This window comes from Mycolicibacterium psychrotolerans, from assembly GCF_010729305.1.
Classification (GTDB): domain Bacteria; phylum Actinomycetota; class Actinomycetes; order Mycobacteriales; family Mycobacteriaceae; genus Mycobacterium; species Mycobacterium psychrotolerans.
The window spans coordinates 4192311-4306667 of record NZ_AP022574.1; the positions used below are offsets into that span (position 1 = coordinate 4192311).

The 114357-nt window shown below is 68.8% G+C and carries 111 protein-coding genes, 4 tRNA genes and 1 pseudogene (2 of these 116 running past the window's edge); 65 read left to right on the forward strand and 51 right to left on the reverse strand.

All coding sequences use genetic code 11. From position 1 onward, the window contains the following. Positions 1 to 797: the 5' portion of a carboxylesterase/lipase family protein gene (locus tag G6N45_RS20330; RefSeq protein ID WP_179965208.1), read on the reverse strand. 781 nt of this gene lie to the left of the window's left edge; 797 of the gene's 1578 nt are visible here — the first part of the coding sequence; its start codon is at positions 795 to 797; the stop codon falls past the left edge of the window. On the opposite strand from G6N45_RS20330, the gene ypfJ reads away from it, so the two are divergent. Beyond that, positions 778 to 1671, forward strand: a complete 894-nt coding sequence (gene ypfJ, locus G6N45_RS20335; RefSeq protein ID WP_163724050.1) for a KPN_02809 family neutral zinc metallopeptidase — start codon at positions 778 to 780, stop codon at positions 1669 to 1671. The genes G6N45_RS20330 and ypfJ overlap by 20 nt on opposite strands. Continuing rightward, complete coding sequence (locus tag G6N45_RS20340) at positions 1664 to 3295, forward strand: DUF885 domain-containing protein (RefSeq protein ID WP_163724053.1); 1632 nt, start codon at positions 1664 to 1666, stop codon at positions 3293 to 3295. The genes ypfJ and G6N45_RS20340 overlap by 8 nt, the downstream gene beginning before the upstream one ends. Here the strand turns inward: G6N45_RS20340 and G6N45_RS20345 are convergent. Then, positions 3292 to 4176, reverse strand: a complete 885-nt coding sequence (locus tag G6N45_RS20345) for an acyl-CoA thioesterase (RefSeq protein WP_163724055.1) — start codon at positions 4174 to 4176, stop codon at positions 3292 to 3294. The two genes, G6N45_RS20340 and G6N45_RS20345, sit on opposite strands and share 4 nt — an antisense overlap. A gap of 47 nt (positions 4177 to 4223) precedes the next feature. On the opposite strand from G6N45_RS20345, the gene G6N45_RS20350 reads away from it, so the two are divergent. The 4 genes from G6N45_RS20350 (at position 4224) to G6N45_RS20365 (ending at position 8595) form a co-directional block, all read left to right on the forward strand. Next, positions 4224 to 4862 (forward strand): TetR/AcrR family transcriptional regulator, encoded by a 639-nt coding sequence (locus G6N45_RS20350; RefSeq protein ID WP_163724057.1) that lies wholly within the window; start codon positions 4224 to 4226, stop codon positions 4860 to 4862. 91 nt (positions 4863 to 4953) lie between these two features. Next, positions 4954 to 6183: an amidohydrolase family protein gene (locus tag G6N45_RS20355; protein ID WP_057147664.1), complete on the forward strand. Its 1230-nt coding sequence runs from the start codon at positions 4954 to 4956 to the stop codon at positions 6181 to 6183. Between the two features lie 25 nt (positions 6184 to 6208). Further along, complete coding sequence (locus G6N45_RS20360) at positions 6209 to 7345, forward strand: acyl-CoA dehydrogenase family protein (protein WP_163724059.1); 1137 nt, start codon at positions 6209 to 6211, stop codon at positions 7343 to 7345. Then, complete coding sequence (locus G6N45_RS20365) at positions 7342 to 8595, forward strand: acyl-CoA dehydrogenase family protein (RefSeq protein ID WP_163724060.1); 1254 nt, start codon at positions 7342 to 7344, stop codon at positions 8593 to 8595. Before G6N45_RS20360 ends, G6N45_RS20365 begins: the two co-directional genes overlap by 4 nt. Before the next feature lie 7 nt (positions 8596 to 8602). Here the strand turns inward: G6N45_RS20365 and G6N45_RS20370 are convergent, their stop codons facing one another. Then, positions 8603 to 9619, reverse strand: a complete 1017-nt coding sequence (locus G6N45_RS20370; RefSeq protein ID WP_163728783.1) for an Rv2578c family radical SAM protein — start codon at positions 9617 to 9619, stop codon at positions 8603 to 8605. A 54-nt stretch (positions 9620 to 9673) separates the two neighbouring features. On the opposite strand from G6N45_RS20370, the gene helR reads away from it, so the two are divergent. Beyond that, positions 9674 to 11857, forward strand: a complete 2184-nt coding sequence (gene helR / locus G6N45_RS20375; protein ID WP_163724062.1) for an RNA polymerase recycling motor ATPase HelR — start codon at positions 9674 to 9676, stop codon at positions 11855 to 11857. A 5-nt stretch (positions 11858 to 11862) separates the two neighbouring features. Here the strand turns inward: helR and G6N45_RS20380 are convergent, their stop codons facing one another. Then, positions 11863 to 12246: an Rv2576c family protein gene (locus tag G6N45_RS20380; protein ID WP_246228739.1), complete on the reverse strand. Its 384-nt coding sequence runs from the start codon at positions 12244 to 12246 to the stop codon at positions 11863 to 11865. 301 nt (positions 12247 to 12547) lie between these two features. On the opposite strand from G6N45_RS20380, the gene urtA reads away from it, so the two are divergent. Genes urtA through urtE form a run of 5 tightly spaced genes read left to right on the forward strand, consistent with a single transcriptional unit; the run spans position 12548 to position 17306 of the window. Beyond that, complete coding sequence (urtA, locus tag G6N45_RS20385) at positions 12548 to 13813, forward strand: urea ABC transporter substrate-binding protein (protein ID WP_057147180.1); 1266 nt, start codon at positions 12548 to 12550, stop codon at positions 13811 to 13813. A gap of 7 nt (positions 13814 to 13820) precedes the next feature. Beyond that, the gene (gene urtB / locus G6N45_RS20390; RefSeq protein ID WP_163724066.1) at positions 13821 to 14705 is read left to right on the forward strand and encodes an urea ABC transporter permease subunit UrtB; all 885 of its coding nucleotides are present in this window, start codon (positions 13821 to 13823) and stop codon (positions 14703 to 14705) included. Further along, the gene (gene urtC / locus G6N45_RS20395; RefSeq protein ID WP_163724068.1) at positions 14702 to 15802 is read left to right on the forward strand and encodes an urea ABC transporter permease subunit UrtC; all 1101 of its coding nucleotides are present in this window, start codon (positions 14702 to 14704) and stop codon (positions 15800 to 15802) included. Before urtB ends, urtC begins: the two co-directional genes overlap by 4 nt. Next, positions 15799 to 16614: an urea ABC transporter ATP-binding protein UrtD gene (gene urtD, locus G6N45_RS20400; RefSeq protein WP_163724070.1), complete on the forward strand. Its 816-nt coding sequence runs from the start codon at positions 15799 to 15801 to the stop codon at positions 16612 to 16614. The genes urtC and urtD overlap by 4 nt, the downstream gene beginning before the upstream one ends. After that, entirely contained in the window at positions 16611 to 17306 is a 696-nt protein-coding gene (gene urtE, locus G6N45_RS20405) for an urea ABC transporter ATP-binding subunit UrtE (RefSeq protein WP_057147183.1), read from the forward strand. Before urtD ends, urtE begins: the two co-directional genes overlap by 4 nt. A 134-nt stretch (positions 17307 to 17440) precedes the next feature. Here urtE and hisS read toward each other — a convergent pair whose 3' ends face one another. After that, positions 17441 to 18700: a histidine--tRNA ligase gene (gene hisS, locus G6N45_RS20410; protein ID WP_163724072.1), complete on the reverse strand. Its 1260-nt coding sequence runs from the start codon at positions 18698 to 18700 to the stop codon at positions 17441 to 17443. Beyond that, the gene (locus G6N45_RS20415; protein ID WP_163724074.1) at positions 18697 to 19395 is read right to left on the reverse strand and encodes an MBL fold metallo-hydrolase; all 699 of its coding nucleotides are present in this window, start codon (positions 19393 to 19395) and stop codon (positions 18697 to 18699) included. Before G6N45_RS20415 ends, hisS begins: the two co-directional genes overlap by 4 nt. A 118-nt stretch (positions 19396 to 19513) precedes the next feature. On the opposite strand from G6N45_RS20415, the gene G6N45_RS20420 reads away from it, so the two are divergent. Continuing rightward, on the forward strand, positions 19514 to 20410 hold the full coding sequence (locus G6N45_RS20420; protein WP_163724076.1) for a peptidylprolyl isomerase: 897 nt from the start codon (positions 19514 to 19516) through the stop codon (positions 20408 to 20410). Positions 20411 to 20426: 16 nt separating this feature from the next. On the opposite strand, the gene G6N45_RS20425 is transcribed toward G6N45_RS20420, so the two are convergent. Beyond that, on the reverse strand, positions 20427 to 20765 hold the full coding sequence (locus G6N45_RS20425; RefSeq protein ID WP_163724079.1) for a hypothetical protein: 339 nt from the start codon (positions 20763 to 20765) through the stop codon (positions 20427 to 20429). A gap of 52 nt (positions 20766 to 20817) precedes the next feature. On the opposite strand from G6N45_RS20425, the gene G6N45_RS20430 reads away from it, so the two are divergent. Then, positions 20818 to 21342 (forward strand): helix-turn-helix domain-containing protein, encoded by a 525-nt coding sequence (locus tag G6N45_RS20430; protein ID WP_163724081.1) that lies wholly within the window; start codon positions 20818 to 20820, stop codon positions 21340 to 21342. Positions 21343 to 21411: 69 nt separating this feature from the next. On the opposite strand, the gene G6N45_RS20435 is transcribed toward G6N45_RS20430, so the two are convergent. Beyond that, complete coding sequence (locus G6N45_RS20435) at positions 21412 to 23328, reverse strand: primary-amine oxidase (protein WP_264059811.1); 1917 nt, start codon at positions 23326 to 23328, stop codon at positions 21412 to 21414. 77 nt (positions 23329 to 23405) lie between these two features. Between G6N45_RS20435 and G6N45_RS20440 the strand changes: the two genes are divergently transcribed. Further along, entirely contained in the window at positions 23406 to 24893 is a 1488-nt protein-coding gene (locus G6N45_RS20440) for a biotin carboxylase (RefSeq protein WP_197746848.1), read from the forward strand. A gap of 9 nt (positions 24894 to 24902) precedes the next feature. On the opposite strand, the gene G6N45_RS20445 is transcribed toward G6N45_RS20440, so the two are convergent. After that, complete coding sequence (locus tag G6N45_RS20445) at positions 24903 to 26189, reverse strand: serine hydrolase domain-containing protein (protein WP_246228740.1); 1287 nt, start codon at positions 26187 to 26189, stop codon at positions 24903 to 24905. Between the two features lie 119 nt (positions 26190 to 26308). On the opposite strand from G6N45_RS20445, the gene G6N45_RS20450 reads away from it, so the two are divergent. Both G6N45_RS20450 and G6N45_RS20455 read left to right on the forward strand, forming a co-directional pair. Continuing rightward, a complete protein-coding gene (locus G6N45_RS20450) occupies positions 26309 to 27457 on the forward strand; it encodes a C45 family autoproteolytic acyltransferase/hydrolase (RefSeq protein WP_163724086.1) in 1149 nt (382 codons plus the stop codon). A 45-nt stretch (positions 27458 to 27502) separates the two neighbouring features. Then, positions 27503 to 27730 carry a hypothetical protein gene (locus tag G6N45_RS20455; protein WP_163724088.1) on the forward strand — a complete coding sequence of 76 codons (228 nt, stop codon included), beginning with the start codon at positions 27503 to 27505 and terminating at the stop codon, positions 27728 to 27730. Positions 27731 to 27759: 29 nt separating this feature from the next. On the opposite strand, the gene G6N45_RS20460 is transcribed toward G6N45_RS20455, so the two are convergent. The 6 genes from G6N45_RS20460 to yajC all read right to left on the reverse strand — a co-directional run bounded on the left by G6N45_RS20460 (position 27760) and on the right by yajC (position 35922). Next, entirely contained in the window at positions 27760 to 30132 is a 2373-nt protein-coding gene (locus G6N45_RS20460) for a RelA/SpoT family protein (RefSeq protein ID WP_163728789.1), read from the reverse strand. Between the two features lie 41 nt (positions 30133 to 30173). Next, a complete protein-coding gene (locus G6N45_RS20465) occupies positions 30174 to 30722 on the reverse strand; it encodes an adenine phosphoribosyltransferase (protein ID WP_163724090.1) in 549 nt (182 codons plus the stop codon). Next, positions 30704 to 32365: an ABC transporter substrate-binding protein gene (locus tag G6N45_RS20470; RefSeq protein ID WP_163724092.1), complete on the reverse strand. Its 1662-nt coding sequence runs from the start codon at positions 32363 to 32365 to the stop codon at positions 30704 to 30706. Before G6N45_RS20470 ends, G6N45_RS20465 begins: the two co-directional genes overlap by 19 nt. Positions 32366 to 32380: 15 nt before the next feature. Then, positions 32381 to 33655: a protein translocase subunit SecF gene (secF, locus tag G6N45_RS20475; RefSeq protein ID WP_163724095.1), complete on the reverse strand. Its 1275-nt coding sequence runs from the start codon at positions 33653 to 33655 to the stop codon at positions 32381 to 32383. A gap of 3 nt (positions 33656 to 33658) precedes the next feature. Further along, complete coding sequence (secD, locus tag G6N45_RS20480) at positions 33659 to 35479, reverse strand: protein translocase subunit SecD (RefSeq protein ID WP_057147196.1); 1821 nt, start codon at positions 35477 to 35479, stop codon at positions 33659 to 33661. A gap of 86 nt (positions 35480 to 35565) precedes the next feature. Beyond that, positions 35566 to 35922, reverse strand: a complete 357-nt coding sequence (gene yajC, locus G6N45_RS20485; protein ID WP_163724097.1) for a preprotein translocase subunit YajC — start codon at positions 35920 to 35922, stop codon at positions 35566 to 35568. Positions 35923 to 36202: 280 nt separating this feature from the next. On the opposite strand from yajC, the gene gabT reads away from it, so the two are divergent. From gabT to car, 3 genes and pseudogenes are all read left to right on the forward strand, one after another. Beyond that, the gene (gabT, locus tag G6N45_RS20490) at positions 36203 to 37546 is read left to right on the forward strand and encodes a 4-aminobutyrate--2-oxoglutarate transaminase (RefSeq protein ID WP_163724099.1); all 1344 of its coding nucleotides are present in this window, start codon (positions 36203 to 36205) and stop codon (positions 37544 to 37546) included. Then, positions 37543 to 38976, forward strand: a complete 1434-nt coding sequence (locus G6N45_RS20495; RefSeq protein WP_163724101.1) for a gamma-aminobutyraldehyde dehydrogenase — start codon at positions 37543 to 37545, stop codon at positions 38974 to 38976. Before gabT ends, G6N45_RS20495 begins: the two co-directional genes overlap by 4 nt. A 227-nt stretch (positions 38977 to 39203) precedes the next feature. Next, positions 39204 to 42696 (forward strand): annotated as a pseudogene (gene car / locus G6N45_RS20500) (carboxylic acid reductase). A 3-nt stretch (positions 42697 to 42699) separates the two neighbouring features. Here car and G6N45_RS20505 read toward each other — a convergent pair. The 9 genes from G6N45_RS20505 to G6N45_RS20545 form a co-directional block, all read right to left on the reverse strand. After that, the gene (locus G6N45_RS20505; RefSeq protein WP_163724103.1) at positions 42700 to 43395 is read right to left on the reverse strand and encodes a hypothetical protein; all 696 of its coding nucleotides are present in this window, start codon (positions 43393 to 43395) and stop codon (positions 42700 to 42702) included. 64 nt (positions 43396 to 43459) lie between these two features. Beyond that, entirely contained in the window at positions 43460 to 44380 is a 921-nt protein-coding gene (locus G6N45_RS20510; protein WP_246228741.1) for an alpha/beta fold hydrolase, read from the reverse strand. Between the two features lie 10 nt (positions 44381 to 44390). Further along, positions 44391 to 44777: a DUF1304 domain-containing protein gene (locus G6N45_RS20515; protein ID WP_163724105.1), complete on the reverse strand. Its 387-nt coding sequence runs from the start codon at positions 44775 to 44777 to the stop codon at positions 44391 to 44393. Continuing rightward, positions 44777 to 45847 (reverse strand): Holliday junction branch migration DNA helicase RuvB, encoded by a 1071-nt coding sequence (gene ruvB / locus G6N45_RS20520; RefSeq protein WP_057147202.1) that lies wholly within the window; start codon positions 45845 to 45847, stop codon positions 44777 to 44779. The genes G6N45_RS20515 and ruvB overlap by 1 nt, the downstream gene beginning before the upstream one ends. Then, positions 45847 to 46434 (reverse strand): Holliday junction branch migration protein RuvA, encoded by a 588-nt coding sequence (gene ruvA / locus G6N45_RS20525; RefSeq protein WP_163724106.1) that lies wholly within the window; start codon positions 46432 to 46434, stop codon positions 45847 to 45849. The genes ruvB and ruvA overlap by 1 nt, the downstream gene beginning before the upstream one ends. Next, the gene (ruvC, locus tag G6N45_RS20530; protein ID WP_163724108.1) at positions 46431 to 47003 is read right to left on the reverse strand and encodes a crossover junction endodeoxyribonuclease RuvC; all 573 of its coding nucleotides are present in this window, start codon (positions 47001 to 47003) and stop codon (positions 46431 to 46433) included. Before ruvC ends, ruvA begins: the two co-directional genes overlap by 4 nt. A 98-nt stretch (positions 47004 to 47101) precedes the next feature. Then, positions 47102 to 47338 carry a thioredoxin family protein gene (locus tag G6N45_RS20535; RefSeq protein WP_163724110.1) on the reverse strand — a complete coding sequence of 79 codons (237 nt, stop codon included), beginning with the start codon at positions 47336 to 47338 and terminating at the stop codon, positions 47102 to 47104. Positions 47339 to 47369: 31 nt separating this feature from the next. Further along, positions 47370 to 48461 (reverse strand): permease, encoded by a 1092-nt coding sequence (locus G6N45_RS20540; protein ID WP_163724112.1) that lies wholly within the window; start codon positions 48459 to 48461, stop codon positions 47370 to 47372. Between the two features lie 69 nt (positions 48462 to 48530). Continuing rightward, positions 48531 to 49124 (reverse strand): TetR/AcrR family transcriptional regulator, encoded by a 594-nt coding sequence (locus G6N45_RS20545; RefSeq protein WP_163724114.1) that lies wholly within the window; start codon positions 49122 to 49124, stop codon positions 48531 to 48533. A 63-nt stretch (positions 49125 to 49187) separates the two neighbouring features. Between G6N45_RS20545 and G6N45_RS20550 the strand changes: the two genes are divergently transcribed. The 3 genes from G6N45_RS20550 to G6N45_RS20560 all read left to right on the forward strand — a co-directional run bounded on the left by G6N45_RS20550 (position 49188) and on the right by G6N45_RS20560 (position 51053). Further along, a complete protein-coding gene (locus G6N45_RS20550; protein WP_163724116.1) occupies positions 49188 to 50033 on the forward strand; it encodes an alpha/beta fold hydrolase in 846 nt (281 codons plus the stop codon). Positions 50034 to 50102: 69 nt separating this feature from the next. Continuing rightward, on the forward strand, positions 50103 to 50708 hold the full coding sequence (locus tag G6N45_RS20555) for a TetR/AcrR family transcriptional regulator (RefSeq protein ID WP_163724118.1): 606 nt from the start codon (positions 50103 to 50105) through the stop codon (positions 50706 to 50708). A 93-nt stretch (positions 50709 to 50801) separates the two neighbouring features. Next, positions 50802 to 51053, forward strand: a complete 252-nt coding sequence (locus G6N45_RS20560; RefSeq protein WP_163724120.1) for a hypothetical protein — start codon at positions 50802 to 50804, stop codon at positions 51051 to 51053. Positions 51054 to 51068: 15 nt separating this feature from the next. Here the strand turns inward: G6N45_RS20560 and G6N45_RS20565 are convergent, their stop codons facing one another. Next, positions 51069 to 51824: a YebC/PmpR family DNA-binding transcriptional regulator gene (locus tag G6N45_RS20565; protein WP_163724122.1), complete on the reverse strand. Its 756-nt coding sequence runs from the start codon at positions 51822 to 51824 to the stop codon at positions 51069 to 51071. Between the two features lie 208 nt (positions 51825 to 52032). Here G6N45_RS20565 and G6N45_RS20570 point away from each other — a divergent pair, with 208 nt between their 5' ends. Together G6N45_RS20570 and G6N45_RS20575 are read left to right on the forward strand one after the other, a co-directional pair. Further along, positions 52033 to 53244, forward strand: a complete 1212-nt coding sequence (locus tag G6N45_RS20570) for an acyl-CoA dehydrogenase family protein (RefSeq protein WP_163724125.1) — start codon at positions 52033 to 52035, stop codon at positions 53242 to 53244. A 97-nt stretch (positions 53245 to 53341) separates the two neighbouring features. Continuing rightward, positions 53342 to 54991 carry a purine-cytosine permease family protein gene (locus G6N45_RS20575; protein WP_163724127.1) on the forward strand — a complete coding sequence of 550 codons (1650 nt, stop codon included), beginning with the start codon at positions 53342 to 53344 and terminating at the stop codon, positions 54989 to 54991. A gap of 52 nt (positions 54992 to 55043) precedes the next feature. On the opposite strand, the gene pdxT is transcribed toward G6N45_RS20575, so the two are convergent. From pdxT to G6N45_RS20635, 12 genes are all read right to left on the reverse strand, one after another. Continuing rightward, positions 55044 to 55628: a pyridoxal 5'-phosphate synthase glutaminase subunit PdxT gene (pdxT, locus tag G6N45_RS20580; protein ID WP_163724128.1), complete on the reverse strand. Its 585-nt coding sequence runs from the start codon at positions 55626 to 55628 to the stop codon at positions 55044 to 55046. After that, complete coding sequence (tesB, locus tag G6N45_RS20585; RefSeq protein ID WP_163724130.1) at positions 55625 to 56473, reverse strand: acyl-CoA thioesterase II; 849 nt, start codon at positions 56471 to 56473, stop codon at positions 55625 to 55627. The genes pdxT and tesB overlap by 4 nt, the downstream gene beginning before the upstream one ends. Before the next feature lie 10 nt (positions 56474 to 56483). Beyond that, a complete protein-coding gene (gene pdxS, locus G6N45_RS20590) occupies positions 56484 to 57332 on the reverse strand; it encodes a pyridoxal 5'-phosphate synthase lyase subunit PdxS (protein WP_235570281.1) in 849 nt (282 codons plus the stop codon). Between the two features lie 122 nt (positions 57333 to 57454). After that, entirely contained in the window at positions 57455 to 58492 is a 1038-nt protein-coding gene (locus G6N45_RS20595; protein ID WP_163724132.1) for an NUDIX hydrolase, read from the reverse strand. After that, positions 58489 to 59619, reverse strand: coding sequence for a glycosyltransferase family 4 protein (locus G6N45_RS20600; RefSeq protein ID WP_163724134.1), 1131 nt, complete (start codon positions 59617 to 59619; stop codon positions 58489 to 58491). Before G6N45_RS20600 ends, G6N45_RS20595 begins: the two co-directional genes overlap by 4 nt. 10 nt (positions 59620 to 59629) lie before the next feature. Further along, positions 59630 to 60583 (reverse strand): phosphatidylinositol mannoside acyltransferase, encoded by a 954-nt coding sequence (locus G6N45_RS20605; RefSeq protein ID WP_163724136.1) that lies wholly within the window; start codon positions 60581 to 60583, stop codon positions 59630 to 59632. Continuing rightward, a complete protein-coding gene (gene pgsA / locus G6N45_RS20610) occupies positions 60580 to 61251 on the reverse strand; it encodes a phosphatidylinositol phosphate synthase (protein WP_163724138.1) in 672 nt (223 codons plus the stop codon). The genes G6N45_RS20605 and pgsA overlap by 4 nt, the downstream gene beginning before the upstream one ends. Further along, the gene (locus G6N45_RS20615; protein WP_163724140.1) at positions 61248 to 61799 is read right to left on the reverse strand and encodes an ATP adenylyltransferase; all 552 of its coding nucleotides are present in this window, start codon (positions 61797 to 61799) and stop codon (positions 61248 to 61250) included. Before G6N45_RS20615 ends, pgsA begins: the two co-directional genes overlap by 4 nt. A gap of 1 nt (position 61800) precedes the next feature. Then, positions 61801 to 63864, reverse strand: a complete 2064-nt coding sequence (gene thrS / locus G6N45_RS20620) for a threonine--tRNA ligase (protein WP_163724142.1) — start codon at positions 63862 to 63864, stop codon at positions 61801 to 61803. Between the two features lie 76 nt (positions 63865 to 63940). Beyond that, positions 63941 to 64369: a TIGR02611 family protein gene (locus tag G6N45_RS20625; RefSeq protein ID WP_163724144.1), complete on the reverse strand. Its 429-nt coding sequence runs from the start codon at positions 64367 to 64369 to the stop codon at positions 63941 to 63943. Further along, positions 64366 to 64995 carry a PaaI family thioesterase gene (locus tag G6N45_RS20630; RefSeq protein ID WP_163724146.1) on the reverse strand — a complete coding sequence of 210 codons (630 nt, stop codon included), beginning with the start codon at positions 64993 to 64995 and terminating at the stop codon, positions 64366 to 64368. Before G6N45_RS20630 ends, G6N45_RS20625 begins: the two co-directional genes overlap by 4 nt. A 21-nt stretch (positions 64996 to 65016) precedes the next feature. Further along, positions 65017 to 65868, reverse strand: a complete 852-nt coding sequence (locus G6N45_RS20635) for an aldo/keto reductase (protein ID WP_163724148.1) — start codon at positions 65866 to 65868, stop codon at positions 65017 to 65019. 37 nt (positions 65869 to 65905) lie between these two features. Between G6N45_RS20635 and G6N45_RS20640 the strand changes: the two genes are divergently transcribed. Together G6N45_RS20640 and G6N45_RS20645 are read left to right on the forward strand one after the other, a co-directional pair. Next, a complete protein-coding gene (locus G6N45_RS20640; RefSeq protein ID WP_163724150.1) occupies positions 65906 to 66403 on the forward strand; it encodes a DUF1990 domain-containing protein in 498 nt (165 codons plus the stop codon). Positions 66404 to 66525: 122 nt separating this feature from the next. Further along, complete coding sequence (locus G6N45_RS20645) at positions 66526 to 67245, forward strand: GAF and ANTAR domain-containing protein (RefSeq protein WP_163728796.1); 720 nt, start codon at positions 66526 to 66528, stop codon at positions 67243 to 67245. 44 nt (positions 67246 to 67289) lie between these two features. Here the strand turns inward: G6N45_RS20645 and G6N45_RS28105 are convergent, their stop codons facing one another. Then, positions 67290 to 67871, reverse strand: a complete 582-nt coding sequence (locus G6N45_RS28105; RefSeq protein WP_163724152.1) for a hypothetical protein — start codon at positions 67869 to 67871, stop codon at positions 67290 to 67292. Between the two features lie 488 nt (positions 67872 to 68359). Further along, complete coding sequence (locus tag G6N45_RS28110; protein ID WP_163724155.1) at positions 68360 to 68548, reverse strand: hypothetical protein; 189 nt, start codon at positions 68546 to 68548, stop codon at positions 68360 to 68362. Between the two features lie 1196 nt (positions 68549 to 69744). On the opposite strand from G6N45_RS28110, the gene G6N45_RS28115 reads away from it, so the two are divergent. From G6N45_RS28115 to dosR, 5 genes are all read left to right on the forward strand, one after another. Beyond that, positions 69745 to 70275, forward strand: a complete 531-nt coding sequence (locus tag G6N45_RS28115) for a hypothetical protein (RefSeq protein ID WP_163724157.1) — start codon at positions 69745 to 69747, stop codon at positions 70273 to 70275. A gap of 6 nt (positions 70276 to 70281) precedes the next feature. Continuing rightward, positions 70282 to 70923 (forward strand): PE-PGRS family protein, encoded by a 642-nt coding sequence (locus G6N45_RS28120; RefSeq protein ID WP_163724159.1) that lies wholly within the window; start codon positions 70282 to 70284, stop codon positions 70921 to 70923. A gap of 795 nt (positions 70924 to 71718) precedes the next feature. Next, positions 71719 to 72705 carry an Acg family FMN-binding oxidoreductase gene (locus tag G6N45_RS20670; protein ID WP_163724160.1) on the forward strand — a complete coding sequence of 329 codons (987 nt, stop codon included), beginning with the start codon at positions 71719 to 71721 and terminating at the stop codon, positions 72703 to 72705. Positions 72706 to 72707: 2 nt separating this feature from the next. After that, a complete protein-coding gene (locus G6N45_RS20675; RefSeq protein ID WP_163724162.1) occupies positions 72708 to 73532 on the forward strand; it encodes a universal stress protein in 825 nt (274 codons plus the stop codon). A 30-nt stretch (positions 73533 to 73562) separates the two neighbouring features. After that, the gene (gene dosR / locus G6N45_RS20680) at positions 73563 to 74213 is read left to right on the forward strand and encodes a hypoxia response regulator transcription factor DosR/DevR (protein WP_057147227.1); all 651 of its coding nucleotides are present in this window, start codon (positions 73563 to 73565) and stop codon (positions 74211 to 74213) included. Between the two features lie 14 nt (positions 74214 to 74227). Here the strand turns inward: dosR and G6N45_RS20685 are convergent, their stop codons facing one another. Further along, entirely contained in the window at positions 74228 to 75220 is a 993-nt protein-coding gene (locus G6N45_RS20685) for an Acg family FMN-binding oxidoreductase (RefSeq protein WP_163728798.1), read from the reverse strand. Positions 75221 to 75325: 105 nt separating this feature from the next. Next, positions 75326 to 76963, reverse strand: coding sequence for a glycoside hydrolase family 13 protein (locus G6N45_RS20690; RefSeq protein WP_163724165.1), 1638 nt, complete (start codon positions 76961 to 76963; stop codon positions 75326 to 75328). A 176-nt stretch (positions 76964 to 77139) separates the two neighbouring features. Here G6N45_RS20690 and G6N45_RS20695 point away from each other — a divergent pair, with 176 nt between their 5' ends. The 5 genes from G6N45_RS20695 to G6N45_RS20715 are packed head-to-tail and all read left to right on the forward strand — an operon-like array spanning position 77140 to position 82728. Continuing rightward, on the forward strand, positions 77140 to 78492 hold the full coding sequence (locus G6N45_RS20695) for an extracellular solute-binding protein (protein WP_246228742.1): 1353 nt from the start codon (positions 77140 to 77142) through the stop codon (positions 78490 to 78492). After that, positions 78489 to 79421: a carbohydrate ABC transporter permease gene (locus G6N45_RS20700; protein WP_163724169.1), complete on the forward strand. Its 933-nt coding sequence runs from the start codon at positions 78489 to 78491 to the stop codon at positions 79419 to 79421. The genes G6N45_RS20695 and G6N45_RS20700 overlap by 4 nt, the downstream gene beginning before the upstream one ends. Beyond that, complete coding sequence (locus tag G6N45_RS20705) at positions 79418 to 80245, forward strand: carbohydrate ABC transporter permease (RefSeq protein WP_163724172.1); 828 nt, start codon at positions 79418 to 79420, stop codon at positions 80243 to 80245. The genes G6N45_RS20700 and G6N45_RS20705 overlap by 4 nt, the downstream gene beginning before the upstream one ends. Before the next feature lie 3 nt (positions 80246 to 80248). Beyond that, entirely contained in the window at positions 80249 to 81448 is a 1200-nt protein-coding gene (locus G6N45_RS20710; RefSeq protein ID WP_163724174.1) for an ABC transporter ATP-binding protein, read from the forward strand. A 20-nt stretch (positions 81449 to 81468) separates the two neighbouring features. Then, positions 81469 to 82728 (forward strand): DUF4032 domain-containing protein, encoded by a 1260-nt coding sequence (locus G6N45_RS20715; RefSeq protein WP_163724176.1) that lies wholly within the window; start codon positions 81469 to 81471, stop codon positions 82726 to 82728. Between the two features lie 26 nt (positions 82729 to 82754). On the opposite strand, the gene G6N45_RS20720 is transcribed toward G6N45_RS20715, so the two are convergent. Further along, positions 82755 to 83714, reverse strand: coding sequence for an anti-sigma factor RsbA family regulatory protein (locus G6N45_RS20720; RefSeq protein ID WP_163724179.1), 960 nt, complete (start codon positions 83712 to 83714; stop codon positions 82755 to 82757). A 184-nt stretch (positions 83715 to 83898) separates the two neighbouring features. Between G6N45_RS20720 and G6N45_RS20725 the strand changes: the two genes are divergently transcribed. The 7 genes from G6N45_RS20725 (at position 83899) to G6N45_RS20750 (ending at position 91079) form a co-directional block, all read left to right on the forward strand. After that, positions 83899 to 84303, forward strand: a complete 405-nt coding sequence (locus tag G6N45_RS20725; RefSeq protein ID WP_163724181.1) for a TOBE domain-containing protein — start codon at positions 83899 to 83901, stop codon at positions 84301 to 84303. Between the two features lie 8 nt (positions 84304 to 84311). Then, complete coding sequence (gene modA, locus G6N45_RS20730; protein WP_163724183.1) at positions 84312 to 85058, forward strand: molybdate ABC transporter substrate-binding protein; 747 nt, start codon at positions 84312 to 84314, stop codon at positions 85056 to 85058. Further along, entirely contained in the window at positions 85055 to 85870 is an 816-nt protein-coding gene (locus G6N45_RS20735) for an ABC transporter permease (RefSeq protein ID WP_163724186.1), read from the forward strand. Before modA ends, G6N45_RS20735 begins: the two co-directional genes overlap by 4 nt. After that, complete coding sequence (locus tag G6N45_RS20740; RefSeq protein ID WP_163724188.1) at positions 85867 to 86949, forward strand: sulfate/molybdate ABC transporter ATP-binding protein; 1083 nt, start codon at positions 85867 to 85869, stop codon at positions 86947 to 86949. The genes G6N45_RS20735 and G6N45_RS20740 overlap by 4 nt, the downstream gene beginning before the upstream one ends. Positions 86950 to 86982: 33 nt before the next feature. Beyond that, the gene (locus G6N45_RS20745) at positions 86983 to 89376 is read left to right on the forward strand and encodes a putative bifunctional diguanylate cyclase/phosphodiesterase (protein WP_246228743.1); all 2394 of its coding nucleotides are present in this window, start codon (positions 86983 to 86985) and stop codon (positions 89374 to 89376) included. Between the two features lie 68 nt (positions 89377 to 89444). Next, positions 89445 to 89603, forward strand: a complete 159-nt coding sequence (locus G6N45_RS27750) for a hypothetical protein (RefSeq protein ID WP_170312461.1) — start codon at positions 89445 to 89447, stop codon at positions 89601 to 89603. A 753-nt stretch (positions 89604 to 90356) separates the two neighbouring features. Then, positions 90357 to 91079: a SigB/SigF/SigG family RNA polymerase sigma factor gene (locus tag G6N45_RS20750; RefSeq protein ID WP_246228744.1), complete on the forward strand. Its 723-nt coding sequence runs from the start codon at positions 90357 to 90359 to the stop codon at positions 91077 to 91079. 97 nt (positions 91080 to 91176) lie between these two features. Here the strand turns inward: G6N45_RS20750 and G6N45_RS20755 are convergent, their stop codons facing one another. The 4 genes from G6N45_RS20755 to G6N45_RS20770 form a co-directional block, all read right to left on the reverse strand. After that, positions 91177 to 91569 (reverse strand): STAS domain-containing protein, encoded by a 393-nt coding sequence (locus tag G6N45_RS20755; RefSeq protein WP_163724192.1) that lies wholly within the window; start codon positions 91567 to 91569, stop codon positions 91177 to 91179. A 104-nt stretch (positions 91570 to 91673) separates the two neighbouring features. Beyond that, on the reverse strand, positions 91674 to 92561 hold the full coding sequence (locus G6N45_RS20760) for a ferredoxin family protein (RefSeq protein WP_163724195.1): 888 nt from the start codon (positions 92559 to 92561) through the stop codon (positions 91674 to 91676). An 11-nt stretch (positions 92562 to 92572) separates the two neighbouring features. Continuing rightward, entirely contained in the window at positions 92573 to 93781 is a 1209-nt protein-coding gene (locus tag G6N45_RS20765) for a cupin domain-containing protein (RefSeq protein WP_163724197.1), read from the reverse strand. A 9-nt stretch (positions 93782 to 93790) separates the two neighbouring features. Further along, a complete protein-coding gene (locus G6N45_RS20770; RefSeq protein ID WP_048423115.1) occupies positions 93791 to 94036 on the reverse strand; it encodes a hypothetical protein in 246 nt (81 codons plus the stop codon). 242 nt (positions 94037 to 94278) lie between these two features. Here G6N45_RS20770 and G6N45_RS20775 point away from each other — a divergent pair, with 242 nt between their 5' ends. From G6N45_RS20775 to G6N45_RS20795, 5 genes are all read left to right on the forward strand, one after another. Beyond that, on the forward strand, positions 94279 to 95550 hold the full coding sequence (locus G6N45_RS20775) for a L,D-transpeptidase (RefSeq protein WP_246228745.1): 1272 nt from the start codon (positions 94279 to 94281) through the stop codon (positions 95548 to 95550). A gap of 212 nt (positions 95551 to 95762) precedes the next feature. Continuing rightward, positions 95763 to 97400 (forward strand): nitroreductase family deazaflavin-dependent oxidoreductase, encoded by a 1638-nt coding sequence (locus G6N45_RS20780; RefSeq protein WP_163724199.1) that lies wholly within the window; start codon positions 95763 to 95765, stop codon positions 97398 to 97400. 165 nt (positions 97401 to 97565) lie between these two features. Next, positions 97566 to 99233: a chloride channel protein gene (locus tag G6N45_RS20785; protein ID WP_246228746.1), complete on the forward strand. Its 1668-nt coding sequence runs from the start codon at positions 97566 to 97568 to the stop codon at positions 99231 to 99233. Positions 99234 to 99591: 358 nt separating this feature from the next. Continuing rightward, a complete protein-coding gene (locus tag G6N45_RS20790; protein ID WP_163728808.1) occupies positions 99592 to 100104 on the forward strand; it encodes a MarR family winged helix-turn-helix transcriptional regulator in 513 nt (170 codons plus the stop codon). Positions 100105 to 100202: 98 nt separating this feature from the next. Next, the gene (locus G6N45_RS20795; protein WP_163724202.1) at positions 100203 to 101693 is read left to right on the forward strand and encodes a phytoene desaturase family protein; all 1491 of its coding nucleotides are present in this window, start codon (positions 100203 to 100205) and stop codon (positions 101691 to 101693) included. A gap of 395 nt (positions 101694 to 102088) precedes the next feature. On the opposite strand, the gene G6N45_RS20800 is transcribed toward G6N45_RS20795, so the two are convergent. Continuing rightward, positions 102089 to 102820 carry a sigma-70 family RNA polymerase sigma factor gene (locus tag G6N45_RS20800; protein WP_246228747.1) on the reverse strand — a complete coding sequence of 244 codons (732 nt, stop codon included), beginning with the start codon at positions 102818 to 102820 and terminating at the stop codon, positions 102089 to 102091. Positions 102821 to 103216: 396 nt separating this feature from the next. Between G6N45_RS20800 and G6N45_RS20805 the strand changes: the two genes are divergently transcribed. Next, positions 103217 to 103642 (forward strand): copper chaperone PCu(A)C domain-containing protein, encoded by a 426-nt coding sequence (locus tag G6N45_RS20805; RefSeq protein ID WP_246228748.1) that lies wholly within the window; start codon positions 103217 to 103219, stop codon positions 103640 to 103642. 1 nt (position 103643) lies between these two features. Here G6N45_RS20805 and G6N45_RS20810 read toward each other — a convergent pair whose 3' ends face one another. Beyond that, the gene (locus G6N45_RS20810) at positions 103644 to 104093 is read right to left on the reverse strand and encodes a lipoprotein LpqH (protein WP_163724206.1); all 450 of its coding nucleotides are present in this window, start codon (positions 104091 to 104093) and stop codon (positions 103644 to 103646) included. A 56-nt stretch (positions 104094 to 104149) separates the two neighbouring features. On the opposite strand from G6N45_RS20810, the gene G6N45_RS20815 reads away from it, so the two are divergent. Beyond that, positions 104150 to 104512, forward strand: coding sequence for a hypothetical protein (locus G6N45_RS20815; RefSeq protein ID WP_246228749.1), 363 nt, complete (start codon positions 104150 to 104152; stop codon positions 104510 to 104512). A gap of 50 nt (positions 104513 to 104562) precedes the next feature. On the opposite strand, the gene G6N45_RS20820 is transcribed toward G6N45_RS20815, so the two are convergent. After that, positions 104563 to 104637, reverse strand: a tRNA-Val gene (locus G6N45_RS20820). A gap of 348 nt (positions 104638 to 104985) precedes the next feature. Between G6N45_RS20820 and G6N45_RS20825 the strand changes: the two genes are divergently transcribed. The 8 genes from G6N45_RS20825 (at position 104986) to G6N45_RS20860 (ending at position 108216) form a co-directional block, all read left to right on the forward strand. Continuing rightward, positions 104986 to 105058 (forward strand) — tRNA-Gly (locus tag G6N45_RS20825). Between the two features lie 27 nt (positions 105059 to 105085). After that, positions 105086 to 105159 (forward strand) — tRNA-Cys (locus G6N45_RS20830). An 11-nt stretch (positions 105160 to 105170) separates the two neighbouring features. Continuing rightward, positions 105171 to 105245: transfer RNA gene (locus tag G6N45_RS20835), tRNA-Val, on the forward strand. A gap of 286 nt (positions 105246 to 105531) precedes the next feature. Beyond that, positions 105532 to 105726, forward strand: coding sequence for a hypothetical protein (locus tag G6N45_RS20840; protein WP_163724209.1), 195 nt, complete (start codon positions 105532 to 105534; stop codon positions 105724 to 105726). A gap of 925 nt (positions 105727 to 106651) precedes the next feature. Next, positions 106652 to 106903 carry a hypothetical protein gene (locus tag G6N45_RS20845; RefSeq protein ID WP_163724210.1) on the forward strand — a complete coding sequence of 84 codons (252 nt, stop codon included), beginning with the start codon at positions 106652 to 106654 and terminating at the stop codon, positions 106901 to 106903. Between the two features lie 40 nt (positions 106904 to 106943). After that, positions 106944 to 107243 (forward strand): hypothetical protein, encoded by a 300-nt coding sequence (locus G6N45_RS20850; protein ID WP_163724212.1) that lies wholly within the window; start codon positions 106944 to 106946, stop codon positions 107241 to 107243. A gap of 101 nt (positions 107244 to 107344) precedes the next feature. Continuing rightward, positions 107345 to 107527 (forward strand): three-helix bundle dimerization domain-containing protein, encoded by a 183-nt coding sequence (locus tag G6N45_RS20855; protein ID WP_246228750.1) that lies wholly within the window; start codon positions 107345 to 107347, stop codon positions 107525 to 107527. Between the two features lie 266 nt (positions 107528 to 107793). Then, positions 107794 to 108216 carry a hypothetical protein gene (locus G6N45_RS20860; protein ID WP_057147249.1) on the forward strand — a complete coding sequence of 141 codons (423 nt, stop codon included), beginning with the start codon at positions 107794 to 107796 and terminating at the stop codon, positions 108214 to 108216. Positions 108217 to 108220: 4 nt separating this feature from the next. On the opposite strand, the gene G6N45_RS20865 is transcribed toward G6N45_RS20860, so the two are convergent. Beyond that, on the reverse strand, positions 108221 to 108577 hold the full coding sequence (locus G6N45_RS20865) for a helix-turn-helix domain-containing protein (RefSeq protein WP_057147250.1): 357 nt from the start codon (positions 108575 to 108577) through the stop codon (positions 108221 to 108223). Positions 108578 to 108782: 205 nt separating this feature from the next. On the opposite strand from G6N45_RS20865, the gene G6N45_RS20870 reads away from it, so the two are divergent. The 4 genes from G6N45_RS20870 to G6N45_RS20885 all read left to right on the forward strand — a co-directional run bounded on the left by G6N45_RS20870 (position 108783) and on the right by G6N45_RS20885 (position 111075). Beyond that, positions 108783 to 109505: a Clp protease N-terminal domain-containing protein gene (locus tag G6N45_RS20870; RefSeq protein ID WP_163724214.1), complete on the forward strand. Its 723-nt coding sequence runs from the start codon at positions 108783 to 108785 to the stop codon at positions 109503 to 109505. A gap of 36 nt (positions 109506 to 109541) precedes the next feature. Then, the gene (locus G6N45_RS20875) at positions 109542 to 109976 is read left to right on the forward strand and encodes a PPOX class F420-dependent oxidoreductase (protein ID WP_163724215.1); all 435 of its coding nucleotides are present in this window, start codon (positions 109542 to 109544) and stop codon (positions 109974 to 109976) included. A gap of 77 nt (positions 109977 to 110053) precedes the next feature. After that, entirely contained in the window at positions 110054 to 110548 is a 495-nt protein-coding gene (locus G6N45_RS20880; protein WP_163724217.1) for a hypothetical protein, read from the forward strand. Beyond that, a complete protein-coding gene (locus G6N45_RS20885) occupies positions 110533 to 111075 on the forward strand; it encodes a GNAT family N-acetyltransferase (RefSeq protein WP_163724219.1) in 543 nt (180 codons plus the stop codon). The genes G6N45_RS20880 and G6N45_RS20885 overlap by 16 nt, the downstream gene beginning before the upstream one ends. On the opposite strand, the gene zapE is transcribed toward G6N45_RS20885, so the two are convergent. Then, positions 111051 to 112100 carry a cell division protein ZapE gene (gene zapE, locus G6N45_RS20890; protein ID WP_163724220.1) on the reverse strand — a complete coding sequence of 350 codons (1050 nt, stop codon included), beginning with the start codon at positions 112098 to 112100 and terminating at the stop codon, positions 111051 to 111053. The genes G6N45_RS20885 and zapE overlap by 25 nt on opposite strands. 34 nt (positions 112101 to 112134) lie before the next feature. Between zapE and G6N45_RS20895 the strand changes: the two genes are divergently transcribed. Together G6N45_RS20895 and G6N45_RS20900 are read left to right on the forward strand one after the other, a co-directional pair. Then, a complete protein-coding gene (locus G6N45_RS20895; protein ID WP_163724222.1) occupies positions 112135 to 112923 on the forward strand; it encodes a pyrimidine reductase family protein in 789 nt (262 codons plus the stop codon). Positions 112924 to 112940: 17 nt separating this feature from the next. Further along, positions 112941 to 114357 carry the 5' portion of an alpha/beta fold hydrolase gene (locus G6N45_RS20900; RefSeq protein WP_163724224.1) on the forward strand. The gene runs 140 nt beyond the window's last position, so 1417 of the gene's 1557 nt are visible here — the first part of the coding sequence; its start codon is at positions 112941 to 112943; the stop codon falls past the right edge of the window.

Consider the following 114357-nt stretch of genomic DNA (forward strand, 5'->3'; position numbering starts at 1 on the left):
CGGGCCCGGTCGGCGCGCAGCTCGCGGTCGGCGATCAGCGGCAGCGCGGGACTCTGCGCGATCGCGCGGTGGAACAGCCCGCCCGCCTGCGGGCAGGCCAGCAGTGCCAGCACCGACGTCGCCCCCGCCGACTCGCCGAAGATCGTGACGCGGTCGGGGTCCCCGCCGAACGACGCGATGTGGTCGCGCACCCACCTCAGGGCGGCGAGCTGATCGCGCAGCGCCAGGTTGTCGTCGAACCCGTCGCCGAGGGCGCCGAGCTCGAACCCGCCGAACACCCCGATCCGGTAGGTGACGTTGACGACCACCACGTTGCCGTTGGCCGCCAGCCGCGAGCCGTTGTAGAGCTGGAACTGTCCGGCCCCGTAGACGAAGGCGCCGCCGGGTATCCACACCATCACGGGCAGCGACGCGGTCGTGTCGGGTGACCACACCGTCAGCGTCAGGCACGCTTCGTCGCGAACCTTCGGGTCGTCGCGACCGCCGCCCACGAAGGATGTCGTCTGTGGTGGCAGGGGCCCGTGCTCGCGGGCCGCTCGCACGCCGTCCCATGGTCGCAGGGCGGCCGGGGCCAGGAACCGGCGCGGCCCCACCGGCTGTTCGGCATACGGCACTCCGCGCCACACACCGACGCCGTCCTCGCTGTCGCCGCGGAGCTCCCCCAGCGAAGTGCGGACAAGGGGCGAATGTCCGGCGACGAGTGCCACGGAAGAAATCGTAGTGTGCGATTCTTGACGGGCCCGGCAGGCGGGCTCGGCGGCGAAGCGAGGTAGTGCCATGACCTTCAACGAGGGCATGCAGATCGATACCAGCACCACGTCGACGAGCGGAGGTGGCCGCGGCCCCGGACGCGGCATCGCCGTCGGTGGCGGTCTCGGCGGCCTGATCATCGTCGTGGTGGCGCTTTTCCTCGGCGTGGACCCGAGTTCGGTGGTGCCCAGCCAACAGGGAATGGACACCCAGGGGGTGGACGCGCCGGGCTTCGACCTGAGTCAGTGCAAGACCGGCGCCGACGCCAACGTGATCCCGGAGTGCCGCGTGGTGGCCACGGGCAACTCCGTGGACGGGGTGTGGGAGCAGTTGATGCCCCAATACACCCGACCCAAGGTCGAGTTGTTCACCAACGGAGTCGAGACCTCGGGATGCGGCTTTGCCAGCAGCGAGGTCGGGCCGTTCTACTGCCCGGTCGACAAGACCGCATATTTCGACGTCGGCTTCTTCGACGTGCTCAAGACCCAGTTCGGCTCCAGCGGAGGACCCCTGGCGCAAGAGTACGTGGTGGCCCACGAGTTCGGTCACCACGTGCAGAACCTGCAGGGAGTGCTCGGCCGGGCCCAGCAGGATCCGGAGGGCGCCACCGGCGCCGGGGTGCGCACCGAACTGCAGGCCGACTGTTACGCCGGGGTGTGGGCACATTACGCGGCGATCACCAAGCAGGAGAGCACCGGCGTTCCGTTCTTGGAACCGTTGACCGACAACGACATCGCCGACGCCCTCTCGGCCGCGTCGTCGGTGGGCGACGACCGGATCCAGCAGTCGGCGACCGGCAGGGTCAACCCCGAGTCGTGGACGCACGGGTCCTCCGAGCAGCGCCAGAAGTGGTTCACCACCGGCTATCAGACCGGTGACCCCGCCAAGTGCGACACGTTCGCCGCCCGCGACCTTGGCTAGGCCCGCCACGGCCGTCGACGCCGTCGCCGAGCGTTACCTCGACACGTGGGCGGCTCTGGATCCCTGCGCGGCAACCGAATCCGGAATCACCGGCCACGACGACCAGATCACCGACTACTCCCCCGACGGGTGCGCGGCCCGGGCCGACGCCGCGCGGACGGCGCTGCGCGAGCTCGACGCGACCGAGGCGGTCGACGACGTCGATGCGGTCACCGTCGCCGCGATGCGGGAACGGCTGACGGTGCTGCTCGATCTGCACGACGCGCACCTCGACACCGGTGAACTCAACGTCATCGCCTCCCCGCTGCAGACGATGCGCGACGTCTTCGACCTGATGCCCACCGACACCGAGGACGACTGGACGGCGATAGGGCGCCGGCTGGAGAAGATCCCGGACCGGGTCGCCGGGTACGCCGACGGCTTGCGCGCCGCGGCCGCGGCCGGGCGTGCGCCGGCCGCCCGCCAGGTGCGCCGGGGTATCGCGCAGGCAGGCCAGATCCAGCGTCTCTTCCTGGAGATGGTTGCCGGCGCCGTCCCCGACAACCTCACCCTGCATGCCGAACTGCGCCGGCGCGCCGAGGACGCCGCCAACGCCTACGCCCGCCTGGTCGGGGTGTTCCGCGACGAGATCGGACCGCGGGCCCGGGAGACCGACGCGTGCGGCCGGGACACCTATGCGGTGCTGTCGCGATCCTTTCTCGGCGCGGCCGTGGACGTCGACGAAGCGTACGCGTGGGGCCTTGATCAGCTGAATCAGATTGTCGCGGAACAGGATGCGATCGCCAACCGGCTCTACCCCGGGGCCACCGCCGTCGAGGCGCTGCGCCGACTCGACGGCGAGGACCGCTACCTCGTACACGGCACCGACGCACTCGCCCACTGGATGCAGGATCTGTCGGACCGCGCCGTCGACGCGCTGGCCGACACACACTTCGACATCGCACCGCCCCTGCGCCGGCTGGAGTGCCGGATCGCGCCGACGAACACCGGGGGTATCTACTACACCGGCCCGTCGGAGGACCTGTCGCGGCCGGGACGGATGTGGTGGTCGGTACCCGCCGGGGTGCACACGTTCCACACCTGGCAGGAGATGACCACAGTGTTCCACGAGGGGGTGCCCGGCCACCACCTGCAGATCGGGCGCGCCGTGGTGCTCGCCGACCGACTCAACCGGTGGCGGCGCCTCGGGTGCTGGGTGTCGGGGCACGGTGAGGGCTGGGCGCTCTACGCCGAACGGCTGATGGCCGAACTGGGCTGGCTCGACGACGCCGGCAACCGGATGGGAATGCTCGACGCGCAGCGGTTCCGCGCCGCCAGGGTGGTGATCGACATCGGTGTGCACTGCGGTCTGACCGCCCCCGACGGCGGGGTGTGGGACGCCGCAAGGGCGTGGACCTTCCTGCAGTCCCACAGCGCGATGGCCGAGGAGAATCTGCGCTTCGAGCTGGACCGCTACCTCGGCTGGCCCGGGCAGGCGCCGTCGTATGCGATCGGTCAGCGGATCTGGCAGCAACTACGGGAGGCGGTGACCGGAACCGGGGTGGCCCTCAAGGACTTCCACAGCTGCGCACTGGATCTCGGAGGTCTGCCGCTCGACGTGTTACGGTCGGCGCTACTGCCCTAGAGGCGGGACTGCTCCTTGATCGACGTGTCCGTGGTGCGCAGCGGCCGGATCAGGCCGTCCTGGGTGAACGACGCGAGCAGGGCCCCCTCCTCGGTGTGCACCGCCCCGCGGACATAGGACATCCCGGCACCGACCTGCGTGCTCTCGTGGGTGTAGAGCAGCCAGCCGTCCCACCGCACCGGCTCGTGGAAGGTCACCGACACCGTCATGGGTGCCGTCGAGACGGTCAGGTGCGCCTGGCTGGTGCCGATCCCCTCGTGAGCGCGCATGGTGGTCGAAATGCCGAGATGCCCGGTGAAGTAGGCGATCAGCGCCTTGGCGAGGTCGTCGCGGGCGGGGATCGGGTCGTAGTGCAGCCAGGCGTACAACTCCGGCGGACCCACCTCGTCGGGGCTGTTCACGTCGAGGACGTCGACCAGCCGCACCTCCCGGCCGGCCATCGGCATGGGCGAGGAGTGGGCCTGCGCCGGCGGCGCCACCTCGGGCCTCGGCAGCTGGTGGCGGATCACGTCGGCGGTCGGGACGTCGGCGAGCACCGTCGTGCTGATGCAGCGCTTGCCGTTCTGCGTCGCGGTGACCACCGCGCACGCCGTCGAGCGGCCCTCGCTGATCACGTCGACCTCGAGCTGCACGGGCCCGGCGCCGACCATCACCGCGCGCGCGAACACCGCGTACGCCGACCGGATCGACTTGCCTGAAAACCGATGGGCGGCAGCGACAATCGACTGCGCCAGAACCTGGGTGCCCTCGACCACCTGCCGGCCCTGCTCACCCGCGGGACCGGTCTGCGCGGTGAAGATGTTCCCTCCGGCGGGCTCGACCTCGAAGAGGTCGAGCAGACCCTGCACGGTCCACGGCGTCGGTGCCGACTGCGTCGTCATGGAGGGAACAGTAACCGAGGTTCGCAGAAAGCGGTAACGTCATTACCATGGCCGCGAAGTCCCCCGCGAACGCTGCGACGCCCTCGTCCGGTGACGAGACCGACTCGCGTGCGGGCCGTTTCATGCGTTCCGCGCTCGCCATCCTCGGCGAGACCGGCCGGACGGACTTCACCGTGCTCGAAGTGGTGGAGCGGTCCAAGACCTCGCTACGGGCGTTCTACCAACACTTCGCCACCAAGGACGAGCTGCTGCTGGCGCTGGTCGACCGGATCATGGCCGAGGCCACCGCACGCTGGCGCGCGGAGGTCGAGCCGATGCCCGCCGACGAGGCACTGCGCCGGCTGATCGAGCGCATCAGCGCACCGGCGGAGTCCCACACCCAGGACGCCATCAACCGCGGGCTCACCTATTACAACGACCACTTGCTCGAGACGCGGCCCAGGGAGTTCGCGACGGTATTGGCGCCCCTGCACGCGCTGCTGGTCGACATCCTGCGCCGGGGCCTCACCGAGGGCGTCTTCGACGCCGGCATCGACGTCGAGACCGACGCCGCCATCCTGATGCAGACCGTGCTCGGGGCCCTGAGACTGCGCGAACTGGGCGAGGAACTGAATGGCGTGCCGATCGACGGCAGCCACCTCTACTCCTTCTGTGCGCGCAGCCTACTGCGCGCTGACCAGCGCTGATGCTTGGACTTCCACTCTAGCGTCGTTACACAAAACGGTGGTAATGTCATTACCACTTCGTGCACACGTGCCCTGCCAGGAGGCCGCCGCCATGCCGTCCCGCATCCTCGACTATCCGGTGTTCGACGCCGACAACCACTTCTACGAACCCAAAGAGGCGCTCACCCAGTTCCTTCCCGAGCACCGCAAGGGCGTCATCGACTACATCGACGTGCACGGCCGCACCAAGATCGTCGTGCGCAATCACATCAGCGACTACATCCCGAATCCGACGTTCGAGGTGGTGGCCCGCCCGGGCGCCCAGGAGGAGTACTTCCGGCACGGCAGCGGCGGCAAGAGCTTCCGCGAGGTGATGGGCAAGCCCATGAAGGCCATCCCCGCCTTCCGCAATCCGCAGGCGCGGCTCGAGGTGCTCGACGGGCTGGGCCTGGATTACACGATCATGTTCCCGACGCTGGCCAGCCTCGTCGAGGAGCGCATGAAAGACGACCCCGACCTGATCCTCGACATCATCCATGCGCTGAACCAATGGATGTACGAGACATGGCAATTCGACTACGAGGGCCGCATCCTGTCCACGCCGGTCATCAACCTGTCCGTGGTCGACCGTGCCCTCGAGGAACTGCAGTGGTGCCTGGAACGCGGCGCCAGGACGGTGCTGGTGCGACCCGCCCCTGTGCCCGGCTACCGCGGGTCGCGCTCGCTCGGGCTGCCCGAATTCGACCCGTTCTGGGATGCGTGCGTCAAGGCAGGCATCCCGGTGTGCATGCACGCCTCCGACAGCGGCTACGCCCGGTACCTCAACGACTGGGAGCCGGCTGAGGAGTTCCTTCCGTTCCGCCCCACAGCTTTCCGCATGGTGGCGATGGGTAAGCGACCGATCGAGGACACGATGGCCGCGCTGGTCTGCCACGGCGCGCTGTCGCGCAACCCCGATCTGCGGATCCTGTCGATCGAGAACGGCGCCTCCTGGGTGCCGTACCTGTTCTACCAATTCGCCGACGTGTTCAAGAAGATGCCGCAGGAGTTCCCGGAGGATCCCATCGCTGCCTTCAGGCGCGGCGTGTACGTGGCGCCGTTCTGGGAGGACGACTTCGCGAAGATGGCCGAGCTGCTCGGCATCGACCGGGTCATATTCGGCTCGGACTGGCCGCATCCCGAGGGCCTGGCCGATCCGATCACCCTCGTCGACCAACTGGAGGAGAACGGTCTGGACTCCGACGGCATCCGCAAGGTCATGGGCGGCAACCTGGTCGACCTGTTCAAGATGGCGGACACCAAGGTCCACAAGCCGGATGTACCGGCACTCGTGATCGCCTGACCCCCCGAGAGGCTGACCTGATTTCATGACCGATGTGGCCAACCCGGAACGGATGCTCTTCGCCTCCACCACGGAGACGTTCCTGGCGAAACAGGCGTCGCTGACGCACGTGCGGGGTCTGCACGCCTCCGGCACGCCGTTCCAGCCCGAATGGTGGCAGCGCGCCGCCGAATTGGGCTGGGCCAGTCTGCTCGTATCGGAGCATCTGGGCGGTGGCAGCGTCTCCGGTAACGGCGTCGCCGACGTGGCGCTGGTCGCGGAGAAGATCGGACACACCGTCGCTCCCGGCCCGCTGCACCCGGTCAGCGTCGTGCTGGCCGGGCTCGTCGAAGCGCCCGACGGCCACGAGGACCTCATCGAGGCGATGGTGGCCGGCCAGACGGTGGCCGGCTGGGCGGTGTACGAACCGGGGCAGCCGTTCACGGTGCAGCACGCCGCGACCACGGCGACGAGGACCGCCACTGGATTTCGCCTCGACGGAACCAAGGACCGCGTGGAGGCCGGCGCACAGAGCGACGCTTTGCTGGTGACGGCCACGTGCGACGGCGAACTGCGGCAGTTCGTGGTGCCGACGGACGCGGCAGGGGTCACCGTCGAGGAGCAGAACTCCGTGGACATGGTGAAGAGTTATGCGCGAGTGTGTTTCGACGGTGTCGAGGTCGACGCCGCCGCGGCCGTGGGCGAGGCCGGGCAGACTGCCGCGATCGTCGAGCGGCAGCGACAGGTGGCACTCGTCCTGCAGTGCGCCGAACTTGTCGGCATCCTCGACGCCGTGCTGACGATGACCTATCGGTGGATGTTCGACCGGCACAGCTTCGGCCGCCCGCTGGCGTCCTACCAGGCGCTCAAACACCGCGCGGCGGACATGAAGCTGTGGTTCGAGGCTGCGCGCGCCACCACCGCGGGCGCCGTCTCCGCTGTGGCGGACCGCTCGCCCGACGCGCCGCTACTGGTCAGCATCGCGAAAGCCTATGTTGCCGAACGTACTCCGGTCATCATCCAGGACTGCGTGCAGCTGCACGGAGGGATCGGGGTGACCTGGGAACACGACCTGCACCTGTATCTGCGCCGCGCCGCGCTCTACCGCGCGCTGTTCGGATCTCCCGAGGATCACCATCGCGCCGTCTACGCGCTCAGCAGGAAGTCCGAGGCCCCGGCATGACCGACACCGTGACGTCCACCGCGACCACCGAATCCGTCGCCGACTTCGCCGCCCGCGCCCGCGCATGGCTGGCCGAGAACATGCCCCCCATCGACCCAGAGAGCCCGCCGTTCTCGGTTCGCGCCGAGCAGACCTCGTGGGACCGGGCCAAGGATCTCCAGAAACGGCTCTACGAAGGCGGTTTCGCCGGCATCTGCTTCCCCCGTGAGTACGGCGGGCTGGGCTTGCACCACGCCTATCAACGAGCGTTCAACGTCGAATGCCGCAGCTACGAGATGCCGTTGATCCTCAATGTGCCGACGTTCACGATCTGCGCCGCCACGATCCTCGACATGGGCAGCGAGCAGCAGAAGCGGGACCGGATCTCGGCGGCGATCCGCGGTGACGAGATCTTGGTGCAGCTGCTGAGTGAACCCAACGGCGGATCCGACCTCGCCGGTGTCATCACCCGCGCCGATCGGCAGGGCGACCGGTGGATCGTCAACGGCGCCAAAACATGGAGCACAAGCGCCTTCGCCGGCGATTACGGGCTGTTGCTTGCCCGCACCGACTGGACCGTGCCCAAACACGAAGGCCTGACGATGTTTCTGGTGCCGCTGCGCTCCCCCGGCATCACGATGCGCCGCATCAAGGAGGTCAACGGCAACGAGGAGTTCTGCGAGGAGTTCTTCGACGGTCTGGAACTCGGTGACGACGCCGTGGTCGGCGAGGTCAACAAGGGCTGGGAGGTCGCGACGCGTCAGCTCCACCACGAGCGCCGCGCCGTCGGCGGCGGGTCGGAATTCGCCAGCGGGACCGCCGCCGAGAACGCCAGCGAGATGCCGCCCGACCACATCGGGCTGGCGGAGGCTGCCGGGCGCGGTGACGATCCCGTCGCCCGGGAACTCGCCGGGCGGGCGCTGGTGCGCCGTCAGGTCAGGGAGCAGCTCATCGAGCACGTCGCCCGGTCGATCGCCGACGGTTCCCTGCCGGCGAATGCCGGCACGCTGATCCGGCTCTTCCACGCCGAGACCACCGAGCTGGAGGTGGACACCGCGCTCGCCCTCGCAGGCACCGCCGGTGTCGTCGACGATGGCTCGGGGCTGCTCGACGTCGGGATCCGCTACCTGTCGCGGCAGACCGGTTCGCTGGGCGGCGGTACGTCGGAGATGGCGCGCAACGTCATCAGCGAGCGCATCCTGGGCTTCCCGCGGGAGTTCGCCGCCGATCGCGGCGTCCCGTTCAATCAGGTGAAGCGCACCAAGAGCTGACGCCGGATCAGAACAGGGCGGCCTGCACCGGCGCGGCGGGCGGAAGCGGCCGCGGGGCGGCGGTCTCCCGGAAGGATCGGCCCGGCGTCAGTCCGTGCTTGGCCACCAGCGCTGCGGCCCGTCGCGCCAGCATCGCCCGGTAGTCGGCGGGTAGGTACGCGCCCCGCCGGTACAGATGCCGGTACTCGGCGACCAGTTCCGGGTGGGCCTGCGCCAGCCAGTCCATGAACCAGCCACGGGTGGCGCCGCGCAGGTGCAACCCGAACACCGTCACGCTCGTCGCCCCGGCGGCGGCGATGCGGCCCAGCAGGTCGTCGAGGTGAGCCCCGGAGTCGGTCAGCCGGGGAAGCACCGGCGCCACCATCACGTGGCAGCTCAGGCCGGCCTCGCGGATGGCCGAGATCAGAGCCAGCCTCGCCTGTGGCGTCGGCGTCCCGGGCTCGATGCTGTTGTGCAGCAGCGGATCCCCCACTGCCAGCGACACCGCGACGCTGACCTCGACGCTGCGCGCCGCGTCGGTCAGCAGCGGCAGATCGCGCCGCAGCAGCGTGCCCTTGGTCAGGATCGAGAACGGAGTGCCCGAATCGGTGAGCGCACCGATGATGCCGGGCATCAGGGCGTAGCGGCCTTCGGCCCTCTGGTAGGGATCCGTATTCGTGCCCAGCGCAACGGTTTCGCGCGTCCACGACCTGCGGTGCAACTCCCGGCGCAGCACCTCGGCCACATTGGTCTTCACCACGACCTGGGTGTCGAAATCGTGCCCGCTGTCGAAATCCAGATACTCGTGCGTGGGCCGGGCGAAGCAGTACCGGCAGGCATGCGAGCAGCCGCGGTACCCGTTGACCGTGTACTGGAAGGGCAGCATCGATGCGGCGGGAATCTTGTTCAGCGCCGACTTGCACAGCACCTCGTGGAACGTCATGCCCTGGAACTCCGGTGTGCGTACGCTGCGCACCAGACCGATGCGCGCCAGACCGGGCAGCGCCCCGTCGTCGACGTCGACACCCTGACCCGACCACCGCATACCCCATGCGAACATTTGTTCGATCCGGTGTCAAGCACTACCGTGGGATCCGGGATGTCGACTCACGCATATGAAGAGGAACTGCAGTCCGAGCAGCGGTACGTCGACGGGCTGTACGAACGGCTCGACGCGGAACGCGCGCGGGTCAAGGACCGGTACGCCGCGGCGATGCGCGGGACGGGCGGCACGCTCGTGGAGCGCGATGCCGAGGTGCGGGCACTGGCGCGCCAGATGGCGCGGCTCAACGTGGCCGACAGCGGTCTGTGCTTCGGCCGGCTCGACAGCGTCGACGGCGAGACGATCTACGTCGGCCGCATCGGCATACTCGACGAGACCGACGAGTTCGCGTCGCTTCTGGTCGACTGGCGCGCGCCCGCGGCCCGGGCGTTCTACGTGGCGACCGGCGCGACACCGGAGAACATGCGCAGGCGCCGGCAGTTTCACACGCTGGGACGCCGGGTCCTCGACTTCACCGACGAGATCCTCGGCCGTCCCGGCGATGCCGAGCGCGGCGGACGCGGGGACGCGGCGCTGCTCGCGGCGGTCAACGCACCCCGTGGCGACGGGATGCGCGACATCGTCGCCACCATCCAGGCCGAGCAGGACGAGATCATCCGGTCCGACCATCCCGGCGTGCTGGTGATCGAGGGCGGACCCGGCACCGGCAAGACCGTGGTGGCCCTGCACCGAGTGGCCTACCTGCTCTACACCCAGCGCAAGCGGATGGAGAGCCACGGCGTGCTGGTGGTCGGCCCGAACGCGGTGTTCCTCGACCATGTGGGGCGCGTGCTGCCGTCGCTGGGCGAGACCAACGTGGTGTTCCTGACTCCCGGAGAACTCGTACCGGGGCGGCGGGTCACCGTCCGGGACGCCCCGGAGGTCACGCGGATCAAGGGTTCCCTGGCCATGCTGGACGTGTTGGCGGCCGCCGTCGCCGACCGGCAGCGCGTCCCGGACGAGCCGGTGCCGATCGAGCTCGCCGACGTGTCGGTACGCATCGACGCCGAGACCGCGCAATGGGCGATCGAGGAGGCGCGGGCCACCGGCAAGCCGCACAACGACGCCCGCACGGTGTTCGTCGACGTCGTGACCTGGGTGCTCACCGAGCGGGCGATCGCCAAGATCGGCCGCGGCTGGTTGAGCCGAGAGGACCGCACCGCGTGGGAGCACCTGCGTTCCGAACTGGTCGACGAACTCGACGACCACCGGGGATTCGCCGCCGCACTGGACCGATTGTGGCCGATGCTGACGCCGGAAACGCTTCTGGCAGAACTCTATTCGTCACCGGAACGGTTGCGGGCGGCCGGCGCCGACGCGGCACTGCTGCGCGCCGAGGGCGACGCCTGGACAGTGGCCGACGTGCCTCTGCTCGACGAGCTCGTCGACCTGCTGGGCCGCGACAAGGCGGCCGAGGCGGCCGCCGAACAGGAGCGCCGCGAAGAAGCCGCCTACGCCGCCGGCGTGCTGGATCTGATGATCGGGCGCGAGGACCTCATGGACGACGAGGATCAACTGCTGGCCTCGGACGTGATCGCCGCCGAGGACCTGGCCGAACGTTTCGAGGAGCGCGACACCCGCGATCTCGCCGAACGCGCTGCGACGGATCGGGATTGGACGTACGGGCATGTCGTGGTCGACGAGGCCCAGGAGCTGTCGGCGATGGAGTGGCGGGTGCTGATGCGGCGGTGCCCGCGGCGCTCGTTCACCGTCGTCGGAGATCTGGCGCAGCGCCGGTCGGCGGCCGGCGCGACATCGTGGGGCGGGATGCTCGACACCTATGTGCCCGGCCGGTGGCTCTACCGCCCGCTCGCGACGAACTACCGCACACCGAGCGAGATCATGGCCGTCGCCGCCGCGGTGCTCGCCGGGTTCGCGCCGGACGTCACGCCACCGGAGTCGGTGCGGTCATGCGGGGTACCGCCGTGGTCACGCAGGGTCGACGAGGAAGAATTACCCTCCGCGATAGAGGATTTCGTGCGCACCGAGGCCGAATCCGAGGGCACCAGCGTGGTGATCGGACCGCCGGGCACGCCCGGCGCGCTTGCTCCGTCGGACACCAAAGGGCTCGAGTACGACGCGGTGCTCGTCGTCTCCCCCGAACGGATCCTCGCCGACGACCCGCGCGGGGCCGCCGACCTCTACGTGGCGCTCACCCGCGCCACCCAGCGGCTGGGTGTGCTGCACACCGGGCCACTGCCCGCGGCGCTGCACGGACTGACCGAGCAGCGGTCGGGCTAGTCAGCTCACCACTGGGTGCCCTGGCACAGCGGGCTGTAGGGGTGATCGCCCTGGATGACGATCTGCCCGTCGACCGCCACCTCGCAGTGCGCGTTCGGCGCCGCCTGCCCGCCCTTGGTGGTGCTGCTGGCCCACACGTAGGCCCACTGCGGGTCGCTCAGCGTGGTCTCGAAGGTCCACGGCTGGCCGGGAGCGATGGTGACGGACTCCCGCTTGAGGTACGCGTAGGCGTCGGCGTTGTAGGCCGCCTTGTCCGCCGGCTGGTTGACCAGATAGGTCAGGTCGAACTGGTACGGCCCCGCGGTGGTCACCGTATAGCGGACCTGATGGCCGGCCGGCTGGGCGCTCGCCGCGCCCGGGGTGAGCGCAAACGCTGCGGCCGCGACCATCAGAGACGCCCCTACCTTGGCTGTAGCTTTTCGCATGTCGGTCACATCGCCCGACGGTACCCAACCGTTACGCACGCGCGCTGTGCACGCGGGGCGATCAGGTTAATGGCAAACCAACGCCCGCGCGCGGCAACAGGTTAACCGCGTTGTCACACACAGACATTTGACAGAAATACAGGCGCTCTAACGTCCCGATGCGACACCGGTGAGTGTCGACAATCTCGCATCTCACACTCTCGTCAAGCACTTCGACGCGACGTTCGCCGCAGGTGAACGCTGTCGACACGCAGAAAGGCCGTACATGGAGCACCCTCGGCGCCACCCGTCCCGACGCACCGCGCTCGCCGCGGGAAGCATCGTCGCGGCGGTCAGCCTGCTGTTGGCAGGCTGTGGGAGCAAGGCAAGTGAAACAGATTCAGCAAACGCCGAGTCGTGCGTGGACACCTCGGGTTCGGCCGTCAAGGTCGGATCGCTGAACTCCCTGTCGGGCACCATGGCGATCTCCGAGGTCACCGTCCGCGACTCCATCAAGCTCGCGGTCGACGAGATCAACGCCGCCGGCGGGGTGATGGGCAAGCAGCTCCAGCTCATCGGCGAGGACGGCGCATCAGAGCCCACGGTGTTCGCCGAGAAGGCCGAGAAGCTGATCAGCAGCGACTGCGTCGCCGCGGTCTTCGGCGGCTGGACCTCCTCCAGCCGCAAGGCCATGCTGCCGGTTTTCGAGAGCAACAACTCGCTGCTCTACTACCCGGTGCAGTACGAGGGTCTGGAATCGTCGCCCAACATCTTCTACACCGGCGCGACCACCAACCAGCAGATCGTGCCTGCGCTGGACTATCTGAAGGAGAAGGGCGTCAAGTCGCTGTACCTGGTGGGCAGCGACTACGTGTTCCCGCAGACGGCCAACCGCATCATCAAGGCCTACGCCGGCGCCAACGGCATCGAGATCAAGGGCGAGGACTACACGCCGCTGGGCTCCACGGACTTCTCCACGATCGTCAACAAGGTCCGCACCGCCAACGCCGATGCGGTGTTCAACACCCTCAACGGCGACTCGAACGTCGCATTCTTCCGCGAGTACAAGAACGTGGGCCTGACGCCCCAGGACATGCCGGTGGTGTCGGTGTCGATCGCCGAGGAGGAGGTCGGCGGCATCGGGGTGCAGAACATCACCGGCCAACTCACCGCGTGGAACTACTACCAGACCATCGACACCCCGGTGAACAAGAAGTTCGTCGACGCCTACAAGAAGGCGTACGGCGCCAACAAGCCGACCTCGGACCCGATGGAAGCCGCCTACGTCTCGGTGTACCTGTGGAAGAACACCGTCGAGAAGGCGAAGTCGTTCGACGTCAAGGCGATTCAGGACAACGCCGGCGGCGTCACGTTCGACGCCCCCGAAGGTCTGGTGACCATCGACGGCGAGAACCACCACATCACCAAGACCGCCCGCATCGGCGAGATCCGACCCGACGGCCTGATCTACACGATCTGGGAGTCCCCCGGCCCCATCGAGCCCGACCCGTTCCTGAAGTCCTACCCGTGGGCCGCCGGACTGTCCGGCTGAGTCACACATGGATGTCCTGATCGGGCAGCTGGCAACAGGATTGAGCCTCGGCTCGATCCTGTTGCTCGCGGCGCTGGGCCTGTCGCTGACCTTCGGCCAGATGGGCGTCATCAACATGGCGCACGGCGAGTTCATCATGGCCGGGTGCTACACCGCCTACGTGGTGCAGCAGGTCGTGTCCAGTGCCGGTGTCTCGCTGATCATCTCGCTGGCCGTCGGTTTCCTCATCGGTGGCGCTATGGGCGCTCTGCTCGAGGTCGGGCTGATCCAGCGGATGTACGACCGGCCACTGGACACCCTGCTGGTGACCTTCGGCGTCGGCCTGATCCTGCAGCAGGTGGCGCGCGACGTCTTCGGCGCCCCGGCGGTCAACGTGGTGGCGCCGGCGTGGTTGTCCGGCGGAATGGAGATCTTCGGCGCCGTGGTGCCCAAGACCCGCATCTTCATCCTGGTGCTGGCCGTGGTCTGCGTCGCGGTGCTCGCCACCGTGTTGAAGGTCAGCCCGATGGGACGACGCATCCGCGCCGTCGTGCAGAACCGCGACCTCGCCGAGACCAGTGGCATCTCATCCCGCAGGACCGACATCACCACGTTCTTCATCGGGTCCGGGCTGGCGGCGGTGGCCGGTGTGGCGCTGACGCTGATCGGTTCCACCAGCCCGACGATCGGCCAGAGCTATCTGATCGACGCGTTCCTGGTGGTCGTGGTCGGCGGGCTGGGCCAGATCAAAGGCACCGTGATCGCGGCGTTCGCGCTCGGGTTCCTCAACTCGTTCATCGAGTACAACACCACGGCGTCACTGGCCAAGGTGGTCGTGTTCGTGATCATCGTGATCTTCCTGCAGGTCCGCCCGCAGGGCCTGTTCACCGTGCGGACAAGGAGTCTGGTGTGAGGACCCTCCTCGGTCGCTGGCAGACCTGGGCCGGGTTCGGCGTCGCCGCGCTGGTGCTGTTCGTGATCGCGCCCGCGGTGCTGTCGGACTTCCGGCTCAGTCTGCTCGGCAAGTTCCTGTGCTTCGCCATCGTCGCGGTCGGCATCGGCCTGGCCTGGGGGCGGGGCGGCATGCTGGTGCTGGGCCAGGGCGTGTTCTTCGGCCTGGGCGGCTACATGATGGCGATGCACCTCAATATCGCCGACGCGCAGCTGCGGGGCGACGAGGTGCCCGACTTCATGCAGATCCAGGGCATCCGCGCCCTACCCTCGTACTGGCAACCGTTCGCCTCCCCCGTTGTGACGCTCGCGGCGATCATCGTGATTCCGACGGCGATCGCGTCCGCGTTGGGCCTCGGCGTGTTCAAGCGCAAGGTCAAGGGCGCCTACTTCGCGATCCTGTCGCAGGCACTGGCCGCCGCGCTGGCGATCCTGCTGGTCGGACAGACCGGACTCGGAGGGTCCAACGGGCTCAACAGGTTCCGCACCTTCTTCGGGTTCACGCTCAACGACCCGGTGAACCGCCGGATGCTGTACTTCATCGCCGCGGCCGTGCTGCTGGTGCTCGTCGCCGTGGTGCGCCAACTGATGCAGAGCCGCTACGGCGAACTGCTGGTCGCGGTCCGTGACGGCGAGGAGCGGGTCCGCTTCCTGGGCTACGACCCGGCCAACATCAAGGTGGTGGCCTACACCGTCGCGGCGTTGTTCGCCAGCATCGCCGGGGCGTTGTTCGCACCCATCGTCGGGTTCATCGCCCCGTCGCAGGTCGGCATCCTGCCGTCGATCGCGTTCCTCATCGGCGTCGCGATCGGCGGCCGCACCACGCTGCTGGGCCCGGTGCTTGGCGCCATCGGCGTGGCCTGGGCGCAAACCCTGTTCTCCGAACGCTTCCCGTCGGAGTGGACGTACGCCCAGGGCCTGCTGTTCATCGTCGTCGTCGGTTTCTTCCCCGCCGGACTCGCCGGGCTGGGCGCGGTGCTGCGGCGCCGGCGCAGCAAGACGGCCGCGCCGGCTGAGCAGGAGGCCACGGACACGGCGAGGGTGGGGGCGAGCTCATGACCGACGTCGACGCCGGCACCGCCGGCAAGGAACCCGTCGAGGGCGGCAACGCCGGCATGGGCACGCAGTACCTCGAAGTGCGGGGCCTGACCGTGGATTTCGACGGCTTCAAGGCGGTCAGCGATGTCGACCTGACGCTGTTCCAAGGTGACCTGCGCTTCCTGATCGGGCCCAACGGTGCCGGCAAAACCACCGTGATCGACGCGATCACGGGACTGGTGCCCGCCACCGGGTCGGTGAACAAATCCGGCGTGGAACTGCTCGGCAGGAAGGTGCATCAGATCGCCCGCCGGGGAGTGGGACGCACGTTCCAGACCGCGAGTGTGTTCGAGCAGCTGACCGTGTTGCAGAACCTCGACATCGCCGCCGGCGCAGGACGTTCGGTGTGGACGCTGCTGCGTCGGCGCCGCGGCGTACTGCCCGTCATCGAGCAGGCACTGCACACCGTCGGCCTGACCCATCTCGCGGACCGCCCCGCGGGTGTGCTCGCGCACGGGCAGAAGCAGTGGCTGGAGATCGGCATGCTGCTGGTGCAGAACGCCGATGTGCTACTGCTCGACGAACCGGTCGCGGGGATGAGCACCGAGGAGCGCGAGGAGACCGGTAACCTGTTGCGCCGCATCGGCGCCGAGCGCACCGTTGTGGTCGTCGAGCACGACATGGATTTCATGCGCGCCTTCGCGACATCGGTGACGGTACTCGCGCGCGGACAGGTGATCGCCGAGGGGTCGGTGGCCGAGGTGCAGGCCAACCCGAAGGTGCAGGAGGTCTACCTCGGGACCGCGGCCGCAGGCGCGGAAGGGATCGCATGACACTGCAACTCGTCGACGTCCGCACCGGCTACGGCCGCAGCGAGGTCATTCACGGCGTCAGCCTCGAGGTGCCGCCCGACGGTGTCGCCGCGGTCATGGGCCACAACGGCGCCGGAAAGACCACGCTGCTGCGGGCCGCGGTCGGGCTGCTGAAATGTGCCGGTGGCACTGTGCTTTTCGACGGCGAGGACATCACCAGGCTGCGGCCCAGCGCGCGGGTGGCCCGGGGCCTGGCCTACGTGCCGCAGGGGCAGCAGTCGTTCGGCCAGCTCACCACCGCGGAGAACCTGCAGGTGGTCGCCGACGGACGCAGGAACGGCAAGACGCTGATCGACGAGCAGCTCGATCTGTTCCCCGCGCTCAAGGAGCTGCTGACCCGCCGCGCCGGTCTGCTCTCCGGCGGCCAGCGCCAGCAGCTGGCGATCGCCCGCGCGCTGATCACCACGCCGAAGTGCCTGATCCTCGACGAGCCGACCGAGGGCATCCAGCCGTCGGTGGTCGCCGAGATCGAGGCGGCCATCACCGCCTTGACCGATCGCGGCGATCTCGGGGTGCTGCTCGTCGAGCAGCACATCGGTTTCGCGCTCGAGTCCGCGCAGCGCTACTACATCCTCGAGGCCGGCCGGGTGACGTCCAGCGGCACGGGCGGTTCGGCCTCGGAAGCCGACGTCCGCGCCGCGATGGCCATCTGATCTGCCGCGAGCGCGCGGGTCTGTACGCCGACACGCCGCTATCGCTGTGCCGCAGCGCACGCTCGCGGCCCGTGAGGGCAGCAAGAATGCCATCCGTGGGGAGCGGGAGGTGCCCCCGGCTCGTCCATGAAAGGTCAGCCGAGGTGGGCGAGCACGTGGGCGACCACCTCGTCGACGGCGACGTCCACCTGCTCGCCGGTGCCCATCGTCTTGACCCCGACGGTGCCCGCCTCCAGGTCGCGGTCCCCCGCCACCAGCGCGATCGAGGCACCTGAGCGGTCGGCACCTTTCATCGCACCCTTGAGGCTGCGGTCACCGTAGGCCATGTCCACCCGCACGCCGGCGGCGCGCAGCTGCGCGGCCAGCACCGCGAGCCGGATCTTGGCCTCGGCGCCCAGCGGCACCGCATACACGTCCACGCGCGCCGTCTGGCCCGCGGTCCTGCCTTCGGCCCGCAGCGCCAGCAGCGTGCGATCGACACCGAGCCCGAAGCCGATGCCCGACAGGTCGCGCCCGCCGAGCTGACTCATCAGCCCGTCGTAGCGGCCGCCGCCCCCGATGCCGGACTGCGCGCCCAGACCGTCGTGGACGAACTCGAACGTCGTCTTCGTGTAGTAGTCCAGCCCGCGCACCATTCGCGGATTGATGACGTACGGCACCGCCAGCGCGTCCAGGTGCGCGAGCACCGTCTCGAAGTGCTCCTTGGCCACATCGGAGAGATGGTCGAGCATCAACGGTGCGTCGGCGGTCATCTCCTTGATGTGCGGACGCTTGTCGTCGAGCACCCGCAGCGGGTTGATCTCCGCGCGCCGCCGGGTTTCTTCGTCCAGGTCGAGACGGAAGAGGAACTCCTGCAACAACTGTCGATACTGCGGCCGGCAGGTGTCGTCGCCGAGCGAGGTGATCTCCAGCCGGAACCCGTCGAGGCCGAGCGCGCGGAAGCCGGCGTCGGCGACCGCGATCACCTCGGCGTCGAGCGCCGGGTCGTCGACGCCGATCGCCTCGATCCCGACCTGCTGGAGCTGCCGGTAGCGGCCCGCCTGCGGCCGCTCGTACCGGAAGAACGGCCCCGAGTAGCACAGCTTCACCGGCAGCTGCCCGCGGTCGAGACCGTGTTCGATGACCGCGCGCATGACGCCCGCGGTGCCTTCGGGGCGCAGTGTCACCGACCGGTCGCCGCGGTCGGCGAACGTGTACATCTCCTTGGACACGACGTCGGTGGACTCGCCCACCCCGCGCGCGAACAGCGCGGTGTCCTCGAAGATCGGCAGCTCGATGTCGCCGTAACCGGCGCGGCGCGCGGCGCCGAGCAGCCCGGCGCGCACGGCGACGAACTCGGCCGACTCGGGCGGCAGGTAATCCGGGACGCCCTTGGGCGCCTTGAAATCGGTCACGTGGTCAAGCCTTCGAGGAAGGGGTTGGTGCGGCGTTCGAGGCCGATGGTCGAGCGCTCGCCGTGCCCCGGTAACACCAGGGTGTCGTCGTCGAGCACCAGCAGTTTCGTCACGATCGAGGTCAGCAGGTCGCGGCCGCTGCCCCCGGGCAGGTCGGTGCGGCCCACCGACTGGCGGAACAGGGTGTCGCCGGTGAAGACCACCTCTTCGTAGGTCTGCTCTTCGCGCAAGCGCTCATCGGTGGGCCCTCCCGCCACGCGAAAGATCACCGAGCCCTGCGTGTGCCCGGGTGTGTGGTCCACGGCCACGGTGATCCCGCCCAGGTCGATCTTGTCGCCGTCGCGGTCGAGTTCGACGACCTGCTTGGGCTCGCGGAACAGCGCCCCGAACGCCTTCTGCGCGACGCGGGGCCCGAAGCCCTTGATCGGATCGCTGAGCATGTGCCGGTCGGCCGGGTGGATGTAGGTGGGGCAACCGTAGGTGTCGGCGACCTTCTGCGCGGACCACATGTGGTCGATGTGTCCGTGGGTGAGCAGCACCGCAGCCGGCGTGAGCCGGTTGTCGTCGAGGATCCGGCGCAGCGGACCCATGGCACGCTGGCCGGGGTCGACGACGATTGCGTCGGCGCCCTGCCGGGGCGCCAGCACGTAGCAGTTGCACGCCAGCATCCCGGCCGGGAATCCGGTGATCAACACGTCGTCAAGCTTCCCATGCCGGCGTCGCCACGCTGTTCAGGAGGGTCGCAGCCGCTGTTCTCAGCCCGTGCTGGCACACTCGGTGCCGACCTGATCGATTGCGAGGAGGACCCGGCCCGTGCCGACGAACGAACAACGGCGAGCCACCGCCAAGCGCAAGCTCGAGCGGCAGCTCGAGCGGCGTGCCGAGAAGGACCGCAAACGCCGCCTGTACACGATCATCGGATCGGTGGCTGCGGCGATCGTCGTGATCGCCGCGGTGGTGGCGACCGTGGTCCTCACCAATCGCGACTCCAGCACGCCGAGCGCGTCGTCGTCGACCAGCACCCCCACCTCGGCGGCGGATTCGCCGCTCGACGCCCCCGAACCCGGGAAGCCGGCCGCCCTGCCGGCGTTCGCAGCGCCCGAGGGCTTGGGCAGCAACTGCCAATACCCGAAGTCGAGCGAGGCGGCCAGCAAGCCCAACAAGCCGCCCCGCGCCGGCAAGGTTCCGACCGACCCGGCCGAGGTCAGCGCCAGCATGGAGACCAGCCAGGGCAACCTCGGGCTGCAGCTGGACAATGCCAAGTCGCCGTGCACCGTGAACAGCTTCGCCAGCCTGGCCCAGCAGGGCTACTTCAACGGCACCCCCTGCCACCGGCTCACCACCAGCGAGGGCCTGGCCGTCCTGCAGTGCGGTGACCCCACCGGCCAGGGCACCGGCGGGCCGGGCTACCAGTTCGGCAACGAATATCCGACCGACCAGTACCAGCCCGACGACCCGAAGCTGCAGCAACCGGTGGTGTATCCGCGAGGCACCCTGGCCATGGCCAACGCCGGTCCGGGAACCAACGGCAGCCAGTTCTTCCTCGTCTACAAGGATTCGCAGCTGCCGCCCAACTACACCGTGTTCGGCACCATCGACCAGACCGGCCTGGCCACGCTGGACAAGATCGCCGCGGCGGGCACCAAAGAGGGCGGCGACGACGGCGCGCCGAAGCTCGACGTCACCATCAAGTCGCTGCAGCTGGACTGACGCGTCCGGGCTGGAGTCAGCCCAGCGCCTCGGCGACCGAGGCGGCGTCGGGCTGACTGATGACCAGATGGTCATATCGCTGGCCGACGAGATCGACCCGGATAGCGGGCACACCCCTGCGGGCGACTGCGAACGTCTTCCGACCCGCGTGTCGCCAGGTGCCGATCTTCGTCCGGCCGGGCAGGTGCAATCCGGGAGCGCGCATCCCGGCCACTGCTGCCAGCGGTTGTTCGGCGATCGCCACCGCGGCGACGGCCGATGCCGGCACCTTGATGTTGCCGCGCAGCCCGGCGATCTTCTCGATCACCGTCAGTCGCACCTCGAGGTCGTCGCCGTTGCGGCGAAGTTCAGCCATTCGAATCTCCTTTCTCAACATTGAGAATGTTATCAGGGTTGATAATGGCAGCATGCCGGCTCCTGACGTCCTGCTCCACCCCGTGCGCATGCGCATCGTCCAAGTTCTGCTCGACGGCGCCACGATGACGGCGCGCCAACTGCGCCAGGAACTTCCCGACATTCCGTCCGCGTCGCTCTATCGCCATATCGCCACGCTGGCCGACGCCGGCGTGCTCGAGGTGGCGCACCAGAAGCGGGTCCGGGGCGCCGTCGAGCGGGGCTTCCGCCTGCATCTGCCCAACGCCGCCGTGACAGCCGAGGATGCCCGGCAGCTCAGCCGCGACGACCATCGCCGCGCCTTCACCGCGTTCTGCACTATGCTCATGGCCGACTTCGACCGCTATCTCGCCACACCTGAGGCCGACGTCGTCGACGACGGCGTGGGGTTCACCCAAGCCGCTCTGTGGCTGACCGACGAAGAACTCACCGCTCTGCGCAGCGAGCTCGCCGCCGCGGTTCATTCACGAATCAACAATGCTTGCAACGGAACTCGGGCAAAGTACCTGATCGACACCATCCTGATTCCGGCGCGGTGACACCCGCTCTGCGCGGCGAGTTAAAGGACACTCCGCTCCTGGTCGGTTGAACGGCGCTGCCGTACAGCATCATCCGTGGCAGGCGCCGCCTTCACCCTTAGGGGTGGGCGGGGCGTCGATCGACGGGTTCTGATCGAAGAAACCCGACGGCTTGAGCCAGAACGACACCGTGTCAACGGCCATGATCGGCCACTCCTCCATCCTGGTGATGTGGTGGATGCCGAAGACGTACCAGAGGACCACGTCGGTGTTCTCCAGCGGCGCATCGTCTTTGATCCACTCACTCATGCCGGCGTCGACATTGGACTGGGTCGGGTAATCCCCGGCAGGCCAACGCTCCTCGGCGCTGTTCTTGGTGACCCACAGGGTGTGCCCGATGACCGGGGCCCGCAGATACTGCGGCGTCGCCGGATCCATCATGACCGGGAACGCCGCGCCTGGAACCAATTTGTAAGACACCGGCGTGCCGCACTTGTTGGTCTTGTTGGTGTTGACCACCTTCCACGACCGCTGAGTGGGCCAGTCGAAATCACGCGCGGATTCGGACTCCGACCTGATCGGCGTCGAACGGGTCACCAACGCCAGCCCGTACGGGTTCTCCTCCGATACCGGCGGCGCCACCGAGTCGACTTCCATCACGGTGTTCTGCTCACCGTCGACGTCGAGATCCAACCGCGCGATCAGGAAGTGCTGATGGAATGGGGCGTAGGTGTTCCTGTCGACGACGGTGCCGTACGGGGGCGGCTCCTCCCCTTCGGGAAACGGCGTGGTGACCATGATGCCGGTGGCCCTGACCTCGCACTCGATGTTGCCGTCCTGATAGAACCGCCAGTAGACGAGGTACTCGTAGTTGGCCACGGTCGCGTGACACGAGATCACCATCCGGCGCTGCCTGCGCACCTCCGCACCCGTCTTCGGGTCGACGTGCTTCCACAGCACCGCGTTGTCCTCTTCGTGCAGGCAGATGGCGTTCTTGACGGTGTACGGCTCCCCCTTGGTATTGGACAACGTCGCGTCGACATAGACGATCTCGCCGAGACAGTCGCAGCCCAGCTCCAGCGATGTGGTCATGTAGCCCAAGCCCCACTCACCGATGTCATACGCGGTGCGCCGGTAGTGGTCGAAGGTGGGGTCGCGGTAGGGAACGACCATCTCCGCCAAGGACATTCGATACGCGACATCCCGTTGCGTACCCCGGTCGTCGAACGTCACCTGGTACAGGACAGGGCCCTCGCGATAGTTGAAGCCCAGCCGCATGGTCCAGTTCTGCCACTTCAGTTCGGTGCCCTCCACCGTGAAGGACGTGCCCTCGGGCTGCGTGATGTGCAGCGGTTTGAGATCGGTGCGCACCTGGGTGCCCCGTACCGAGGGAAGGTACTCCGAGTCCACCTCGGGATGGCCGTAGTCGTGGTGCCGCTCGATCTCGAGCAACTCGAGCGTGTTGACGTCCACCAACAGTTTCAGGCCGGAGACAGGATGGCCGAAGGGGTTGCCCTCGGGAGTTTCGCGCGCCCACAGGTCGCACCAGCCGAGGCGACGATGCCTGTGCTCCTCGGGCATCAGCGCTTTGCCGTAGGTCCACACGTCGATGAGGATCAGGCTCATGTCGCTGAACCCGCGCTCGGCCAGAGCGGCGATGACGTCAGGGTGCTTGCGCATCGCGTGGTCGATGTCGTGGAACTCGTCCATCGTGAAGTTCGGTGTGACGCCGGGAATGTGCTCGAACGAGAGAACGGTGTCGTCGGTCAGGTCGACCGTTGCCTCGTAGGTCCTGTTCTCGGTGCGGTCCAAGACCACCGCGAACGACGTCCGCCGGACCGGGTGCCCGGGGCGCCACGCCTTCACGTCGGCTTTGAGCGGCTCCTTCAACTCGATCGAGGTGAAGCGGAAACCATCGTTGACGTGGCCTGCGCGTCGCAGTAGCGCGGCCGTCTGCCTGAACTCCTCCGCGGTCAACGGTTCCAGTGGATGCTGAGCCATTGCTATCTCCTCGCTAGTCTTCCCCCAGTCTTTCGTTCTCCGGCCAATTTGTATTCGTCATGCGACAATTCGCAGGAGGCAAAATGAACGAGCGACCGAGCTTCATATCGAAAGTCTTCGGATCCCGCGGATTGAAGGGGATCTCCGAGATCCGCACGTTCTTCCGGACCAACGAGCAGCCCATCTTCTTCGTCGGCCCGACGGCATTCAACCTGCTCGGAATCGACCGCTGGGTCCGCGGCGTCGAGTACATCGTCTATTACGACTCATGGGACTCCGCCCATCCGCGGGTCTTCACCCCGTCGAGTAAGCCGTATGTGGAGTTCGAAAGCAGCGAGGAGATCAACAACTACCTGCTGCGTGACGCCGAGGTGCAGAGATTCATGGAGGCACGGTGCGCTGGGCCCGGTCGGCGCCCGATGATCGCCATGGTGTTCTTCGATGAGGAAACCGAGGAGATCTGCCGCGAACTCGACTACACGCTGATCCTGCCGCCGGATTCGCTGCGCCGGCATCTCGACTCCAAGATCGTCACCACGCAATTGGGCGAGGAAGCCGGCGCCCCGTCGGTGCCCAACGTGCTGGGTCGAGCGGACAGCTACGAAGAACTCTCCGCGCTGGCCGCCGAGGCAGGCCTGGGCTCTGACCTGGTGGTGCAGACTCCGTACGGCGACTCGGGCAAGACGACGTTCTTCATCACCTCCCTGCGCGAATGGGACCGCGACTGCGAGAACATCGTCGGCCAGGATCTGAAGATCATGAAGCGGATCAACAACCACGCCGTCGCGGTCGAAGCGGTCAACACCAAGCACGGCACGGTCGTCGGCCCGTTCATGACCGATCTCACCGGCTATCCCGAACTCACGCCCTACCGCGGCGGCTGGTGCGGCAACGACCTTTTCCCCGAGGCCCTTTCGGAGCTCCACCGCGCCATCGCCATCCGCCATGTGCAACGCCTCGGCGACCGGCTGCGCAAAGAGGGCTACAAGGGCTTCTTCGAGGTCGATGTGCTGGTCGACCTCGACTCCGACGAGGTGTACCTGGGCGAACTGAACCCACGGATCTCCGGGGCCTCGTCGATCACCAACGTGACCGCCGGCGCCTACTCCGACATCCCGTTGTTCCTGTTCCACCTTCTGGAGTTCATGAACGTCGACTACGTCGTCGACGTCGAGGAGATCAACGAGCGCTGGCGTGAGCTCGCCGCGGTGGACGTCTGGGCCCAGCTGATCATGAAAGAGCCGAACGACTCCGTCGAGCGCGTCCTCGCAGCACCTGCCACCGGTAGCTACCGGTTGGATGAGGACGGAAGCCTGCGCTTCACTGGCGTCACCAACGACTGGCACGACGTCACCCACGAGGACGAGTGTTTCTACCTTCGGGTGTATGGACCCGGCGACTACCGGTTCAAGGGCGCCGACCTGGGAATCCTGGTCACCAAGGGCCGCATGCAGACCTCCGACGGACTGACCCAGCGCTGTCGAAGCTACATCGACGGGATCCGCTCGATGTACGTGAGCGAGCCACTTCCCGAGCCCCCGAGTGTGACACCCATCAGCTACGTCAAGTAGCCGCCGCCGTCAGCTGTGGCCGCGCTCGCGGCCCTCGACCACGCCGATCGGCCCCGTGCCCTTCCGATGCGCGGGGGCACGCTCGGCCAGGCCGGCAGCGTGTTGTCCCGCGGCCACGAACGCCCGAATCGTGTCGAGCAGGTACACCGGGTTCTGAGCCGCCGGCCACGTCGAGAACTTCACCGATACGGTGCGGGTGGCCCGGTCCACCAGGATCATCTGGCCGTGAATCCCCAGGCACAGCTGCAGATCCCCCAGCACCCCGGGTATGAACCAGAACTGGTTGCGATACCAGCCGCCCGTGAGGAAGGGCTCGGAGTCCGAGGACACGAACGCCGCCCTGACGTCGGGGTCGATGGTCCTGGCCTGCGTCAGCCACTGCTTGGGCACCACGGCGTCGTCGGCCACGAAACCGTCGTCGAGGAGCAGCTGTCCGAACCGCGCGAGGTCGCGGGCGTGCGCCGACATCCCGCCGTCGTGGATCGCCGAACCGACTGCGTCGCAGGTGATGTCGGCGTCGAACTCGGCGCCCATCGGCTGCCAGATCAACGTCGAGATCAGCTCGGCCATCCGCCTGCCCGCGGCCCGTTCACACACCCAGCCCAGCATGTCGGTGTCGGCCGATCGGTACACGAACGGCCCGCCGTGCGCGCCACCGAGAGCCAGGGTCGCCAGATAGCTGTACATCCCGCCGAGCTCGTCGCCGTCGATTCCGGGCCGCCAGCCCATGTAGCGCTCCATCACCCGGACCTCGGCCTGCGGGTCGGTGTACTCCTCGCTGAACACGACCCCGGTGCGCATGTCGAGCAGATCGCGCACCGTCGCGCCGCCGTAGCCGGAGCCCGCGACCTCGGGCACGTAGGTGCTCACCTGCTCGTCAGGGTCCAGCAGCCCCTGATCGGCCAAGATCCCCGTGACACAGCCGACGACCGACTTCGTCACCGACATCAACAGGTGGGGGGTCTGCGCCGTCATCCCGTTGCCGTAGCTCTCCAGCACGATGCGGCCGTCGTGCACGATCACCACGGCGTCGGTCCAGGTGTCGGCCAGCACCTCGGCCAGCGTCGACGCCTGGCCCTCCAGGCGGTGCACGGTGACGGACTCCGGCGCCAGGGGCTGGGTGGCGGGTGCCAGTGGCGCCACCGGACCCGATCCGCGCGGGATGTGGTGGGTGGGTATGACCTCGCGCAGGTGCTGAAAGGCCCACCGGTTGAAGGGTGCATCCTGCCAGTTCGCCAATGTCACCAGCGATTCCTGATCTGGCGGGAACCCCGACATCAGCGGCACATCCGACATGCGACGACCCTACAGGTGGCCCCGCTTGACGCCGACGACCGCCGCGGCTCCGGCAAAACCTCGTCCACCTCGTCAAGTTCGCCTTGACGGATCTCCATCCGTCAAGATAGCCTTGACGGATGAGCGCACTTCTGACTGAACTCGCAACCCCGCATCTCCCCTCGCCTGATGCTCATTGGCAGGAGTGGCTCGACTACGGCCTGCACTGGGCCTCGGTGGACGAGCGACACGCGACGGTGGAATCGGCTGGGGCCATCGCGCGAGGCTCGATGGCCGGACTTGCCAGTGAGACCACGCGCAATCTGACCCTCCACGCCTACCGAGAGACCAGGCCGGGCCCCCGTTGGCAGGCGCTTTACGCGGCAACATGGCCGGCCTATCGGCGCTGGTATGCCCGGGAAGGGCTGGCCGCCCGACCCTCTCTGGACGAATGCCGGCGCGCGCTTGCCCAACATCTCCCTGAGCTGATACCTACCTGGGAAAGGCTCTGTCACCTGACCGGTGACGACCCGGTCGCGGCCCGCATGCTGTCGATGTGGGGGCTTCCGGCTTTCAGCGTGGGTTGTTCCCAAGTTGTGATCCCCGGTGAGCAGCCGATCTTGATCCGAAATTACGACTACGACCAGGCGCTCTTCGAAGGCGTCATCGCGTCCACCAACTACTCTGGACAGCGCCGGGTGCTGGGAACGAGCGACATGCTCTGGGGTCTGCTGGACGGGATGAACGAGGACGGGCTGGCCGTCTCGCTGACCTTCGGTGGCCGACCGGGCGGTGGCGAGGGCTTCGGGATCCCCATCGTGTTGCGCTATGTGCTGGAGACCTGTGCCACCGTCGAACAAGGAGTCAGCGCTCTCCGGCGGATTCCCGTTGCGCAGTCCTACAACGTGGCGTTGGTCGACACCACTGGTAGTCACGCTACGGTTTTTGTCGCCCCCGAGCAGCCTGCCATCATCAGCCAACTCGAAGCGACGACCAACCACCGGCTCAATCAAGTCGAATACCCCGCGACCGCCGCTCGATTCAACAGCGTTGGGCGACTCACGCAATTGGACCAGCTGCGATCCAACCGTGCATCGGGCGAGCACCTCGTCGCGGCGATGCTGCAGCCACCGTTGCGCAACAACGAATTCGAGATCGGCTTCGGCACTCTGTACACCGCCAACTATGAGCCCGCAGCCGGAACCGCCACATGGCATTGGCCCGAGACGTCATGGACGCGACGCTTCAACGACCCTGACGGTGTACGCACGGTGGAACTGGCCTCATGACCCGGCCCGTCACCTTCGACCCCAGATCCCGGCCATACTGACTCCGTGAGTCGAGAACCAACCGACATTGCGGCCGAGGCCCGCACCCTGCTGGATGCGCTTGCCAACAGCACCGACCCGATCGCCTTCGAAACCTTGCTCGGTCTCAGTCAGTACGTCGGCGAATGTCTGGGAATCTCAGCCCGAACCCTGGCGCAAGCCCAGTCCTGGAGCAGCGTTGCCGGTCTCGCCGGCACCACGAAACAGGCCGCCTGGGAGAGATGGCACCATTGACGCCTCCCCGCCGCACGAGCCACCCGAAGTCAGGCTGCCGACGTGACGCGGTAGACGTCGTAGACGCCCTCCACGCTGCGGACCACGTTGAGCACGTGGCCGAGATGCTTGGGGTCGCCCATCTCGAAGGTGAACCGGCTGATCGCGACGCGATCGTTGGACGTCGTCACCGACGCTGACAGGATGTTCACCTTCTCGTCGGCGAGCACCCGGGTGACGTCGGAGAGCAACCGGTGCCGGTCGAGCGCCTCGACCTGGATCGCGACCAGGAACACCGACGACGGCGACGGCGCCCACTGCACGTCGATGATGCGCTCTGACTGCTGCTCCAGCGACGCGGCGTTGGTGCAATCGGTGCGGTGCACACTCACCCCGCCGCCGCGCGTCACGAAGCCCATGATGTTGTCCCCGGGCACCGGCGTGCAGCACTTGGCGAGCTTGGTCAGCACCCCGGGCGCCCCCGGCACCGCGACCCCGACGTCGTCGCTGGTGCGCTGCCGCACCGGCATGGTCGCCGGCGTCGACCGCTCCGCCAGCTCGTCGGCGGCCTCGTCGTCGCCGCCGATCTGGGCGACCAGCCGCTGCACCACATGCCGGGCCGATACGTGCCCCTCGCCGACCGCGGTGTAGAGCGCCGACACGTCCAGGTAGCGCAACTCCCGCGCGAGCGCGGCCATGTTCTCGCCGTTCATCAAGCGCTGCAACGGAAGTCCGCCGCGGCGCACCTCGCGGGCGATCGCGTCCTTGCCGGACTCGAGTGCCTCCTCGCGGCGTTCCTTGGCGAACCACTGCCGGATCTTGGCCTTCGCCCGCGGCGACACCACGAACGTCTGCCAGTCCCGCGACGGGCCGGCATTCTGGGCCTTCGACGTGAAGACCTCGACCACTTCGCCGTTCTCGAGTTTGCGTTCCAGCGCGACCAGCCGGCCGTTGACCCGGGCCCCGATGCAGCGGTGACCCACCTCGGTGTGCACCGCGTAGGCGAAGTCCACCGGCGTCGACCCCGTCGGCAGCGTGACCACGTCCCCCTTGGGGGTGAACACGAAGATCTCCTGCACCGCGAGGTCGTAGCGCAGCGACTCGAGGAACTCCCCCGGGTCGGCGGCCTCCCGCTGCCAGTCGAGAAGCTGACGCATCCACGCCATGTCGTCGATCTCGGTGGCCACGTGTCCGCCGGGAGGGGTGTTGCGACCCTTGGCCTCCTTGTAGCGCCAGTGCGCGGCGATGCCGTACTCGGCGGTCTTGTGCATGTCGGTGGTGCGGATCTGCACCTCCAGCGGCTTGCCCTCAGGCCCGACGACCGTGGTGTGCAACGACTGGTACACCCCGAACCGCGGCTGGGCGATGTAGTCCTTGAACCGGCCGGCGATCGGCTGCCACAGCGAGTGCACCACGCCGACCGCGGCATAGCAGTCGCGCACTTCGTCGCACAGGATCCGCACGCCCACCAGGTCGTGGATGTCGTCGAAGTCGCGGCCCTTGACGATCATCTTCTGATAGATCGACCAGTAGTGCTTCGGCCTGCCCTCGACGACGGCGTTGATCTTCGAGGCGTTCAGCGTCGCGTTGATCTCGGCGCGCACCTTGGCCAGATAGGTGTCGCGCGACGGGGCCCGGTCGGCGACCAGCCGCACGATCTCCTCGTACTTCTTGGGATGCAGGATCGCGAACGACAGATCCTCCAACTCCCACTTGACCGTCGCCATGCCCAGCCGATGAGCAAGGGGCGCAATGACTTCCAGCGTCTCCCGGGCTTTGCGCGCCTGCTTCTCCGGCGGTAGGAACCGCATCGTGCGCATGTTGTGCAGCCGGTCGGCCACCTTGATCACCAGCACCCGCGGGTCGCGTGCCATCGCGATGATCATCTTGCGGATCGTCTCGCCCTCGGCCGCCGTGCCGAGGGCGACCTTGTCCAGCTTGGTCACGCCGTCGACGAGGTGGCCGACCTCGGTGCCGAACTCCTGGGTCAGCGCCTCCAGCGTGTAACCGGTGTCCTCGACGGTGTCGTGCAGCAGCGCGGCGATCAGCGTTGTGGTGTCCATCCCTAGCTCGGCCAGGATGTTCGCCACGGCCAGCGGGTGGGTGATGTAGGGGTCGCCGGACTTGCGCATTTGGTCGGCGTGGCGCTGCTCGGCGACCTCGTAGGCCTTCTGCAGCAGGGACAGGTCGGCTTTCGGGTAGATCTCCCGGTGCACCGCGACCAGCGGTTCGAGCACCGGATTGACGGTGCTGCGCTGTGAGGTCATCCGGCGGGCCAGCCGGGCACGGACCCGGCGCGACGCACTCGTCGCGGCCTTGGACGCGTCCGGGCGCGGCAGCTCCATCGGCTGGGTCTCCGGACCGGCCGCCACGGCGGGAGAAGCCTGGCCCGCACGGGGATCTGCCTGGATCTCGCCGGCCATGCTCACCTCCGCTGACTGCTCGCTGTTGGCAGGATATCCGCTCACACGGTGTACAAGGCGGTGACGGGCAGCGGATCCAGAACCGCCCGCCCGCCGAGTGCTGCCAACTCCAGCATCACCACCGCACCGGTCACCGTCGCGCCCGCCGCCTTGAGCAACTGATGGGTGGCCGCCAGTGTTCCCCCGGTGGCCAGCACGTCGTCGATCACCACGATCGAGCGACCGGCCAGTTCCACGCCGTCGGCGGGGACCTCCAGCGTCGCCGTGCCGTATTCGAGCGTGTAGGTCTCGCTGAGCACCGGCGGCGGCAGCTTGCCGCCCTTGCGGACCGCGAGCACCCCGATGCCGAGTGAGACCGCGACCGCACCGCCGAGCAGGAATCCGCGGGCGTCCACCCCGGCGACGAGGTCGGCGCCGCGGGCGATGTCGGCGATCGCGTCGCTGACCGCGGCCAGCCCGCCCGCGTCGGCCAGCACCGGCGTCAGATCCTTGAACAGGACGCCCGGTTCGGGGAAGTCGGGCACCTCGCGCAGCAGCGACGCGATCACCTGGCCGACCTCGCGCGTGTCGCTCACTGGCTCAGCTTCCATCGGTCCATATTCCATCCCGCGCCCCAGCGCGTCGGATTGCCGCTCACCGCATACATCTTCGTCGATGCCAGCAGAGTCCGCTGCTGACGGTACAGCGGCAGCGTGGGCATGTCGCCCCACAGGATCGGGCCCGCCTCGGCGAGCAGCCGGGCCAGTTCCTTGGGGTCGGAGGTCACTGCGAGCGTCGAGATGATGCCGTCGATGCGCTCGTTGGCATAGCGCGGCAGATTGTTGCCGTTGCCGCTGTGCAGGGTGTAGGCGTCCATCGCAGAGGATCCGGTGGACCCGCTGCCCGCCGCACCGCCGGTGCTCGCGATCAGCACGTCGATCTCGTTGTTGCGCAACGACAGTGGGCCGGTGTTCTCCCCCGCCACGTCCTGGACGCTGATCCCTGCGGGTCCGCAGGACTTCGCCATCGCACCCACGGTGGCGGCCAGCCGGGCGTTGGGCGTCTGGTAGCCGATGCGCACGGTCAGCGGCTGGTTGCCCAGCGCGGCCCGCGCCGCGTCGGGGTTGGCGACCGCGAACTCGTTGACCTGCGGGGTGGCCTCCGCCGCCGAGTAGGCGTCCTCGCTCGCGGGGTTCAACCGCGCATTGGCCGGGGACACCGAGGCGTTGCGCGCGATGACGTCGCGCGGGGTGCACAGGGCGAGCGCCCGGCGGGCGGGCACGGCGGCCAGCGGCCCCTGCGGGGCGAAGATGAGCTGTTCCACGCCGGCCGACGGCGAGTCGGTGCGCGTGTAGTCGTCGGGCAGGTTCAGCGTTCCCGACGATCCGGCGGCGATGTCGACGACGTCGAAGGCGCCTTCGTTGACTCGGTCCTGCAGATCCGCGCTGCGCGGCCACACGGTCACCTTGGCCGTGACCGGCTTTGTGCCCCACCACTTGTCGTTGGCCACCAGCACCACCGCGCCGTCGCCGGTCACGGCGTCGATGCGGTAGGGCCCCGAGGACGGGAAGCGTTTGAGATCCAGGTCCGGGGACAGGTTCCAGGTGTTGTTCCACACCTGCGCGATCCGCTCGACCACCGGGCCGTCATTGCTCAGCAGCGCCGTCGTGACGCCGCCGTCACCCAGGCCGAGCTCGTCTGCGATGACGTGCGACGGCATCATCGAGGTGGCGGCGAACAGCTGCCCGTAATCGGTGAACCCGCGGTCCTGGGCGAACGAGACGCGCGCCTTCTTCTGGCCCGGCGTGCAGTCCACGGTCGCGATGTCGGTGTAGCCGGCCCGGCTGGCCGCGTCGAACGACGGGAACCGGCCGGACTGCGATGCCCACGCCAGCACCATGTCATCGCACGTGATGGGTTTGCCGTCGGAGTAGACGGCCTCGGGTTTGATCTCGTAGTCGAGCACCAGCGGGCTGCGGCCGACCACCGAGATCGTGCCGAAGTCGTGGTCGCCGACGATCTGGCCGTCCGGACCGTGGTAGTTGAAGCCGGTGAGCACCCGCGCGAACGCCTGCGGCCCGCCCGAGGCCGCGCCGGCCACGGTGTTGGTGTTGTACGTGATCAGCGTGCCGTCCACGGCGTAGTCGACCGAATCGGCCGCGCCCTGCGAGCACGAGGTCAGGCCGAGGGCGCCGACGACGGCGAGCACGGCCGCGAGGACAGTGACGTGCCGCGCACGGGTGCGGTGGGCCATCGGACCTACCGCTCCCTAGCGCTTTCCGGTGCTTCGCTTACCCGACGGGCGGCCCGTCCGGCTCGAGGTCGGCCGCACCGGCCGGGCACCCGGGGCGGGCTTGGCCGCCGGCGGACCGGCGGGCGCGGTGACCGTGGCCGGCTCGACGTCGCGCGGCTGCTCCGCGTCGTCGACGAACGTCGCCCCCGCGCCGGCCGCCTTGGCCGCGGTGGTCTTGCGCCGATTGAGAACCCGCCGGGTGTGCTTGCTGACCAGGTCGGTGCGTTCCCGGAGGCTGACCAGCAGTGGAGTGGCGAAGAAGATCGACGAGTAGGTGCCGACGATCACGCCGACGAGCTGGACGAGCGCCAGGTCCATCAGCGTGCCCACCCCGAGCAGCCACACCGCGATGACCATCAGCGCGATGATCGGCAGCACCGAGATCAAGCTGGTGTTGATCGACCGCATGAACGTCTGGTTCACCGCGAGGTTGGCCTGTTCGGCGAAGGTTCGCCGGGTGGTGTGCTCGAACCCCTCGGTGTTCTCCTCCACCTTGTCGAACACGATGACCGTGTCGTACAGGGAGAAGCCGAGGATGGTCAGCAGGCCGATCACCGTCGCCGGTGTCACCTCGAAACCGACCAGCGCGTACACGCCCGCGGTCACCACGAGGTCGAACACCAGCGTCAACAGTGCGGCGATCGCCATGTACCGCTCGTAGCGCACCGTGATGTAGATGGCGGCCAACACGAGGAACACCACCAGCGCGATCAGCGCCTTCTGGGTGATCTGGCCACCCCAGGTCTCCGAGACCGCGGAGTCGCTGATCACCTGCTTGCTCGGCTGCCCGTCGGAGCCCTTCGGCTGGAACGAGTCGAACAGCGCGGTCCGCAGCTCCTCGGTCTCGGCGTTGCTCAGCGTCTCCGACCGGATCTGGAAGGTCGCGGAGCCGCCGCTGCCGACGACCACCACCGACTCCGGCGGCTTGCCGATCGTGTCGTTGAACACCGTCTCGACCTGCGAGGCGGTCGCCTGACCGTCACCGCGCGGGAAGGACACCTTGGTGCCGCCCTCGAAGTCGATACCGAAGGTGAAGCCGCGCAACACGATCGCCCCGACGGCGATCGCGACGATGACCGCGCTGAAGCCGTACCAGAACTTGCGCCGCCCGATCACCTCGAAGGCGCCGGTACCGGTGTAGAGGCGGACGAAGAAGCCGTGCTTGGGCGCGTCGGCCGCGCCGGCCTCCAGGTCGGGCGCCTCGAGCGCCGTCGACTCCTCGGTGTCGTTGCGTGAACTGCTGCGTGCCATGAGCTATCCCCGTCCCGCCGCGTGTGCGGCCGCTCGGCGTTCGCGTGCGATCTGCTGGACGGCGCCGAGACCGTTGAGCGACGGCTTGGCCATCGTCGGCGACTTCGAGGCGAAGTACAGCAACGGCCAGGTCACCAGGAAGACCACCACCACGTCGAGGATCGTGGTCAGCCCCAGGGTGAACGCGAAGCCCTTCACCTGGCCGACGGCCAGGAAGTACAGCACCGCGGCGGCCAGGAACGTCACCGCGTTGCCCGACATGATCGTCTTGCGGGCACGCGCCCAGCCTCGCGGCACCGCCGACCGGAACGAACGACCCTCGCGGATCTCGTCCTTGATGCGTTCGAAGAACACCACGAACGAGTCCGCCGTGGTGCCGATGCCGATGATCAGACCGGCGATACCGGCCAGGTCCAGCGTGTAGTTGATGTAGCGGCCCAGCAGCACCAGGATCGCGAAAACCATGGCGCCGGACGCCACCAGCGACAGCGCCACCAGCAGGCCGAGCACTCGGTAATACAGCAACGAATAGATCAGCACCGCGATGAGACCGACCGCGCCGGCGATCAGGCCGGCCCGCAACGACGACAGGCCCAGCGTCGCCGAGACGGTCTCGGCCTCGGAGGACTCGAACGACAGCGGCAGCGAGCCGTACTTGAGCACGTTGGCGAGTTCGCGCGCGGTGTCGGCGGTGAACTGCCCGGTGATCTGCGTGCGACCGCCCGGGATCGCCTCCTGGATCTGCGGGGCGCTGACCACCTTTGAGTCGAGCACGAACGCAGTCTGGGTGCCGACGTTGGCCGCGGTGAAGTCCGCCCACGTCTTGGAGGCGTCGCTCTTGAACTCGACGTCGACCACGTACTCGCCGCGCTGCTGGTCCAGCCCCGAGGTGGCGTTGGCGATGCCCTCACCACTGATGATCGACTTGTCCAGCAGGTACACCTCTTTGCCGTCCTGCGAACACGTCACCAGCGGCAGGTTCGGGTCGTCGTTGCCGGCCAGCACGTCGTCCTGACCGCAGCGGGTCGCCTGGAACTGCAGCGCGAGGATCTGGATCGCCTGCTCCGAACTCTGCCGCAGCCGCTTCTCGTCCTGGATCCGCTGGGCCAGCGGGACGTTCTTGTCCCCCGGCGCGGGCGGCGGCGACGTGCCCGGCGCCGGTGCCGGCGCGGGGCTCGGGCTCGGGCTGGGTGCAGGCTGCTGCGGGAAGGGACGCGGCTGTGGCGCGGGGGCCCCGCCGGCCGGTGCGCCCGGCGCCGGTTCCTCGACGGGAGGCAGGCCGGGGATGTCCGCGTCCGGCGCCCCGCCGGGGGCAACGGCGCCCGGCGGAAGACCGGGAATCGCCGCGCCCGGCGGAAGACCGGGTGCGCCGCCCGGCGGCACCCCGGGGGCACCCGGTGGCGCACCGGCCGGTCCGGCCTGTTCGGCCGGGGCGGCCCCCGCGGCCGGGATCGAGTGGATGACGGGCCGGATGTAGAGGCGTGCCGTCTGACCCAGGTTGCGGGCCTCGCTGCTGTCGTTGCCCGGAACGGTGATCACCAGGTTCTGCCCGTCGATGATCACCTCGGACCCGGACACGCCCAGACCGTCCACGCGGGCACTGATGATCTGCTGCGCCTGGTTGAGCGCGTCGCGCGACGGGGGTGAGCCGTCGGGGGTGCGCGCGGTCAGCGTCACGCGGGTGCCACCCTGCAGATCGATGCCCAGCTTGGGGTCGGCCTTCTTGTCCCCGGTCAGGAACACCAGCAGGTACGCACCGATCAGCAATGCCAGGAACAGGGCCAGGTAGCGGCCAGCATGCACCGGCGTCGAAGACGAAGCCACGTCTTTACAGTCTCCTCGAGGTCAGTTCGTCACGTACCGCGACGGTGCGCAGTGACCCGCAAAGGGTACGTGCTGGGCCTGAGGCCTCAGCTGTCAGTCTTGGTGTTGGGCCGATCCGTCAGCTCGGTGGCCCCCGACGGCGACTCGAGGTCGTCGCTGTCGTCCACGTCGTCGGCCTCGTCGACGTCATCGACGACGCGGTCGCGCACGGCGAGCTTCATCCACGTCGTCACCACGCCGGGAGCGATCTCCAGGTCGACCTCGTCGTCGGTGATCGCGGTGATGGTGCCGCGCAGACCGGAGGTGGTGTGGACCTCGTCGCCCACGGTCAGCGAGTTGTGCAGGTCGATGGTCGCCTGCATCGCTTTCTTCTGACGACGGGACGCGAAGTACATGAACGCGCCCATGATGATGAGCAGAGGCAGGAAGACGACCAGATCCATGGCAGCAGTGTCTTTTCTTTTTCGTATCGGTCTGTGTCCGGACGGCCCCGCCGAACACGGTCGGAGGGCTCCCGGCATGAAGGAATTCGTTGACCAGTGTGCCATTGCGGCCGTTCAGAGCCACCTCCCCCGTCGCACAGAGGCCGCCGACCCACGGATTTCGTTGCGACACACCAGGCTGGCCACTGATCCCGGCTGGAACGCCCCTGCTTCTCGACGGATCGCTGGTGCGACCGACTAGGCTCGGACCGTATCGCGGCAATCGTCAAGGAGGTCCCCCGTGAGCGCTCTCGAACAGAGCCGCCACCTCGCCACCGCCATCCCCGGCCCCCGGTCGCAGGAGCTGATCACGCGCAAGAAGGCCTCGGTGGCGAGCGGCGTCGGCAACACCATGCCCGTCTACGCGGCCCGCGCGTTCGGCGGCATCGTCGAGGACGTCGACGGCAACCGGCTGATCGATCTGGGCTCCGGGATCGCGGTGACCACGGTCGGCAACGCCTCGCCGCGGGTCGTCGAGGCGGTCCGCGAGCAGGTGGCCAACTTCACCCACACGTGCTTCATGGTGACGCCCTACGAGGGATACGTCGCGGTCGCCGAGGCCCTCAACCGGCTCACCCCCGGTGACGGCGACAAGCGCTCGGCGCTGTTCAACTCCGGATCCGAGGCCGTCGAGAACGCCATCAAGATCGCACGGGTCTACACCGGTAAGCAGGCCGTGGTGTCGTTCGACCACGCCTACCACGGCCGCACGAACCTGACGATGGCGCTGACGGCGAAGTCGATGCCCTACAAGCACGGTTTCGGGCCGTTCGCCCCGGAGATCTACCGTGCCCCGCTGTCCTATCCGTTCCGCGACGCGGAGTTCGGGGGCAAGGAGCTGGCCACCGACGGCGAGCTGGCCGCGCGCCGGGCGATCACGATGATGGACAAGCAGGTGGGTGCGGAGAACCTGGCCGCGGTCATCATCGAGCCCATCCAGGGTGAGGGCGGGTTCATCGTGCCGGCCGAGGGCTTTCTGCCCACGCTGCTGCAGTGGTGCCGAGACAACGACGTGGTGTTCATCGCCGACGAGGTGCAGACCGGCTTCGCCCGCACCGGCGCGATGTTCGCCTGCGAGCACGAGGGCATCGTCCCGGACCTGATCGTCACGGCCAAGGGCATCGCCGGCGGCATGCCGCTGTCCGCGGTGACGGGTCCGGCGTCGATCATGGACGCGCCCCACGTCGGCGGGCTGGGCGGCACGTACGGCGGCAACCCGGTGGCGTGCGCGGCCGCACTGGCCACGATCGCCACGATCGAGGACGACGGGCTGGTGGCCCGCGCCGCACACATCGAGTCGCTGATGAAGGACAAGCTCGGCCGGATGCAGGCCGAGGACGACCGGATCGGCGACGTGCGCGGCCGCGGGGCCATGATCGCCGTGGAGCTGGTCAAGTCCGGCACCCTCGAACCCGACGCCGAGCTGACCAAGAAGCTGAGCACGGCCGCACACCAGGCCGGCGTGATCGTGCTGACGTGCGGCACCTTCGGCAATGTGCTGCGGTTCCTGCCGCCGCTGACCATCAGCGACGAGTTGCTCCTCGAAGCTCTCGACATTCTCGAGCTGATCCTGCGCGATCTGTGACGACCGTCAGGAACTTCATCGGCGGGGAACTCGTCGACTCCGAGAGCGGCGCGACCATGCCGCTGGTCGACCCCAGCACCGGTGAGCGGTACGGCACCGCGCCGATCTCCAACGAAGCCGACATCGACAAGGCCTACGCCGCCGCGGCGGCGGCGTTCACGGAGTGGAAGAAGACCACCCCGTCACAGCGGCAGAAGGCGCTGCTGGACTTCGCCGACGAGGTGGAGAAGGCAGCCGGCGATCTCGTGGAGGCCGAGGGGCGCAACACCGGCAAGCCGCACCACGTCACCGCGGCCGAGGAGATCCCTCCGATGGTCGACCAGATCCGGTTCTTCGCGGGGGCGGCGCGCGTGCTGGAGGGCAAGTCGGCAGGCGAGTACATGGCCGACCACACGTCGTGGATCCGCCGCGAGCCGGTCGGCGTGATCGGTCAGGTGGCGCCGTGGAACTACCCGATGATGATGGCGATCTGGAAGATCTGCCCGGCCATCGCGGCGGGCAACACCGTGGTGATCAAACCCAGCGACACCACCCCGGTGACGACGGTGATGCTGGCCGAGTTGGCGGCCAGGCACCTGCCCGCCGGCGTGCTCAACGTGGTCACCGGTGACCGGGTCACCGGCGCCAATCTCGTCGCGCATCCGACGCCGCAGATGGTCTCGATCACCGGATCGGTCGCGGCGGGCAAGGCGGTCGCGGTCAGCGCCGGCGGCCACCTCAAGCGCACCCACCTCGAGCTGGGCGGCAAGGCGCCGGTGATCGTGTTCGACGACGCCGATCTCGGAGCGGCGGCCGAGGGCATCGCGACGGCGGCCTACTTCAACGCCGGACAGGACTGCACCGCGGCCACCCGCGTGTTGGCGTCGGCGTCGGTCGCCGCGGACCTGACCGCCGCGCTCGCCGAGCAGGCCAAGGGCGCGACGACGACGTTCGGCCGGCCCGCCGGCGACGAGGACGCGTGGGTGCCGCCGGTGAACAACGTGCAGCAGATGGAGCGGGTGCTCTCCTTCTTCGCCGACGTGCCGTCGCACGCCACGGTCGCTGTGGGCGGAAACCGCCAGGGAGACAAGGGTTTCTATGTGGAGCCGACGGTGATCGGCGGCCTGCGCCAAGACGACCGGCTGATCCGGCATGAGATCTTCGGCCCCGTGATCACCGTGCAGTCGTTCTCCGACGAGGAGCAGGCGCTCGGTTGGGCCAACGGCGTCGAGTACGGGTTGGCGTCGTCAGTCTGGACCAGGGACGTCTCGCGGGCGCTTCGGGTGTCGGCTGCACTGGACTTCGGCTGCGTGTGGATCAACACCCACATCCCGCTGGTCGCCGAGATGCCGCACGGGGGCTTCAAGTCCTCCGGCCACGGCAAGGACCTGTCGATGTACGGACTCGAGGACTACACGCGCATCAAGCACGTGATGGCATACACCGGCTGAGAACGCGTCAGAAGCGGAGCCACGTCTCAACCGACAGCCAAGTGTGACCTGAGACACCAAATGCGCTGCGGTAAACCAGCTTTCCCGCGCCAACATGGCGATTCACAGCATGTTGACAGCGCCGGTGGGCCGTTTATCGGAATAAGCTTAGTTTTACTAACGTAGTTTCCTCCGTGGGCGCAACGCAGCGTCCCGCAACCGACGATTTTTTCTTGCGAGGACTTCTGATGCCGACTGAAACCCGCGACGAGCGGCTCGCCCGCCGCATCGCCGACTTGCACGCCACCGATCCGGAATTCGCCGCCGCCACCCCGGATGACGCCATCTCCCACGCCATCGACCAGCCGGGAGTACGCCTTCCCGAGATCATGGCCACCGTGCTCGACGGCTACGCCGCGCGGCCCGCGCTGGGGCAACGCGCCGTGCGCTTCGTCAGCGATCCGCAGACCGGACGCACCTCCGCCGAACTCCTCCCCCGATTCGACACCATCACCTACGCCGAACTGTCCGCCCGGGTACACGCCCTGATGAACACCCTCACCGACGTCGCACCCGGTGACCGCGTCGCGCTGCTGGGCTTCACCAGCGTGGACTACACGATCATCGACATGGCCCTGGCGCTGTGCGGCGCGGTGTCCGTTCCGCTGCAGACGAGTGCGCCGGCCGCGACGCTGAAGCCCATCATCGCCGAGACCGAACCCGCGATCATCGCCTCGGCGGTCGACCATCTCGCCGACGCCGTGGACCTCGCGCGCGACGCCCACACGGTGCGCCGCGTCATCGTCTTCGATCACCGGGCCGAGGTCGACGATCACCGCGACGCCCTCGCCGACGCCCGCACCCGTCTGACCGACGGCGGCCGCGCGATCGAGGTGCTCACCTTCTCCGAGGTGCTCGAGAGCGGCGCGACTCTGCCTGCGGCGCAACCGTTCTCCTCACCCGAGGACGATCCGCTGACACTACTGATCTACACCTCCGGCAGCACCGGCGCCCCCAAGGGCGCCATGTATCCCGAGCGTCTGGTCGCCGGCGCGTGGCGCCGGTCGGGGCGGTCGACATGGGGCGGCGAGCAGGCCACGGCGTCGATCACGCTGAACTTCCTGCCGATGAGCCACATGATGGGCCGCGGCCTGCTCTACGGCACCCTGGGAGCCGGCGGAACGGCGTATTTCGCTGCGCGCAGCGACCTTTCGACCTTCCTCGAGGACCTCGCCCTGGTCCGGCCCACGCAGTTGACCTTCGTGCCGCGCATCTGGGACACCATCTTCGCCGAGGTCGCCAAGGAACTGGAGCGCCGAGCGGACGGGGAGGCCGAGGTCTACGCCGATCTCCGCAGCAGCATGCTGGGCGGCCGCTACGTGATGTCGATGACGGGATCGGCGCCGCTGTCGCCGGAGATGCGCTCGTTCGTCGAGTCCTTCCTCGACCTGCATCTGATCGATGGATACGGCTCGACCGAAGCCGGCGCGGTGTTCGTCGACGGCGAGGTGCAGCGCCCGCCGGTCATCGACTACAAGCTCGTCGACGTCCCCGATCTGGGCTACTTCACCACCGACCGCCCCCATCCCCGTGGTGAGCTGCTGGTCAAGTCCGAGACTGTTCCCCGGGTACTACCGGCGGCCCGAGATCACCGCCGAGATGTTCGACGAGGACGGTTTCTACCGCACCGGCGACGTCGTCGCCGAGACCGGACCCGATCGGCTGGTGTACCTCGACCGCCGCAACAACGTGTTGAAGCTCTCCCAGGGCGAGTTCGTCACCGTCTCCAAGCTCGAAGCGGTGTTCGGCGACAGCCCGCTGATCCGGCAGATCTACCTCTACGGCAACAGCTCCCGGTCCTACCTGTTGGCCGTCGTCGTGCCGACCGAGGACGTCAACGGCCGCGACGACGCCAAATCCCTGATCGGCGAGTCACTTCTGGACATCGCCAAGACGGCGGGCCTGCAGTCCTACGAGATCCCCCGCGACTTCCTGATCGAGACCACGCCGTTCACGCTGGAGAACGGCATGCTCACCGGGATCCGGAAGCTGGCCAGGCCGAAGCTGAAAGAGCGCTACGGCGATCGCCTCGAGGCGCTCTACGCCGAGCTGGCCGAGGGCCAGGCCGACGAACTGCGCGCGCTGCGTCAGGACGGCGCCACGCGTCCGGTCCTCGAGACCGTCGGCCGTGCGGCCGGCGCCCTGCTGGGCACGGCGGCCACCGACGTGCAACCCGACGCACACTTCACCGATCTCGGCGGAGACTCGTTGTCGGCGCTGACCTTCGGCAACCTGCTGCGCGACATCTTCGATGTCGAGGTTCCGGTCGGTGTGATCGTCAGCCCGGCCAACGATCTGGCTGGGCTGGCGGCCTACATCGAGACACAGCGCCAACCCGGCGCGAAGCGACCCACCTTCGCCTCGGTGCACGGCGCGGACGCCACCGAAGCGCACGCCCGTGAATTGACGCTGGACAGGTTCATCGATGCCGAGACACTGGCTGCCGCACCGTCGCTGCCCGGCCCGAGCTCAGAGGTCCGGACAGTCCTGCTGACCGGCGCCACCGGCTTCCTCGGCCGGTATCTGGCGCTGGAGTGGCTGGAACGGATGGATCTGGTCGACGGCACGGTGATCTGCCTGGTGCGCGCCAAGGACGACGACGCCGCACGGGCCCGGCTCGACGCCACGTTCGACACCGGCGACGTAAAGCTCCTCGCGCACTACCGGGCGCTCGCCGCCGACCACCTCGAGGTGATCGCCGGAGACAAGGGCGAGGCCGACCTCGGGCTCGACCCCGCGGTCTGGCAGCGGCTCGCCGACACGGTCGATCTGATCGTGGACCCGGCGGCACTGGTCAACCATGTGCTGCCCTACAGCCAGCTGTTCGGACCCAACGCCGTCGGCACCGCCGAGCTGATCCGCATGGCGCTGACCACCCGGCAGAAGCCGTTCGCCTACGTCTCGACCATCGGTGTCGGCGCGGGCATCGAGCCGGGCCGGTTCGTCGAGGACGGCGACATCCGGCAGATCAGTGCGACCCGGCGGGTCGACGACAGTTACGCCAACGGCTACGGCAACAGCAAGTGGGCCGGTGAGGTGTTGCTGCGCGAGGCCCACGACCTGTGCGGGCTGCCGGTGTCGGTGTTCCGCTGCGACATGATCCTGGCCGACACCACCTACGCCGGCCAGCTCAATCTGCCGGACATGTTCACCCGGCTGATGTTCAGCCTGGTCGCGACCGGCGTCGCCCCCGAGTCGTTCTATCAACTCGGCGACGACGGCAGCCGCCCGCGGGCGCACTACGACGGGCTCCCGGTCGAGTTCATCGCCGAGGCGATCTCGACCCTCGGCGCCGCCGTGGGAGAGGACTCGGACAGCGGGTTCGAGACCTATCACGTGATGAACCCCTACGACGACGGAATCGGGCTCGATGAGTTCGTCGACTGGCTGATCGAGGCGGGCTACCCGGTGCAGCGCATCGGCGACTACGCCACCTGGCTGCAGAGATTCACCGCGGCGATCAACGCCCTCCCCGAGCGCAAGCGACAGGCGTCACTGCTGCCGCTTCTGCACAACTACCAGCACCCGGAGTTCCCGATCCGGGGCTCCATCGCGCCGACGGATCGGTTCCGGACGGCGGTGCAGGAGGCCAAGATCGGGCCGGACAAGGACATCCCGCACGTGACGCGCGAGGTCGTCGTCAAGTACGTCACCGACCTCGAACTGCTCGGGCTGCTCTGACGGTCAGTGGTGCGTCAGGGTGCGGTCGCGGCGGCCACGGAACATGTTGCGCAGGCCGCGCCGACGCGGTGCCCGCTGCTGCTGCGGATCGATCACCTCGGTGGGTGTTCCGCCCACCGGAGTGGTCGCCGTCGCGGGAGCGGTGTGGGTCACGGGCACCGGACCTGTGTGCGCCGGCGTGTCGACGGCGGCGGCCCGGCCGACGTATTCGACGTCGCGGACACTGCGCACCGACACCCGGCCCAACGCGAGAGCGCCGAGGAAGATGATCAGCGCACCCAAGCCGTAGAAGTAGGTCAGGTCCAGCCAGACCCGCTTGGTCTCCTCCGACGCCACCGGGGAGCCGGCATCGCCGAGCCCGAGGGGACCGGCCAGCGCGCGGCCGATCACGAACCATGCGCCGGCCGCCACGGTCAGCCACCCACCCAGCATCGCGGTCGCGCGGTTACGGGAGGTCATCAGCAGCAGGCCGCCGATGACGGTGACGACACCGGGCAACACCTCGAGCCAACCTCGGCCGGTGGTCCAGATCCACGGCTGATCCGGGGTGAAGGCGAAGTCGAAGTTCGGCCCGATGAACGGGATGAGCGCACCCCAGATCCCGAGCAGAACGAGTAGGAGACCACTCGCCGCGCCGCGGCTGCGGGCGATGGTCATGCGGCCGCCCCGGGGGCGGTCCGCGCGCTGAGATCCGATCATGATGCCTCCTTGTGACGTGCGCACAGGAGTACCCCGGCGACAGCGGGCGTAATCGACGGCCGGGTCACCCGCCCCGGCGCACCGCGTCGACCACCCGCAGGATGGCGTCTGCCACCGCGGCGGGCTGGTACAGCATCACGTTGTGACCGCTGCCGGGCACGACCTCCGGCGCGGTGCCCAACGCAGCCGCCAGCATCTCGTTGGCCGTGTGGACCTGCGCCTGCGTGTAGTTGTCCGGGGTGAGCTGCTCGGGCGGCGGAAACCGGTCGGCGATCAGCACAGCGGCGGGTACCCGCGGCAACGGCGGAGCGGCGGCGACCTGCGCGAACGACTGCTCCATCAGGACGCCTTCGCTGTCCGGGCCCTTGTCGCGGGAATCGGCGAAGAACGCGGCGTTCTGCGCGGGAGTGCCCACGCCAGGGAGGAACTCCGAGGTCGGCTCGGCGAACACCAACCCGGCGACGAGGTCCGGGTGCTCGCGGGCCAGGAGGTCCAGGACGAGCCCGCCGTAGGAGTGCGCCACGAACACCAGCGGCTCGGGCAGGTCCGCGGCCGAGATCAGCGCGACGACGTCGTCGACATCCTGCTGCGCGGTGTGCGGTTGCGGCACCGCGGTGGAACGGTGCGCGCCGTCCGGGCGGGTGCCGGGCCGGTCGTACGCGCACACCCGGGTCGTGCGGGCCACCGTCGGCTGGGTGGCCGCGGCACTGGCGACCAGCTGCGCCCGGTCGATGACATCGAAGGACGACGATCGGACCGGGTCGTCGGTGGGGACCACGTAGTTCCACACCTCGGCGTAGCTGCCCAGGCCGGGAATGACGAACACGGTCGGGCTGCCGTCACCCTGACAGTCCAGGAACAGCGTGCGCCCGCCGCCGATGTCGACCGGACCGGGCCGGGCGTCGCCGGGATCACCCGAGGCCCGGGCACATCCGGGCATCGAGAGCAGCAGCGCCACCAGCGCGGCGATCCGGCGCCACGTCACCTGCGTGACGCTACAGCGCCCCGTCCACCACCAGCAGCACTATCGCGATCAGCGGCAAGGTGCCCTGGATGACGGCCGCGCGGGCCTTGTCACGAGCGGCGACGAGCAGCACGACGGCCGCTGCCAGCATCGATCCCAGCCCGGCATAGAGCAGGGCCGCGCCGACGGCGTGCGCTCCGAGCGCGGTCGCGACGATGCCCGCGCCCGTCACGATCGCCAGAAAAAGGTTGTAGAAGCCCTGGTTGAAGGCCAGCAGGCGGGTGGTCTGGGCCTCCTCCTCCGTGGTGCCGAACACCGCACGGGTGCGCGGCGACGTCCACGTGAAGGACTCCATCACGAAGATGTAGACGTGCAGCAGCGCGGCCAGCGCGGCGACGATCAGGGAAACGGTGGTCATCACCCGAACAATCCTTGCTGACCAAGGCCGATGACGCCGCTGGGCGGGGTCATTCCCAGATGCGTCCAGGCCAGGGCCGTCGCCACCCGGCCCCGCGGCGTGCGCGCGATCATGCCGGCGCGCACCAGGAACGGCTCGCACACCTCCTCGACCGTGGTGGCCTCTTCTCCCACCGCCACCGCGAGCGTCGACACCCCCACCGGTCCGCCGCCGAAGCTGCGGGTCAGCGCCGAGAGCACGGCCCGGTCGAGCCGGTCCAGCCCGAGCTCGTCGACGTCGTAGACCTCCAACGCGTACTTGGCGATGTCGCGGGTGATCACCCCGTCGGCACGGACCTCGGCGTAGTCACGCACCCGGCGGAGCAGCCGGTTGGCGATGCGCGGCGTGCCGCGGGAGCGCCGGGCGATCTCAGCGCCGGCGTCGGCGCCCAGCTCGATGCCCAGGATGCCTGCCGAGCGGGTCAGCACCCGCTCCAGTTCCGACGGTTCGTAGAAGTCCATGTGCGCGGTGAAGCCGAACCGGTCCCGCAACGGTCCGGTCAGCGCGCCCGACCGGGTGGTTGCACCGACGAGCGTGAACGGCGCGACCTCCAGAGGAATCGACGTCGCGCCCGGGCCCTTGCCCACGACGACGTCGACGCGGAAGTCCTCCATCGCGAGGTAGAGCATCTCCTCGGCCGGGCGTGCGATGCGGTGGATCTCGTCGATGAACAACACGTCGTGCTCGACGAGATTGGACAGCATCGCGGCCAGATCACCGGCCCGTTCCAGCGCGGGGCCGGACGTCACGCGCAGCGACGAACCGAGCTCGGCCGCGATGATCATCGCCAGCGACGTCTTGCCCAGCCCCGGCGGACCGGACAGCAGGATGTGGTCGGGCGTGCCTCCGCGGTTCTTGGCGCCCTCGATGACGAGCTGGAGCTGCTCGCGCACGCGGGGCTGGCCGATGAACTCCCCCAGCGACCGCGGCCGCAGGCTGGCGTCGATGTCGCCTTCGCCGACAGTCAGCGCCGCCGAAACCTCGCGCTCGGCGGACACCTCCGGGGGTTCGTCGTTTTCGAAGCGGCCCATCACTTCTTCCCCAGCATCGACAGCGCCGACCGCAGCGCACCGGAGGTCGTCGCCTCCGGATCGTTGGCGAGCACCTTGTCGGTGGCCTCCTCGGCCTGCTTCTGCGCGAACCCGAGGCCGACGAGCGCTTCGACCACCGGTCCGCGGATGCCGTATCCGCCGACCGCCGCGGTGCCCGCCGTCGGAGACGTACCGACCTTGTCACGCAGCGTCAGCACCAGCAGCTCGGCAGTCTTCTTGCCCACCTTCGGGATTCGCGTCAACGCGGTGACGTCACCGTCGCCGATCGCCGCCCGCAGGGTGGGCCCGTCGTACATGGCCAGCGCACCGAGCGCAATGCTCGGCCCGATCCCGGACACCCCGAGCAGGGTCAGGAACAGGTTCCGCGCGTCGGAGTCGGCGAACCCGTAGAGCGTCTGGGAGTCCTCCCGCACGATCATCGCGGTGATGAGCCGCGCCTCAGCGCCGCGTCGCAGGGTGGCCAGCGTCGCCGGGGTGGCCATCACCTTGTAGCCGACACCGGCGGCCTCGATCACCACGTGGTCCAGGGCAATGTCGAGCACCTCCCCGCGCACCGAGGCGATCACCGCGCGCTCCGCGACATCTTGGCGGCCTTCAGGGTGGCCTGGTACTTGCGGCGCTGTTCGGCCGCCATCTCCTCGGCGGCGGCCATGCGGGCGATCATCGGCGCGCGCCAGCAGTGGCAGATCGCAAGGGCCAGCGCGTCGGCGGCATCGGCGGGTGTCGGTTTCTGTTGCAGCGCAAGGATTCTCGTGACCATCTCGGTGACCTGGGCTTTGTCGGCGCGACCGTTCCCGGTGACGGCCGCCTTCACCTCGCTGGGCGTGTGGAAGTGCACGTCGATGTCGCGGCGGGCTGCGGCGAGCGCGATCACCCCGCCGGCCTGCGCGGTGCCCATCGCGGTATTGGCGTTCTGATTGGAGAACACCCGCTCGATCGCGATGACGTCGGGCATGTGGGTGTCCAACCAGTGTTCGACGGCATCGCTGATCGCGAGCAGCCGATGGGCCAACGGGTGCTCGGCCGGTGTGCGCACCACGTCGACGTCGAGGGCGATGACCTGGCGGCCGCGGCCACTCTGGATGACCGACAACCCGCACCGGGTCAGCCCGGGGTCGACTCCCATCACCCGCACGCCAGCCTCCTACAGAACATTTGTTCGAGAGCTTAGCTTCTGCCGCCGGCCTCACCTGGTAGAGACACGCCTGCGGTTGCGCGCACCAGAGGGACGGGTCAGCGTGCGGAAAGCAGTTCGGCGAGGTCACCGACGGTGGGCACCTTGCCGGCCACCACCACATCCTCGTCGACGACCAGGCCCGGAGTTCTCATCACGCCGTACCGCGCGATCTCGGCGTAGTCAGTGACGACCGAGATCTCGGCGTCCCGACCCAGTCGGCTGAGCGCCTGCCGCGTGCGCTCCTCGAGGGTGTGACAGTTGCGACAACCTGGTCCGAGGATCTTGATGATCATGGCGATTCCGTTCCGCGGTGGTGGCTGGGCGTCAGGTGACGACGTTGAACAGGACTCCGATGACCATGATTCCGGCGGTCACCGTACCGAAGAAGATCGCGAGCAGGGGCGGCTTCAGCACCCGGCGCAACATCACGGCCTGCGGGATGGACAACGCGATCGTGCTCATCGTGAACGCCATCACCGTGCCCAGCGACATGCCCTTGGCCCACAGCGCCTCCGCGATCGGGACGACACCGGCACCGTTGACATAGAGGGGCACGCCGGCCAACGTCGCCACCACGACCGCGAAGGGATTACCCGGCCCGGCGAAGCGCACGAAGAAATCTGCCGGCACCCATCCGTGGATCACGGCTCCGATGCCCACGCCGAGCAGGACCCACAACCACACGCTGCGCAGTATGTCCCGCGTCTCGCCGACCGCGGCGCCGACGCGTTCGGCGAGCGAGGGCACATGACCGTCGGCGCGTAACGCCGCCACCTTCGTGGCGAACACCGTCTCCTCGACCCATCGACTGAGGTCGAACCGCGAGAGTATCCAGCCGATGACGAAGGAGAGGACACCGCCGGCAGCCACGTACCAGGCTGCGATCTCCCAGCCGAACTGGTCGCCGATCATGATCGCCGCTATCTCGCTGATCAACGGCGACGACACGAGGAAGGTCAGCGTGATCGACAGCGGGATACCGGCAGCGACGAACCCGATGAACAGCGGAATGGAACTGCAGGAGCAGAACGGTGTCACAGCGCCGAGCACGACCGCCAGGACCAACCCCACGAACAGGCCACGTCCCTGTAGATAGTCCCTGGCCTTGTCCAGATCCAGGCTCGCGCGCAGCATCCCGACCACGAACATCAAGCCGGTCAAGAGCAGCAGGATCTTCACGGTGTCGTAGAGGAAGAAGTGCACCGCCCCGACAGCGCGGACGTGACGATCCAGGCCCAGCCAGCCCAGCAGGGCATCCCAGATGTACTCGTTGACGGCATAGGCGCCGACCCAGACGACCGCCGCGAGCAGGACGAGCCCCAGCGTCCGGGCGAGTTCCTGCGAACGCGTCGGCGGCTTCCGTGGAGACCCACCCCACGTCACGGTCGAAGCACGCCGAGGTCGGAGATACTCCATGGTTCGACCTTCGACCGTCCAGCGCGCCGTACGTAGGGTCGATCGTCCCCTCGTGCGGCGCGACCGGCCCTAACGGACGCGCTCCCGCACCGCCAGTATCGTCCCGCGATACTGCGGCGCGAGCACCCGTCCCGCCGCCCGCAGCGGCTCGACCGAGCGCAGCGTTCGGGCCATCACGAAGGCTCCTTCCAGACCGCCGATCACCGCCGTGGTGAGGTCACGGGCCTGGCCTTCGTCCACGCCGCGCGCGACGAAATAGGCGGTGCCGCCGGTGATCCAGCCGTCGAAGATCTCGCCGGCGGTCTGCCGGAGTTCCTCGACGGTGTCGGCCACCTCGGCCGCCACGCTGGCGACCGGGCACATGTTGACCAGTCCCGAGGCCGCCATGTCGTCGGCGGCCTGATCGAAGACCGCCTGGACCGCCTCGCCCAGGTCGGTGTGCGCATCGACGACGGCCGGGATCAGCAGGCCGTACGCGGCGCCGGCATTGGCGAGTGCCTCCCGGGCGATCTGGACCTTGCCCCCGCGGAAGTGGTGGTAGAGCGAGCCGATCGGCGCCCCCGACGCATCGGCGATGTCCTTCATGGCCACTCCGGCGTAGCCGCGCCGGCGCATCAGCTCCGCGGCGGCGGTGAGGATGGATTCTCGAGTCGACCTTGCCATGGGCACCTCCTCGGTGTCACGCTAGAGCATACGTTCTAGAATCGTCATTCTAGTGGAGGGCACATGAAGTCAGTCGAGATCGCCGCCGGGACCGTGCAGTACCGGGAGGAGGGCGATCCAGCCGGACCGCCGGTGGTGCTGCTGCACGGACTGCTGATGAACGACGCGCAGTGGGATCCGGCGCTGCCGCATCTTCCAGGCGGTTACCGCTACCTGCTGCCGGTGCTGCCGATGGGCGGGCACCGCGTTCCGATGCGCCCGGACGCCGACCTGACGCTGCCGGGGATGGTCGGCATCGTCGCCGATGTCCTCGACGCGCTGGACCTGACCGACGTCACCCTCGTCGTCACGGACTGGGGCGGCCCGCTGTTCTTGACCGACGCCGGCCGCGACAAGCGGGTGTCGCGTCTGGTGATCTGCCCGTCGGAGGCGTTCGACAACTTCCCGCCCGGCCTGCCCGGCAAGATCGCGTGGCTGGCCGGCCGTAGCACCGCCACGGTGTGGCTGGCGATGCGCCAACTGCGGGTCGGTCGGCTGCGCCGGCAGCGACTGATGTTCGGGATGATGGCCAAACACCCCGTGCCGCAGGCGGTCGTCGAGCAATGGGTGGCCGCCGGCCTGGCCGACCGGGCGGTTCGCCGTGACCTGGTCAAGTACTGCCGCACCCGGTTCGACAAGGCCGACCTGATCCGCGCGACGCAGCGGCTCGCGGAGTTCGACGGGCCGGCACTGGTGCTGTGGTCGGACAATCCGGTGATGCCGGCCGACCACGGACACCGCCTCGTCGAACTGCTGCCGCACGGCCGCCTCGCGATGATCGACGACGCCTACGTGCTGGTCATGCTGGACCAACCGGAGCGCACCGCCGCGGCGATCGGCGAGTTCCTGGGCGTCACCGCGGCCCGGTGACGGCGGCTTTCACCTCCGCCGCGAGATACTGAACGTCGCGTTCAGTGCACGACCAGCGGAGGCACGCCGATGACGAAGACCACGGGCCCGGATCAAGGGCCCGCCCGGGTGGGTCGCCCCCGCAGTGAGCAGTCGCGGTCGGAGGTGCTGCGCGCGGCTTCGGAACTGATGCGGGAGGTCGGTCTGCGCGCGATGACGACCGATGAGATCGCCGCCCGCAGCGGCGTGGGGAAAGCCACCATCTACAAGTGGTGGCCCAACAAGTACGCCGTCGCCGTCGAGGCGTTCCTCTCGGCGATGGACACGGCCGCCGGAGACCCCGACACCGGGTCGGCGGAGCGGGATTTCCGCCTCGCACTGCGCGGCATCATGCAGTTCTACCGGGGTCCGAGCGGGCGGGTCTTCGCTCAACTGATCGGTGAGGCGCAGCACCACTCCGGCATTGCCACCGAGTTGCGCGACCATCTCATGCAGTCCCGGCGCCAGGTGGGCCGCGCGATCTGGGACCGCGGCGTCGCCCGCGGCGAGCTTCGCACCGATGTCGACCGAGAGATCGCGGTCGACCTCATCTTCGGTCCGGCGATGTACCGGCTCTTGGCCACCGATGCGCCGCTGGACACGGCGACAGCCGACGCGATCGTCGCGGCGGCGATGCGGGGGCTCGCCGCCGTGTGATCGGCATCATGGCTCGTCCGGGAAGAGGTCGGGAGGTACGAACGCTTCATCTAACGAAACTGAACGTTCAGTTTCGATAGGAGAATGACGAAAATGCACCGTCCACTCATCGCACCACTGGTCGCGGCCGGAGTTGCCGCAGCGATCTTCTCGGCCCCGACCGCGCTGGCCGCCGACGGGAGCAGCAACTGCACGTACTCCGGCGACGGCAGCAGCCTGTGCCAGTCGCCCGGCAACGCACAGCTCGCGACCGCTCCACCCGATGTGCCGTACCAGCCGTGGAGCTACTACCCGTACGGCGGAAACCTCATCGTGCTCGGCGGCCACCCGCACCACGGGCGGTGACCACCGCCCGGCGCATCAGTCCTCGTCGAGGGCGGCCGCGACGTCGTCGGGGATGTCGATGTTGGTGTAGACGTCCTGCACGTCGTCACTGTCCTCGAGGGCGTCGACCAGCTTGAGCACCTTGCGGGCGGCCTCGAGGTCGACGGGCACGGTGACCGAGGGCTGGAAGCTCGCCTCGGCAGAGTCGTAGTCGATGCCCGCGTCCTGAAGCGCGCTGCGCACGGCGACCAGGTCGGTGGGTTCGGAGATGACCTCGAAGCTGTCGCCCAGGTCGTTCACGTCCTCGGCACCGGCGTCGAGAACGGCGGCCAGCACGTCGTCCTCGGTCAGCCCGTTCTTGTCCAGCGTCACGACGCCCTTGCGGGAGAACAGGTAGGACACCGACCCCGGGTCGGCCATGCTGCCGCCGTTACGTGTCATCGCCACCCGCACCTCACCGGCGGCGCGATTGCGGTTGTCGGTCAGACACTCGACCAGCACGGCGACCCCGTTGGGGCCGTACCCCTCGTAGGTGATGGTCTGCCAGTCGGCCCCACCGGCCTCCTCGCCCGCGCCCCGCTTGCGGGCGCGCTCGATGTTGTCGTTGGGCACCGAGTTCTTCTTGGCCTTCTGGATGGCGTCGTACAGCGTCGGGTTGCCGCCGGGATCTCCGCCGCCGGTGCGGGCCGCCACCTCGATGTTCTTGATCAGCTTGGCGAAGTTCTTGCCGCGACGCGCATCGATCACGGCCTTCTTGTGCTTGGTGGTGGCCCACTTGGAATGGCCGCTCATCTACTCGCTACCTCTTTCGCCCAACTCTTTCACCCGACTCGTTCACCGACGACGTCGAAGTCCGATCGACCAGTCTACGTCGCGGCGCTACCCGGCCGGCCGGCCTCGCGTCCGAGGGGCCGTGGGCGCCCGCCCCCCCTGCCGCGGAGTGTTAGCTGAGCCACACACTCTGGTCCGGCTATCTTACTGAGGAGTAAGGTGTCATCTCATGACGTTCTCGCTGGAGTTGTCGTCCGATCTCATCGACGTTCAGAAGTGGGTTCACGAGTTCGCTGCGGACGTGATCCGCCCGGCCGCCGCCGAGTGGGATGAGCGCGAGCAGACCCCGTGGCCGATCATCCAGGAGGCGGCCAAGGTCGGGCTCTACTCGATGGAGTTCTTCGCCGAGCAGGCCGCCGAGCCGAGCGGCCTTGGCATGATCGTCGCCTTCGAAGAGATGTTCTGGGGCGACGCGGGCATCGCGCTGTCGATCCTCGGCACCGGTCTGGCGGCGGCGTCGCTGGCCGCCAACGGCACCCCGGAGCAGGTCGGCGAGTGGGTGCCGCAGATGTTCGGGACCGTCGACGACCCGAAGGTCGCCGCGTTCTGCTCGTCGGAGCCCGGCGCCGGATCCGACGTCGGCGCGATCCTGACCCGCGCGCGCTACGACGAGGCCACCGACGAATGGGTGCTCAACGGCACCAAGACCTGGGCCACCAACGGCGGGATCGCCAACGTCCACGTCGTCGTCGCGTCCGTGCACCCGGAGCTCGGCACCCGCGGCCAGGCGTCGTTCGTGATCCCGCCGGGCACCAAGGGACTCAGCCAGGGACAGAAGTTCCTCAAGCACGGCATCCGCGCGTCGCACACCGCGGAGGTGGTGCTCGACGACGTGCGCCTGCCGGGCCGCATGATCGTCGGCGGCAAGGAGAAGTTCGACGCCCGCATCGCCAAGGTCCGCGAGGGCAAGAAAGCCGCCGGACAGGCCGCGATGGCGACGTTCGAACGCACCCGCCCGACGGTCGGCGCGATGGCGGTCGGCGTGGCCCGGGCGGCGTACGAGTACGCGCGTGACTACGCCTGCGAGCGCGAGCAGTTCGGCCGCAAGATCGGCGAGTTCCAGGCGGTGGCGTTCAAGCTGGCCGACATGAAGGCCCGCATCGACGCGGCGCGCCTGCTCGTCTACCGCGCCGGCTGGATGGCCCGCAACGGCAAGACCTTCGAGTCCGCCGAAGGCTCGATGGCCAAGCTGGTGGCCAGCGAGACCGCGGTGTACGTCACCGACGAGGCGATCCAGATCCTCGGCGGCAACGGCTACACCCGCGAGTATCCCGTCGAGCGGATGCACCGCGACGCCAAGATCTTCACGATCTTCGAGGGCACCAGCGAAATCCAGCGGCTGGTGATGGCGCGCGCGATCACCGGCCTACCGATCCGCTGAAAAGCGTTGATTCTCTAGTCAATTCGATCTTGTTCATGTTCCGGCGACGGAACATCGGCGTCACGAGCACGAAACACGGTCGGCCTAACGCCGGCGAATGACGTCCGAACTCGGCGACGAGGTGCGCACCACCGACCTCGACAGACTCACCGCCACCAAAGAGACACTCGAGGACTACACACTGCGCTTCGCGCCGCGCAGCTACCGGAAGTGGTCGACCGGCGTCGTCGGAATCTCGGCGCTCGGCGGCATCGCCTACCTCGCCGACTTCGCGATCGGCGCCAACATCGGGATCTCCTACGGCACCACGAATGCGCTGTGGGGCATCCTCATCTTCGCCGTGGTCATCTTCCTGACGGGCTTCCCGCTGGCCTACTATGCGGCGCGCTACAACATGGACCTCGACTTGATCACGCGGGGAAGCGGATTCGGGTACTACGGCTCGGTGGTCACCAACGTGATCATGGCGACGTTCACCTTCATCTTCTTCGCCCTCGAGGGGTCGATCATGGCCCAGGGACTGCAGCTGGGTCTGGGGGTGCCGCTGTGGCTGGGGTACGCCGCCTCCACGCTGATCATCTTCCCCCTGGTGATCTACGGCATGAAAGTCCTGTCCACGCTGCAGGTCTGGACGACGCCGCTGTGGCTGATCCTGATGGTCGCGCCCTTCGTGTACCTGGTGATCAGCCATCCGGAGTCGGTGAGCCAGTTCTTCGCCTATCAGGGCGAGGGCGGCAACGGCGGCTTCGACCTGGGCTACACCCTGCTGGCGGCCGGCGTGTGCCTGTCGCTGATCGCCCAGATCGCCGAGCAGATCGACTACCTGCGCTTCATGCCACCGAAAACACCCGAGAACTCGAGGAGTTGGTGGACGTGGATGGTGCTGGCCGGACCGGGCTGGGTGTTCTTCGGCGCGATCAAACAGGTCGTCGGGCTGTTCCTCGCCGTCTATCTGATCGCCAACGTCGCCGACAGCGCCGGCATCGCCAACCAACCCGTGCACCAGTTCCTGGAGATCTACGAGAACTTCCTGCCCGGCTGGCTTGCCATGACGCTGGCAGTGGTGTTGGTGGTGATCAGCCAGATCAAGATCAACGTGACGAACGCCTACTCGGGGTCGCTGGCCTGGACCAACTCGTTCACCCGGGTGACCAAGCGCTACCCCGGCCGGCTGGTCTTCCTCGGCTTCAACCTGCTGATCGCACTGATCCTGATGGAAGCCAACATGTTCGACTTCCTGAACACCATCCTCGGGTTCTACGCCAACTGCGGCATGGCGTGGGTCGTGGTGGTCGCGTCGGACATCGTGTTCAACAAGTACCTGCTGGGCCTGTCCCCCAAGGCGCCCGAATTCCGGCGCGGCATGTTGTACGCGATCAACCCGGTCGGATTCGGGTCGATGCTGATCGCCGCGGGTGTGTCGATCCTGGCGTTCTTCGGCGGCCTCGGCGCAGACATCCGGCCCTACTCACCGCTGGTCGCCATCGGCCTGGGCCTGGTGCTGCCGCCGATCATCGCGATCGCCACCAAGGGCAAGTACTACCTGCGCCGCACCGACGACGGCATCGACCTGCCGATGTACGACGAGCTGGGCAACCCGTCCGGCGCCCACCTCAGCTGCCATGTGTGCCATCACGATTACGAGCGACCCGACATGATGAAGTGTCGGACCCACGACGCGTTCGTCTGCTCGCTGTGCCTGTCGACCGACAAGGTCGCCGACCACGTGCTGCCCGCCCAGACCTGAACGATTTCGGCGTGCTTGTCGACGCTGAGCGACGACAACCACGCCGAAATCGCTAGAGCGAGTCGACGAACAGCTTGTGCACGCGACGGTCGCCGGTCATCTCCGGGTGAAAGGACGTGGCGAGCATTCGGCCCTGCCGCACCGCCACCGGATGGCCGGCGGCGCTGGCCATCACCTGCACCTCGGGCCCGACCCGCTCCACCCAGGGCGCCCGGATGAACACGGCGTGCACCGAGCCCTCTAGCCCGTCGAACGGGATGTCCTCTTCGAACGAGTCGACCTGACGCCCGAAAGCGTTGCGCCGCACCGTCATGTCGATGCCGCGCAGCGGCAGGGCCTCGCGGCCTTGCACCCCGGCGTCGGCGATCTCGGTGGCCAGCAGGATCATGCCCGCGCAGGACCCGTAGGCCGGCATGCCCTCGGCCAAACGCGCGCGCAGCGGCTCGAGCAGGTCGAACTCGCGCAGCAGGTGACTCATCGCCGTCGATTCGCCGCCCGGGATCACCAGCCCGTCGACGCGCGCGAGTTCCTCCGGCCGGCGCACGGTCGACGCCTCAGCGCCCGCCTCGCGCAGCGCGGCCAAGTGCTCGCGGGTGTCGCCCTGCAGCGCCAGCACCCCGACGTGCGGCGCGCTCACCCTCGGCCGGGGGTGAAGTCGCGCGGGAACCGGGTGAGGCCCTCCTGCATCACCGCCGCCACCATCTCGCCGTACTGGTTGAAGATCTTGCCCTGGGTCAGCGAGCGGCCACCGCACGCCGACGGCGAGGACTGGTCGTAGAGCAGCCACTCGTCGGCGCGGAACGGCCGCATGAACCACATCGCGTGATCGAGGGAGGCGACCTGCAGGTGCTTGCGATCCTGCGGGTAGTTGACCTGCGCCGAGCCCAGCAGGGTCAAGTCGCTCATGTAGGCCAGTGCGCAGATGTGCAACACCGGGTCATCAGGCAGCGGGTCGCGGTGCCGGAACCACACCTGCTGCTGGGACGCCTTGTTGGGCAGCAGATGCAGATCCTTGCGCGGCACGATGCGCACGTCCCACTCGTCGAACTGCCGGAAGCTGGCGTCGTCGAACACCTTGCTGACGGACTCGAAGTCGGGGATGTCGTCCGGCGGCGGCGCGACGGGCATCGCGTCCTGATGCTCGATGCCGCTCTGATCGGTCTGGAACGACGCCGACATCGAGAAGATCGTCTCGCCGTGCTGGATCGCCGTCACCCGCCGGGTGCAGAAGGAACCGCCGTCGCGGATCCGCTCGACGGTGTACACCGACGGGGAACGGGCGTCGCCGGCGCGCAGGAAGTACCCGTGCAGGGAATGCACCTGGTACTTCGGATCGACGGTGCGGACCGCGGACACCAGCGACTGACCGGCGACGTGACCGCCGAACGTGCGCTGCAGGAATCCGGATTCCGGACTGAACACCCCACCGCGATAGATGTTGACCTCGATCTGCTCCAGGTCGAGGATTTCTTCGATCGCCACAGTGTGGTTCTTACCAGCCTCGCTCTGCGAGCCGATGGGGCACCGGGATGTCGTCGACGTTGATGCCGACCATGGCCTCGCCCAGACCGCGCGAGACCTTGGCCAGCACGTCGGGATCGTCGTAGAACGTGGTGGCCTTGACGATCGCGGCGGCGCGCTCGGCGGGATTGCCGGACTTGAAGATGCCCGAGCCGACGAACACGCCCTCGGCGCCGAGTTGCATCATCATGGCCGCGTCCGCGGGGGTCGCGATACCGCCGGCCGTGAACAGCGTCACCGGTAGCTTGCCGGCCCGCGCCACCTCGACCACCAGGTCGTACGGAGCCTGCAATTCCTTTGCCGCAACGTACAATTCGTCTTCCGACAGCGACGTCAGGCGGCGGAGCTCACCGCCGATCTTGCGCATGTGGGTGGTGGCGTTGGACACGTCACCGGTGCCCGCCTCCCCCTTGGAGCGGATCATCGCCGCCCCCTCGGTGATCCGGCGCAGCGCCTCGCCCAGATTGGTTGCACCGCACACGAACGGCACGGTGAACTTCCACTTGTCGATGTGGTTGGCGTAGTCGGCCGGGGTCAGCACCTCCGACTCGTCGACGTAGTCCACCCCGAGGCTCTGCAGGATCTGCGCCTCGACGAAGTGCCCGATGCGGGCCTTGGCCATCACCGGGATGGTGACCGCGGCGATGATGCCCTCGATCATGTCGGGGTCGCTCATCCGCGACACCCCGCCCTGGGCGCGGATGTCGGCCGGGACGCGCTCGAGCGCCATCACCGCCACCGCACCGGCACCCTCGGCGATACGGGCCTGCTCGGGCGTGACGACGTCCATGATGACGCCGCCCTTGAGCATCTCCGCCATGCCGCGCTTCACCCGCGCCGTGCCGCGAGCGGGACTGCCGAGAGCTTCGGTTTCCACTGTGAACTCCTTCAATCGCTACTGATCCAGTCTAGAGGCGCCCGCAAATCCATTCGATCCGCATCTCAGCGGATGGATTGCAACGGCCGTTGCGCCACCGCCTCGGGTCGGTCGGCCACGGCGTTCGCCTCGTCGAGAAGCTCGGCCAGCTGACGCGGATAGACGGCCTCACCACCGGCGACCAGGTCGCGGATCATTGTCGCATCGCACCACCGGTGACCGTGGATGTAGGTCCGCTCCAGCACCGAGCGGCCACCGTCGGCGGGCTCGAACCGGGCGGTGCGGTAGACGAAGTACATCTCTTCGCTGCGGATCACCGCCCCGTTGAACTCGATGGTGGCGTCGCGCCGCCAGAGCGGACCGACCATGTCCGCGGCGTGCACCGCAAGGCCGGTCTCCTCTTCCAGTTCGCGCGCCGCGGTCTGCGCCAGCGACTCCCCCACCTGCGCCGCCCCGCCGATGGTGAACCACCATCGGGGTGCGGGCGTGAGCGGGCTCTCGGGATCCGAACCGCACAGCAACAGCACGGCACCGTCGTCGTCGAGCAGCACCACCCGCGCCGAGGTGCGCCGCGTGGCCGGCGCGGCTTCCCGCGTCGACACCTCACCGCCCTCGGCGATCTCGAAATACGTGGGCATCGCCGCCGTCCCGCCCAGGCGCAGGGTCCGCACGGCGGGGCGTTCCCGCAGCGCCAGGGTGTCGCGCACCGCGTCGTTGTGGAATCGGCGCGCCAGCAGCACCCGCGCCTCGGCGTCGGCCAGCTCGGCGACCAGCGCCCGCGGCAGCGACGCTGGATCGACCCGGCCCAGGCCCGCGGACAGCTCGTTCTCGGCCGCCTCCCGCGCGTGGCGCGGCGCCCGCTCGGCCGCGTCGGCCAGCGCCGCCAGCCGCTTGCCGTCCGGCCCCACCCCGTAGGCGTCGAGGGCGACCGCACGCGCCACCACGGCACGCCGGGCCAGCGCGCCGTCGAGCGCCTGCCAGGACAGGTCGTAGCGCACGTGCAGCCGGTCGAGCCGGTTGGCCGTCTGGAACGCCCACAGCGCGACCAGCAGCACCACGGCGACCAGCAGTGCGATCGCCACGGCGGTCACCCATGGGATCACGTCGCGACCCGCACTTTGACGCCCGCACCGGCAACCGTCTCGTACACCCGCAGGATCTGCCGGGCCACCACCGACCAGTCGTAGCGCTGCACGAGGTCGGTGGCGCACTCGATGTAGCGCGCCCGGCGGGCGTCGTCGGCCAACATGTCGATCAGCCCCGCCGCCAGCGCGTCGGGATCGTCAACGGCAACCAGCCGGCCGCCCCGTCCACTGTCGAGAACGCGGCTGAAGGCATCCAAGTCGCTGGCGACGACCGCGGTTCCCGCCGCCATCGCCTCCACCAGCACGATGCCGAAGCTCTCGCCGCCGGTATGCGGCGCGCAGTACACGTCGGCGCTGCGCATCGCCGACGCCTTCATCGCGTCGTCGACCTGCCCGAGGAACCGCAGATGTCCGGCCAGCGGCCCGGCCGTCTCCCGCAGCTCGTTCTCGTCACCGCGCCCCACCACCAGGATCTCGACGTCACCGAACCGCTCGACCACCGCGGGCAGCGCGCCGATCAGCACCGCCATGCCCTTGCGCGGCTCGTCGAAGCGTCCGAGGAACAGAATCGAGCGGCCCGGGCGCGGATAGCCGTCCAGCAGCGGCGCGTCGGCGAACGATGCGACGTCGACGCCGTTGGGGATCTCGACGGCGTCGCTGCCCAACGCCTCCATCTGCCAGCGGCGCGCCAGGTCGGACACCGCGATCCGGCCCACGATCTTCTCGTGCATCGGGCGCAGGATCGGCTCGAACACCGACAGCGTCAGCGACTTCGTGGTCGAGGTGTGAAAGGTGGCCACGATCGGACCCTCGGCGATGTTCAGCGCCAGCATCGACAGGCTCGGCGCGTTCGGTTCGTGCAGGTGCAGCACGTCGAAATCGCCCTGCTGCAACCACTTCTTGACCTTGCGGTGAGTCGCCGGACCGAACCGCAACCGGGCGACGGACCCGTTGTAGGGAATCGGGACGGCCCGTCCGCCGGAGACCACGTAGCCGGGCAGCGACGCCTCCGCCTCAGGCGACGCCGGCGCCAGCACGCTGACGTCATGCCCCTCGGCGTGCATCACCTCGGCGAGCTGCAGCACATGGGACTGCACCCCGCCGGGCACATCGAAGGAGTACGGGCACACCATGCCGATGCGCATCAGCCGGCCCTCACCCGGCCCCGGGGTAGTCCCCTGCGCTTCGCGCGGGGTCCCCCAGCTCCAGCCCGTCGGCGAGCCGGGCCCGGCGCTCGTCGGACAGGTCGGCCACCCACTGCGGCTGCATCATGTGCCAGTCCTCGGGATAGGTGGCGATGTTGTCGGCGAAGCGGTCGGCCAGCGCCTGGGTGATGGCGGTGACGTCGCCCGAGGAGGTGTCGATCTCCGAGTACACCTTGGTCCCCCAGCCGTCACCGTCGAACCAGCAGTGCGCAGGGAACAGCGCCGCTCCGGTCGCCAGGGCGAGCTTGGCCGGGCCTGCCGGCAACCGTGTCGGCTCACCGAAGAAGTCGACCTGCACCCCGCGGCGGCTCAGATCGCGATCCGCCATCAGGCACACGATGCCGTTGTCGCCGAGCCAGTCGCACAGCACGTCGAACGGCGGACGCTCGCCGCCCGACGACGGCACCACCGTGAAGCCCAGGCTCTCGCGGTAGGCCAGGAACCGGTTGTAGAGCGACTCGGGCTTGAGCCGCTCGGCCACCGTCGCGAACGTACCGAAGTTCTGGGCCAGCCACACCCCGGCCATGTCCCAGTTACCGCTGTGCGGCAGCGCCAGGATGGCGCCGTTGCCCTTCTCCAGCGCCGCGAACGCCATGCCGATGTCGATCACGTCCAGGCGGCGGCCCAGCTCATCGTGATCCATCGACGGCAACCGGAACGCCTCCCGCCAGTACCGGGCATAGGAGGCCAGCGAGGCCCGCATCAACTCGTCGGGCACCTCGGCCGGCGTCGTACCGATCACCCGGGCGAGGTTGCGGCGCAGCTGGTCGGGGCCCCCGTCGCGGGCGGCATACCAGGCTCCGGCGGCAAACGCGTTGCGCGCCACGATCTCCGGCGCGGCCCTGACCAGACGCCAGCCCGTCGCATAGCCCCAGTCGCTGAGATGCTCGCCGAACGGGATCATTGCTCGGCGGTCCCGGGTTTCTCGACCGGCGCGGCGGGCGGGATCGGCTCCATCGCACCCGTCGACACGCGCACGCTGTGCAGCCGCTGGCCCACGGTCAGCAGGCTGGTCACCGCGAGCAGCCACATGGCCACGGGCAGTAGCCACGGCATGGGCAGGAACCACAGATTCGACAGACCCGCGCCCACCAGGACGATCACCAGCCGCTCCGGGCGCTCGATCAACCCACCGTCGCCGGACAGGCCACTGGCCTCGGCCCTCGCCTTGATGTAGGAGATGACCTGCGAGGAGACCAGACAGATCATCGTCGCGACGACCAGCCCGGTGCTGTGCAACCCGAACGCCGCCCACCACAGCAAGCCGCAGAAGATCGCGCCGTCGCTGATGCGGTCGCAGGTGGCATCGAGCACCGCGCCGAAGCGGGTGCCGCCGCCGCGCTCACGCGCCATCGCTCCGTCGAGCATGTCGGCGAGGACGAAGACGAACACCGTGAACGCGCCCCACCACAGCTGTCCCATCGGGAACAGCGTCAGCGCGCCCAGTACCGATCCCGCGGTGCCCAGGATCGTCACACTGTCGGGCGTCAGGCCCAGCCGCAGCGCACCTTTGGCCGCGGGACGCGACAGCTTCGCGTACGCCGCGCGGGTCATCAGGTAGAAGTCGCTCACGTCTGCCTGTTCCATTCACGGGCCAGCAACTGGCGGGTGTCGCGCAACAACTGCGGGATGACCTTGGAGTCCCCGATGACGGTGATGAAGTTGGCGTCGCCACCCCACCGCGGCACGACGTGCATGTGCAGGTGCTCTGAGAGAGAGCCGCCGGCCGAGGTGCCCAAGTTCAGCCCGACATTGAACCCGTGCGGCCGCGACACCGCCTTCATCACCCGAATGGCCTTCTGCGTGAACGCCATCAGTTCGGCGCTCTCGGCGTCGGTGAGGTTCTCCAGTTCGGCCACCCGCCGATACGGCACCACCATCAGATGCCCCGGGTTGTACGGATACAGGTTGAGCACCGCGTACACCAGCTCCCCGCGCGCCACCACCAGACCGTCCTCGTCCGACATGGTCGGGATGTCGGTGAACGGTTCGGACGACGCTGCCGAACCGCCGGGCTTGACGGCGTCGACGATGTAGGTCATCCGGTGTGGCGTCCACAACCGCTGCAGGTGGTCCGGCTCGCCGACCCCACGGTCTACGATCGTGTCGTCGGGCTCCACGTCACCCCTCGCCTACCTGGGCGTCAACGGCCACGAGATCGGCTGCCGGCGTGGCGTTTTCGCGCCGTCGCACCCAGTCCACGATCGTCTGCACCGCCGCGTCGCGCGGAACGCCGTTGATCTGCGTGCGGTCCCCGAACCGGAATGAGACCGCTCCTGCGTCTACATCACGGTCTCCCGCAAGCAGCATGAACGGCACCTTCTGGTTGGTCTGGTTGACGATCTTCTTCGCCATCCGGTCGTCGCTGGCGTCCACCTCGGCGCGGATGCCGTGCTTGCGCAGCGCAGCCACCACGTCCTGCAGGTAGTCGACGTGACCGTCGGCGACGGGGATCCCGACCACCTGGACCGGCGCCAGCCACGCCGGGAACGCGCCCGCGTAATGCTCGGTCAGGATGCCGAAGAACCGTTCGATCGACCCGAACAGCGCGCGGTGGATCATCACCGGCCGCTGCCTGCTGCCGTCGGCCGCGGTGTATTCGAGGTCGAAGCGCTCCGGGAAATTGAAGTCCAGCTGGATCGTCGACATCTGCCAGCTGCGGCCCAGCGCATCCCGGGCCTGGACGGAGATCTTCGGACCGTAGAACGCCGCTCCGCCGGGATCGGGCACCAGCTCCAGACCCGACGCCGCGGCCACTTCGGCCAGCGTGTTGGTGGCCTCGGTCCAGATCTCGTCGGAGCCGACGAACTTCTTCGGATCCTTGGTCGACAGCTCCAGGTAGAAGTCCTCGAGCCCGTAATCACCGAGCAGTTCCAGGATGAACCGCAGCAGCGAGGTGAGCTCGTCGCGCATCTGGTCGCGGGTGCAGAAGATGTGGGCGTCGTCCATCGTCAGACCGCGCACCCGGGTCAGACCGTGCACCACACCCGACTTCTCGTAGCGGTACACCGCACCGAACTCGAACGCGCGCAACGGAAGTTCGCGGTAGGAGCGCCCGCGGGCCCGGTAGATCAGGCAGTGCATCGGGCAGTTCATCGGCTTGAGGTAGTAGTCCTGGCCGGGCTTGCGGACCGAACCGTCCTCGTTGAACTCCGCGTCGATGTGCATCGGCGGGAACATGCCGTCGGCGTACCAGTCGAGATGACCGGAGGTGTGGAACAGCTGCGCCTTGGTGATGTGCGGGGTGTTGACGAACTCGTAGCCCGCCTCGATGTGCTTGCGTCGCGAGTAGTCCTCGAGTTCGCGGCGCACGATGCCGCCCTTGGGGTGGAAGACCGGTAGGCCGGAACCGATTTCGTCGGGGAAGCTGAACAGGTCGAGTTCGACACCCAGCTTGCGGTGGTCGCGGCGCTGCGCCTCCTCGAGGAGTTCGAGGTGGCGGTCGAGCGCCTCCTGCGACTCCCAGGCGGTGCCGTAGATGCGCTGCAGGCTGGCGTTCTCCTGATCGCCGCGCCAGTACGCCGCCGAGCTGCGGGTCAGCTTGAACGCCGGGATGTACCGCGTGGTCGGAATGTGCGGGCCGCGGCACAGATCGCCCCACTCCCGTTCGCGGGTGCGGGGATTGAGGTTGTCGTAGGCGGTGAGCTCGTCGCCACCGACCTCCATCACGTCGGGATCGCCGGACTTGTCGTCGATCAGCTCGAGCTTGTAGGGCTCGCCGGCCAACTCCTCGCGGGCCTGCTCCTTGGAGGCGTACACGCGCCGGGAGAACAGCTGGCCCTCCTTGACGATCTGGCGCATCCGCTTCTCGAGCGCGTCGAGGTCGTCGGGCGTGAACGGCTCGGCGACGTCGAAGTCGTAGTAGAAGCCGTCGGTGATGGGCGGACCGATGCCGAGCTTCGCGTCGGGAAACAGTCCCTGCACCGCCTGCGCGAGCACGTGCGCGGCGGAGTGGCGGATCACGCTGCGGCCGTCCTCGGTGTCGGCCGCGACAGGCTCCACCTCGACGTCGGCGTCGGGCACCCACGACAGGTCGCGCAACCGTCCGTCGGCGTCGCGGACGACGACGACGGCGTCGGGCGTGCCGCGGGAGGGCAGCCCGGCATCGCGTACCGCCTGCCCTGCGGTCGTCCCGGCAGCGACCCGGATCGGGGCTGCTGGGGCGGGGCGGGCGGGCGCGCTCATGACGAGTTCTCCAAACGGTCGGGGTGTTTCAGGCCGGGTCGGGTTCTGACCGCGACCATGCTATCGGGGTCGGGCCTCACGACCCGATACCAATGGGGCTTTGCAGCCACGGCTGGTCGATGCCGACCAGCCCGGCGGCGAAGTTCAGGGCACCGAGCAGCCACAGCGTGCCGACCACGACGGCGACGGTGAACACCACGCCCAGGATCTGCACCCACAGGCCCTGGCGCTTGAACCAGTCCATCACCTTGTCGTAGCGCTCCCGCACCCAGGCCAGCAGCCGGCGGGCCCAGTCGAACTCGGTGGCGAGGATGCCCAGCCCGACGAACACGATGGCCCAGCCGGGACCGGGATACGGGATCGCCACGATCCCGACCGCGAAGATCAGCGTGCCCACGACGGCGACACCGACGCGGTAGGCGAGATCGGCGGCCGGCCGTTCCCGCAGCCGGTCGCGCCATCGGCCCCACCGGCGGGTGAGCGCGGTGCGGTTGCCGTCGCTCACGGCTGTCCCGGCTTGAGCTTGACGAACAGCGAATGCGCCTCGGCGAGGACGTGGTCACCGTCGAGCAGGCGTCCCGACACGAAGATCTTCCGGTCGACGATGTCGTCGATGCCCGCCTCGACCTGCAGCAGCTGCTCCACCGGCACGACCTTGCGGTAGTCGACGTGCAGGAATGCCGTGCGCTGGGCGCGGCTGCGGCTGAGTTTGAAGGCCGTGAAGCCGAGCAGTGAGTCGAACAGGTGCGCAATCGTGCCGCCGTGCGCGGCGCCGTTGCGGCCGAGGTGGTAGCGGCGGAACCGGGCGGTGCCGCGCACCCGCTCGTCGTCGGTGACGTGCAGATCCACCGGCACCTGCAGGATGTTGCCGCGGTTGGGCAGGTCCATCCGCCGTCCGGACGGCGACGACCACTCGTCGGCGTCGTACGGCGCCAGCAGTTCGGACGCCTTCTCGATCAGCGCCGCGGCCTCGGTGACCACGTCATCGGGGGCGTCGGCGGCGCGCGCATGGTCCTGCAGGGAGCGCACCGCTTCGATGAAGCGCCCGTAGTCCGGCCCGCCGCGGGTGGTGGGCCGCGGCGGGTTGAACCCGCCGCCTACGTGGGTGTCGACGGAGTCGTTGGCGCTCACCCGCTCACCGTATTGGTTGACTCAGCTCTGAGTTGCCCCGGCGTTGGTCAAGGTGTCGAATTCGGCGTCGCTCAGCTCGATCCGCCCCGCAGCGACGTTCTCCTCCAGATGTGCGACCTTCGACGTGCCGGGAATCGGCAGCATCACCGGCGAGCGCTCGAGCAGCCATGCGAGCGCCAGTTGCGACGGTGTCGCGCCGTGGTCGGCCGCGATGCGCTGCAGCGGGCCGTCAGTGGCGGCCAGCGGGCCCGCCGCCAACGGAAACCACGGGATGAACGCGATGCCCTGGCCCTCGCAGGCCTCCAGTACCGGCTCGGCGGAGCGCGCCGTCAGGTTGTACATGTTCTGCACCGACACGATCGGGGCGACCGCACGGGCGGCCTCGAGCTGCTCGGCGCTGACCTCCGACAGCCCGATGTGGCGGATCTTGCCCTCTTGCTGCAGCGCGAGCAGTTCCCCGACCTGGTCTTCGGCGGGGAACTTGTCGTCGATGCGGTGCAGCTGGAACAGATCGATGGTGTCCACGCCGAGGCGGCGCAGGCTCATCTCGCACTCCTGACGCAGGTAGGCCGGGTACCCGAGCACCGGCCACTGGTCAGGACCGGTGCGCAGCAGCCCCGCCTTGGTCGCGACCACCACACCGTCGTAGGGGTGCAGCGCCTCGCGGATCAGCTCCTCGGAGATGTAGGGCCCGTACGAGTTCGCGGTGTCGATGAAGTCGACGCCGAGCTCCACGGCGCGACGCAGCACCCGCAGACATTCGTCGCGATCGGCCGGCGGCCCCCACACGCCCTTCCCGGTCAGGCGCATCGCGCCGAAGCCGAGCCGGTTGACGGTCAGATCGTTGCCCAGGGTGAGTGTCGCGGAGGTCACCGCATCGACGGTACGCGGGCGATGCGAAGCTGACGGGGTGAAGCTGAGCGACCTGAGCGGCCGGCCGCTGACCTACGCCGAGGTGGGTGCGACGGCCGGCTCCCCGCCGCCCGGCTACCGCTTTCTGCGCAAGACGTCGGTGATCGGCCGCGGCCGCGCACGATTCGAGCAGGCGGCCGAGGAGGGCATGCGCTTCGGGATGCTGCGCGGAGCCGGGGTCCGGGTCGAGGCGACGACTCCGACGGCCGAGATCGGCACCGATGTACTCGGCCACCTCGGCCCGGTACCCGCGCCGTGCCGGGTGGTCTACGTCGTCGACGAGCCCGACCGCCGCGGATTCGCCTACGGCACCCTGGCCGGCCACACGGTGCGCGGTGAGGAGTTGTTTCTCGTGCGCTACGAAGCCGCCACCAGCGAAGTCGTCGCCGAAGTCGCCGCCTTCTCCCGGCCGGCGACGTGGTGGAGCCGGCTGGGCTCGCCGGTCACCTCGGTGCTGCAACGCCTGATCGCCGCACGCTATCTGCGGGCCCTCTGAACGACCGGTCAGCCGGGGTCACGGAAGCGACATCGCCATGCCCGGGTGATCCACGGTGGTCAGCGGTAGATTGATGTCCCAAATTGACGCAAGAAGTAACGCAAGAAGTATGGACGGTGGCGGTGAACGATCAGCCCGACCTGGAGGCGACCCATCTGCGGGTCGCCGAGCTCGTGCAGGGGCTGCACAACAGACCTGATACTGACGCCGACACGGTGATCGCCGAACTGGCCGAGAACGCGGCGGTGGAGATTCCGGGCGCGCAGTGCGCGGGCATCACGCTGACGCGCAATGCCCGCAATATCGAGACCCCGGCAGCGACGTCGCACTGGCCGGTCCTGCTCGACAAGATCCAGCAGCGCTACCGCGAAGGGCCGTGCCTGACAGCGGCGTGGGAAGAGAAGACGATTCACGTCGCGAATCTGGAGACCGACACCCGGTTTCCGAACTACCGCCGCGACGCGCTGGCGGAAACCCCGATCCGGTCCATCATGGCGTTCCAGCTGTTCATCGCCGGCGAGACGCTCGGCGCGCTGAACGTCTACTCCGAGCAGCCCGACGTGTTCACCCCCGAGTCGCGAACCATGGGGCTGATCTTCGCCGCGCATTCGTCGGTCGCGTGGAACTCGGCGAGGCGCGAGGAACAGTTCCAGCGGGCGCTGTCGAGTCGCGACATGATCGGCCAGGCCAAGGGCATGATCATGGAGCGCTATCACGTGAACGCGGTGCAGGCGTTCGAGGTGCTGCGCAAGCTGTCCCAGGATTCCAACGTGCCGCTGATCCAGGTGGCCACTGACCTGGTGGCCGGCGCGCAGTCAGAGAACGGTCGACGGAGCGGGTGAGCGACCTGGCTGAGCACTCTCAGCCAGGCCGGCACCCGCGATGATTACTGCCCTTCCCAGCGGTCGCGGCGGTCGCCGGCCGGGGTGGCGCCGGTGACCGGCGCCCGCGGCAGGTCGGCGTTCACCGGACCCCGGTTTGCCGAATTTCCTTGCGTCGCAGACCAATCCGTTCCGACGCAGAGCAGGTCGGACGGCACCGGGATCTCGTTGGGCAGCGGAACCGGAAGGCCGGGGATCGACGGCAGGTTCAGCGGCGAGGGCGAGATCAGGTTGGACACCCCCGTCGCCAGCAGCGGAGTCACCGTGTCCGGAATCACCGGACCGCCCACCGAGACGGCTCCGGCCGCACCCGGCGCCGGTGCCGGCGGCGGCGGCAGGAGGCCGACCACCGACGACGCGCTGTCCTGCACGGTCCGCAGCACCCCGGGCGGGGTCAGCAGGTCCGCGACCGTCATCGAGTTGCCGGGAGTTCCGGGGATCGGCGACGACGGGACACCGGTGTTGACGACCACCGATGACGGCGGGGTCGGCGGTGTGCCGGGGACGTTGCCGGGGACGTTGGCCGCGACCGGCACACCCGGTGTCCCTGGGATGGGCGGCGTGGCGGCTGCCCCGGGAACGGTCACGCTTCCGCCCGGAACCGGCGGCGTCGGAGGTGTCACCACACCAGCAGGAACCGCAGCAGCCCCACCCGGAACCGGCGGCGTCGGAGGCGTCACCACACCAGCAGGAACCGCACCAGCCCCACCCGGAACCGGCGGCGTCGGAGGCGTCACCACACCAGCAGGAACCGCACCAGCCCCACCCGGAACCGGCGGCGTCGGAGGCGTCACCACACCAGCAGGAACCGCACCAGCCCCACCCGGAACCGGCGGCGTCGGAGGCGTCACCACACCAGCAGGAACCGCACCAGCCCCACCCGGAACCGGCGGCGTCGGAGGCGTCACCACACCAGCAGGAACCGCACCAGCCCCACCCGGAACCGGCGGCACCGGAGGCGTCACCACACCAGCAGGAACCGCACCAGCCCCACCCGGAACCGGCGGCACCGGAGGCGTCACCACACCAGCAGGAACCGCACCAGCCCCACCCGGAACCGGCGGCACCGGAGGCGTCACCACACCAGCTTCGCCGAACACGGGGGCGCCGGGAACGCCCGGCGCGACACCCGCGGGTCCTGCGGTGCCGGCGGCGGCCTCAACCGGGGCACCGGCACCGGCAGCCGGTCCTGCAGAACCCGCTGCAGCAGCAACAGGAGCACCTGCACCGGGGGCGCCACCCGGCACGGCGGCACCGGCATCACCGACGATCGGTGCGCCGGGAGCGCCCGGAGCCGGCGGCGCAACGCCCGCCGACGCGGCCTGAACCGGAGCGCCGGGAACACCAGGACCGCCGGGAGTAGCTGCGCCGGCAGCGGCGTCGATCGGAGCGCCGGGAACACCCGGAGCCGGCGGCGTCACGACACCCGCGTCACCAACAACCGGCGCACCCGGAACACCAGGAGCGGGCGGCGTCGCCAGCCCGGCCTCACTCGCAACCGGCGCACCCGGAACACCCGGAGCCGGCGGCGTCACCACCTCCACCGACGAACCGGCAGGCGTCGCAGGCACCCCGGGAGCGGGCGGCGTCGCCACACCGGCCTCACTCGCAACCGGCGCACCCGGAACACCCGGAGCCGGCGGCGTCACCACCTCCACCGACGAACCGGCAGGCGTCGCAGGCACCCCGGGAGCGGGCGGCGTCGCCACACCGGCCTCACTCGCAACCGGCGCACCCGGAACACCCGGAGCCGGCGGCGTCGCCAGCTCGACCGACGAACCGGCAGGCGTCCCCGGCACACCCGGCGCCGGCGGTGTCACCACACTCGACGAACCCTGCACCGGCGCACCCGGAACACCCGGAGCCGGCGGCGTCACCACCTCCACCGACGAACCGGCAGGCGTCGCAGGCACCCCGGGAGCGGGCGGCGTTGCCACACCGGCCTCACTCACGACCGGCGCACCCGGAACACCAGGAGCCGGCGGCGTCGCCAGCTCGACCGACGAACCGGCAGGCGTCCCCGGCACACCCGGCGCCGGCGGTGTCACCACACTCGACGAACCCTGCACCGGCGCACCCGGAACACCAGGAGCCGGCGGCGTCACCACCTCGACCGACGAACCGACAGGCGTCCCCGGCACACCCGGCGCCGGCGGTGTCACCACACTCGACGAACCCTGCACCGGCACACCAGGAACACCAGGAGCCGGCGGCGTCGCCAGCTCGACCGACGAACCGGCAGGCGTCCCCGGCACACCCGGCGCCGGCGGTGTCACCACACTCGACGAACCCTGCACCGGCACACCAGGAACACCCGGAGCCGGCGGCGTCGCCAGCTCCACCGACGAACCGGCGGGAGTCGAAGGAGCCGGCGGTGCCGGGGGCGAGAACGTCTCGACACTCGCGGCGGAAGGCGTCGCGGGAGCGGGCGGCGCTGGCGGAGAGAAGGTCTCGACGGAATTGGCGGCGGGCGTGGCGGGTGCGGGCGGAGCCGGCGGCGTCACCACACCCGACGAACCCTCCACCGGAGCACCCGGAACACCGGGCGCCGGCGGCGTCACACCCTGCACCGACGAACCCACCGGCGTCGCAGGCACACCCGGCCCCGGCGGCGTCACCACACCCGACGAACCCTCCACCGGAGCACCCGGAACACCGGGCGCCGGCGGCGTCACACCCTCCACCGACGAACCCACCGGCGTCGCAGGCACACCCGGCCCCGGCGGCGTCACCACACCCGCCTCGCCGACCACGGGCGCACCCGGCAGGCCAGGCGCGGGCGGCGCGGCGTTCCCGGCAGCGGCGGCGACCGGTGCACCCGGTGCTGGGATACCTGCGGGCGGCACCGCACCCGCCTCGCCGACCACGGGCGCACCCGGCAGGCCAGGCGCGGGCGGCGCGGCGTTCCCGCCGGCGGCGGCGACCGGAGCTCCCGGCACACCCCCGCCCGGCGCGGCCGCACCAGCGGCGGCCTCGACGGGAGCACCGTGAGCCGGAATGCCGGCCGGGGCAACCGCACCGGCGTCACCGATGACCGGTGCGCCCGGCACACCGGGAGCCGGTGGCAACGCGGCCGCAGCAGGGACACCGACCGGTGCGCCCGGCACACCGGGAGCCGGCGGCGTCGCCGCCCCAACAGGAGCACCCACCGGCGCACCCGGCACACCCGGAGCCGGCGGCGTCGCCGCCCCAACAGGAACACCCACCGGCGCACCCGGCACACCCGGAACCGGCGGCAACGCCGCACCGGCATCACCGATGACCGGGGCACCCGGGACGGGCAGCGCCGGCGGACCGACGTTGACGACGGGCGTGCCGGCCGGCGCTCCGGGCACCGGAGGCACCGGCGGGGTCGCACCCGCGGCGGGAGTCACCACTGCGGCTGGTGGTTTCGGCGGCACCGGTGGCGTGCCCGCACCGATCGAACTCGACGCGGGAACACCCGGCGTACCCGGCACGGGCGGCGTGACACCCGACGACGACGTCGACACCGAGGCAGGCGGGCGCGGGGGCACCGGCGGCAGACCTGCCGACGACGAGCTTGCCGGCGGCACCACCACCGGCGGGGCGGGCTGCCCGGGACCGGCTGTGAACGAGCTCGCGGCCTCGTGCAGCGCCTGCGGAATGTCGGCGGGGTGAGTGGCGATTTGCTGCAGGATGCCCACGCACGGGACGCCGCCTCGTGTGGGGTCCGCAGCGGCCAGCGGACTCAGCACCGGGGCGGTCAAGAACATCCCCGCGCTGCCCATCATGACAACGACGATGCCCTTCTTGGTCCGTGACATGCGCTCCCAGTCCTTCTGCGTCGTTCTGCGAATTTCGATCGCCTACTGGGCTTACTGAACCGACAATTTGCGAAAACGCCGCCGCGACAAATCCTGCGTTATCCAACCGTTGCCAAGGAGAAGCGTTCCCGTTGTGGACGCATCGCCGTGAGCTGGCGAAACTCCGATCGCCCGAAACACGTTCTGCCAGTCGTCCATGGCACGGACACAGGCGCCGATTCGCGACGCCCGACCGATCTCGCTCCCCCGCGCGGGTCGCACCGCAAACCCAAGTTTCGTGCCCGAGCACCTCCTCGTGCGGTGGGTCAGCCGGCCGGCGCCCTCCCGCCGTCGTCGCCCGCCGCCCGCTTCTCCCACCGAAGGAGACCACGAGGGGATGCGAAACTCGTCGCCACCGGGCCGGACGTGTGACGGAGTTGCTGGCCACCGGCGGGCGGCCGCAACTGCATTTCCCTCACTTCGGCCGGAATCACCATGACGGCCGATAGAAGCCCTCCCGAAAGGGTTGTCCGCCAACACGTTCGATCGGCCTACCAGCAGTGCGCGCAGGCGATGGTTTGACGGCACTCGTCACACGGTTCAAGGACCATTGGCCCTGTCTGCGCCCCGCCCCGCCGCGCACTGTGGGAGGAGACGAGGTGGAGGTGAGATGCCCACGACGCAAATCAGGTCCGAACTGATCGTCGATGCGCTGCAGGTGGCCTGTCGGGCACCGTCTCTGCACAACACGCAGCCATGGCGCTGGGTGCTGACCGACCACACCGTGGAGTTGTTCGCCGATCCGTCGCGCCACGCGCCATCCGCCGACAGCAGCGGACGCCAGGCCGTGATCAGCTGCGGCGCCGCCCTTCACCACTTCCGGGTGGCGATGGCAGCCGCGGGGTGGCACACCACGGTGCGGCGCTTCCCCGACCCCGAGGACCCGCTGCACCTGGCCACCGTCGAGTTCAGCCCGTCACCGTCGGCCTCCGAGGACCAGAGGCGGCTCGCCGACGCGATCATGGCGCGGCGCACCGACCGCCTCCCGCTGTCCGAGCCGCCCGACGTCGAGAACCTCCTCAGCAGGCTGACCGCCGATCACCATGACGATGCGGTCAGCTTCCACCTGGTGGCCGAGGAGCTTCGGTCGGCCCTGGCCGAAGCCTCCTACCTCACCGACACGGCGCGACTGTTCGACAGCGGCTATCACAACGAACTCTATTGGTGGACAGAGCAATTGTCGTCCGACGACGGGATACCGCCCAGCGCGCTGATCTCCGCACCCGAGAGTGACCGCGTGGATGTCGGACGCACCTTCCCGGTCAGCACGCAACCGGAGCGCCGCAGCGAGATCGGTGAGGACCGGTCCCGGATCCTGGTGATCTCCACTGTCGATGATTCGCCGGAGAGCGTCTTGCGTTGCGGCGAGGCACTTTCGTCGGCATTGCTGGAAGCGACGATCGCCGGCTACGCGACGTGCACGCTGACGCACATCACCGAATTGCCGTCAGGGCGGGAGGTCGTCGCAGCTCTGATCGACGGCGAAGCGATCCCCCAGGCCCTGATCAGGGTCGGGATGGCGCCCGCCCTGGAAGGCGCGCCTCCGCCGACACCGCGTCGGCACATCCGTGAAGTCATCGAAATACGCAGGGAGTGAACATGATCGAGGGTGCGCCCGCGCCATGTGTGGTGGTGGGAATCGATGGATCACCGGCGGCGGTCGATGCCGCGCTGTGGGCGATCGACGAAGCCATCGACCATGATGTCCCGCTTCGACTGGTCTACGTCATCGACAGCCCGGACTCCGCCACGGTCGATCCGCAGGACCAGGCACGCAGCCTGGCCACCGCGGAAGTGGCCGTGCGATATGTCCTGACGGCGGTGGAATCGACCGAACGGCCGGTCAAGATGGAAGTGGAGATCCTGCAGGGCCGCCCGGTGGAGACGCTGTTGGAGGCCTCCCGCACAGCGGTGATGTTGTGCGTCGGGGCGCGCGGCCTGCGACACGCCACCCGTGGCCGCATCGGCTCCACCGCTGCCGCACTGTCGAAGTCGGCGCACTGCCCGGTGGCCATCGTCCGCGCTCATCGACCGCATGCCAACCGCGACCGCGCCGTCGTCATCGACGTCGACGACAACGCCGCAGGCAACGTCGTTCTCCATCGCGGCCTGGAGGAGGCGCGACGGCGGCACGCGCCGGTGAGGGTGCTTGCGCCCGCCCATACCTACGCCGACGTCCAGGCGCACTGGGAGCGTCGCCTCGACGAATCCCGGCGCCGCTTCCCGCAACTCGACATCACGTCGGTGAGCAGCCACGGCGATCCTCTCCACTACCTGGCCGCCAACGCCAACGCCATTCAGCTGGTGGTCACGGGGCGTACGCGTTCGGGAGGACTGGGCGCGCTCGTCGGAGCCCAGGGGAACGCCGCGCTGCGCGACACCGATTGTTCGATCCTGGTCTGCGGACCGCACACCGCACTGTGAACCGGTGCCCGATCGCAAGGGGATGACGGCATGGTGAAGGTATTCCTGGTCGACGATCACGAGGTGGTCCGGCGCGGTCTGGTCGACCTGCTCAGCAGCGATCCCGAACTCGACGTGATCGGTGAGGCGGGCTCGGTGTCCGAGGCCCTGGCCCGGATCCCCGCCCTCCAACCCGACGTCGCGGTACTCGACGTCCGCCTGCCCGACGGCAACGGCATCGAATTGTGCCGCGACCTGCTGTCCCGGATGCCCGACCTGCGCTGCCTGATGCTGACCTCGTTCACCTCCGACGAGGCCATGCTCGACGCGATCCTGGCCGGCGCCAGCGGCTACGTCGTCAAAGACATCAAGGGCATGGAGCTGGCCCGGGCGATCAAGGATGTCGGGTCTGGGCGCTCACTGCTGGACAACCGGGCCGCGGCGGCCTTGATGGCCAAGCTGCGTGGCGACGGCCAGCCCACCGATCCACTTTCCGAGCTCACCGAACAGGAACGGGTACTGCTCGACCTGCTGGGTGAGGGCCTGACCAACAAGCAGATCGCCGCCCGGATGTTCCTGGCAGAGAAGACCGTCAAGAACTACGTGTCTCGGCTCCTGGCCAAACTCGGTATGGAGCGCCGCACCCAGGCCGCCGTCTTCATCTCCAAGCTCGAGCGGCGGCAACGGCCCGGCTCGAGGTGAGCCGGCGCCGCCACTCACTCCAGCGGCGAACCGTCCAGGTAGGCAACGACATCGGACAGGCCGCGGCGCGGCGTCGAGGGCAGCGGATCGGCATTGATCGGTGCCCAACCGATACGCAGCAGCATCTGCGGATGCGCATCGGTTCCGAACACGTCCTCCCGCAGCGCCTCCCGGGTCCGCGCCACCTCCAGCGGCTCGGTGATCGGGCAGCTCGCCAGACCCAGCGCGGTCGCCGTCAACAACACCAGGCTGGTCGCCTCCCCCGCCCGTAACCAGGCCATCGTGTCGTCGTCGCGCGTGCCCAGCGCGAGGATCACGGCGTGCTCGTCGGCAGGGTCGGTGTGCAGAGGCTGGGTGAGCACGCCGACCGCGAAATGCCGGGCGGGAACGCGCGCCACCCCGTCGGGGCCGGGCACGCTGCGGGCGGGCACGCCGGTCGTTGCGGCGTAACGCCCGCTCCACCGGGCCAATTCGTCGAGGTACCCCTCATCGGATTCGTGTAAGCGCGCCGCCTCGCCCGCGAGACCGGCGAGACCGTCGAGGTCGGCGATGCGGCGCAACACTATCCCCGCACGCGCAGCCCTGGCCCCCATCAACACGACGTCGCCCCGCGGCACCGGCCAGGAGCTGTAGTGCCGCCTGTCGGTCCGTCGGCGGGGTATCGCCGCAGCCAGCGCGACATCCAGGTCGGCCGCCGGGTAGGGATAGAGCGTCAGCGCCGCCAGGTGGTCGGGTTCGGCGGGGTTGGGAAAGCGGGTCACCTTCGCCTGCCACCCCAGCGCCGCCAGCGCGACGACGCAGTGGTTGAGCGCCGCCCCGCAGCTGAGCATCAGGTCGCGGCCGTCCGGGTCGGTGTGCCGCAACTGCAGGCTCGGATCGGCGTAGAGATGCAGGCCCTCCTCGCCGACGCGCCACCGCCACGGCTGCGAGTTGTGCACCGACGGCGCGCGTGTCGCCAGCGACAGCGCGGACCGCAGCGTTTCGGTGTCGGGAAAGTCCGTCATCACTGTCACCCTTTCGAGCGTCGTCTCGCCCTCCAGAGTGCGTCGCGCCGCCGGTGTTTGCGGAGGGCACAAAGGCCTCGATGCAGCCGGCCAGTGGACAGATTTTCGTCAGGACCGAAGCCACACCGCGGTGTCCGGGGGCAGCACGGCGCCGACGCCGGGCGCCGAGGCGAGCACCACCGACGCCGTGTCGGGCAGCGCCACGGCGTCCTCCCCGGTGTTGACCCAGCACTGCGCGCCTCCGCGCTCGAAGGCGGCGACCTCAGCGGCAGTGGTGAGCCATTTCACGTCGCCGGCATCCCGCCACAGCGACGGCCGCAACCGCAGCGCTTCGCGATAGAGGTTGAGCGTCGAATCGGCGTCGCGCTCCTGGGCCTCGACGCTGTGTTCGCCCCAGTGCGCGGGCTGCGGTAGCCACGTGGCGGATCCGGGCTCGGGCGCGAAGCCATAGGGAGCGTCGGTCGCCGTCCACGGCAACGGAATCCGGCAGCCGTCGCGACCGACGTCGGTGAAGCCCGACTGCACCCACGTCGGATCCTGACGCACGTCGTCGGGCAGGTCCTCGACCTCCTCGAGGGCCAACTCCTCCCCCTGGTAGACGTAGGCGGTGCCGGGCAGCGCGAGCTGCACCAGCGCCGCGGCGCGGGCACGGCGCCTGCCGATGACGTGGTCGGGATCCTCCTCGGTCCACCGGCCCCGCTCCCAATCGGTTTCGATGAGGTGCGCCGGCTGCGAACGGGAGAAGCGGGTCACGGTACGAGTGACATCGTGGTTGGACAGCACCCACGTCGGTGGCGCGCCGACGGTGGCGGCGGCGGCGATCGCGTCGTCGACGACCGAGCGCAGCACCTCAGCCCGCCACGGCGCCCGCAGGAAGTCGAATTGGAAGGCGGTGTGCAGTTCGTCGGGCCGCAGGTAGCGCGCCAGCCGCTCATTGCTGGGCACCCACGCCTCGGCGATGAAGATGCGCTCGGGGGTGTAGCGCTCCGCGACCGCGCGCCAGGCCCGGTAGACGTCGTGGACGCCGTCCTGGTCCCAGGCCGGGTGCCCCTCGCGCGACTGCACCAGACTCTGCGCGGCGTCGTCGGGGTCGGCGGTGTCGCGAAGTCCGGCCTCCTTGATCAGGCCGTGCGCCACATCGATCCGGAAGCCGTCCACACCACGGTCGAACCAGAAGGCGAGGATGTCCTCGAATTCGGCGCGCACCTCGGCGTGGTCCCAGTTCAGGTCCGGCTGACCCGGCGCGAAAAGGTGCAGGTACCACTGCCCGTCGGCGACCCGGGTCCACGCGGGTCCGCCGAAGACGCTCTGCCAGTTGTTCGGCGGTGCGGCGCCGTCGGGGCCGCGGCCGGCCCGAAAGTGATAGCGCTGCCGCGCCCCCGGCTCGTCGGCCAGCGCCGCGCGGAACCAGGCGTGCTGATCGGAGGTGTGGTTCGGCACGATGTCGAGCAGCACGCGAATGCCCCGCGCGTGCGCCTCGGCGATCAGCTCCTGCGCCTCCTGCAGGGTGCCGTAGGCCGGCTCGATGTCGCGGTAATCGGAGACGTCATAGCCGGCGTCGGCCATCGGCGACGGGTACCACGGGTTGATCCAGATCGCGTCGACACCCAGCCGCGCCAGGTACGGCAACCGTGTTCGCAGACCTGCGATGTCGCCGACGCCGTCGCCGTTACCGTCGGCGAAGCTGCGGATGTAGACCTGATAGACGACGGCGGTCTGCCACCACGGTGAGACGGCGGGGGCCACGGCACTCCATTCCACTTGACGCGTGAACGTGTCCCCACGGTAGTGAACCGGACAGAATCACGACAGCCGGAGCACATTCGGCAGCGGTGGCGGCGGGTGCCGCGCCGACGGGGTACCGCTGCGCAGGAGATTCTGTGAACTGTGACACACTCGTCGCTGTACCGAATGTGCTGGTCGTGGCCCTCATCGGAGACCACAACTTCATAAACGAGGACGTGATGAAACGAATCCAGTTCGCCCGCGGGCGACGACGTCGTGCAATCGCGCTGGCAAGCGCGCCTCTGGTCGCCGCCACGTTGTTGTCCGGGTGCGGTAGCGAGGGCGGCCCGCCGACGCTGACGTGGTACATCCTTCCCGACAACGGCGGCTCGGCCGCGCGCGCCCAGGAGTGCGAAGCCGCCTCCAACGGTGCCTACCGGGTACGCATCGAGTCGCTGCCCAGCACGGCCACCGCGCAGCGGGAGCAGATGGTGCGCCGCCTGGCTGCCGGCGACTCCTCGATCGACCTGGTCAGCATGGACGTGGTGTTCACCGCCGAGTTCGCCAACGCGGGATTCCTGCGGCCCTACACCGCCGAGGAGAGGCAGCGGCTGACCGCGGGGATGCTGCCGGCGCCCGTCAAGACCGGTAAGTGGGAGGACAAGCTCTACGGCGCCCCGTACAAGTCCAACGCCCAGCTGCTCTGGTACCGCAAGTCGGCGGCCGCCGCGGCCGGGGTCGACCCGGCCTCGCCGACGTTCACCTGGGACGAGATGATCAAAGCCGCTGTGGGACAACAGAAGAAGGTTGCCGTCCAAGCGCAGCGCTACGAGGGCTACACCGTGCTGATCAACGCGCTGGTGCTGTCCGGCGGCGGCGCGCTGCTCCAGGACGTCGAGGCCGGCCGCAACGCCAAGCCGTCACTGGCCAGTCCGGCAGGCGAGAAGGCCGCCGAGATCGTCGGCAACCTCGGACGCTCCCCCGCCGCGCCCGCCGACCTGTCCAATGCGTCGGAGGAGCAGGCCCGCGCCAACTTCCAGTCCGGTCAGGGCATGTTCATGGTCAACTGGCCCTACGTGCTCGCCGCCGCCCGCAGCGCCGCCGAAGAGGGGACGCTCGACCAGGCCGTCGTCGACGACATCGGCTGGGCGCGCTATCCCCGGGTGGCACCCGACCGCCCCAGCGCGCCGCCACTCGGCGGGGCGAACCTCGGCATCGGCGCCTACACGAAGCATCCGGACCAGGCGGTCGCGCTCGTCGAGTGCATCAACGCCGAACCGAAGGCGACTCAGTACATGCTCGACGAGAGTGAGCCGTCGCCCTACGCCGCGTCCTACGACGACCCCAAGATCCGCGAGGAGTACGCCAACGCCGACCTGATCCGCGAATCCATCGGCGACGGCGGTCCGCGGCCGCCGACCCCCTATTACACCGACATCTCGGGAGCGATCCAGCAGACGTGGCACCCGCCCGCCTCGGTGAATGCCGAAACCCCGGAAAGGACAGACCAATTCATGGCTGACGTGCTCGCGGGCAGGCGCCTCCTGTGACGACGCTCCAGACCCCGCCGCTGCAGAGAGAACCCGGCACACCCGCGATGAGTGAGCGGGTCAAGGGTGAGCGCAGGCTCGGCATCTACCTGACCCTGCCGTCATATGTGGTGATGCTGCTCGTCACCGCCTACCCCCTCGGCTACGCACTGGTGTTGTCGCTGTACAACTTCCGCCTCACCGATCCCGGCGGCCGTAGCTTCGTCGGACTGGGCAACTACCTGGTGATCCTCACCGACCCGCTGTGGTGGAACGATTTCGTCACCACGCTGGCCATCACTGTGGTCACCGTCGCGGTGGAACTCGTGCTCGGGTTCTGGTTCGCCTTCGTGATGCTGCGTATCGTCCGGGGCCGCGGCCCGCTGCGCACAGCGATCCTCATCCCGTACGGCATCGTCACCGTCGTGTCGGCGTTCATCTGGCGCTACGCCTTCGCCATCGACTCCGGGTTCGTCAACCAGTGGCTGAACCTGTCGGGTTTCGACTGGTTCGGCGACCGGTGGTCCGCCATATTCGTCATCTGCCTCTCCGAGATATGGAAGACCACGCCGTTCATCTCGCTGCTGCTGCTCGCCGGTCTGGTGCAGGTCCCCGAGGACATGCAGGAGGCCGCGAAGGTCGACGGCGCCACCGCATGGCAACGGCTCTGGAAGATCACGCTGCCTAACATGAAGGCCGCGATCATGGTGGCGCTGCTGTTCCGCACCCTCGATGCGTGGCGCATCTTCGACAACCCGTACGTGATGACCGCCGGCGCCAACAACACCGAGACGATCTCGTTCCTGGCGTATCGGCAGAATGTCACGCTGGTCAATCTCGGTATGGGATCGGCCGTCTCGGTGCTGTTGTTCCTGTCCGTCGTCGTCATCGCATGGATCTTCATCAAGGTCTTCAAGACCGACTTGTCCCAAGTCAGGGGTGACCAGTGACCAAGAGCACCAAGTGGTGGACGCTCGCAGGCATCGTCATCGTGATCTACAGCTTCGCCCCGATGCTGTGGATGATCAGTTTGGCGTTCAAGCCGCCGTCGGACATCGTCTCGGGCAACCCGTCGTTTCTGCCCAGCACATTCACCCTCGACAACTTCGCGCAGATCTTCAGCAATCCTCTGTTCACCCGGGCGCTGATCAACTCGATCGGCATCGCCGTGGTCGCCACGGTCATCTCGGTGGTCATCGCGATGTTCGCCGCCTACGCCATTGCCCGCCTGGAGTTCCCCGGGAAAAAGGTGCTGCTGTCGCTGGCACTGGGCATCGCGATGTTCCCGCAGGCGGCGCTGGTGGGCCCCTTGTTCGATATGTGGCGCGGACTGGGGATCTACGACACCTGGCTGGGTCTGATCATCCCCTATCTGACATTCGCGCTGCCGCTGTCGATCTGGACGATGTCGGCCTTCTTCCGGCAGATCCCGTGGGAGATGGAACACGCCGCACAGGTGGACGGGGCGACGCAGTGGCAGGCGTTCAGGAAGGTGATCGTCCCACTTGCCGCGCCGGGCGTGTTCACCACGGCGATCCTGACGTTCTTCTTCTGCTGGAACGACTTCCTGTTCGCGATCTCACTGACGTCCACCGACAGCGCGCGGACGGTGCCTGCGGCGCTGGCGTTCTTCCAGGGCGCCTCGTACTTCGAGTCGCCGGTCCCCTACATCATGGCCGCGTCGGTGATCGTGACGATCCCCGTCGTCATCTTGGTCCTCATCTTCCAGCGGCGCATCGTCGCCGGCCTGACATCCGGAGCAGTGAAGGGATAACCCATGGCAGCAATTACGATGCGCAACATCGTCAAGAAGTACGGTGACGGCTTTCCTGCCGTCAACGACGTCAGCCTCGACATCGCGGATGGCGAATTCGTGATCCTGGTCGGCCCGTCGGGCTGCGGGAAGTCGACACTTCTGCGGATGATCGTCGGACTCGAGGACATCACCTCGGGCGACATGCTGATCGGCGACAAGAAGGTCAACGACAAGGCGCCGCGCGACCGCAACCTGTCGATGGTGTTCCAGAACTACGCGCTCTACCCGCACCTGACCGTGTTCGAGAACATCGCCTTCCCGCTTCGGTTGTCGGGCAAGCTATCCGACGATGAGATCCGCAAGCGGGTCACCGAGGCCGCCGACACGCTCGAACTCGGCGAGCACCTCGACCGCAAGCCGGCCAACCTGTCGGGCGGTCAGCGGCAGCGTGTCGCGATGGGACGCGCGATCGTACGCGAGGCCGACGCGTTCCTGTTCGACGAGCCGTTGAGCAACCTCGACGCGAAGCTGCGCGGCCAGATGCGCACCGAGATCCTACGGCTGCAGCGCAAGCTCGGCGTCACCACCGTCTACGTCACCCACGACCAGACCGAGGCGATGACGCTGGGCGATCGCGTTGCGGTGCTGAAAAAGGGTGTGCTGCAACAGGTGGCCAGCCCGCGTGAACTCTACGACCAGCCGGTCAACCTCTTCGTCGCCGGCTTCATCGGCTCCCCGCCGATGAACTTCGTGCCCGCCCACGTCAACGGCGACAATGTCGAGCTGCCGTTTGCGACGGTGCCGCTGCGCGACGAGTGGCGCAACGCCGTCGACGATCAGAAGGTGTACATCGCCGGTATTCGGCCGGGCGCCTTCGAGGACGCGGAGTTCGTCGATGACGACAAGCGCTCCCGCGGTGTGACCTTCGAGGTCACCGTCGACATGGTCGAGTGGCTGGGCAACGAACAGTATGCGTTCGTGCCGTTCGAGGCGACGCCGGAGATCAAGCAGCAGCTGGCCGAGCTGGCCAACGAACTCGACAGCGAGCAGTTGCGCACGCAACTCTGTGTCGAGCTGGATCCGCTGAGCCGGGTGCGCTCGGGTGACAAGGCCACGCTGTGGCTGGACGCCGAGCGTCTGCACCTGTTCGATCCGCACAGCGGTGACAACCTCACGCGCGCGGATCAATCCAGCGGTCGGCACGCGGCGCCCGCCGGCTGAGCCGGCGGCCACACACGCCGATGGCGGCTCCTGAGCTTCGGCTGCGGGCTCCGCGCCCGGAACTGCTTGCGCTGCCCTGGGATCGGGCGCTCGCCGACTGGACCGCGCCCGAGGTCCCGCTGCGCGACCTGCCGGTGGGACCCAGCCGGCACCTGGTCAAGTTCGTCGAGTGCGACGGTGAGCTGTGGGCGCTCAAGGAGCTGCCCCCGCGCATCGCCGCCCGTGAGTACGAGGTGCTGCGCGCGCTGGAGGACATGGAGCTCAACGCTGTTCGTCCGGCCGGACTGGTGTTCCAGCCCGACTTCGACACTGCGATCCTGCTGACCCGCTACCTCGCCGGCTCGTGGCAGTACCGCCGGATGTTCATGCGGCTGCCGCCCGACGCGCCCAAACACCGGGCCCGCTTGTTCGACGCCATGGCGACGCTGCTGGTCGAACTGCACCGGCACGGGGTGTTCTGGGGCGACTGCTCGCTGGCCAACACGCTGTTCTCCCGGGACGGGCAGGTGCTGCAGGCCTTCCTCGTCGACGCCGAGACCAGCGAGATCCACCCGACCCTGTCGAACGGGCAGCGCACCCAGGACATCGACATCACCGTCGAGAACGTCGCGGCGGGGCTGCTCGACGTCGCGGCGCGGCTCGAAAGACCGGATCTGGAGCCGGGATTCATCGGCGAGGCGTTGGCGATTCGGGAGCGCTATGAACAGTTGTGGGAGCTGTTGCACGCGGCGCCGACGTTCGGCTTCGCCGATCGATACCGCGTCGAGGGCACCATTCGCAAGCTCAACGAGCTCGGCTTCGCCGTCGACGAGGTGTCCCTGCAGCCGGTCACCTCCGGCGCCGACGAACTGCGCCTGCACGTCGCTGTCGGCGACCGCCGATACCACGCCACCGAGCTGCAGCGCTTGACCGGACTGGTCGTCGGTGAGGGGCAGGCCCGCATACTGCTCGGCGACCTGCACGCCTACCAGGGGCAGCTGTGTCGCGAAGCCGGTCACGACGTCGATGAGCGCACCGCGGCGCAACTGTGGGTGATGGAGGTGGCCACCCCGACGATGCACCGCGCGCACGCCGCGGTCGGACGTTCCGGCACCCCCATCCAGGCCTACTGCGATCTGCTCGAGGTGCGGTGGCTGCTCTCCGAGCGGGCCGGCCGTGACGTCGGCACCGACCGCGCGCTGCAGGCGTTGGCGCGCAACGTCGTCCCGTCGGAGTCAGCCGCGCAGTTGATGATCGTCGAGACGCCGACCGAACCGTTCTCGGTGCTCGACGACGAGTAGTCCGACGGTGCGGACCGCGGGGCGGTTCATCCGGTCGAGCCGATACTCCGTTGCTCTACCCGCAGATACGCGTGGATCGTGGTGCCGTCGACCCCGGCATGGCAGCGCACCAGGTCGGCGATGGCATTGACCACCATCAGGCCCCCGTGCGCCGCTGTCGCCCCGCTCGGGCCGTCGAGCGGATCACGGGGCCGGGCTTGGTCGCGCGCCTCGCACGCCAGGTAACCGTCCGTGCTCCAGAAAGCGAGCCGGCACGGCCCGGCATTGTGCACCAACGCCTCGGTGGCCAGCTCGGTCACGATGAGCCGCAGATCGATCAATTGCTCGTCGCCGCACCCGAACCACTGCCCGTACCGGGCGGCGAAGGTGCGGGCGCGGTGCAACTCGGCGACCGTCCGCACGGTGCAGCCCACCGCGTCGGCGGCCGCGTGCAACGGCTCGTTGTACCGCCGCCAGGCGTCGTCCGGCGCGAAGTGCGAGCTGTCGGCCTCCGGCTCCCCGTACCTCCACAACACCGGGTGGGTGGTACGGGCATCGTCGAGGCGCTCAGCGGTCAGCGCGCACGCGTCGTACGGACAGACCACCGTGACGTCCCGTCCGGTGAACGCGATGTTGATCAGCGCTTCGTACTGCACGCACGCCGGATACTCCAGCGCCGAACGGCCGTCCCACACCGGCTCGCCGATCATCAGCACCGGCTGGGGGACGTTCGCCTCCACGAATCGGCTCAGCACACCGGCGAGGATGCTGCCGGGATTGCGCCCCGCCTCCGTCATGTCGATCAGCGTCACCGCGCCCTCGGACGGGCCCAGCGCGGCGCGCAGTGCCGTCAGGTTCGGTCCCGGCACGGCGACCAGAACGCAGTGCCCCCTGTCGAGTGCGTCGATGATCGACGGCACCAGACAGTCGACATACGCCGCCGGCGAGTCATAGAAGAACGCCGGATGCCGGAATCGGTCGACGTCGGGATCAGACAGAACAGACAAGCACTGACTCCCGACGTCGATGACGCATCGGGTCGCTGCTCCGATGAATGACTTCGACGATACGCCGCTGTCAGCGCGTACGCGGGCAGAAAATATGACGGCGACGATGCGGCCAGCACTGCGACCAACTTCCGTTTCTATGGCAATATTCGGCTCATAAGTCCGCAGAAACGGAAAGCTTCGCATGCCCGAGATCAGGATCAGAGACGCGGCGGTGCTGCTCGGCGTCAGCGACGACACCGTGCGCCGCTGGATCGACGGCGGCGCTCTGCCGGCATCGAGGGACGAGTCGGGCCGCAAGGTCATCGCCGGTGAGGCGCTCGCCGGCTTCGCGCGGCAACACGCCGCGCCGCCACCCGACCCGGTCGGTGTCGCGAGTTCGGCGCGCAACCGTTTCGTCGGGCTCGTCACAGAGGTGCGCTCCGACCGTGTGATGAGCGAGGTTCAGATCCAGTGCGGGCCGTTCACCGTGGTGTCCCTGATGAGCACCGAATCCGTCCGCCAGCTCGGTCTCGAGCCTGGCGTCGTCGCGGTGGCCATGGTCAAGGCCACCACCGTGATCGTCGAGACCGCGGGCGGAAGCTCGTGAAGGCACCCGTGGCAGTAGTGGTGGCAGTAGTGGCGGCCGCCCTTGTCTGCGGGGGTTGCTCGTCGTCGCCGCCGTCGGCCGGCGACCGACTCACGGTGTTCGCCGCGGCGTCGCTGAAGTCGACGTTCACCGACCTGGGGGCGCGATTCGAGAAGGACAACCCCGGCACGACGGTCACGTTCAGCTTCGCCGGCTCATCGGAGCTCGCCACGCAGCTCACCCAGGGCGCACCCGCAGACGTGTTCGCCTCCGCGGACACGGCGAACATGACCAAGGCGGTCGACGACGGCCTGGTATCCGGCGATCCCGTCGCGTTCGCGACGAACACGCTCACCATCGTCACACCGCCGGGAAACCCCAGCGGCATCGCGACATTCGCCGACCTCGCCCGTCCCGGCATCCAGGTGGTGACCTGCGCGCCCCAGGTGCCGTGCGGTGCCGCGGCCGACAGGGTCGAGAAGGCCACGGGGGTCTCCCTCGCCCCGGTCAGCGAGGAATCCTCGGTCACCGACGTCCTGGGCAAGATCACCTCCGGGCAGGCCGATGCCGGGCTGGTGTACGTGACCGACGCCGCGAACGCCGGTGACAAGGTCACCGAGATCGCCTTCCCCGAGGCGCGCCGGGCCGTGAACGTGTACCCCATCGCCGTCCTGAACCAGGCCCGGTCCCGCCCGGCCGCACAGCGTTTCGTCGATCTCATCACCGGACCCCAGGGTCGCGACGTGCTCGCCGCCGCAGGTTTCGCCGAACCGTGACCGCCCGGCCGCGCGAGGGTGGCGCCGTGCCCGTCGGCCTGCCCGCCTGGATCTACCTGCCCGCCGGAATCGGTGCCCTGTTCGTGGTGGTACCGCTCGTCGCGATCGTCGTGCGGATCGACTGGCCGCACTTCCTCCCGCTCGTCACCTCCGAATCCGCCCGCGCGGCACTGACTCTGAGCATCAAGACCGCCGCGGCGAGCACGACACTGTGCGTGGCGGTCGGCGCCCCGATGGCGCTTGCGCTGGCACGCGGCCGGTTCCCCGGCCGCTCGATCGTCCGCGCGCTGGTGCTGCTGCCGCTCGTGCTGCCGCCGGTGGTGGGCGGCATTGCGCTGCTCTACACGTTCGGGCGACAGGGTCTGCTGGGCCACCAACTCGACGTCCTCGGTGTCCGGGTCGCCTTCTCCACCACCGCGGTGGTGCTGGCTCAAGCGTTCGTGTCGTTGCCGTTCCTGGTGGTGAGCCTCGAAGGCGCACTGCGTTCCGCCGGATCGGGCTACGAACACGTCGCCGCCACGCTGGGAGCCCGGCCAACGACCGTTGTGCGAACAGTCACCCTGCCACTGGTGTGGCCCGGCCTGATATCCGGCGCGGTGCTGGCCTTCGCGCGGTCCCTGGGCGAGTTCGGCGCGACGCTGACCTTCGCCGGCTCGCTGCAGGGTGTCACCCGAACCCTGCCGCTGGAGATCTATCTGCAGCGGGAGACCGATGCGGACGCCGCGGTGGCGTTGTCGCTGCTGCTGATCGCCGTCGCCGCGGTGATCGTCGTCGCCTCCGCCGGCCGACGCCTGGCGGGAGCGCTGCCGTGAGCAGCGTGCACGTGGCCGCCCGGCTCCGGCAGCGCGCAATCGACGTCGACATCGCGGTCGAGGACGGCCAGGTGCTGGCCGTCCTGGGTCCCAACGGGGTCGGCAAATCCACGCTGCTGCAGATCGTCGCCGGGCTCGTGCGACCCGACAGCGGCCGTGTCCAGATCGGCGACGACATCGTGACGGACACGCACACAGGTGCTTTCGTACCCGCGCACGCTCGCGGGGTGGCCCTGCTCGCCCAGCAGGCGATGCTCTTCCCACACCTGAGCGTGGGCGCGAACGTCGCCTATGCGCCGCGCTGCCGGGGACTGTCCCGCGCCGCGGCGCGCGAGCAGGCCCGGCGCTGGCTCGACGCCGTCGGCGCGAGCGAACTGGCCGGGCGCCGGCCAGCGCAGCTGTCAGGCGGCCAAGCCCAGCGGGTGGCGGTGGCGCGGGCGTTGGCCGCCGAGCCCCGGGTACTGCTCCTCGACGAGCCGTTCGCCGCCCTGGACGTGACCGCCGCGCCCGCGCTGCGGCGGCTGCTGCGCGATCTTCTCCGGGACCGGTCCCGGACGGCGATCGTCGTCACCCACGACATGCTCGACGCGCTCGCCCTCGCGGACACCGCCGTCATCCTCGAGGGCGGGCGCGTCGCGGAACGCGGACCCGTCCGCTCCGTGCTGAGCGCACCGCGCAGCGACTTCGGTGCGCGCATCGCCGGAGTCAATCTGATCTCCGGTGTGATCTCCGAGCGGGGATCGCTACGGACCCCGTGGGGTGCGGACATCTCGGGACTGGGTGACGCGGAGCCCGGTGTCGCAGCCGTCGCCCTGTTCCGTCCGAGCGCCGTCGCCGTCCACCTCGAGCCGCCTCACGGGAGCCCGCGCAACGTCCTCGCCGTGACCCTCGCCGACGTCGACGTGCGGGGACCGGTCGTGCGTGTGCGCGGCGGCGAACTACCGGATGGAGCGTCGGGGCTGGCCGCCGACGTCAGCGCCGCGGCGGCGGTCGATCTGGGCCTCGAGCCGGGCCGCACGGTGTACTTCGCGATCAAGGCGCAGGAGGTGGGGCTGCACCCCGCGCACGGTATGCGCTAGCGTCAATAACTGCGCTACGGCTACTCCCGTCATTTGCTGACAGAGCACCGCGGAGCACGGAATAGTAAGTGGCATGGGAGTGTCGTGGGCATGGGCCGGTATCCGCGGCAGGTGGTCGCGCTGGTGGCCGCGCCGCTGGGGCTGGTGCTCGCCCTGACGGCGCTGCTCGGCGCGGCCGGCGACCATCCGGCTGTGCGCATCATCGACGACCTGGTGAACTTCGGCTTGCTGGCCTACGCCACCGTCTGCGCCGCGCTGGCCGCCAGAGCGGCGCTCGCCCGGCTGCAACGGGCCTGGGTGCTGATGACGGCAGCCTTGGCCGCATGGGCGGTCGGTGACCTCATCTGGCTGCTGTACGAGCTGATCCTTCGGCAGGAAGCGCCGGTGCCGTCGGCGGCGGACGCTTTCTACATCGTCTTCGCGCTACTGGCCGTCGCGGCGATGACGCAGTTCGTCAGCGAGCCGATGCGCCAGTCGCGGCTGCGCATCGCCCTGGACGGCGTCACGGTGGGCTTGTGCCTGTTTCTGCTGGCCTGGATCCTCGCCCTGCACACCGTGTACGACGCGTACCGCGACGACCGCACCGCGCTGATCGTCACGCTTCTCTACCCCGCCGCCGACCTGACGATGCTCACCATCGCCGTGATGACGCTGCTGCGCGCCGACGCCCGCCAGCGGGTGGTGCTGACAGTGCTCAGCGCGGCGATCGCGGTGATGGCGGTCGCGGACAGCACCTACGCCGTCCTGGTCGCCGGCGACCGCTATCAGACCGGCGATCCGATCGACGCCGTCTGGGGCGGCGCGGCGGTCCTCTTCGCCGCCGCCGCGCTGATCAGCCGCCGGACGCCGACACCGCGCCCGCCCGCCCTGGCGATTCCCTCGAACGCCTCCCTCTGGCTGCCGTATCTGCCGTTGCTCCTCGCGGGAACGGTCGGTCCGCCCCTCGTGATGTCCGGCGTCGAGCAGTTCCTGGTGCCGGTCATCGTCGTCGCCGTATGCCTGCGGCAATCGATGGCAGCCTGGGAGAACCGGCGGCTGCTGACGGCCGCCGCCGACCAGGCGCTGCGCGACCCGCTGACCGGGTTGGCCAACACGGCGCTGTTCGACGACCGGTTGGCCCACGCGATGGTGCTGCGCTCGCGCATCAACCGGTCGGTCGCTGTGCTGTCTCTGGACCTCGACGACTTCAAACTGATCAACGACAACCTCGGGCATTCGGCCGCCGATCGACTGTTGTCCGACGTCGGACGACGGCTGGCCGCCTGCGCGCGGACGGGCGACACCGTCGCTCGTACAGGCGGTGACGAATTCGCGCTGCTGCTCGAAGGGCCGTTCGACGAGTCCGAGGCCGTCGCCCGGCGGGTGAGCGCGGCGTTCGACGTCCCGTTCACCGTCGACGGGCATGACATCCTTCTGCGACCCAGCATCGGCGTGACGGTCGCATCGATGTCCGAGCCCGATCTGACACCCGAAGACCTTCGCGAACGTGCCGGGATCGCGATGCAGGCCGCCAAACGGGCTCGCTCTCCCGAGGTGCACACCTTCAGCGCCGACATGGTGCCCGCCGGCGGCGGTGCGGCGGACGCCTCCGGCGCCGCGCGGCGCCCCAGTGGCGACGGTGCCGCCCAGATCCGTCTGCTCGGCGAATTACGCCACGCCATCGACCACCACGGGCTCGACGTGGTCTACCAACCCAAGATCTCCCTGCGCACCGGCGACACCGTCGGCGTCGAGGCGCTCCTGCGGTGGCCCCACCCGCAACTGGGCCTGCTCCTTCCCGATTCTTTCCTGTCGCTGATACGGGAGCAGGGCCTGATTCAGCGGGTGACCGACCTCGTCCTGGACAAGGCGCTCGACGACACCGCCCGCTGGTACAGCCACGACACGCGAATTCCGGTGGCCGTCAACCTGTTCGCGCCATCGCTGCGTGAGACCGACCTTCCCGACAAGCTGTGCCGAGCACTCGGCTGCAGGGGCCTGCCCACCGATCTGTTGACGGTCGAGATCACCGAGGACGTCGTTCTCAGCGAGATGGACTTGGTGACCGCCGTCTTGCGGCGGTTGCGTGAGTACGGCGTCAGGGTGGCCATCGACGACTTCGGCAGTGGCTATTCGTCGCTGTCGTATCTGCGCGACCTCCCGATCGACGAGGTGAAGCTGGATCGCCATTTCATCGCTCCCGTCACCAGCGACCGACGGGCAGCCGCCGTCGCGCAGGCCGTCATCGACCTGACCCACGACCTGGGGGCCACCGTCGTCGCCGAGGGCATCGAAGACGCCGTGACCGCCGACTGGCTGCGGGAACACGGATGCGATGTGGGGCAGGGCTATCTGTTCGGCCGACCCGTCGACGCCGCCCGGATCGTTGGCGTCGACGGGTCTGACACCCGGCGGGCGGACGACGCCGCGGTCATCGGCCCTTCGTAGTGCGTCGAGCGCGCCGAAGCGGGTACCCGGGCGGCGCAACCACGAGGACGAGGAAGCCGGGAGAGACGATGGGTGACTGCGAAGGTAGCGGTCGTGAGGTACCCGACGATCAACCGTCGGCCCAGGCGGCGACGTGCCCCGTGTGCGGGCGCGAGACACCGGTCGAGCCCGAGGACACCGACGACGGGTTGAGGTCCACGGTCGCTACCCACGACGCGGTGGCATGAGCACGCGGTGCCGCCGGGTGGCGCCTGCCCCCAGCGGGCGCCATCCCGGCCGCAGAAGTCGCGTGCGCCCCGGACACGACAACCCCTCCGTGGCGTGTTCGTGCGCATGCAACGACATCGCTATTGGACCGATCCGGGCCTGGCCGCCGGTAGGGGCGAAGGTCCCTGCCTGCAGCCTTGCCGCAACCCGGGATCTGTCCAAAGGATGACGCATTGTCATTAGGACGGCTCCGTATCCCGGTTCACCAGCGCTGACGCCCTTCATCCCAGGCGCCCGACCGGCCAGGGGGTTTGCACATCTGCGGTGGAGCCGTATTGTCGGAGGCAGGTGCTAAACGTGTGTTGTCATCGCGCCGAGCAAGCAAGCGGCGCTGCGCCGCCTACGCGGTGACCTGCCTACCGTCGTAAGCGCATGTCGAGAATCCGGCGTGACCTGTTGGTCAGATGCCAACCGTTTATGGGCGGTCCAAGACTTGACGCCAGTGTTCAGGCCCGTCACATGCTCGCCAGCAAGAGGAAAGAGACCGCGAGCGGGTCCGCTCCCCCTTCACCGACGCTTCGCGATCGGTCGGAGGTGGCCCAGCACAGCACCGAACACGTCGCGCGTCACGTCGACGAACACGAGAGCCGTGATCCGCAGTGCAAACTCTTCAGCAATCGACTTCTGCTGCCAGCCCTTCCACAGCCACCAGAACCACCAGCACGACCAGAACCACAAGCGCGACCACCAACAACTACGCCGACGTCGTCGTCATGTTCCGCGAACTCGCCCTGCTGGACGAGGACTCCGCGGCGTACCGGCGGATGCGGGAAGCCATCATCGAACGGTGCCTCCCGCTGGCCGAGCACATCGCCCGGCGATTCCGCGGGCGTGGCGAATCCCACGACGACCTCGTTCAGGTCGCGCGTGTGGGCCTGCTCAACGCGGTCAACCGATTCGACATCGACACCGCCGACGACTTCCTCGCCTTCGCGGTCCCCACCATGATGGGTGAGGTCCGCCGCTACTTCCGCGACCACGGGTGGTCGCTGAAGGTTCCGCGGCGCCTCAAGGAACTCAACATGCGGCTCAAGGCCGCCCGGTCCGAACTGACCCAGCAGCTCAACCGTGCGCCGTCTCCCAGCGAACTCGCCGAGTACCTCGGCCTGGAACGGGAGGAAGTCGTCGAGGGACTCATCGCAGCCGACGCCTATTCGACGCGCTCCACCGAACAGGAGCTCAGCGCCGCCGGCGACGGTCTGACGATGATCGACACCTTGGGTGGACCCGATCCCAACCTGCAGAAGGTGGTCGACGTCCACACCGTGCGACCGCTGATCGCCGGTCTGCCCGAACGGGACCGGATGGTGCTGAAAATGCGTTTCTTCGACAACAAGACGCAGTCCCAGATCGCCGACGAGATCGGCGTCTCCCAGATGCACGTGTCCCGTCTCCTGGCGCGCGCATTGGCCACGATCCGCGAGAAAGCCAGCTGAGCAGGAGCCGGGTAGACCCAAATGATCTGCCCGGCTTGCTGTTTCGATTCAGGCAGTCACCCCGGCGCGCAACAGTGCGCCGGGGTACTCGCCGACGTCAGCGCACGGCCGCGTCGAACGCCTGGTCCAAGGTGGGAACCATAACCATGATGTCGGCCAGCCCGATCATCTGCATCGGCCTGCTGGTCGCCGGCCCGTCGGCCACCACCATGAATTGCGTTGCCGCCCCGCACCGATCGTTCGCCTCGACCAGCAGGCCCATTCCCACCGATGCCAAGAAGTCGACGGCGGTGAGGTCCACGATCATCGAGGTGGGTTTCTTCGCCAACGCCGTCTCGATCTGACGGTCGAGCGCGGGGACGGTGAGCATGTCGAGATCACCGGTGCAGCGGATCACGACGACCGAATCGTGCCAGGAGTCGGTGACGATGCATTGCGACGGCGCACCCGCCGACTCCGCGGGTGGGGAGGGTGAAGAGGTGGAAGACATGTCAACTCCGAGATCGCATGGATGAGGCGCTGCGTCTCACGGGCTGTCTAGTCTGAACCTGAAGAATGGGGCGCTTGAAGATCAGTCTATACGCGTTCCGCCAGTCAGAGCGCCGATATCGACTTCAGCACGAATGTCCGCACCCGGCCGGGCACCCCGGCGCGGCACATCGACAGCAGCGGGTCGGACAACTGCTCGCCGAGCACCACCTCGACCGGCCCGGACCCGCCGCTGAGCACGACCCGGATGGTGTCGTCGACGTGGTCGACCGTCACCGGTGAGAGCGTTCGGATGCGTTCGTCGCCGGACGCCTTCCTGACGAAGTACTGCGCGGCCTGCACCGCGTGCGGAAGCGATGTGCGGCCCCGCAGGAACTCGTTGTCGACCAGGCCCTCGACGTATCTGCTGACCAGCGCGGCGGCGTCGGTCGAATCGATGCGCCCGTAACAGAGCCCCTCGGGCAGTATCAGCATCGTCGCGGCGAACCGATCACCACCCAGATGCGAACACTCCCAAGTGATTTCGGGATTCTGCTCCGCGATGGCGGCGGCCGCTTGTCGCCCCCGGACGGCGCAGCACTGATCGTGTCGTCCGTGCGCGCACACAGCGACCACGGGATCGGTGCACCGGTCGCCGTCGCTGCCGTCGAGCGCGAGTTCGAGGTAGTCGCCGGGCCCGGACACCTCGCCGCAGTACAGCGCCTCGCGCCCTTCGTCGGAGAACGCGAGGAACCAGCGCCAGCGCGGGCTCGCCGTGCGGCGGCCCGGCCGGCGGATCGCGGCGACCCGCATCCCGACCGTCTCGAACCGGCGCGCGATGGCGCGCCCGAGCACGGGGTCGACGATCGACGGTGACTCCAGAAACGCCGACGGACCCCAACCACCGCTCAGTTCGAGCAGCGCCCAGGCGTGACCGGCCGACGCGGTCCCGTACATCGCGTCACCGCGCGCCAGCGACTGGTCGCTGCACGGCACACGCCTGGCTTCGGCCATCGACCGCCGTCCTAGTCGGCAACAGCTACGACGACCGCCTCGCGCAGCAGTCGGCGCAGCAGCACAGTGCCGTCGTGGGCATCGAGGCCGGGCAGCGTCGCCGCATCGACGGTGGTGCCGGACTGCAGCGCTCGCAGCGCCGGCGCGCAGAGGCCCGGAAAGGACATGGTGCGGTCGGGAAGCCGCAATCGGACCCGGCCTTCGGCGTCCTCGAGCGTCGCCAGCAGACCGCGGCGCCATCGCACCCGCGTCGTGCCCGCCGCCGCGGCCGCGTCGAGCGTGGCCAGCGGTGGAACCGCCACAGGCCGGGTGCGTTCGCTGTGCCGGCGCGCCAGCCGGGCGGCGACCCGATCGCTCAGTTCCGCGCCGCGGTCCCGCACGGTCCCGGTCAGCGCGGCCATGACCTTCGACGCGATCGCCGCCGTCTCGCCGGTGTGCGCGACGTCGATCCCCATGGGCAGCGACTTGCGGAACTCCGCCTCGTCGGCCAACGCGTCGACGACGGCGCGCATCACGTCCAGACCCGTCATCGCCGAGACGCCGATCGTCAGATGGATCGACGTGGTGTCCCCGGAGCGGGCGGAATGCACCCAGCCGCGGGGCAGGTACAACGCGTCGCCGGCGGTGAGCACGGTGTCGATCACCGGAGGCTGCTCACACCGCGCGGTGATCGCCGCGCGGTGGTCGGTCCACGGCTGGTCGGGCAGCGGGTCGGGGTGCACGGGCTCGTGCACGATCCACCGCTTGGCACCACTGACCTGCAGAACGAAGACGTCATGGACGTCGTAGTGCGGGTCGAAGCCGCGGTTGTCCGGCGGGGTGATGTAGGCGTTGGCCTGCACCGGATGCCCGAGATCGTCGACCGCATCGCGGACGAAATCGATCAGTGGCGGCCACAGCCGGTGCAGCCCCTGCAGAACCAGGGTGGCCCCTGCCGCCAACTGCGCCAGCACGCGCGCCGAATCCACCTGGTCGGGCATCTCGGCACCGAAACCCGCTGCGTCGAGGTAGCAGTCCCGGTCCAGCACCTGGCCTGCCTTGGCCATCCGCAGAAACGGCGCGCGCACCCCGCGGCGGGTGATGAGCTCGTCAACGGCGTCCGGGGAGAGGAGATCCGCGAAGTCGCGGGGCAGCGCACCGGACCGGCTGAGCAGAGGTCGTCGACCCCAGTACTGCGCCGCGAACACCTCCGGGGCGACCGCGACGCAGCGCGTCAGCACGCGACCGTCCTAGGCGGTACCGTCCGCGCCGCCGTCATGACCGCCGGGGTTCGAGCCGCCGTCGGCAGGCCCCTCGCCACCCGCGGTGCCATCGGCGCCGCCGTCATGTCCACCGGGGTTCGAGCCGCCGTCGGCAGGCCCCTCGCCACCCGCGGTGCCATCGGCGCCGCCGTCATGACCGCCGGGATTCGAGCCGCCATCGGCAGGCCCCTCGCCGCCGGATTCCGTGGTGATGTCGTCGTCATCGAGTGCCATTGTCGTCACCTTTCCGCGCCACTGGGATGCCGCTGGGATGAGCCGCAGCCTACCGCGCCTGGCAGTGGTGCCCGCCCGGTACGGCAGCCAAACCCGCCGGCGGTCCCCCGGCAGATAACGGACCGTCGGACATGGCGTAACGATCCGAGTGCGCTGGGCGCGAAGTGATGCGCTCCCAGTAGGATCGGGCCATCGACCCGGTTTTGGGTCGCGTGGCCGTCGCCGACAACACTGGAGAACGCTTGAGGTCTGATCGTCGTGCCCGCGCTGTCTGCCTGGCAGCCCTGCTGGCGGTGGTCGCCGCCGTCGGCATCGTCTCGTCGAGCGCGCCGCAGTGCCCCGATCGCTGCCAGGCTCTGGCCGCGGGCAACGCCTCGCACTTCGCTCCGCCGGCTCCGCCGTCTCCCACGGCCCCGGCCCGGCTCATCGTGACGCCGGGCGCCGGATCCGAGGACGTCAAACCCGATGCCCGGGTACTCGTCGCAACCGTCGACGGGACGCTCGAGAGCGTCACGATGGTCAACGACGCGGACAAGGAGATCCCCGGAGTGCTGACCCCGGACGGCAAGGCGTGGAAGCCGACGATGCAACTCGGGTACGGCCGCACGTACACCATGACGATCGCCGGGCGCGGCCCCGGCGGTATGCCGACCCGGCAGACGTCCAGCTTCAGCACCATCGACCCCAGCGACCAGACCGCGGTGTACCTGAACACCGTCGGTTACGCATCCATCGAGGACGGCGGCACCTACGGCGTCGGCATGGTGGTGGTGGCCCACTTCGACGAAGCCGTCGACAAGGCGGCCGCCGAACGACACCTGCGGGTGCGTACTGATCCGTCGGTCACCGGTAGCTGGTACTGGGTCGACGACCAGACCGCGCACTGGCGCCCGCAGAACTACTACGCGCCCGGTACGAAGGTCAGCGTCGACGCCGACATCTACGGCGACAAGCTCGGCGACGACCTGTACGGCGCCGAGGACGAGACCGTGAGCTTCGTGATCGGCGACGCCCACGTCTCGATCGCCGACGACACCACCAAGCAGGTCAGCGTCTTCGACAACGGCAAGCTCGTGCGCACGATGCCGACCTCGATGGGCATGGGCGGCACCGAGACCATCGGCGGCACCACGCTGTCGTTCTGGACGCCTCCGGGCGTCTACACGGTCATCGACAAGGCCAACCCGGTGATCATGGACTCGTCGACGTTCGGCCTGCCGGTCAACAGCCGGCTGGGTTACCGGGAGACGATCCCCTGGGCGACCAAGATCAGCTCCGACGGCATCTATCTGCATCAGCTGAACTCGACGGTGTGGGCGCAGGGCAACACCGACACCAGTCACGGTTGTCTGAACCTCAACAGCGACAACGCGCAGTGGTTCTACGCGTTCTCGCGGCCCGGCGACGTCGTCGAGGTCCGAAACACCGGCGGGCCGCCCTTACGACTGGAGCAGAACGGCGACTGGACGCTGCCCTGGCAGGAGTGGCTCAAGGGCAGCGCGCTGCGGCAGTAGCTAGTTCCCCGGCGCACCGTCGGGGCGCCGCGTTCCGTCGATGCCGCCGAGGCTGCCGCTGCGCCGGGATCCCCGCCGGCGCCCCCGCGCCTCCGGAGCCGTCGTCGCATCGAGCATCCGTTGCGGACACGCAATTATTGCTTGTAGCATCTGAGTTGACGGCGCGTTCCCGGGACAGGTTCGACAGTGGACAGAAATCAAGGCGGTGAAGCATGCGGGTGGTGATCTGTGGTGCCGGGATCGCGGGACTCACGCTCGCACACCGGATCGCGTCGATCGACGACGAGGTGGTGCTGCTGGAGCGCTCGCCGGGGCCGCGGCCGGAGGGCTACATGATCGACTTCTTCGGCCCGGGCTACGACGCCGCAGCGGCGATGGGTCTGCTGCCGGCGCTGCGGGCCGTCTCCTATGACATCGACGAGGCGCGACTGGTGGACGAGCACGGTCGATGCCGCGCGCGGGTGCGCCCCGCCCTGTTCGCCGACAAAGGACTGCTCGACCTGACCCGACCCGATCTGGAGAGTGTGCTCCGCGACGCGCTGCCGGCCGGAGTGGACCTTCGGTTCGGCACCGCGGTGAGCGGCGTGGCCGACCTCGGCGACGCGGTTCGCGTGACGCTCGACGACGGTACGCACGTGGATGCCGATCTCCTGGTGGGTGCAGACGGTCTGCATTCGACGGTGCGGCGGCTGGTGTTCGGTCCTGACGCGAAGTTCCTGCGCTATCTGGGTTTTCACACCGCCGCATTCACGTTCTACGACCCCGGCATCCTCGAGGCCATGGAAGGGCACTTCTGTCTCACCGACACCGTCGACAGGCAGGTGGGGCTGTACGCCCTGCGCGGCGGCCGCGTCGCCGTCTTCGCGGTGCACCGCACCGCCGATCCCACGTTGCCGGACGACGTGCGATCAGCCATCCGCCAGGCCTACGGCGGACTGGGCTGGCTGGTTCCGGAGGTACTCGGCCGGTGCCCCGCCCAGCACGTCTACTACGACTCCGTCGCCCAGGTCGTCATGCCGCGCTGGCAGCAGGGCCGTGTCGTCCTCCTCGGCGACGCCGGCTACGCCGTATCGCTGATCGCAGGGCAGGGCGCATCGCTGGCGATGGCCGGCGCTTACGTGTTGGCCGAGCACCTCCGCGAAGCGGAATCGATCGAGGAGGCGCTACTCGGCTACGAGACCGAATGGCGACCGGTGGTCGAGGAGAAACAACGCAAAGGTCGCGCGGGAACCCGCTGGTTCCTGCCGTCGTCGCCATGGCAGATCCGAATACGCCACCTGGTGCTGCGCTGTACACGACTGCCGTTGATCGACCGTCTCGTGGCCACGGCACTGGTCGGCAAGTCCGGCGGAGGCATCCGCAATCCGCACAGGACGCGCGTGGCGAAACTTCTGCGGCCGGCGCTGGCCGCACCGACGGTGCTGTACGCCAAGGGTTTCGGTTGGCTTCTCGGGCGGCGCTTCCTGTGCCTGACCCACACCGGACGCAGATCGGGACATCGCTACCGGACCGTGCTGGAAGTCATCGGGGCCGGCCCCGGCGCCGACGAGTACTTGGTGATCGCCGGGTTCGGCCGTTCGTCGGACTGGTTACGCAACATCGAGGCGCACTCCGACTACGAGGTGAACGTGGGCAGTGACCGTTTCTGCGCTCGACATCGTGTGCTCACCGCAGCTGAGGCGGAGTCGGCGATGGCCGAGTACGAACGGGCGCATCGCTGGGTCCGGCCGCTGATCCGCGGTGTGCTGACGAGGCTGCTCGGGTGGCGCTACGACGGCAGCCCCGCGGCACGTGCGCGGCTGGCCCGTCAACTGCCTGTGGTCGCCCTGTCTCCTCAACCACCGGGCTGACATCGTCACACCGCGCAGCCGCGCGATTATGCGACGCAATCGCAATCATTGCATACTGCAATAATGGTGGAAGCACAACGCTTGCGGCGTTCCCGTCGCATACCTGTTTTCCGCCAGAGATTCTGGTGGGGCTGGCTCAGTGACAGTTCGGCTGCCATCGTCCCGTTGGCGATCACGGTCGGTGCCGTCACCGGCCTGGGGGCGGTAGAATTTGGTGAGCTGATCACGCTGTTCACCCGCATGTTCACCGGCTACGACGACTACTCGGGGCTGGGGCGGGTCGCCAGTGCGCACTGGCCGGCGCTGGACTTCTGGTTCCTGTTGCTCACCCCGGTGGTCGCCGGCGCGGTGTACGGGCCGATCGTGCACAAGTTCGCTCCCGAGGCCAGAGGCCATGGCGTTCCCGAGGTGATGTACGCGGTGGCACACCGGCGCGGCCGAATCGCGCCGCAGGTGACGCTGGTGAAGGCACTGGCGTCGGCCTTGTGCATCGGCGGTGGGGGTTCCGTCGGTCGCGAGGGTCCGATCGTTCAGATCGGCTCCGCGGCGGGTTCCACGGTGGCACAGGTGTTACGCCTACCCGTGTCGCGGGTCCGGCTCCTCGTCGCCTGCGGGGCGGCCGCGGGTATCTCCGCCACGTTCAACGCACCCCTTGCCGGCCCGTTCTTCGCGATGGAACTCATCCTGCGCGACTTCGCAGCGCAGTCGTTCGGTGCCGTCGTGCTGTCCAGCGTGGTGGCCGACGTCATCGGCCGCGCGATGCTGGGCGACCATCCGTTCCTGACCCTTCCCTCGTTCGCGGTTCACAGCCCGGTCGAATACGGCCTCTACTCGGCCCTCGGCGTCCTGGCGGGTGCGGTGGGCGTGTTGTTCTCCAAGGTCCTGTACCGGGTCGAGGATGCGTGCGACTGGGCGTGGCGTGGCCCTGAGTGGGCTCGTCCCGCGGCCGGCGGCATCCTGCTGGGGGCGGTTCTGGTGGCTCTGCCCCAGATGTACGGCGTCGGATACCCGGTACTGGAGAACGCCGTGGAGGGCAAGTACCTGATCCCGATGCTAGTGGTCCTGCTGGTCGGCAAGATGCTCGCCACCAGCCTGACCATCGGCATCGGCGGCTCGGGGGGAGTCTTCGCTCCGACGCTGTTCATCGGCGCGATGGCAGGAACCGCATTCGGCGAGATCGCTCACCGCCTTTTCCCGACGGTCACGGAATCACCCGGCGCTTACGGATTGATCGGAATGGGTGCCGCGCTCGCGGGCGCGACGCGAGCACCGGTGACGGCGGTCATCATCCTGTTCGAACTGACCGGGCAGTACTCGATCATCCTGCCTCTCATGGCAGCAGTGGCGGTGGCTGCCGGCACCGGCCACCTCCTGCCCAGGGACACGATCTATACCGCCAAACTGTGGCGCCGCGGTATCGATCTCGACACTCCGCACGGCACATTGTCCGGATTGACCGCAACCGACGTCGCCCGACCGGCACCTGATCCCCTTCCCGGGGACAGCACGCTGCAGGCGGCGGCCGCCGTGCTCGCCGAATCCTCCCTGGGGATGCTGCCCGTGACCGACGGCGAAGGCACCTATCAGGGCTGCGTCTCGGCTGAGGATGTGGCCGAGGCCCTGAACGACGACGCTCCCCCGGAAACGGTGCACAGCCTGATCCGACACCCTATCGCCCTGGACGAGACCGCCGACTCGAGCAAGATCGTGGGAGCGCTTTCCGGTCGCGGCACCGCCGGACTTCCGGTGCTCAACGCTGAGCACACCGCGGTCGTGGGGTGGGTGACCTACGAGTCGCTGCTGGAGCGCCTCCATCCCGCCCCACCGTCCTGACATCGACGAAGCGGATCAGCCGGCCTGCTGGAGCAATGCCGCCCCACCGGGTAAGCGCGGCAGCAGCATTCGCGCCAGCCGGTCACGCAGCCGCTGGTGCTCCGACGTGGTGCGCCGGCCGTGGACCACGGTCGTACCAGCCCGCGCCGCCCCAGGTCACCGCCAGCGCAGCGTCGGTGACGCCGAGGCGGACGCAGATGGTGACTTCTCGCAACCATTGCGAATATGCAATCAATGTCGTCCGAGTTTTCGCGCAATCCGCCTATCCGGACCGGCGTGCCCCGAATCGCCAGAAGCACCCACTGATGGTGCGGCGCGGTTGATTGCCATCACCGTGGTGTTCGACCACAATTCACTCATGACATCACCGCCGCGAAGCCGCGCTCCGCGCAGGTCGCCGCTGACGACTCAGGCGGATGCCGTGCTACGCGCTTCCCGCGCGCTCGTGGGCATCGCCGCCGAATCCCTCGGAGAGGTCGACGATGTGGTCACCGTCCCTCAGTTTCGGGTCCTGGTGCTACTCCACACGCGCGGTCCGATGAACCTCGCCTCCGTGGCGGCTGAACTCGGAGTGAATCCGTCGAATGCGAGCCGAACGTGCGACCGCTTGATCAAGGCCCGACTACTGGATCGCCGAGAATCTCAGGTCGACCGTCGCAATGTCACCTTGACGGTGAAACCTGCAGGACGCCGCCTCGTGGAGAAGGTGACCGAGCACCGTCGCGCGGCCATCGAGCGTGTCCTGCGGTCGATGAAAGCGGAGGACCGCAGCACCGTGGCCGCCGCCTTGGAAGCGTTCGCGGTGGCAGCCGGCGAGCCCGACCGTGACGGCAGAACGATCAGCCTGCTCTGGCCTCCGGAATCGGCCTGAGACAGCACAGTTCCCATCGCTGGGCCAGATGCTGGGCGTTTAGCCGTCGAGCGCAGTGGAATGACTGGACTCCCAGTGGTCGACGAGAGGACTTGCGCATGCGCGCCGCCGCGGACGTCACGGTTGTGGGTACCGGACCGAACGGCCTGGCCGCGGCGATCGTCTTCGCCGCGGCGGGTCTGACCGTATCGGTGTGCGAGGCGCAGCCCCGTCCGGGCGGAGGGGCGCGAACCGAGGAGCTCGACCTCGGCGTTCCCCTGCTGCACGACCTGTGTTCGGCCGTGCACCCGATGGCGATGGCCTCGCCGTTCTTCCAGCGCTTCGAGCTCAGTCGCCGAGTGGAATTCGGCGTTCCCGAGGTGTCCTACGCCCATCCCCTCGACGATGGTCCGGCCGCCGTGGCGTACCACGACCTCGACCGGACCGTCGCCGAACTGTCCGCGGCCGGACCCGCCGACGGTCGCCGGTACGCCGCCATGATGCGCCCGCTGGTCGATGCCGTGCACACCGTACGGGACATAGGGCTCTCAGATCTGCGCCATCCGCCGGCGTCGCTGTGGTCGGGCTCCGGTGTCATCGGCGCGGCGACCCTGGCGGCGCGGGCGCTGGAACTGGGCACGCGGGTGTGGGGCCGGGTCACCGACGCCGAGCGCTGCGGGGCGATGCTGACCGGGGTGGGTGCGCACGCCAACACGCCGATCCCCTCGCTGGCCGGCGCGGCCACGGCGCTGTTGCTCGGCTCGCTCGCTCATGACCCCGGCTGGCCACTGCCCGTGGGCGGCAGCCAGGCCATCACCGATGCGATGGTCGACGACCTGCGCGCCCGCGGCGTCACCGTGGAGTGCGACCTGGCTGTCGACGACGCTGCCTCCCTGCCACCCGCAAGGGTGTACGTCTTCGACACCGCGCCATGGACCCTGGACACCGTCTTCGGGGACCGGTTGCCCGTCCGCTACCGGCGCGCGCTGCGCCGATTCACCCCCGGCAACGGGGTGGCCAAGGTGGACTTCGCGTTACGCGAACCCGTGCCCTGGGCGGACTCCCGACTGAGGAAGGCGGGCACGGTCCACCTCGGCGGGACGCGCGCGCAGATGGCGCGCGCCGAGGCCGACACCGGATCGGGGCGACACAGCGCCACCCCGATGATGCTGGTCAGCCAGCCGACGGTGGTTGACCCCAGTCGGCTCGGTCCTGGTGGCGAACACCCGCTGTGGAGCTACGCGCACGTGCCCAACGGCTCGACGCGGGACATGACCGCGACAGCCATCGCGCAGATCGAGCGCTTCGCTCCCGGATTCCGCGACGTCGTCATCGGCTCACGGTGCATACCGGCTGCCGATCTGTCGCGGCACAACGCCAACTACCGCGGCGGGGACATCGCTGTCGGCACGGTGTCGATGTACCGGATGCTGGCCCGCCCGGTACTCGCATGGGATCCCTACCGCACACCGCTGGGAAACGTCTACTTGTGCTCCGCGGCAACGCCTCCCGGCCCGGGTGTGCACGGCATGTCGGGGATGCACGCCGCCGGCCGGGTGTTGCGGCAACACTTCGGCATCAGCACACTGCCGGATCTCGCTCCCCGCTGACGGGCCGATCGTTGCGGGTTCGCAAAAATGACCGTCGAACGAGGTTTCGCTCCGGCGCCGGGGTAAGGGCACCACCGGTCGTTGCGGACACCAGCGCGTCGGGCGCTGCGCGAACCGAAGGAGCCGATGGTGGCTGTGCGACAGTGGATCGATCAGTGGCCCGTCTACCGTCAGCTCACCGGCTCGGATCCGCTGGGCAGAGCCGCCGCCGCGCAGTCGGCACACAGCCGCGAACTGCGTCCGCGGACCGCGACGGCCGATCGGGTCGTCACCTCGGGCGACGGGTGCGGCCGCCCTGCTGGCACTCGTCGGGGTGCATGGACTGGTGGCCCGGCTCCGATTCGTCGATCGGATCCGACGGATGGTGATCCACCCGTTGCGCCTATGCATGCGTCTCATGCCGCAGCATCGACGCGGACGCGAGCCCGAATTCGCGCCAGGGTGTCGTGGAGGAGCCGCGAGATCTGCACTTGGGACACCTCGAGTCGGTTGGCCACTTCACGCTGAGGGAGGCATTCGAAGAAGATCATCCTCAGGATGGCTTTGCGCCGGGGATCGAGATCGGCGATGGCCTCCTCGACCGTCATCACGTCTTCGACCCGCTCGTAGCCCGGGTCGTCGGCACCTTGCATTGCCCCGACGGTGCTGTCCGAAGCCTCACCATGACCACGCACGGGCGCATCCAACGCCATCGGACGATAAGCGGTTCGGGCGCACGGTGAATCGCCGAGGTCCATGATGTTCACCCCCAGCTCGTCGGCCAGTTCTGTCGGAGTCGGACTGCGGCCGAATCGTTGAGACAAAGCCTCGGTGGTGCGCCCTGAGCGCAACTGCACCTCCTGAACCGGCCGAGGCACCCGCACCATCCAGGTGTGATCACGGAAGTATCTCCGGAGTTCCCCGCGGATCGTGGGGACGGCGAAGGCCAGGAAGGGGCCCTTGTCCGGGTCGAAGCGATCCACCGTTTTGACCAGGGCGAGGCGCGCCACCTGGAAGAGGTCGTCGGCGGGCTCTCCCCTGCCCGTGTATCGGTACGCGATGTTGTCGGCGATCGGGACGCACGCCGTGATGACGCGGTTTCGCCACAGTCGACGCTGCGCCTCAGTCCGGGCGCGCGCGAATCGCACGACGAGGTCGTCGATGTCTTGTGACGCGACACCGCCGGGATGTGTCAGGGAATTCATGCGCTCTGTCGCGACGGTCAAGACTCCTCCTCGGCACGCTTGGGTCTCGACCGTCGCCTACCCCCGCCACTCGGGCGTCACCGTCTGCCGCGCAATCGTTGTAGGACTGCAATAAATGCGAGATGGACGAATTTCCCGCCCGTCGAGACGGATCAAAACCGCCGCGCGGGGAAACAACGGGTAGTACCTCCGTCCGTGGGCGCCGCCGGCGGACATCGCCGCACAACCGGAAGGAGATCCGTGCGACCGAACAACAACCGATTCCGCGTGCCGGCGGGCCTTGCTGCAGCAACGCTCACCGTTCTGGCGGCGGGCTGTAGTGAGGACGACGATGCCGCGGTGCGTTCACCCAATCGCGGAACCGGGTCGACCACGCAGGAAACCACCGTGGAGAACGTCTACATCGTGCCGGCTTTCCTGCCCGGCCGGTGCGCCATCCAACTCGATGCCGGGGCGGCGATGCGGTTCACGGTCACCAACAATCGCGGCGCCGACCCCGAGAAGCTGCTCGGAGTGTCCACCGACGCCGCGCAGGCAACGCGCCTACCCGCCACGACGGAGATACCGCCGAAGGCCACCGTCGCCTACGGCCAGCCTCATCCCGGCGATCCCGGCGGCTCGCTGCGCATGGGCCCGGCGCGCTTGGACGGCCTGGACCCCGATCTGCGGCCGGCGACGACGGCTGACGTGATTTTCCACTTCGACCGGGCCGGGGACATCACGTTGCCGGTGGCGGTGGAGGCCTGTCCCGTGCAGATGCCGTAGCTCAGCACCGCGCATCGATCCGGAAGGGCACCGGGATGCCGAGGTCCGTAGGAGACGCCGCCGAGAATCCGTAGGCCGATCCGGTCACCACGTACTCGCGGCCGTCGCGACGAACCGCACGCGCGCGACCCACGCCTCCCCGCCACACATCGCCGCTGAGGCCGTTGACATTCCGCAACTTGATCCAGTCGACCTCGGGCTTCACGCCGCTGGTATCGAGCATGACGGCGACCTCGGCGCCCGCGCGACCCGCGAGAATCGACAGGTAGGACTGGGAGCGGACGCACCCGAGCCCATCGAAGCGCACGGTGGCGCCGCCGATCGATATCGTCGATTCACGTGCCGGGGCCGCCTGGCCGGTGGCCGAACAGCCCGTGACCAGCGCGGCGATCACCACGACCATCGTTTTCTTCGGTGTACGCTGCCACGCCAGGCGTTCGGCCGTGCCCATACCAGGAGGTACCCGGGTCGGCTCCCGTTGATCCCGGACGGATCAATCTCGCCTCGGTGGGTACCGATCTGGACATGATCCTGCGACGAATCATCATGCTCATCTGCGCGGTGGCGGCGGTGATCGGCATTGCCGGACTGCTGACGCCGGTCTCGGTGTCCCCTCAGCGTCAGGTCATCAGCTGCGGCACTGCCGTCGCCCCTGATCTTTCCCAGGCACGCATTCAAGAGGCCCCCGTCACGCAGAACGCTCGGCAAGACGGTGATCTCGTCGTCCGGCCCGACTACACCGCGCTGTGCCGACAGGAACTCGACGACAGGCGGCTCGGAACGTTGAGCCTCGCAGCCGTCGGCGCGTTGGCCGTCATCGTGGCCCTGTCGATGGAACTTCGGCAGCGTCGGCGTCACGCCGACGCGTAATGCGGCGTTCGATCTCCACGCTTCGCACCGCGTCAGAGGATCGTGTTCTGTGGTGGTCCCGGCTGGGTTCGAACCAGCGACCTTCCGCGTGTGAGGCGGACGCTCTCCCACTGAGCTACGAGACCGGGGATCCCGACGAGTCGGACGAGCCAGAACACTAACACGGACAGCGCGCCCTCCCAGAATTCGCACCACCTGACAGGCAACTCACAGGTATGCGGTGGCGTCACCACGCTGGCAACGGGCGGTGGCGGTTTTGCCCCTACGGCGAGTGCCCGCAGGCGGCGTGAGCTACGCAGCCAGATTTCCGGCATCCGCAGCTCGGACTCCAACCGTGATGGATCGCGCTCTCGCGCGAGGAATACGCCCTCTTCTGAGGCGCGACGCGCCCCAACGGGGAGGGGATTTGTCTACGCCCAACTGCGTGGACTATCGTCGTGCATCGCGACGAGCGACGAACTCGCCCGTGGCGCGCGGATGTAGCGCAGTTGGTAGCGCATCACCTTGCCAAGGTGAGGGTCGCGGGTTCGAATCCCGTCATCCGCTCGAAGGTGCAGTGGCATCAAGCCCAGCGGTGGAGTGGCCGAGTGGTGAGGCAACGGCCTGCAAAGCCGTGCACACGGGTTCGATTCCCGTCTCCACCTCCAAGGTGTTCCCGGCGCGATTAGCTCAGCGGGAGAGCGCTTCCCTGACACGGAAGAGGTCACTGGTTCAATCCCAGTATCGCGCACCAGAGTTCTTGCAGTTCAGGAGCTGTTATGCCAGGTGACTGCTGGCACAGCAACCGCATGCGCGGCACCTTGCCGAGGACCGCGGGCGCTCGAGTTGTTCGATGTCGGTGGCGCAGACAGACCCGTGGCGGCGCAACGCCCGCCCCGCCCTGTGGATGTTCTGAGACCTGTCCTGCAAGTGTCCTGAGACTCCGGCGGCGCCTGGTCGGAATCGGCGCCGGAGGGCGCATGATCGAGCGCACGACCGCGGTCCAAACCCGAGCGCCCGGTCGTTGATGGGAGACAGTCATGACCGCCAGGCTGACCAATCTGACCCGCGGGGAGCGCGAGTCACTGCTGTGGACGCTGCGAGGTAACCGGTCGAAGCTAGTCGCGCAGCGCATCGAACTGACGCACCGGATGCTCGCTGACGCCCAGACGCTGGAGCAGATCGACCGCCAGCTCTGCGAAATCGACGCGAGCGAGGACTTCCTCACGCACTGATCGGGTCGGGCCGGCGGGTGCGGTGAGCGTGCAATCGTCGCTGTCGCGCTCACGCAGATCGGTTGTCCCGTTGGGAGACGATGGGGAGGAGCCCGTCAGGGTGGCCGATCACGCCCCGCCGGCCCGGCGTGTAGGGTGCGAATCCGCCTGCGCGCCACCACCGATACTCCCCGCCGCTCGCCAAGCGCGTGCACGCCGCCCTGCAGTGCCGGTCGGACGCGGTCGAGATCGGCTGCGTAGTGGGAGTGTTGTCGCCGCACGCCGGGCGCTCGTGCGGGTAGCCGTTGAGCAGCCGTTCACGTTCCCGGCATTCGCGGACAGGACTGCCCGGCGCACGGGTCGAGTTCCCCATCCCATGGCATCCAGTGCCCGAACGCCTGCTCACCAGTCTTGTGTCCCGTTGTCGCGCATGATATTCGAGGCGTCCCGGCTCCTCAGTTGAAGCCGGGGGTGAACCGAGCGCACCGGCACTCGTCGTCGGTCACATAGTCGATGAGGCGGCAGCTTCCCCAGTCGTCCCAGTGACACATTGCGCTGTGACCGCACCTGCACATCGGCGACGCCTCGGCTTCGCCGACAAGGACATGGCGCAGCGCTGACCACATGCTAATGGTCCACCAAATCCACTTCCCCGGCCCGGGCGTGGGCTACAACCGGGCCGCACCATGGAGCGCCGAATTTCGGATCAGCGTACCCTCCGACCGCTGTGGGCAGCAACGCTGCATTCGCCTCCCAGGCAAACCTGAAAGCCCGCTGACAGCCTCCTGCGTACCCTGCGCGGCTGTCAGTCGATCGGCAGGCGATCAGGGTGGTTCACCCGGCGTTTTCGCGCTCATCATCGATGCCATACCCACGGCCGGGCGCCGCCACCCGGCCCCCGATCACCACGGCTGCAGCCGTGGAGCGTCCTTGTCAGGAGATCGCCATGTCGAACCGAATCGCCGCCGCCACCGCCGGACTTCTCGCCGGAGCCGCCGTGCTCGCGGCGTCCCTCAGCGGTGCGGCCGTGTCCCAAGCCGCCAGCAGCGGAGTGGACATCCACGGCACCTATCCGAAGCCCGGCACCTACACAGGCGTCGCCGGCGGCATCCCGCTGTGCACCCAGCACGGCATCAAGATGCCGTGCGGACCGTCATTCACGCCGGGTATGACGAAGGCCAACAACAATCTAGGCTAACCCCGCTTCGCACGGCGACTTTCGAACATATGATCGAAGGGTGGCCCTGCAGCAGATCGGACACAGCGGGCAACCGCAGCCCACTGTGTTCCGCCGGGTGCACCCACCGGTCGAGGTCCTCGTGGACCTCGTCGCGATGTTCCCGCGCGAACCGCACGGCGCAGGCCGGTATCACCCGCATGGTCTGCAGATGGACACCGTCGTGGAGGGCCGGCTGACCTGCTGGGGTCTCGGCGAGCAGGGCGGCTGGTGGGGTCTGGTGACGTACGCCGTCTGCTTCGGTAGCGACAAGCAGACGGTCACCCACTGGGCACCGGCATGGGTGCTGAAGCTCAAGTAGCCGGTTGACGTTCACCACACGCCACGCCGTTGTCGCAGCACGTCACGATGCCGTGGTGTGCACCGGTTGACGGTCACGCCGGTCACGGCGAAGCTGAGCGTGTGATCGAGTTGAGCGAGCAGCAGATCATCGACGAACTGGCGCAGCGTCTGGCCGACGCCCACGCCACCGTGGAGCCGGGCCGCGTCGCCGCGGTCGTCCACGAGCAGTACGCCCGTTTCGAGGGCCGGCCCATCCGGACTTCGTCCCGCTGTTCGTCGAACGCAACGCCAAGGCGGAACTGACCCGGCTCGGCGTCTGACCGACACCCGATTCGTTACCGCATTTCAAGCGCGAATCTATGTGGCTATCAGGCCACTCTCAGGTTGGGTCCGTAATTTCGCCAGTACGGAAGTCCCGATCAGACAACCCCGATACGCTCGGCCCGCCACCAACCCCCCTCAGGTGGCGGGCCGAGATCGTTTGCTGGGGCGGAAAGCCCGCGACGGGGCGGCACCACCCGATAGGGTTCTGGGGCACGAAAACCGATCCGGCGACCAAGGGGTGGGACATGATTCGCGAGATGCTGACGGCGACCGCGATCGGCATCGCTGCTCTGGGCGCGGCGCCCGCCGCGATAGCCCAGCCGAGTCCGGCCTATCCCGACGACCCCGGCCACTACGCCAACGACGTCCCCGGCATCAGCTACGACGCCCATCTCACCGCCCCGTGCACCAATATGGAGCGGTTCACCTTCGGCCGCGGCCCGGGTGGCGAGGCGCTGCAGTGCCGGTGGATCCCGAATCAGTGGCCACCGGTGTACACCGGCTTCTGGCAGGCCACCTACGACTTGCGCGGCGTGCAGGACGTCGGGGCGCCGTGTCCCGGCCCACAGTCCGCGGCACAGGCGCCGGACGGGCGCCCGCTGGTGTGCCTGGGCGCGCGTGGCTGGCAGGCCGGCATCTACAACCGTGAAGGTTTCACCCCTTTGTGAGGCGTCAGCCGCTGCGCAGGGTCCGGCTCGGTTCGGTGCCGAACACCTGCTTGTAGGCGCTGCTGAAACGGCCGGGGTGGCTGAAGCCGCACCGGCCGGCGATCGAGGTGACGGTGTCACGGGCCGGATCCGCCGATTTGAGTTCGCGGTGGGCCCGCTCCAGGCGTACGCGCCGTAGGTACTCCAGGGGCGTTGTGCCGATGTGCTCGCGAAACGCGTACTGGATCGCGCGCGGCGTCACGTCCGCGGCCGCGGAGATGTCCCGGATGGTGATCTCGTACTGGGCGTTCTCGTGGATGAAGTCCAACGCCCGCCTCAACATCCGGGGGTGGTGTGCCGTGGTCTTCTCGTCAGGTCGCATCCCTGTCCGGGTTCCCGAACTGGCCGCGTAGCGAAACCCCTCAGTGATCCAGACCACTCCCGAGACACCGTCGACGCATGACCGACCGCTTCGAGGTGTCCCGCCCGGTCGCCGCTCTCGACCGCACCGTGCGGCGCGACTGTCCCCACACCGCCGGGTCAACCCGGGGTTGACGCCGTCGGATGCGTCAACCTAAGGTTGACGCATGAGCGACGCCGCGAAGATCAGCCATCCTGTCCGCCTCGACGACCTCATCGAGGTCATCACCCGCGTCCACGATCAACCACTCGACCAGCTGACCGACGCTGTGCTGGCCGCCGAAGCACTCGGCGAGGTCGCCGATCACCTGATCGGCCACTTCGTCGACCAGGCGCGCAGGTCGGGCGCGTCGTGGACCGAGATCGGCAAGTGCATGGGGGTCACCAAGCAGGCCGCCCAGAAGCGCTTCGTCCCGAGGACGCGCACCGACGCGGCGGCTCTGGACCCCGAAGCCGGGTTCAGCAGGTTCACTCCGCGAGCCCGCGCGGTCATCGTCGAGGCCCAGAACCGGGCGCATGCCGCGGGCAATGCCGAGATCCGCCCGGCGCATCTGGTGCTCGGGTTGGTCGCCGACCCGACCGGGCTGGCGGCCCGCCTGATCGCCGGCCAGGGCGTCGACGCCGACACCGTCGCCGACGCCGTCACCCTGCCGCCCAGGGTCGACGACGTGCCCGCGCTCATCCCATTCGACGCGCGCGCCAAGAAGGCCCTCGAGTTGACCTTCCGCCAGGCGTTGCGGCTGGGCCACAACTACATCGGCACCGAACACCTCCTGCTCGCGCTGTTCGAAGAGGAGGACGACGACGGCGTGCTGCACCGCCTCGGAATCGACGCCGGGCGTTTCGAGCACGACCTGCGCACAGCGCTGGAGGCCTTCACCAACCCGTGAGGGAATGAAACGACGGTTCGCGCGGTAGCACACCACGTGAAACTGAACTCGGCCGGGCGCGACCTCATCGGCCGTGGCGCCGACGCCACCCTGGTCACTCTCAATTCCGACGGCAGCCCGCAGGTGAGCCTGGTCTGGGTCGCCCTGCAGTCCACCCCGGACGGCGACGAGCTGGTGATGGGGCACCTGGCCGAACGCAAGAAGGTGCGCAACGTGCGCCGCGATCCTCGGGTCGCGCTGACCATCGTGTCCCCCGAGGGTCCCGACGACGTCCGACGGCCGTATCTGAGCATCACCGGCACCGCCCGCATCGTCGAAGGTGGCGCGCGCGAGCTCCTCGCTGAACTCGCAACGACCCTCGCGGCCCCCGGGACGGTGTTTCCGCCGCCCGACGCTCCACCGGGATACGTGACCCGGATCCGCATCGACAAGGTGGGCGGTGTCGGACCCTGGGTGCCTTCGACGGCATAACCCCGCCGACGGCGTCGCCGGGTGTGCGATCATGCCAGGACCTGCTCGATAAGCGTGGCCCGGAGGGATCCCCACACATGCGGCGCTGGCTCGTCTTCCTGCTCGCCACCATCGCCACGCTCGGCGGTGTGCTCGCGCCCCCTGCGGCCGCGGCCGTCATTCCGATCGGTCGACTGGGCGAGACGCTGCGCGTCGAGTTCAAGGGCCTGGTGGCCGACGTGGCGGTCACCGGCATCGCGCCGTCGGCCGTTCCGCCGGGCTTCGGCTATCCGCCCCGCGCACCGCGATATCAGGTGTACCGCGCTGACGTCACCGTCACGCCGGTGCAGCTGCCCACCCCGTACGCGATGGGCATCACCTACGCGTTCCGCGGCGTGACCCCGACCGGCGACGCGTACGAGCCCCGCAACAGCGACGCCCCCGATGCGCTGCAGTACGGATTGCAGGACGCCCAGGTGGGCCGGACCTTCAGCGGCGGTGTGTGGTGGGACTGCTACCGCGACCTGGTGTCCAACGTCGTGCTGCTCGACCGGATCACCGGCGTCCGACTGGCCCAGTGGAACGTGGCCTGAGCCTGCAGATCGGTGCGGCCGACGCCGCCCGCGTGACCGAACTGGCCGACGTCGCCGCCCGCACGTTCCCGCTGGCCTGTCCCCCGTCCTGCACCCCGGCCGACGTCGCCGCGTTCATCGCCGAGAACCTCACGCCGGCCCGGTTCGGCGCCTACCTCGACGACCCGGACCGGACCGTGCTGACCGCCACCCGGGACGACCGAATCATCGGTTACGCCATGATGATCCGCGACGTGCCCGACGACCCGGATGTGGCGGCCGCGGTCGCCCTGCGGCCGACGGTGGAGCTGTCGAAGATGTACGTGCTGCCCGACGCCCACGGCGCGGGGGTGTCGACGGCCCTGATGAGCGCCGCGCTCCAGTACGCCCGCGCCCAGGCGGCGGCATCGGTGTGGCTCGGCGTGAATCAGAAAAACCTTCGGGCGCAACGCTTTTACGCCAAGTACGGCTTCACCGTCACCGGCACCAAGACGTTCCGGCTGGGCACCCACCTCGAGGCCGACTACGTGATGGTGCGCCCGGTCTGACCGGCGGCCGTCAGCGCCAGCAGCCGCGAGGTGGCCCTCAGGTACTTCTTGCGGAACCCGCCGGCGAGCATCTCGTCACTGAACACGGTGTCGAGCTTGGCGCCGGAGGCGATGACCGGGATGCCGGCGTCGTAGAGCCGATCGGTCAGCGACACCAGCCGCAGCGCGACGTTCTGGTCGTCGAGCGGATGCACCCCGGTCAGGAACACCTCGGAGACGCCCTCGATCAGCGTCAGGTAGCGCGACGGGTGCATCGTCGCCAGGTGCGCGCACAGCGCGTCGAAGTCGTCGAGCGTCGCGCCGGGCACGTCCGCGGCCCGCTGCGCCACCTCGTCGTCGCGCAGCGGCTCCGGCGCGGGCGGCAGACCACGGTGCCGGTAGTCCGGGCCCTCGATGCGCACCGTCGTGAACATCGCTGCGAGCGTGTTGATCTCGCGCAGGAAGTCCTGCGCGGCGAACCGGCCCTCGCCGAGCTGCTCGGGCAGCGTGTTGGAGGTGGCCGCCACCGACACGCCCCTGTCGACGAGCGCCGACAACAGCCGGGAGATCAGCGTGGTGTTGCCGGGGTCGTCGAGCTCGAACTCGTCGATGCACACCAGGACGTAGTCGGCGAGCAGGTCGATGCACTCCACGAAGCCGAACACCCCCGCCAGCTGAGTGAGTTCGCCGAAGGTGGCGAACGCCTTGGGACCCGGGACCGCGTAGTACGACGAGGCCAGCAGATGGGTCTTGCCCACCCCGAACCCGCCGTCGAGGTAGATGCCGACGCCCGGCAACACCTCGCGCTTGCCGAACAATTTCTTCTTCCCGGCCCGCCGCTCGACCGCCTGCGCGCAGAACCGGCGGCACGCCTCGACTGCCGCGGACTGGGTGGGCTCGGCCGGGTCGGGCCGGTAGGTGTCGAAGCTGACGTCGGCGAACGTCGGCGGCGGAACCAGCTGTGCGACCAGCCGTTCCGGCGTGACGCTCGGACGCCGATCGGTCAGATGCGCGACTTCGCTGGAGCTGATACTGGACCCCTGCATGCAGGCACCTTAACGGCGTGCTGTGATTCTGCGTATGTCCGCAGACCACGACGGGACGCAGTTCACAGTGCTCGGCGGTGTCGGCGCGATCGACGCGGCCGGGCTGGCCGACCGCTACGCCTATCCCGGCGGCGGCACCCGATCCTGGGTGCGGGCCAACATGATCGCGTCGATCGACGGCGGCGCGACGAGCGCCGGTAAATCCGGGGGCCTCGGCGGCGCCGGCGACAAGGCGCTGTTCGGGATGCTGCGCGAACTCGCCGACGTGGTGCTCGTCGGCGCGGCCACCGCGCGGGTCGAGGACTACTCCGGGGTGACGTTCGACGCCGCGCAGCGCGCGGCGCGGCGCGACCGCGGTCAGACCGAGACACCGCCGATCGCCGTGCTCACCCGATCAGGCTCGGTGGATCCGGACGCCGCGCTGTTCACTCGCACCGACGTGCCGCCGCTGGTTTTCACCAGTGCCGGCGCGGCGCCCGGCACGCGGGAGCGGCTGGGTGCACGCGCCGAGGTGATCGACGCCTCCGGCACCGACCCCGAATCGCTGGATCTGACCGGCGTGCTCGACGTGCTGGCCGGGCGCGGCCTACGCCGGGTGCTGGCCGAGGGCGGCCCCGGGATACTCGGCATGCTGATCGCCGAGAATCTGCTCGACGAGCTGTGCCTGAGCGTCTCCCCCGTACTGGTCGGCGGCGCGGCGGGCCGCATCGTCACCGGCAAGACGGACGGCCGGACGGCCCTGCGGCTGCGCCACGCGCTGACCGACGACGACGGCTACCTGTTCCTGAGCTACGTGCGCGCTGCCGCGGCCGACGAACGCTGATCAGTACTGTGGTCGGCATGTTTCGTTCGGTGCCGGCTGTGGTGGCGGTGACGGTGTCGTTGGCGCTATCGGCGTGCTCGCCCGGCTTGGCCGCCAACCCGCGGTATGCCACCGACTCCGGCGCAGGCCCGCAGGGCGCCACCGAGACCAGCGAGAAGCCCGCCGGCCCACCGGCGATCGAGGCACCCAAGAACGACCTGTCGTGGCGCGACTGCACCTCCCGGGTGTTCAGCGCCGCGGCGGTGGATCCCCTGCCGGGCGTCACGCTGGACTGCGCGAGTTACGACGCCGACCTCGACCCCATCAGCGGGGCGACCGGCAGCGTGAGCATCGGAGTGGTCCGGGCCCGCTCCGCCCAGACTCCGGCCGACGCGGGCCCCCTGGTGATGACGACCGGCTCGGACCTGCCGTCGTCGGTGCAGCTGCCGGCCTGGTTGGCGCGGGCGGGCGCCGACGTCCTGGCCAAGCGCCCGATCGTCGCCGTCGACCGCCGCGGCATCGGCATGTCCGGCGAGCTGGACTGCCGCGACGTGTTCGACCGGCAGGAGATGTTCGAGCAGGCCCAGTTCCAGTCCGGCGACGACCCGGTCGCCAACCTCGGCGCCATCACCATGACCGCGACGACGAGCTGCACCGACACCATCGCCCCGGGCGACTCGGCGTACGACAACTCCCATGCCGCGGAGGACCTGGAACGGTTGCGCACCACCTGGGACGTGCCGGCACTGGCGCTGCTCGGCGTCGGCAACGGAGCGCAGGTGGCGCTGGCGTATGCCGGTACGCACCCCAACAAGGTGGCCCGGCTGGTGCTGGATTCCCCGCTGCCGCTGGGTATCGCTGCCGAGGCAGCCACCGAGCAGCGGGTCAGGGGCGAGCAGGCCTCGCTCGACGCGTGGGCCACCCAGTGTCTGGCGACCAACTGCCCGCTCGGCCCGGACCCCAAGGGCGCCGTCGACGCCCTGCTCTCGGCGGCGCGGGCGGGTAACGGCCCCGGCGGAGCCTCGGTGGCCGCGGTCGCCGACGCGATCTCCACGGCGCTGGCGTTCCCGCAGGGCAACCGCGTGGATGCCGGCAACGAGCTGGCCCGGGCTATCGCCGACGCCAACTCCGGCGACACGAACCGGCTGAACAATCTGATCAACACCGCGGAGACGCTGCGCCAGACCGACGGCCAGTTCGTCAACTCCTGCAGCGACGCGCTCAACCGCCCCACTCCCGACCGGGTCCGCGAGCTCGTCGTCGAGTGGGGTAAGCGCTACCCCCAGTTCGGCACGGTCGGCGCGCTCGACATGGTCAAGTGCCTCAACTGGCCGAGCGGCACCGCCCCGAAGGAACCTCAGGGGCTGACGACGCCCACCCTGCTGCTCGGCGTGCAGAACGACCCCATCGTGGGCAGCGAGGGCGTCGCCGCCGTCGCCGCGACGGCGATCAACG

Excerpts from the sequence above, each read along its gene's own strand:
- ypfJ (WP_163724050.1), top strand. The coding sequence starts at position 778 with ATGACCTTCAACGAGGGCATGCAGATCGATACCAGCACCACGTCGACG.
- G6N45_RS20345 (WP_163724055.1), bottom strand. The coding sequence starts at position 4,176 with ATGACGACGCAGTCGGCACCGACGCCGTGGACCGTGCAGGGTCTGCTC.
- G6N45_RS20350 (WP_163724057.1), top strand. The coding sequence starts at position 4,224 with ATGGCCGCGAAGTCCCCCGCGAACGCTGCGACGCCCTCGTCCGGTGAC.
- G6N45_RS20355 (WP_057147664.1), top strand. The coding sequence starts at position 4,954 with ATGCCGTCCCGCATCCTCGACTATCCGGTGTTCGACGCCGACAACCAC.
- G6N45_RS20360 (WP_163724059.1), top strand. The coding sequence starts at position 6,209 with ATGACCGATGTGGCCAACCCGGAACGGATGCTCTTCGCCTCCACCACG.
- G6N45_RS20365 (WP_163724060.1), top strand. The coding sequence starts at position 7,342 with ATGACCGACACCGTGACGTCCACCGCGACCACCGAATCCGTCGCCGAC.
- G6N45_RS20370 (WP_163728783.1), bottom strand. The coding sequence starts at position 9,619 with ATGCGGTGGTCGGGTCAGGGTGTCGACGTCGACGACGGGGCGCTGCCC.
- helR (WP_163724062.1), top strand. The coding sequence starts at position 9,674 with ATGTCGACTCACGCATATGAAGAGGAACTGCAGTCCGAGCAGCGGTAC.
- G6N45_RS20380 (WP_246228739.1), bottom strand. The coding sequence starts at position 12,246 with ATGGTCGCGGCCGCAGCGTTTGCGCTCACCCCGGGCGCGGCGAGCGCC.
- urtA (WP_057147180.1), top strand. The coding sequence starts at position 12,548 with ATGGAGCACCCTCGGCGCCACCCGTCCCGACGCACCGCGCTCGCCGCG.
- urtB (WP_163724066.1), top strand. The coding sequence starts at position 13,821 with ATGGATGTCCTGATCGGGCAGCTGGCAACAGGATTGAGCCTCGGCTCG.
- urtD (WP_163724070.1), top strand. The coding sequence starts at position 15,799 with ATGACCGACGTCGACGCCGGCACCGCCGGCAAGGAACCCGTCGAGGGC.
- urtE (WP_057147183.1), top strand. The coding sequence starts at position 16,611 with ATGACACTGCAACTCGTCGACGTCCGCACCGGCTACGGCCGCAGCGAG.
- G6N45_RS20425 (WP_163724079.1), bottom strand. The coding sequence starts at position 20,765 with ATGGCTGAACTTCGCCGCAACGGCGACGACCTCGAGGTGCGACTGACG.
- G6N45_RS20430 (WP_163724081.1), top strand. The coding sequence starts at position 20,818 with ATGCCGGCTCCTGACGTCCTGCTCCACCCCGTGCGCATGCGCATCGTC.
- G6N45_RS20440 (WP_197746848.1), top strand. The coding sequence starts at position 23,406 with ATGAACGAGCGACCGAGCTTCATATCGAAAGTCTTCGGATCCCGCGGA.
- G6N45_RS20445 (WP_246228740.1), bottom strand. The coding sequence starts at position 26,189 with ATGTCGGATGTGCCGCTGATGTCGGGGTTCCCGCCAGATCAGGAATCG.
- G6N45_RS20450 (WP_163724086.1), top strand. The coding sequence starts at position 26,309 with ATGAGCGCACTTCTGACTGAACTCGCAACCCCGCATCTCCCCTCGCCT.
- G6N45_RS20460 (WP_163728789.1), bottom strand. The coding sequence starts at position 30,132 with ATGGCCGGCGAGATCCAGGCAGATCCCCGTGCGGGCCAGGCTTCTCCC.
- G6N45_RS20465 (WP_163724090.1), bottom strand. The coding sequence starts at position 30,722 with ATGGAAGCTGAGCCAGTGAGCGACACGCGCGAGGTCGGCCAGGTGATC.
- G6N45_RS20470 (WP_163724092.1), bottom strand. The coding sequence starts at position 32,365 with ATGGCCCACCGCACCCGTGCGCGGCACGTCACTGTCCTCGCGGCCGTG.
- secF (WP_163724095.1), bottom strand. The coding sequence starts at position 33,655 with ATGGCACGCAGCAGTTCACGCAACGACACCGAGGAGTCGACGGCGCTC.
- yajC (WP_163724097.1), bottom strand. The coding sequence starts at position 35,922 with ATGGATCTGGTCGTCTTCCTGCCTCTGCTCATCATCATGGGCGCGTTC.
- G6N45_RS20505 (WP_163724103.1), bottom strand. The coding sequence starts at position 43,395 with ATGATCGGATCTCAGCGCGCGGACCGCCCCCGGGGCGGCCGCATGACC.
- G6N45_RS20515 (WP_163724105.1), bottom strand. The coding sequence starts at position 44,777 with ATGACCACCGTTTCCCTGATCGTCGCCGCGCTGGCCGCGCTGCTGCAC.
- ruvB (WP_057147202.1), bottom strand. The coding sequence starts at position 45,847 with ATGGGCCGCTTCGAAAACGACGAACCCCCGGAGGTGTCCGCCGAGCGC.
- G6N45_RS20535 (WP_163724110.1), bottom strand. The coding sequence starts at position 47,338 with ATGATCATCAAGATCCTCGGACCAGGTTGTCGCAACTGTCACACCCTC.
- G6N45_RS20540 (WP_163724112.1), bottom strand. The coding sequence starts at position 48,461 with ATGGAGTATCTCCGACCTCGGCGTGCTTCGACCGTGACGTGGGGTGGG.
- G6N45_RS20545 (WP_163724114.1), bottom strand. The coding sequence starts at position 49,124 with ATGGCAAGGTCGACTCGAGAATCCATCCTCACCGCCGCCGCGGAGCTG.
- G6N45_RS20550 (WP_163724116.1), top strand. The coding sequence starts at position 49,188 with ATGAAGTCAGTCGAGATCGCCGCCGGGACCGTGCAGTACCGGGAGGAG.
- G6N45_RS20555 (WP_163724118.1), top strand. The coding sequence starts at position 50,103 with ATGACGAAGACCACGGGCCCGGATCAAGGGCCCGCCCGGGTGGGTCGC.
- G6N45_RS20560 (WP_163724120.1), top strand. The coding sequence starts at position 50,802 with ATGCACCGTCCACTCATCGCACCACTGGTCGCGGCCGGAGTTGCCGCA.
- G6N45_RS20565 (WP_163724122.1), bottom strand. The coding sequence starts at position 51,824 with ATGAGCGGCCATTCCAAGTGGGCCACCACCAAGCACAAGAAGGCCGTG.
- G6N45_RS20570 (WP_163724125.1), top strand. The coding sequence starts at position 52,033 with ATGACGTTCTCGCTGGAGTTGTCGTCCGATCTCATCGACGTTCAGAAG.
- G6N45_RS20575 (WP_163724127.1), top strand. The coding sequence starts at position 53,342 with ATGACGTCCGAACTCGGCGACGAGGTGCGCACCACCGACCTCGACAGA.
- pdxS (WP_235570281.1), bottom strand. The coding sequence starts at position 57,332 with ATGGCGGAGATGCTCAAGGGCGGCGTCATCATGGACGTCGTCACGCCC.
- G6N45_RS20600 (WP_163724134.1), bottom strand. The coding sequence starts at position 59,619 with ATGCGCATCGGCATGGTGTGCCCGTACTCCTTCGATGTGCCCGGCGGG.
- G6N45_RS20605 (WP_163724136.1), bottom strand. The coding sequence starts at position 60,583 with ATGATCCCGTTCGGCGAGCATCTCAGCGACTGGGGCTATGCGACGGGC.
- thrS (WP_163724142.1), bottom strand. The coding sequence starts at position 63,864 with ATGAGCGCGCCCGCCCGCCCCGCCCCAGCAGCCCCGATCCGGGTCGCT.
- G6N45_RS28120 (WP_163724159.1), top strand. The coding sequence starts at position 70,282 with ATGCCGGCCGGGGCAACCGCACCGGCGTCACCGATGACCGGTGCGCCC.
- G6N45_RS20670 (WP_163724160.1), top strand. The coding sequence starts at position 71,719 with ATGCCCACGACGCAAATCAGGTCCGAACTGATCGTCGATGCGCTGCAG.
- G6N45_RS20675 (WP_163724162.1), top strand. The coding sequence starts at position 72,708 with ATGATCGAGGGTGCGCCCGCGCCATGTGTGGTGGTGGGAATCGATGGA.
- dosR (WP_057147227.1), top strand. The coding sequence starts at position 73,563 with ATGGTGAAGGTATTCCTGGTCGACGATCACGAGGTGGTCCGGCGCGGT.
- G6N45_RS20710 (WP_163724174.1), top strand. The coding sequence starts at position 80,249 with ATGGCAGCAATTACGATGCGCAACATCGTCAAGAAGTACGGTGACGGC.
- G6N45_RS20715 (WP_163724176.1), top strand. The coding sequence starts at position 81,469 with ATGGCGGCTCCTGAGCTTCGGCTGCGGGCTCCGCGCCCGGAACTGCTT.
- G6N45_RS20725 (WP_163724181.1), top strand. The coding sequence starts at position 83,899 with ATGCCCGAGATCAGGATCAGAGACGCGGCGGTGCTGCTCGGCGTCAGC.
- G6N45_RS27750 (WP_170312461.1), top strand. The coding sequence starts at position 89,445 with ATGGGTGACTGCGAAGGTAGCGGTCGTGAGGTACCCGACGATCAACCG.
- G6N45_RS20750 (WP_246228744.1), top strand. The coding sequence starts at position 90,357 with ATGTTCCGCGAACTCGCCCTGCTGGACGAGGACTCCGCGGCGTACCGG.
- G6N45_RS20755 (WP_163724192.1), bottom strand. The coding sequence starts at position 91,569 with ATGTCTTCCACCTCTTCACCCTCCCCACCCGCGGAGTCGGCGGGTGCG.
- G6N45_RS20760 (WP_163724195.1), bottom strand. The coding sequence starts at position 92,561 with ATGGCCGAAGCCAGGCGTGTGCCGTGCAGCGACCAGTCGCTGGCGCGC.
- G6N45_RS20770 (WP_048423115.1), bottom strand. The coding sequence starts at position 94,036 with ATGGCACTCGATGACGACGACATCACCACGGAATCCGGCGGCGAGGGG.
- G6N45_RS20780 (WP_163724199.1), top strand. The coding sequence starts at position 95,763 with ATGCGGGTGGTGATCTGTGGTGCCGGGATCGCGGGACTCACGCTCGCA.
- G6N45_RS20790 (WP_163728808.1), top strand. The coding sequence starts at position 99,592 with ATGACATCACCGCCGCGAAGCCGCGCTCCGCGCAGGTCGCCGCTGACG.
- G6N45_RS20795 (WP_163724202.1), top strand. The coding sequence starts at position 100,203 with ATGCGCGCCGCCGCGGACGTCACGGTTGTGGGTACCGGACCGAACGGC.
- G6N45_RS20810 (WP_163724206.1), bottom strand. The coding sequence starts at position 104,093 with ATGGGCACGGCCGAACGCCTGGCGTGGCAGCGTACACCGAAGAAAACG.
- G6N45_RS20840 (WP_163724209.1), top strand. The coding sequence starts at position 105,532 with ATGACCGCCAGGCTGACCAATCTGACCCGCGGGGAGCGCGAGTCACTG.
- G6N45_RS20845 (WP_163724210.1), top strand. The coding sequence starts at position 106,652 with ATGTCGAACCGAATCGCCGCCGCCACCGCCGGACTTCTCGCCGGAGCC.
- G6N45_RS20860 (WP_057147249.1), top strand. The coding sequence starts at position 107,794 with ATGATTCGCGAGATGCTGACGGCGACCGCGATCGGCATCGCTGCTCTG.
- G6N45_RS20865 (WP_057147250.1), bottom strand. The coding sequence starts at position 108,577 with ATGCGACCTGACGAGAAGACCACGGCACACCACCCCCGGATGTTGAGG.
- G6N45_RS20870 (WP_163724214.1), top strand. The coding sequence starts at position 108,783 with ATGAGCGACGCCGCGAAGATCAGCCATCCTGTCCGCCTCGACGACCTC.
- G6N45_RS20880 (WP_163724217.1), top strand. The coding sequence starts at position 110,054 with ATGCGGCGCTGGCTCGTCTTCCTGCTCGCCACCATCGCCACGCTCGGC.
- zapE (WP_163724220.1), bottom strand. The coding sequence starts at position 112,100 with ATGCAGGGGTCCAGTATCAGCTCCAGCGAAGTCGCGCATCTGACCGAT.
- G6N45_RS20895 (WP_163724222.1), top strand. The coding sequence starts at position 112,135 with ATGTCCGCAGACCACGACGGGACGCAGTTCACAGTGCTCGGCGGTGTC.